The sequence below is a fragment of the Cellulosimicrobium sp. NPDC057862 genome (assembly GCF_042797035.1).
Classification (GTDB): domain Bacteria; phylum Actinomycetota; class Actinomycetes; order Actinomycetales; family Cellulomonadaceae; genus Cellulosimicrobium.
The window spans coordinates 1-102927 of record NZ_JBHVMH010000002.1 but is presented as its reverse complement, the minus strand read 5'-3'; the positions used below and the strand labels follow the sequence as shown (position 1 = coordinate 102927).

78 protein-coding genes and 1 pseudogene are annotated in these 102927 nt (G+C 73.8%); 61 read left to right on the top strand and 18 right to left on the bottom strand.

Annotated elements, in window-relative coordinates:
* Positions 1 to 318 precede the first annotated feature (318 nt).
* The 3 genes from ACFVN3_RS03185 to ACFVN3_RS03175 form a co-directional block, all read right to left on the bottom strand.
* Positions 319 to 1041, bottom strand: coding sequence for a class I SAM-dependent methyltransferase (locus ACFVN3_RS03185; protein WP_378230487.1), 723 nt, complete (start codon positions 1039 to 1041; stop codon positions 319 to 321).
* Between the two features lie 43 nt (positions 1042 to 1084).
* Positions 1085 to 2170 (bottom strand): DNA integrity scanning diadenylate cyclase DisA, encoded by a 1086-nt coding sequence (gene disA, locus ACFVN3_RS03180; RefSeq protein ID WP_378230485.1) that lies wholly within the window; start codon positions 2168 to 2170, stop codon positions 1085 to 1087.
* Between the two features lie 119 nt (positions 2171 to 2289).
* Positions 2290 to 2778 carry a MarR family winged helix-turn-helix transcriptional regulator gene (locus ACFVN3_RS03175; protein WP_378230483.1) on the bottom strand — a complete coding sequence of 163 codons (489 nt, stop codon included), beginning with the start codon at positions 2776 to 2778 and terminating at the stop codon, positions 2290 to 2292.
* 64 nt (positions 2779 to 2842) lie between these two features.
* Here ACFVN3_RS03175 and ACFVN3_RS03170 point away from each other — a divergent pair, with 64 nt between their 5' ends.
* Positions 2843 to 3685, top strand: a complete 843-nt coding sequence (locus tag ACFVN3_RS03170) for an alpha/beta hydrolase (protein ID WP_378230481.1) — start codon at positions 2843 to 2845, stop codon at positions 3683 to 3685.
* Positions 3682 to 4695 (top strand): heme A synthase, encoded by a 1014-nt coding sequence (locus tag ACFVN3_RS03165; RefSeq protein WP_378230479.1) that lies wholly within the window; start codon positions 3682 to 3684, stop codon positions 4693 to 4695. The genes ACFVN3_RS03170 and ACFVN3_RS03165 overlap by 4 nt, the downstream gene beginning before the upstream one ends.
* Here the strand turns inward: ACFVN3_RS03165 and ACFVN3_RS03160 are convergent.
* On the bottom strand, positions 4664 to 5416 hold the full coding sequence (locus ACFVN3_RS03160) for a DeoR/GlpR family DNA-binding transcription regulator (protein WP_378230476.1): 753 nt from the start codon (positions 5414 to 5416) through the stop codon (positions 4664 to 4666). The genes ACFVN3_RS03165 and ACFVN3_RS03160 overlap by 32 nt on opposite strands.
* Positions 5417 to 5467: 51 nt before the next feature.
* On the opposite strand from ACFVN3_RS03160, the gene ACFVN3_RS03155 reads away from it, so the two are divergent.
* Positions 5468 to 5857 carry a DUF4406 domain-containing protein gene (locus tag ACFVN3_RS03155; RefSeq protein WP_378230474.1) on the top strand — a complete coding sequence of 130 codons (390 nt, stop codon included), beginning with the start codon at positions 5468 to 5470 and terminating at the stop codon, positions 5855 to 5857.
* Positions 5854 to 6519: an NUDIX domain-containing protein gene (locus tag ACFVN3_RS03150; protein ID WP_378230472.1), complete on the top strand. Its 666-nt coding sequence runs from the start codon at positions 5854 to 5856 to the stop codon at positions 6517 to 6519. The genes ACFVN3_RS03155 and ACFVN3_RS03150 overlap by 4 nt, the downstream gene beginning before the upstream one ends.
* Positions 6520 to 6537: 18 nt before the next feature.
* Here ACFVN3_RS03150 and ACFVN3_RS03145 read toward each other — a convergent pair whose 3' ends face one another.
* Positions 6538 to 7998 carry a DNA repair protein RadA gene (locus tag ACFVN3_RS03145; protein ID WP_378230470.1) on the bottom strand — a complete coding sequence of 487 codons (1461 nt, stop codon included), beginning with the start codon at positions 7996 to 7998 and terminating at the stop codon, positions 6538 to 6540.
* Positions 7999 to 8074: 76 nt separating this feature from the next.
* On the opposite strand from ACFVN3_RS03145, the gene ACFVN3_RS03140 reads away from it, so the two are divergent.
* From ACFVN3_RS03140 to ACFVN3_RS03050, 19 genes and pseudogenes are all read left to right on the top strand, one after another.
* Positions 8075 to 8608, top strand: coding sequence for a potassium channel family protein (locus tag ACFVN3_RS03140; protein WP_378230468.1), 534 nt, complete (start codon positions 8075 to 8077; stop codon positions 8606 to 8608).
* A gap of 508 nt (positions 8609 to 9116) precedes the next feature.
* Positions 9117 to 12284 carry a family 43 glycosylhydrolase gene (locus tag ACFVN3_RS03135; protein WP_378230466.1) on the top strand — a complete coding sequence of 1056 codons (3168 nt, stop codon included), beginning with the start codon at positions 9117 to 9119 and terminating at the stop codon, positions 12282 to 12284.
* 168 nt (positions 12285 to 12452) lie between these two features.
* The gene (locus ACFVN3_RS03130) at positions 12453 to 13181 is read left to right on the top strand and encodes a hypothetical protein (protein WP_378230464.1); all 729 of its coding nucleotides are present in this window, start codon (positions 12453 to 12455) and stop codon (positions 13179 to 13181) included.
* Between the two features lie 170 nt (positions 13182 to 13351).
* On the top strand, positions 13352 to 14239 hold the full coding sequence (gene proC, locus ACFVN3_RS03125) for a pyrroline-5-carboxylate reductase (protein WP_378230462.1): 888 nt from the start codon (positions 13352 to 13354) through the stop codon (positions 14237 to 14239).
* 35 nt (positions 14240 to 14274) lie between these two features.
* Positions 14275 to 15327, top strand: a complete 1053-nt coding sequence (locus ACFVN3_RS03120) for a LacI family DNA-binding transcriptional regulator (protein WP_378231363.1) — start codon at positions 14275 to 14277, stop codon at positions 15325 to 15327.
* A gap of 122 nt (positions 15328 to 15449) precedes the next feature.
* Positions 15450 to 17120 (top strand): xylulokinase, encoded by a 1671-nt coding sequence (locus ACFVN3_RS03115; protein WP_378230460.1) that lies wholly within the window; start codon positions 15450 to 15452, stop codon positions 17118 to 17120.
* Positions 17117 to 17887 (top strand): L-ribulose-5-phosphate 4-epimerase, encoded by a 771-nt coding sequence (locus tag ACFVN3_RS03110; protein ID WP_378230458.1) that lies wholly within the window; start codon positions 17117 to 17119, stop codon positions 17885 to 17887. The genes ACFVN3_RS03115 and ACFVN3_RS03110 overlap by 4 nt, the downstream gene beginning before the upstream one ends.
* A gap of 157 nt (positions 17888 to 18044) precedes the next feature.
* Entirely contained in the window at positions 18045 to 19553 is a 1509-nt protein-coding gene (gene araA / locus ACFVN3_RS03105; protein WP_378230456.1) for an L-arabinose isomerase, read from the top strand.
* Positions 19554 to 19935: 382 nt separating this feature from the next.
* Positions 19936 to 20949, top strand: a complete 1014-nt coding sequence (locus ACFVN3_RS03100; protein WP_378230454.1) for an ABC transporter substrate-binding protein — start codon at positions 19936 to 19938, stop codon at positions 20947 to 20949.
* Between the two features lie 222 nt (positions 20950 to 21171).
* Complete coding sequence (locus ACFVN3_RS03095; RefSeq protein WP_378230452.1) at positions 21172 to 22713, top strand: sugar ABC transporter ATP-binding protein; 1542 nt, start codon at positions 21172 to 21174, stop codon at positions 22711 to 22713.
* Positions 22710 to 23768: an ABC transporter permease gene (locus tag ACFVN3_RS03090; protein ID WP_378230450.1), complete on the top strand. Its 1059-nt coding sequence runs from the start codon at positions 22710 to 22712 to the stop codon at positions 23766 to 23768. The genes ACFVN3_RS03095 and ACFVN3_RS03090 overlap by 4 nt, the downstream gene beginning before the upstream one ends.
* Before the next feature lie 80 nt (positions 23769 to 23848).
* A complete protein-coding gene (gene yjfF / locus ACFVN3_RS03085) occupies positions 23849 to 24826 on the top strand; it encodes a galactofuranose ABC transporter, permease protein YjfF (RefSeq protein WP_378230448.1) in 978 nt (325 codons plus the stop codon).
* A 268-nt stretch (positions 24827 to 25094) separates the two neighbouring features.
* Positions 25095 to 28966: pseudogene (locus tag ACFVN3_RS03080) on the top strand (alpha-L-arabinofuranosidase C-terminal domain-containing protein).
* A gap of 248 nt (positions 28967 to 29214) precedes the next feature.
* Positions 29215 to 33405 carry a beta-L-arabinofuranosidase domain-containing protein gene (locus ACFVN3_RS03075; RefSeq protein WP_378230445.1) on the top strand — a complete coding sequence of 1397 codons (4191 nt, stop codon included), beginning with the start codon at positions 29215 to 29217 and terminating at the stop codon, positions 33403 to 33405.
* A 345-nt stretch (positions 33406 to 33750) separates the two neighbouring features.
* Entirely contained in the window at positions 33751 to 38694 is a 4944-nt protein-coding gene (locus tag ACFVN3_RS03070; protein ID WP_378230443.1) for a family 43 glycosylhydrolase, read from the top strand.
* A gap of 127 nt (positions 38695 to 38821) precedes the next feature.
* Entirely contained in the window at positions 38822 to 41398 is a 2577-nt protein-coding gene (locus ACFVN3_RS03065) for an immunoglobulin-like domain-containing protein (protein WP_378230441.1), read from the top strand.
* Between the two features lie 212 nt (positions 41399 to 41610).
* Complete coding sequence (locus tag ACFVN3_RS03060; protein WP_378230438.1) at positions 41611 to 43860, top strand: glycoside hydrolase family 127 protein; 2250 nt, start codon at positions 41611 to 41613, stop codon at positions 43858 to 43860.
* The gene (locus ACFVN3_RS03055; RefSeq protein ID WP_378230436.1) at positions 43857 to 45863 is read left to right on the top strand and encodes an Ig-like domain-containing protein; all 2007 of its coding nucleotides are present in this window, start codon (positions 43857 to 43859) and stop codon (positions 45861 to 45863) included. Before ACFVN3_RS03060 ends, ACFVN3_RS03055 begins: the two co-directional genes overlap by 4 nt.
* A gap of 305 nt (positions 45864 to 46168) precedes the next feature.
* Entirely contained in the window at positions 46169 to 46804 is a 636-nt protein-coding gene (locus ACFVN3_RS03050; protein ID WP_378230434.1) for a hypothetical protein, read from the top strand.
* Positions 46805 to 46852: 48 nt separating this feature from the next.
* Here the strand turns inward: ACFVN3_RS03050 and ACFVN3_RS03045 are convergent, their stop codons facing one another.
* Entirely contained in the window at positions 46853 to 48166 is a 1314-nt protein-coding gene (locus tag ACFVN3_RS03045; RefSeq protein ID WP_378230432.1) for an MFS transporter, read from the bottom strand.
* A gap of 77 nt (positions 48167 to 48243) precedes the next feature.
* Between ACFVN3_RS03045 and ACFVN3_RS03040 the strand changes: the two genes are divergently transcribed.
* Entirely contained in the window at positions 48244 to 48819 is a 576-nt protein-coding gene (locus tag ACFVN3_RS03040) for an ArsR/SmtB family transcription factor (RefSeq protein ID WP_378230429.1), read from the top strand.
* A 117-nt stretch (positions 48820 to 48936) separates the two neighbouring features.
* On the opposite strand, the gene ACFVN3_RS03035 is transcribed toward ACFVN3_RS03040, so the two are convergent.
* Positions 48937 to 49641: a TrkA family potassium uptake protein gene (locus tag ACFVN3_RS03035; protein ID WP_253055131.1), complete on the bottom strand. Its 705-nt coding sequence runs from the start codon at positions 49639 to 49641 to the stop codon at positions 48937 to 48939.
* A 160-nt stretch (positions 49642 to 49801) separates the two neighbouring features.
* Positions 49802 to 51178, bottom strand: coding sequence for a TrkH family potassium uptake protein (locus ACFVN3_RS03030; protein WP_378230427.1), 1377 nt, complete (start codon positions 51176 to 51178; stop codon positions 49802 to 49804).
* Between the two features lie 166 nt (positions 51179 to 51344).
* Here ACFVN3_RS03030 and ACFVN3_RS03025 point away from each other — a divergent pair, with 166 nt between their 5' ends.
* Positions 51345 to 52574 carry an acetoin utilization protein AcuC gene (locus ACFVN3_RS03025; RefSeq protein WP_378230424.1) on the top strand — a complete coding sequence of 410 codons (1230 nt, stop codon included), beginning with the start codon at positions 51345 to 51347 and terminating at the stop codon, positions 52572 to 52574.
* A 223-nt stretch (positions 52575 to 52797) separates the two neighbouring features.
* Positions 52798 to 52896, top strand: a complete 99-nt coding sequence (locus ACFVN3_RS03020; protein ID WP_003792170.1) for a 30S ribosomal protein bS22 — start codon at positions 52798 to 52800, stop codon at positions 52894 to 52896.
* Positions 52897 to 53398: 502 nt separating this feature from the next.
* On the opposite strand, the gene ACFVN3_RS03015 is transcribed toward ACFVN3_RS03020, so the two are convergent.
* A complete protein-coding gene (locus ACFVN3_RS03015; RefSeq protein WP_378230421.1) occupies positions 53399 to 54280 on the bottom strand; it encodes an HAD family hydrolase in 882 nt (293 codons plus the stop codon).
* A 61-nt stretch (positions 54281 to 54341) separates the two neighbouring features.
* Between ACFVN3_RS03015 and ACFVN3_RS03010 the strand changes: the two genes are divergently transcribed.
* A complete protein-coding gene (locus ACFVN3_RS03010) occupies positions 54342 to 54635 on the top strand; it encodes a glutaredoxin family protein (RefSeq protein WP_378230418.1) in 294 nt (97 codons plus the stop codon).
* Positions 54636 to 54694: 59 nt separating this feature from the next.
* Complete coding sequence (locus tag ACFVN3_RS03005) at positions 54695 to 55369, top strand: redox-sensing transcriptional repressor Rex (RefSeq protein ID WP_205207584.1); 675 nt, start codon at positions 54695 to 54697, stop codon at positions 55367 to 55369.
* A 125-nt stretch (positions 55370 to 55494) separates the two neighbouring features.
* Here ACFVN3_RS03005 and ACFVN3_RS03000 read toward each other — a convergent pair whose 3' ends face one another.
* The gene (locus tag ACFVN3_RS03000; protein WP_378230417.1) at positions 55495 to 56046 is read right to left on the bottom strand and encodes a YceI family protein; all 552 of its coding nucleotides are present in this window, start codon (positions 56044 to 56046) and stop codon (positions 55495 to 55497) included.
* A gap of 171 nt (positions 56047 to 56217) precedes the next feature.
* Here ACFVN3_RS03000 and ACFVN3_RS02995 point away from each other — a divergent pair, with 171 nt between their 5' ends.
* The 6 genes from ACFVN3_RS02995 to ccsB all read left to right on the top strand — a co-directional run bounded on the left by ACFVN3_RS02995 (position 56218) and on the right by ccsB (position 62033).
* Positions 56218 to 56748 carry a MarR family winged helix-turn-helix transcriptional regulator gene (locus tag ACFVN3_RS02995; RefSeq protein WP_378230415.1) on the top strand — a complete coding sequence of 177 codons (531 nt, stop codon included), beginning with the start codon at positions 56218 to 56220 and terminating at the stop codon, positions 56746 to 56748.
* A gap of 70 nt (positions 56749 to 56818) precedes the next feature.
* Positions 56819 to 57490 carry a histidine phosphatase family protein gene (locus ACFVN3_RS02990; RefSeq protein ID WP_378230412.1) on the top strand — a complete coding sequence of 224 codons (672 nt, stop codon included), beginning with the start codon at positions 56819 to 56821 and terminating at the stop codon, positions 57488 to 57490.
* 127 nt (positions 57491 to 57617) lie between these two features.
* Complete coding sequence (locus tag ACFVN3_RS02985; protein WP_378230410.1) at positions 57618 to 58250, top strand: TlpA family protein disulfide reductase; 633 nt, start codon at positions 57618 to 57620, stop codon at positions 58248 to 58250.
* Positions 58251 to 58360: 110 nt separating this feature from the next.
* Positions 58361 to 59116 (top strand): cytochrome c biogenesis CcdA family protein, encoded by a 756-nt coding sequence (locus ACFVN3_RS02980; protein WP_378231360.1) that lies wholly within the window; start codon positions 58361 to 58363, stop codon positions 59114 to 59116.
* Between the two features lies 1 nt (position 59117).
* Positions 59118 to 61007: a cytochrome c biogenesis protein ResB gene (locus tag ACFVN3_RS02975; protein ID WP_378230407.1), complete on the top strand. Its 1890-nt coding sequence runs from the start codon at positions 59118 to 59120 to the stop codon at positions 61005 to 61007.
* 3 nt (positions 61008 to 61010) lie between these two features.
* Positions 61011 to 62033 carry a c-type cytochrome biogenesis protein CcsB gene (gene ccsB / locus ACFVN3_RS02970; protein ID WP_378230405.1) on the top strand — a complete coding sequence of 341 codons (1023 nt, stop codon included), beginning with the start codon at positions 61011 to 61013 and terminating at the stop codon, positions 62031 to 62033.
* A gap of 26 nt (positions 62034 to 62059) precedes the next feature.
* Here the strand turns inward: ccsB and ACFVN3_RS02965 are convergent, their stop codons facing one another.
* On the bottom strand, positions 62060 to 62488 hold the full coding sequence (locus ACFVN3_RS02965) for an SRPBCC family protein (protein WP_378230403.1): 429 nt from the start codon (positions 62486 to 62488) through the stop codon (positions 62060 to 62062).
* Positions 62489 to 62535: 47 nt separating this feature from the next.
* Complete coding sequence (locus tag ACFVN3_RS02960; protein ID WP_378230401.1) at positions 62536 to 63006, bottom strand: PLD nuclease N-terminal domain-containing protein; 471 nt, start codon at positions 63004 to 63006, stop codon at positions 62536 to 62538.
* A gap of 31 nt (positions 63007 to 63037) precedes the next feature.
* Here ACFVN3_RS02960 and ACFVN3_RS02955 point away from each other — a divergent pair, with 31 nt between their 5' ends.
* On the top strand, positions 63038 to 63388 hold the full coding sequence (locus ACFVN3_RS02955) for a DUF4229 domain-containing protein (RefSeq protein WP_378230399.1): 351 nt from the start codon (positions 63038 to 63040) through the stop codon (positions 63386 to 63388).
* Between the two features lie 27 nt (positions 63389 to 63415).
* Here the strand turns inward: ACFVN3_RS02955 and ACFVN3_RS02950 are convergent, their stop codons facing one another.
* Together ACFVN3_RS02950 and ACFVN3_RS02945 are read right to left on the bottom strand one after the other, a co-directional pair.
* Positions 63416 to 64285, bottom strand: coding sequence for a 1,4-dihydroxy-2-naphthoate polyprenyltransferase (locus tag ACFVN3_RS02950; protein ID WP_378230397.1), 870 nt, complete (start codon positions 64283 to 64285; stop codon positions 63416 to 63418).
* 53 nt (positions 64286 to 64338) lie between these two features.
* Positions 64339 to 65616, bottom strand: a complete 1278-nt coding sequence (locus ACFVN3_RS02945; protein ID WP_378230395.1) for an AMP-binding protein — start codon at positions 65614 to 65616, stop codon at positions 64339 to 64341.
* A 98-nt stretch (positions 65617 to 65714) separates the two neighbouring features.
* Between ACFVN3_RS02945 and ACFVN3_RS02940 the strand changes: the two genes are divergently transcribed.
* Together ACFVN3_RS02940 and ACFVN3_RS02935 are read left to right on the top strand one after the other, a co-directional pair.
* A complete protein-coding gene (locus ACFVN3_RS02940) occupies positions 65715 to 66791 on the top strand; it encodes a DUF3048 domain-containing protein (protein ID WP_378230393.1) in 1077 nt (358 codons plus the stop codon).
* A gap of 139 nt (positions 66792 to 66930) precedes the next feature.
* Complete coding sequence (locus ACFVN3_RS02935) at positions 66931 to 67188, top strand: hypothetical protein (protein ID WP_378230391.1); 258 nt, start codon at positions 66931 to 66933, stop codon at positions 67186 to 67188.
* 9 nt (positions 67189 to 67197) lie between these two features.
* Here the strand turns inward: ACFVN3_RS02935 and ACFVN3_RS02930 are convergent, their stop codons facing one another.
* Both ACFVN3_RS02930 and ACFVN3_RS02925 read right to left on the bottom strand, forming a co-directional pair.
* Positions 67198 to 68217: a 1,4-dihydroxy-2-naphthoyl-CoA synthase gene (locus ACFVN3_RS02930; RefSeq protein ID WP_378230389.1), complete on the bottom strand. Its 1020-nt coding sequence runs from the start codon at positions 68215 to 68217 to the stop codon at positions 67198 to 67200.
* Positions 68218 to 68222: 5 nt separating this feature from the next.
* Positions 68223 to 69245 carry an EamA family transporter gene (locus tag ACFVN3_RS02925; protein WP_378230387.1) on the bottom strand — a complete coding sequence of 341 codons (1023 nt, stop codon included), beginning with the start codon at positions 69243 to 69245 and terminating at the stop codon, positions 68223 to 68225.
* A 67-nt stretch (positions 69246 to 69312) separates the two neighbouring features.
* On the opposite strand from ACFVN3_RS02925, the gene ACFVN3_RS02920 reads away from it, so the two are divergent.
* The 6 genes from ACFVN3_RS02920 to ACFVN3_RS02895 all read left to right on the top strand — a co-directional run bounded on the left by ACFVN3_RS02920 (position 69313) and on the right by ACFVN3_RS02895 (position 76618).
* Positions 69313 to 70755: a PLP-dependent aminotransferase family protein gene (locus ACFVN3_RS02920; protein WP_378230385.1), complete on the top strand. Its 1443-nt coding sequence runs from the start codon at positions 69313 to 69315 to the stop codon at positions 70753 to 70755.
* Positions 70756 to 70830: 75 nt separating this feature from the next.
* The gene (locus ACFVN3_RS02915; RefSeq protein WP_047231563.1) at positions 70831 to 71154 is read left to right on the top strand and encodes a multidrug efflux SMR transporter; all 324 of its coding nucleotides are present in this window, start codon (positions 70831 to 70833) and stop codon (positions 71152 to 71154) included.
* A 5-nt stretch (positions 71155 to 71159) separates the two neighbouring features.
* Positions 71160 to 71765 carry a TetR/AcrR family transcriptional regulator gene (locus ACFVN3_RS02910; protein ID WP_378230382.1) on the top strand — a complete coding sequence of 202 codons (606 nt, stop codon included), beginning with the start codon at positions 71160 to 71162 and terminating at the stop codon, positions 71763 to 71765.
* Between the two features lie 52 nt (positions 71766 to 71817).
* Complete coding sequence (locus tag ACFVN3_RS02905; protein WP_378230380.1) at positions 71818 to 72819, top strand: o-succinylbenzoate synthase; 1002 nt, start codon at positions 71818 to 71820, stop codon at positions 72817 to 72819.
* On the top strand, positions 72816 to 74774 hold the full coding sequence (gene menD / locus ACFVN3_RS02900) for a 2-succinyl-5-enolpyruvyl-6-hydroxy-3-cyclohexene-1-carboxylic-acid synthase (RefSeq protein WP_378230378.1): 1959 nt from the start codon (positions 72816 to 72818) through the stop codon (positions 74772 to 74774). The genes ACFVN3_RS02905 and menD overlap by 4 nt, the downstream gene beginning before the upstream one ends.
* 95 nt (positions 74775 to 74869) lie before the next feature.
* On the top strand, positions 74870 to 76618 hold the full coding sequence (locus ACFVN3_RS02895; RefSeq protein ID WP_378230376.1) for a S1C family serine protease: 1749 nt from the start codon (positions 74870 to 74872) through the stop codon (positions 76616 to 76618).
* Between the two features lie 207 nt (positions 76619 to 76825).
* On the opposite strand, the gene ACFVN3_RS02890 is transcribed toward ACFVN3_RS02895, so the two are convergent.
* Positions 76826 to 77362: a GNAT family N-acetyltransferase gene (locus ACFVN3_RS02890; protein WP_378230374.1), complete on the bottom strand. Its 537-nt coding sequence runs from the start codon at positions 77360 to 77362 to the stop codon at positions 76826 to 76828.
* Positions 77363 to 77472: 110 nt separating this feature from the next.
* Entirely contained in the window at positions 77473 to 78840 is a 1368-nt protein-coding gene (locus tag ACFVN3_RS02885) for an isochorismate synthase MenF (protein WP_378230372.1), read from the bottom strand.
* 67 nt (positions 78841 to 78907) lie between these two features.
* Here ACFVN3_RS02885 and ACFVN3_RS02880 point away from each other — a divergent pair, with 67 nt between their 5' ends.
* The 18 genes from ACFVN3_RS02880 to ACFVN3_RS02795 all read left to right on the top strand — a co-directional run.
* Positions 78908 to 79603 (top strand): demethylmenaquinone methyltransferase, encoded by a 696-nt coding sequence (locus ACFVN3_RS02880; RefSeq protein ID WP_378230370.1) that lies wholly within the window; start codon positions 78908 to 78910, stop codon positions 79601 to 79603.
* 541 nt (positions 79604 to 80144) lie between these two features.
* The gene (locus tag ACFVN3_RS02875; RefSeq protein WP_378230367.1) at positions 80145 to 81446 is read left to right on the top strand and encodes a geranylgeranyl reductase family protein; all 1302 of its coding nucleotides are present in this window, start codon (positions 80145 to 80147) and stop codon (positions 81444 to 81446) included.
* Positions 81447 to 81552: 106 nt separating this feature from the next.
* A complete protein-coding gene (locus tag ACFVN3_RS02870; protein ID WP_047234407.1) occupies positions 81553 to 81915 on the top strand; it encodes an NADH-quinone oxidoreductase subunit A in 363 nt (120 codons plus the stop codon).
* A gap of 56 nt (positions 81916 to 81971) precedes the next feature.
* A complete protein-coding gene (locus ACFVN3_RS02865) occupies positions 81972 to 82523 on the top strand; it encodes an NADH-quinone oxidoreductase subunit B family protein (protein WP_047234408.1) in 552 nt (183 codons plus the stop codon).
* Positions 82524 to 82594: 71 nt separating this feature from the next.
* Positions 82595 to 83296 (top strand): NADH-quinone oxidoreductase subunit C, encoded by a 702-nt coding sequence (locus ACFVN3_RS02860; RefSeq protein ID WP_378231358.1) that lies wholly within the window; start codon positions 82595 to 82597, stop codon positions 83294 to 83296.
* A gap of 53 nt (positions 83297 to 83349) precedes the next feature.
* Positions 83350 to 84672 carry an NADH-quinone oxidoreductase subunit D gene (locus ACFVN3_RS02855; RefSeq protein WP_378231355.1) on the top strand — a complete coding sequence of 441 codons (1323 nt, stop codon included), beginning with the start codon at positions 83350 to 83352 and terminating at the stop codon, positions 84670 to 84672.
* On the top strand, positions 84669 to 85550 hold the full coding sequence (nuoE, locus tag ACFVN3_RS02850) for an NADH-quinone oxidoreductase subunit NuoE (RefSeq protein WP_378230365.1): 882 nt from the start codon (positions 84669 to 84671) through the stop codon (positions 85548 to 85550). The genes ACFVN3_RS02855 and nuoE overlap by 4 nt, the downstream gene beginning before the upstream one ends.
* A complete protein-coding gene (nuoF, locus tag ACFVN3_RS02845) occupies positions 85547 to 86914 on the top strand; it encodes an NADH-quinone oxidoreductase subunit NuoF (protein ID WP_378230363.1) in 1368 nt (455 codons plus the stop codon). Before nuoE ends, nuoF begins: the two co-directional genes overlap by 4 nt.
* Positions 86914 to 89604, top strand: coding sequence for an NADH-quinone oxidoreductase subunit G (locus tag ACFVN3_RS02840; RefSeq protein ID WP_378230361.1), 2691 nt, complete (start codon positions 86914 to 86916; stop codon positions 89602 to 89604). The genes nuoF and ACFVN3_RS02840 overlap by 1 nt, the downstream gene beginning before the upstream one ends.
* Entirely contained in the window at positions 89601 to 91001 is a 1401-nt protein-coding gene (gene nuoH, locus ACFVN3_RS02835) for an NADH-quinone oxidoreductase subunit NuoH (protein ID WP_378230359.1), read from the top strand. Before ACFVN3_RS02840 ends, nuoH begins: the two co-directional genes overlap by 4 nt.
* On the top strand, positions 90994 to 91722 hold the full coding sequence (gene nuoI, locus ACFVN3_RS02830; RefSeq protein WP_378230357.1) for an NADH-quinone oxidoreductase subunit NuoI: 729 nt from the start codon (positions 90994 to 90996) through the stop codon (positions 91720 to 91722). The genes nuoH and nuoI overlap by 8 nt, the downstream gene beginning before the upstream one ends.
* Positions 91719 to 92657: an NADH-quinone oxidoreductase subunit J gene (locus ACFVN3_RS02825; protein WP_378230355.1), complete on the top strand. Its 939-nt coding sequence runs from the start codon at positions 91719 to 91721 to the stop codon at positions 92655 to 92657. Before nuoI ends, ACFVN3_RS02825 begins: the two co-directional genes overlap by 4 nt.
* Positions 92657 to 92956 carry an NADH-quinone oxidoreductase subunit NuoK gene (gene nuoK, locus ACFVN3_RS02820; RefSeq protein WP_047234414.1) on the top strand — a complete coding sequence of 100 codons (300 nt, stop codon included), beginning with the start codon at positions 92657 to 92659 and terminating at the stop codon, positions 92954 to 92956. The genes ACFVN3_RS02825 and nuoK overlap by 1 nt, the downstream gene beginning before the upstream one ends.
* 13 nt (positions 92957 to 92969) lie before the next feature.
* The gene (gene nuoL / locus ACFVN3_RS02815) at positions 92970 to 95000 is read left to right on the top strand and encodes an NADH-quinone oxidoreductase subunit L (protein ID WP_378230353.1); all 2031 of its coding nucleotides are present in this window, start codon (positions 92970 to 92972) and stop codon (positions 94998 to 95000) included.
* A gap of 13 nt (positions 95001 to 95013) precedes the next feature.
* Positions 95014 to 96684: an NADH-quinone oxidoreductase subunit M gene (locus ACFVN3_RS02810; RefSeq protein ID WP_378230351.1), complete on the top strand. Its 1671-nt coding sequence runs from the start codon at positions 95014 to 95016 to the stop codon at positions 96682 to 96684.
* A complete protein-coding gene (nuoN, locus tag ACFVN3_RS02805) occupies positions 96681 to 98465 on the top strand; it encodes an NADH-quinone oxidoreductase subunit NuoN (RefSeq protein WP_378230349.1) in 1785 nt (594 codons plus the stop codon). The genes ACFVN3_RS02810 and nuoN overlap by 4 nt, the downstream gene beginning before the upstream one ends.
* Before the next feature lie 65 nt (positions 98466 to 98530).
* Complete coding sequence (locus ACFVN3_RS02800; protein WP_378231352.1) at positions 98531 to 99535, top strand: polyprenyl synthetase family protein; 1005 nt, start codon at positions 98531 to 98533, stop codon at positions 99533 to 99535.
* Between the two features lie 358 nt (positions 99536 to 99893).
* Positions 99894 to 102927 (top strand): Ig-like domain-containing protein (locus ACFVN3_RS02795; protein ID WP_378230347.1); only part of this gene is annotated, 3034 nt, incomplete at its 3' end.

Below are 102927 nucleotides of genomic sequence, written 5' to 3'. Positions count from 1 at the left end.
GGTGGGTGGTGGCGCCGCGTCTACCATCCGCCGCTCGTTCCTCGCGGCTCCCGCCAGGCCCGCCACGACGCGGCACCACCACCCACCCCGACCGGCTTCGTCTCGCCCTGGTCGTCGCTCACCCGGGCGACTGCCCGCGTGGTGGGGTTCGTCTCGCCTCTCACCTCCCGCGACTCGCTGTCGTGGCCCAGCACTGTTCCGCACCTTCACGACGGCGGGCGACCGACGTCGTCGGCCACAAGAACCAGCGCTGTACCTCGACCGACCAGCGTTCTACCGCGGCGAACCACGGTTCTCCCTCGGCAGGTCGGGAGTGTGTCAGCGGCGGGCGAGGGCCCAGCGGAAGGAGTTGCGGAGGAGGTAGGTGCCGTCGGGGCGGCGGAAGGGGCGGGCCGCGGCGAGGACGTCCGGGCGGAGCTCGGCGCGCAGGTCGTCCGACTCGCCGAACATGATCGCGGCGACGACCTCGTCCGCGTCGGCGAGCGGCATCGGTGCGTCCGACACCCCTTCCGCGACGACGGTGAAGCCGTGCTCGGTCAGGAGCGCGCCGAGGTGGCCCTCCTCGCGGCTCTCGTCGCTCGGCTCGTGGTCCTCACCGGCGACGGCCCGCTCGAGCACGGTGAGGTCGTTGAGGGCGTCCTCGGCCCACGTCGCGACGCCGACCAGCTCGCCGACGCGACGGCACTCGCTCAGGGTCTTGGCGACGTCGGTGAACGCGAGGGCGTTGACGAGCGTCACGAGGTCGAACGTGTCGTCGGGCCAGGGAAGGTGCTCGGCCTGCGCGACGCGCAGGTCGGCGCCCGGGCCGTGCCGGCGGGCGACGTCGATCATCCCGGCCGCCGCGTCGCACCCCGCTGCCTCGGCGCCGCGGGCGAGGGCCATGGCGACGAGCTCGCCCGTGCCGCACCCGACGTCGAGCACGCGGGCGCCCGGCCCGATGCCGGCGGCGTCGAGGATCGCCTGCTGGGCCGGGGCAGCGGCGGGCGCCCACCAGCGAGCCCAGGCGTCGGCCAGTGCCGACCACTCGTCGACGTGGTCCACGGTCCCCCTCCGTGCAGGCTCGTCGGTCGGACGGTCAGGTGGTTCAGACGTAGCGCTCGAGGATGCTCGACTCCGCGAGCCGCGACAGACCCTCCCGCACCGCGCGGGCACGCTGCTCGCCGACCCCGTCGACCGTCATGAGGTCGTCGATGCTCGCGGCGAGGAGCTTCTGCAGCCCGCCGAAGTGGGCGACGAGCCGGTCGATGATCGTCGCGGGCAGACGCGGGACCTTCGAGAGGAGGCGGTACCCGTGCGGCGCGACGGCGGCGTCGAGCGCGTCGCCGCCGCCGGGGAGGTCGAGCACGCGACCGATCTGGCCGAGGTCGAGGAGCTGGGTCGAGTCCAGGCCGCCGAGCGACTTCTGGACGTCGGCGAGCGAGCGGTCCTTGCGGCCGAGGTCCACGTAGTCGCGGATGACGAACTCGCGGTCCGAGCCGATGCCGCCGATGAGCTCGTCGAGCTGGAGCGCGAGGAGCCGGCCGTCGGTGCCGAGCTCGATGACGTACCCGGCGATCTCCTCGGAGATGCGTGCGACCATCTCGAGGCGCTGCACGACGGCGCACACGTCCCGGACCGTGACGAGGTCCTCGATCTCGAGCGCGGAGAGCGTGCCCGACACCTCGTCGAGGCGGGCGCGGTAGCGCTCGAGCGTCGCGAGCGCCTGGTTGGCTCGCGACAGGATCGTGTCGGAGTCCTCGAGGACGTGCCGCTGGCCGCCGACGTACAGGGCGACGATCCGCATGGACTGGCTCACCGAGATGACCGGGAACCCGCTCTGCTTGGCGACGCGCTCCGCGGTGCGGTGCCGCGTCCCGGACTCGGTCGTCTCGATCGTCGGGTCCGGCAGGAGCTGGACGGCCGCGCGCAGGATGCGGTTCGCGTCGCGGTCGAGCACGACCGCGCCGTCCATCTTCGACAGCTCGCGCAGCCGCGTCGCGGAGAAGCCGACGTCGAGCACGAAGCCGCCCGAGCACATCTCCTCGACGACCTTGTCCAGGCCGAGCACGATGAGCGCGCCGGTCCGGCCGCGCAGGATGCGTTCGAGACCGTCACGGAGCTCGGTTCCGGGTGCCACGGCGGCAAGGGTCTCCCGGAGCATCTCGTCGGGGTGCGCGGGGGAGTTGGCCACGGAGGAATCCTACGCTGTGAGCCCTTTTCCACCCCGGCGAACCCGCGGCGGCGGGCCACAATCCGGTCACGATCCGGTCTCGACGCGGCCGGGCGCCTCCCGCTCACGCCGTCCGGAGGTCACCGGCGGGAGCGGGGGGACCCCGGGGCGTCGTCCGGCGCGGCCGCGTAGGAGCGGTAGGCGGAGGTCACCGCACGCAGGTACGCGGCGATCACCTGCTGCTGCGCGGGCGAGAAGCCGTCGGCGGCGGAGTCCAGGGAACGGCGGAGCGGGTCGAGCTCGGCGCGGACGCGCGACCGGGCGGCGGCGGTGGGCTCGAGGCGGTACCGGCGCCGGTCGGCCTCGTCCCGGACGCGCTCGACGTGCCCGGCGCGCGCGAGCCGGTCCACGACCTCGGTGGCCGACGAGCGGGTGACGGCGAGCCGCGCGCCGAGCTCGCCGGGCCCCAGTGGCTGGTCCGCCAGCGCGACATGCTCGAGGGCGGCGGCGTCCGTGGCGCTCATCCGCAGCCGGTGCGCCAGGGCGGAGGTGGCCTCGCCGATCGCGTCCTGGAGGTCCCGGAGCAGGTGGACCGACAGCGCCGGCCCGGCGTCGGGGTGCTGGCTCATCGGACCAGCCTACAAAGCGAGATGCTACGGTAGCCGTACCATCTACGTTCTCCGGAGCCGCCCCATGCCCTCTCCGCTCGCGCCCCCGGCGCAGCACGCTCTCGACGACGGCGCCCCGCCATCGGACCGCCCCGCCGCCACGCCGCCGGCACCCCGTCGGTCCCGGGTCCGCCGCGTGCTCGTGACGGTCGCGCTCGTGCTGCTCGGCCTGCTCGTCGTCGCGGTCGGCGCCTTCCTCGTGTGGGCCGACGACACCTTCGCCGCCGAGCCGGCGGGTCTCGCCGCCGTGCAGGACGACCCGCGCGTCCGCCTGGACGACCGGGGCGACGTCGTCGTCCTCCGGCCCGCGGGGGAGGGGGACGGCAGCGGCCTCGTGTTCCTCGCGGGGGCCAAGGTCGAGCCGCAGGCGTACGCGGCGACGTTCCAGGAGGTCGCCGCGCAGGGCACGACGGTCGTCCTCGTCGAGCCGTTCCTCCACCTCGCGCTGCTGGAGCGCCGACCGTTCGAGGCGTTCACGGCGCTCGCCCCCGAGGTCGACGCCTGGGCCGTCGGCGGGCACAGCATGGGTGGCGTGCGGGCGTGCACGTACGCCGAGTCGGAGGAGGTGCGCGCCCTCGTCCTCCTCGCGTCGTACTGCTCGCTCGGGGACCTCTCCGGCCGCTCCGACCTGGCCGCCCTCACCGTGACGGGCACGCAGGACGGCCTCGTCGACGAGGAGTCGATCGCGTCCTCGCGGGCGCTCCTGCCGCCCGGCGCCGAGCGCGTGCGCATCGACGGCGCGACGCACGCCCAGTTCGGCGACTACGGCGCGCAGCCGGGCGACGGGACGCCCACGATCTCGGACGACGACGCGCGGGAGCGCATCACCGAGGCGCTCGTGCCGTTCCTGGGCTCGGTGGGTCGGTGAGCGCGGACCAGCGGGTGGCCGACCGGGCGGACGTCGTGGAGCCCGCGCTGCGGCGGTGGTGGCGACGGCTGCCCGACCGGCTCGACCGGCGGGTCGTCGTGGCGGCGTGGGTCTCCTTCGCCGTCCAGGTGCTCCTCGTGGCGACCGGCGGAGCCGTCCGGCTGACCTCGTCGGGGCTGGGCTGCCCGACGTGGCCCCTGTGCACGCCCGACTCGCTCGTGAGCACCCCGGAGATGGGCGTCCACGGACTCATCGAGTTCGGCAACCGCACCCTGGCGGGCGTCGTCGGCGTCGCCGCGGTGGTCGTGCTGCTCCTGGTCGTCCGGGTGCGGCACGAGCGCCGGGACCTCGCGCTCCTCGCGGGCACGGTCGTGCTGGGCGTCGTGGCCCAGGCGCTCGTGGGCGGGGTGACCGTGCTCACCGGGCTCAACCCGTTCGTCGTCGGGTTCCACTACGTCGCCTCGGTCGCGCTCGCGTGCGTGTGCGCGGCGTTCCTCGTCCGCCTCCGTCCCGTCCCCGACGGCGACGGGACGGGGCGCGCGCCTGCGGCGTTCCGGGCGGCGACGGCGGTCCTCGTGGCGACGGCGGTCGTGACGATCCTCCTCGGCGTCCTCACCACGGGCGCGGGGCCGCACTCGGGAGATGCGCAGGCGGGCCGCAACGGGTTCGACGCGACCCTCCTGCAGCACGTGCACGCCTGGCCGAGCTACGTGCTCGTGGCCGTCACCGGCGCGCTCACCGTCGTGGCGTGGGCGCGCCGCATGCCGGTCCGGGGCTGGCTCCTCGCGCTCCTCGCGCTCGAGGGCGTCCAGGTGCTGCTGGGCCTCTACCAGGCGCGCCACGGGCTGCCCGTCCTGGCGTTGGGCGGCCACATGGTGCTCGCCACGCTGCTCGCGGCGGCGACGACGGTTGTCGCCCTGTCCGTCGCGGGATACGGGCCAGCTCGCAGCCTGCACGTTCCTGCACGTTCTGACGTCGTCAGGCGGGGAGCACGCGGGTCCGTTCGCTGAGCGCGCGGACGACCTCCGACGCGGGGTCGGCGTCGGTGACGACGCCGGCGACGTCGGCGAATCCGACCACGCGGAACGGCGACGCGGCCCCGACCTTCTCCGACGAGCCCAGCACGTACGTCTCGGCCGCGCGCGCCGCGAGGGCACGCTTCGTCGCCGCCTCGTCCGGGTCGCCCGTGGTGAGCCCGGCGTCCGGGTGGATGCCGGTGACGCCGAGCAGGAACAGGTCGGCCGACACGTGCTGCGCGGCCTCGACCGTCGCGGCCCCGCTGGTGACCGCCGAGTGCTTGAAGAGCCTGCCGCCGAGGACGATCACGTCGGCGACCGGGTGCTCGACGAGCGCCGTCGCGACGGTCGGGCTGTGGGTCACCACCGTGCACCGCAGGTCCGGCGGCAGCGCCGCCGCGACGGCGAGGGCCGTCGTCCCGCCGTCGAGGATGACGGTGCTCCCGGGGTCGATCAGGCGGACCGCGGCGGCCGCCACCCGCTCCTTGCCCGCGACCGCGACCTGCCGGCGTCCCGCGTAGTCGGCGACGGCCGGCGAGACGGGCAGCGCCCCGCCGTACACGCGCTGGCAGAGCCCCTCGGCGGCCAGCTCGCGCAGGTCCCGGCGGATGCTGTCCTCCGAGAGCCCGAGCTCTGCCGCGGCGGTCTTCGCGACGATCTTGCCGTCACGGCGGAGGGTCGCGAGCAGGAGGTCACGTCTCTCGGCGGCCAGCATGGTTCTCCTCGTTCATTCTTGCTCGTGCACGTTCATGCCTATTCTAGGGGCATGAACCGACCCCTGCTCGTCCTCATCGCCGGCCCCTACCGCTCCGGGACCGACGGCGACCACGCCGCCATGGCGGCCAACCTGCGCCGCCTCGAGGAGGCGGCCTGGCCCGTCTTCGCCGCGGGGCACGTCCCCATGATCGGCGAGTGGGTCGCGCTCCCTGTCCTGCGCTCGGCGGGCGCCACGGTGGACGACGACCTGGCGGCCGACGTGCTCTACCCGACCGCGCAGCGCCTCCTGGAGCACTGCGACGCCGTGCTGCGCCTGCCCGGCGAGTCGGCAGGGGCCGACCAGGATGTCGCGATCGCCACGGCCCGTGGCCTCCCCGTCTACCACGACGTCTCCGAGCTGCCCCGCCGCGACGAGACCCCTGCCGCGAGCGCCCGGTGAGCGGGGTCCCCGGGGTCGACGTCCCCGACCACCGCGGCCGCACGGGTCTCGACCGGGCCGGTCGTGCGCTGCGACGCAACCCGGACGTCGTCGTCCGCGACGTCGAGCTCACGTCGCAGGGGTGGCACGTGCTGCGCCGCACGACCTTCGACCTCCGGCGCCGGGATGGGCGCTGGCAGACGCTCCAGCGCGAGACGTACGACCGTGGGGACGGGGCGACGATCCTGCTCCACGACGCGGCGCGGTCGACCGTCCTGCTCACGCGGCAGTTCCGGTTCCCGGCGTACGTCAACGACCACGAGGACGGCATGCTCCTGGAGGCGGCCGCCGGCCTTCTGGACGACGACGATCCCGAGACCGCGATCCGGCGCGAGGTCGCGGAGGAGCTGGGCGTGACCGTCGGGCCGGTCGCGCGTGTCTTCACCGCCTACATGAGCCCGGGGTCCGTCACCGAGAAGGTGCACTTCTTCGCGGCGCCCTACACGCCGCGCGACCGCACGGGCGCGGGCGGAGGGGTGGCGGCCGAGGGCGAGGACATCGAGGTCGTCGAGCTCGCGCTCGACGACGCGCTGGCGATGGTCGGCGACGGTCGCATCGTCGACGGCAAGACCATCATGCTGCTCCAGTGGTGGGCGCTCGCCGGCGGTCGGTCGGACGGCTGACCGCCCCTGGCCGCGTCCTCAGGTCCGCGCGAGCTCGACGGCCTCGCCCAGGTGGCGCGCGGGGAGGATCGTCATGCCCTCAACGGGTCGCGGGAACGACCCGCGCGGCACGACGGCGCGCGTGAAGCCGAGGCGCGCGGCCTCGGCGAGGCGGCGGTCCAGGCCCGTGACGGGGCGGATGTCGCCCGCGAGGCCGACCTCGCCGAACGCCACGGTGCCCTGCGGCAGCGCCTCGTCCTCGCGCGCGGAGAGCACGGCGAGAGCGATCGAGAGGTCGGCGGCGGGCTCGGTGACCTTGGCGCCGCCGACGGTCGACGCGTACACGTCCTGGTCGACGAGCCGCACACCCGCGTGGCGGTGCATGACGGCGAGGATCATCGCGAGCCGGCTCGAGTCCACGCCGCTCGTGGTGCGGCGCGGGTTGGTCAGCGAGCTGGGCACGACGAGCGACTGGATCTCGAGCGCGAGCGGGCGCCGCCCCTCGAGCGTCACGGTGACGCACGTGCCGGGCGACCCGGCGCCGGTGTGCGAGAGGAACAGCCCGCTCGGGTCGGCGAGACCCACGATGCCGTTCTCCGTGAGGTCGAAGCAGCCGACCTCGTCCGTCGGGCCGTAGCGGTTCTTCACGGCGCGCACGAGCCGCAGACGGGAGTGCCGGTCGCCCTCGAACTGGCACACCACGTCGACGAGGTGCTCGAGCGTGCGCGGCCCGGCGACCGAGCCGTCCTTGGTGACGTGCCCCACGAGGACGACCGGCAGGTCGCGGGCCTTCGCCGCCGCGATGAGCGACGCCGCGACCTCGCGCACCTGGCTCACACCGCCGGGCGCCCCCTCGACCTGGGCGGACGCGATGGTCTGCACGGAGTCCACGACGAGCAGGTCCGGCTCGGTCGCCTCGATGTGGCCGAGCACGGTCGCGAGGTCGGTCTCGGACGCCAGGAGGAGGCCGGGCGCGAGGGCGCCGACGCGCTCGGCGCGCAGCCGCACCTGCCCCCCCGACTCCTCGCCCGTGATGTAGAGGACGCGCCGCGGCGTCAGGGCCGGGCGGGCGCCCTCGGTCGCGCGCTCGCCGACCGGGCGCACCGTCGGCAGGTCCGACCCGCCGGCCGCGACGTTGCTCGCGACGGCGAGGAGCAGGGTCGACTTGCCGACCCCCGGTTCCCCGGCGAGCAGGACCACGGCGCCGGGCACGATGCCGCCGCCGAGCACACGGTCGAACTCCGAGACCCCGGTCGGGGTCGCGCGGGCGGCCTCGACGCTGATCTCCCCGATGGGGCGGGCAGGCGAGCGGGTGGGCGTGACCGCGGTCGTCCGCGGTCCCGAGGCCGCCGGGGCGTCCTCGGTCACGGTGCCCCACTCCTGGCACTCGCCGCAGCGCCCCACCCACTTGGCCGTGGTCCAGCCGCACTCGGAGCAGCGGTAGGCGGGGCGGGAGCGCTTGGCGGCCGCGGAGCGGGCAGCCGTGGTCGACGACGTCACGCGCCCAACCTAGTCACGACCGCCGACACCGGCGCGACGCCGCGACGGGAACGCCCTCGCGCGGGATGCTGGGCGCATGCGCAGGCTCCCGCACGACAGCCCGTGGTGGACGCTCATCCTCACGGTCGCCTCCACGACGGCGTGCCTCACGGTCTACTACGGGGTGCCGTTGCCGACCGACGAGGCCCCGGAGGTCGTCCAGCTCGTCGCGTTCGGCGTCGGGCTGGCGCTGCTGTGCGCGCTCCTCGTGGTCCAGGTGCGCCGTCAGCTGCGCGCCTGGGGGACGCCGAGCGTCCGGGTCCAGTCGGTGATGGGGCTGCTCCTCCCGATCGTCACGTTCTTCGCGCTCGCCTACTACCTCATGGCCGACCAGTTCGTCGGCATCGAGAACCGCACGGACGCGCTGTACTTCGCCGTGGTGACGCTCGGGACCGTCGGGTACGGCGACGTCCACCCGGTCGGCGAGGGGGCGAAGATCGTGGCGATGATCCAGATCGTGCTCGACCTCGTCGTGGTCGGCCTTCTCGTCTCCATCGCCACCACGCGTGCCCGCGTGCGTGCGGAGCGCCACCACGAGCACGGGCCGCAGTCCGAAAACCGGGTCGGCTGACTTTCTTCTGCTGCACCTCGGCTGAGTCGAGGCCGTGGCGTGCTCGCGCGCGCTATCCCGCGGTTCCTCGCTGCCCGAGGGCGGCGGCGTGGCCCGTGCGTCGCGGCCAAACACGCGAGCTCGCACCGAAAACCATTGCGATCAGGTTTCCGAGTGTGGCAGGGTCGGCACCGGACGACCGGCTCGACGACGAGAGGTGCACGCCCGTGACGACGCGAGCGCGACGACGGCCCGCACGCCGCACCGCCGAGGTGCGCGGCGCCGTCGGCCCGCCCGTCACGACCGCCACCCCGCGCGCGACGACGGTGCCGCGACGACGGCGGTGACGCGTCCGACCCCCGCTCGCGGGGGCGTCACCGTCGGCCGGCCGCGCACCCGGCACGTCCTGCCCGCCGGCACGGGCTCCACGACCGTGCGCCCCGGGGGCCGAGGGAACTCCCGGGGCGCACGACCTCCACGCAGGACCAACAGGCCGCGCCGCGCGGCCCGATCGTCAGGAGACCAGGCCATGACCGACCGACCGACCGCCCGACCGTCGCACGGCGGGGACCGAGCGAGACGAGCGCTCGCGAGCGTGCTCAGCGCCGGGCTGGCGCTCACCGGGATCGCCGCGACCGCGGCCCCGGCGGCCGCCGCGGACCCGTACACGTTCACGAGCACCGAGAACCCGATCCTCGGTGACGGGAGCTACTACTCGGCCGACCCCGCGCCGCTCGTCGTCCCCGCGGGCGCGCCCGGCAACGACTCCGGCGAGGACGAGCTCTACGTCTACACCGGCCACGACGAGGCCGGCCCGACGCGCAACGACTTCGTCATGAACGAGTGGGGCGCGTTCGTGACGAGCGACGTGGACGCGGGGGAGTGGACGCACCACCCGTCGCTCATGCGGCCCGAGGACGTGTTCGACTGGGCGACGCCGGGCCGCGCGTATGCGGGGCAGGTCGTCGCGGGCGTCGACGGGCGCTACTACTGGTACGTCCCCGTGAACGAGGCGAACAGTCCCGCGAGCGACGCGTTCGGCATCGGCGTCGCCGTGTCCGACTCCCCGACCGGACCGTGGACCGACCACGTCGGCGCGCCGATCATCTCCCAGCGGGTCCCGACCCCGAACACGATCCACAACATCGACCCGACGGTCCTCGTGGACGGCGAGGGCGACGACGCCCGCGTCTACGTGTGGTGGGGCAGCTTCTCGAACCTGCGCATGCTCGAGCTCGCGCAGGACATGAAGACCCCGGTCGGCCAGGTCCGGACGGTCACCGGGCTCACCGGCTTCTTCGAGGCGGCGTGGGCGTTCGAGCGGGACGGGACGTACTACCTGGCGTACGCGGGCAACAACGCTGGCCCGACGTCGGCGTGCACCCCGGCGAACTACCACGCGTGCATCGCGTACGCGACGGCGTCGACCCCCCAGGGGCCGTGGACCTACCGGGGCACGGTCCTCGCGCCGGTGTCGTCGACGACGAGCCACCCCGGCATCCTCGAGTTCGACGGCGAGTGGTGGATCGCGTACCACACGGCCGACGCCGAGGGCGGCAACCACTTCCGGCGCTCGGTCGCGATCGACCGCGTCGAGTGGGACGACACGCAGTCGCCGCCGCGCATGAAGCCGATCGTCACGACGCCCGCCGCGGTCAAGGACACGACGCCGCGCGCGAACGTCGCGCAGGAGGCGACGGTCACGGTCTCGAACGAGCCCGTGCCCACGCAGTACTGGAAGAAGGCGCTCAACGACGAGATCGTGCGGCCCAACCCGCTGCCCCCGGACATGTGGGGCACGTGGACGGGCAGCAACCCGCCCCAGCAGTGGGTCCAGTACACGTGGGACCGGCCGATGCGCCTCGCCGGCTCGCAGATCGAGTTCTGGAACGACCAGCCCCAGGGCACGGGCGTCGGTGTCGCCGCCCCCGCGTCGTGGCGCATCCAGTACTGGGACGCGTCCGACGGCGGCGCGTGGGTCGACGTGCCGAACCCCAGCGCCTACGGCACCGGCACGAGCGGCTTCCAGGACACGACGTTCGACCCGGTCACGACGACGCAGGTGCGCGCCGTCCTCGACGCCTCGACGAACGGCAGCACGTACTCGGCCGTGGCCGTCGAGGAGTGGAAGGTCCTCGCCGAGCAGCCCGCCGCCGTCGACCCGCCCGGGGTGACGGTGGAGGTCGGCGAGACCGCCCTGCCGGGCACGGTCCCGGTGACGTTCGCGGGCGGCGAGACCCTCCAGGTCCCCGCCTTCTGGGACGAGGTCACCGCCGACGACGTCGCCGCGCCCGGCACCTTCGCGGTCGAGGGGTCCGTGCTCGGCTACGCGGGCGGTCGCGTGAGCACGGAGGTCACCGTGATCCCGGCCGAGGCGGTGGAGGGCGACGAGACCGCGCCGACCGTGACGCTCACGCCGCTGGGCAGCGCCGGCAGCGACGGCTGGTTCCGCTCCGACGTCCGGGCCCGGGTCGACGGCGCCGACGACTCGGGCGGGCGCGTGGTCCTCACGACGCGTGTGGACGACGGCGCCCCGGTCAGCACGGAGCCGGCGCGGACCACGGAGGTCGCCGTGACGGGCGACGGCGAGCACCGCGTCCTCGCGACGGCCGCAGACCGTGCGGGGAACGTCTCGGACGAGGCGGCGCTCGACGTCCGGATCGACCGGGTGGCGCCCGTCAGCACGGGCGTGCTCGACGAGGCCGCGCGGACGGTGACGGTCACCGCGACCGACGCGACGTCAGGCGTCGCCCGCGTCGAGTACGCGATCGGCACGGGCGCGTGGCAGACCTACGCCGGCCCGGTGGCTGCCCCGGACGCGAGCCAGCACCGGGTGTCGTTCCGGGCGGTCGACGTCGCGGGCAACGCGGAGACGCCGAAGCTCGTGACCGTCCCCGCGGACGTCTCCGGGCCCCTCACGGGCAACGTCGCGCCGATCGCCGCGGCGAGCGCGTCGTACACCGCGGGGTGGAACAGCGTCGGCGCGCTCAACGACGACGCCGACCCGGCGAACCCGAGCCAGGCCCAGATCTGGGGCACCTGGTCGGGTACCCGGCCCGCGACCCAGTGGGTGCGGTACGACTGGTCACGACCGATCCGCCTCACGGGCGCCGAGCTGAAGTTCTGGCGGGACTCGAACCCCGGCAGCGGCGACGGCGTCGTCCGTCCGGACTCCTGGGTGCTCGAGTACTGGGACGAGGCTGCGCAGGCGTGGGTCCCGGTGGCAGACCCCTCCGGGTACGGCACGAGCACGACCGCGTTCAACACCGTGACGTTCGACCCCGTCACCACGTCGCGCCTGCGGGCGACCTTCTCGGCGAACGGGAACGGGACGACCTACTCCGCGGTGGCGGTCACCGAGTGGCGGGCGTTCGCGGACGACCCGGGCACGGGCGGTCCGGAGCCCGAGCTGCCCGTCACCGTCACGGCGCAGGCGCGCTGCCTCGCCGGGAAGGCCTACGTCGCCGTGGTCGCCACCCACGGTCACGACGCCCCGGTCGACCTGGTGCTCGAGACGCCGTACGGCACGCGGTCGTTCCCGGCGGTCGCCCCGGGGAAGAGCGCCTACCAGTCGTTCGCGGTCCGCGCGGCGACGGTCGAGGCGGGCACCGTCGTCGTGCACGCGACCAGCACCGTCGAAGGCGTCGAGGTCTCGACGGAGACCACGGCGGAGCACACGGCCCTGGGCTGCGGGTGACGACCCGGACGCCTCCCGGGCGATGACGGGCGGGTGAACCGCCGACACGTGCCCGACACCCCGCACGAGCGCGGGGGGTCGGGCACGTGCGCGTCCTACGCTTGGCCGCAGAGCCCGGGCCTGCGAGGACCGGGCCCGCGAGGACCGAGAGCAGCGGAGGTACGCGCGATGAGCCAGCCGCCCGGCGGGAGCCCGACGGGACGCGCCGCCACCCCCGCACGCCCCGCGACCGCCGGGGGGTCGTCGCCGCGTCGCCCCACCGACGCCGTGGGCGCGAGCGACCGACGCCACTCCCGGCCCGCGTCGGCGGCCGTCTACCGGCGCCGCCGGCTCGTGGTGATCGTCGGGCTGCTGCTCGTCGTCGGTCTCGTGGTCGCGCTCCTGGCCTGGGGATGGCCCGGCTTCGCCCGCGCGGACGCCGCGGCCGACCCCGAGCCGACGGTCACGGTCACGGCCGACCCGCCCACCCCGACGCTCGAGCCCGCCGCCCGGACCGGGACGACCGCGTTCGCGACGGCGCTCCCGGACACCGTGCTCGACCTGGTGCTGCGCAGCGACTCGGCGACGGACGCGTGGACCGCGGCGCGGGCACTCGAGGCGTACGAGCTCGTGTACGCGGACGGCGAGAGGGACGACGCGACGACGGTCACGGTGCTCGCCGGCCAGTGGCCCACGGTCGCCGAGGCGGAGACGGCCGCGACGGACCTCCTCGCCGCGGCGGGAGAGCCGACCGACACGGGCGACGTCGAGGTCGCCGGGGAGGTCGCGGGCACGTACGCCGTGACGCCCGCCGCAGACGGCCAGGCGACCGTCACCTGGCGCAACGGCACCGCGGTCCTGCAGGCCACCGGGCCCGCCGACGTCGTCACCGACGTGTACGAGGCCTTCCCGCTCTGACCGTCCTCGACGCCGGCACGGACCCGCCCCGACTCCAGCTCGCCCCTGGCGGGCACCGTCCCGGGGAGCCCGCGGCGCCCGCGACGGCGTCCCCACGGACGCCGCGACGGCCCCGAGCACCCGCCGGGTGCGCAAGAATGCCTTCACCGACCACCGGGAGCTGATCGTCCATGACCGACCTGCCGACCTCGCCCGCGCCCGTCCCCGAGCGCCGGCTCGCCGTCCTCGGCACGGGCGTCATGGGGGAGACCGTCCTCGCGGGCGCGCTCGCGTCGGGCTGGGACCCCGCCGACGTCGTCGCGACGGTCCGCCGGCCTGAGCGCGGCGAGGAGCTCGCGACGCGCCACGGGGTCCGGACGACCCAGGACAACGTCGAGGCCGTGCGCGGTGCCGGTGTGGTGGTCGTCGCGGTGAAGCCCAAGGACGTCGCGGCGCTGCTCGCCGAGGTCCACGACGCGGTGGGCGCGGGGACGGTCGTGGTGAGCGTCGTCGTCGGGCTGCCGACGGCGTTCTACGAGGACCGGCTGCCGGCGGGGACCGCCGTGGTGCGGGTCATGCCCAACACGCCGTCCGTCGTGGGCGCCGGGGTGAGCGCGGTGAGCGGCGGTGCCGCGGCGAGCGACGACGACGTCGCGCTCGTCGAGCGCCTGCTGTCCGCGACGGGGCTCGTCGTGCGCGTCGCGGAGAAGGACCAGGACGCGGTCGGGGCGCTCTCGGGCTCCGGCCCGGCGTACGTCTTCTACGTGATCGACGCGCTCGCCGAGGCGGGCGTCCTGCTGGGGCTCACCCGCGCGACGGCGCTCGAGCTCGCCACCGCGACCGTGCACGGCGCGGCGACGATGCTGCGCGAGACCGGGGAGCACCCGGCGATCGCGCGCGAGCGCGTGTCGTCGCCGGGCGGCACCACGGTCGCCGCGCTGCGCCGCCTCGACGCGGGCGGTGTGCGCGCCGCGTTCCTGGACGCGCTCGAGGCCGCGCGCGACCGCTCGGCCGAGCTCGCCGCGGCGCTCGCGGCCGCACCGGGGCCGCGCCCGGAGGCCGGGGGGGACGAGCGGTGAGCGACGGCCCGTCCCCCCGCACGCGCCCGCCCGCGATGTCGGACGTCGCGCGCCTCGCCGGGGTGTCGCACCAGACGGTCTCCCGCGTGCTCAACGACCACCCGAGCGTGCGACCCGAGACCCGGGACCGCGTCCTCGACGCGATCGCGACGCTCGGCTACCGGCGCAACAGCGCGGCGCGCGCGCTCGTCACGATGCGCTCGGGGACGATCGGCGTCGTCACCACGGGCTCCGCGCTCTACGGGCCGACGTCGACCCTCATCGCGGTCGAGGAGGCGGCCCGCGAGCAGGGGTACTTCGTGAGCGTCGCGACGATCCGGCGCTACGACGCGGACACGATGCACCGGGTGCTCGAGCACTTCATGGACCAGGGCGTCGAGGGCATCGTCGTCATCGCGCCCCAGACCGACGTCGCGGCGGCGGTCGACTCGTTCCGGGCGCCGGTGCCGGTCATCATGATCGCGGCGCGGGACCACCCGGGCGAGGGCGAGCCGGCAGACGTCGTGCGTCCGGGCGCCGGGGCGCTCGGGGCGCCGGGCGCGATCCTCTCGATCGCCGTCGACCAGCGGCTCGGCGCGCGGCTCGCGACCGAGCACCTGCTCGGCCTCGGGCACGCCACCGTGCTGCACCTCTCCGGCCCGCTCGACTGGTTCGACGCGCGCGAGCGCGAGACGGGCTGGCGGGCCGCGCTCGAGGAGCAGGGGGCGCCCGTGCCCGAGCCCGTGCGCGGCGACTGGTCGTCGGACCGCGGCTACGCCGTCGGGAAGGAACTCGCGGACGCGGTCCGTACGGGCGACGGTCCGACCGCGGTCTTCGCCGGGAACGACCAGCTCGCGCTCGGGCTGCTGCGCGCGTTCTGGGAGCAGGGCGTGCGCGTGCCGGCCGACGTCTCGGTCGTGGGCTTCGACGACGTCGCGGGGGCAGGGCACTTCATCCCGCCCCTGACCACCGTGCGCCAGCCCTTCGGCTCGCTCGGCCGCCGGTGCATGGGGATGATGATCGACGCCCTGTCCGGTGCGACGGTCCGGCCCGTGTCGATCCCGCCCGAGCTCATGGTGCGCGAGAGCACGACCACGCCGCGCACCTGAGCGCGCGCACGTCCGCTCACGAGAGCGGACGCCGGGGGAGTTGGCCTCGCCGGTTGTGAGCGCTAACATTCGAAGTGGAACTCAACGACCGAGGCGCGACGCCGCGACGAGGAGAAGCAGCAATGGTGCAGCAGGACGAGGTCGGCCGCCGTCGGGCGGCCGTCGTGGCAGGGGAGACCGCGCTCGGCATCGAGCTCGGGTCGACGCGGATCAAGGCGTGCCTCGTGGACGCGGAGGGCACGCCCCTCGCGAGCGGGAGCCACGCGTGGGAGAACCGGTTCGAGGACGGCACGTGGACGTACCCGCTCGACGCCGTCGAGGCGGGGTTGCGCGACTGCTACGCGCGCCTCGTCGACGACGTCGAGGAGCGGTACGGCGTGCGTCCCACGACCTACGGCGCGCTCGGCGTCTCCGCGATGATGCACGGCTACCTCGCGTTCGACGCCGACGGCGAGCTGCTCGTCCCGTTCCGCACGTGGCGCAACACATCGACCGGCCCGGCCGCCGCCGAGCTCACCGAGCTGCTCGGGTACAACGTCCCGCTGCGCTGGTCGGTCGCGCACTGGTACCAGGCGATCCTCGACGCCGAGCCCCACGCGGCGCGCGTCGCGTCGCTCACGACGCTTGCCGGGTACGTCCATCGGCGGCTCACGGGCCGCCACGTCCTCGGGGTCGGGGACGCGTCCGGCATGTTCCCGGTCGACCCGGCGACGCGCGACTACGACCACGCGCTCCTCGCGCTCGTCGACGAGCGCGTCGCGACGCGCCGGGACGGGCCCAAGCTCGCCGAGCTCCTGCCGGACGTGCTCGTCGCGGGCGCGGACGCGGGCCGGCTCACGGCCGAGGGCGCCGCGTGGCTCGACCCGTCGGGCACGCTGACCCCCGGAGTCCGGCTCTGCCCGCCCGAGGGCGACGCCGGCACGGGCATGGTCGCCACGAACGCCGTCGCGCCGCGGACCGGCAACGTCAGCGCGGGCACGAGCATCTTCGCGATGGTCGTGCTGGAGGGCCCGCTGGCCGGTGTGCACCACGAGCTCGACCTCGTGACGACGCCCGCGGGCGACCTCGTGGCGATGGTCCACTGCAACAACGGGGCGAGCGAGCTCGACGCGTGGGCGAGCCTGCTGGGCGAGCTCGCCGCGGCCGTCGGCTCCGACGCGAGCCCGGACGACGTGTTCGGCGCGCTCTTCCGTGCCGCGCTCGACGGCGACGCCGACGGCGGCGGCCTGCTCGCCTACAACTACCTCGCCGGCGAGCCGATCACGGGCCTGGACGAGGGCCGGCCGCTCGTCGTGCGCACGCCCGGCAGCCGCCTCACGCTCGCCAACTTCGCCCGCACGCAGGTGTACGGCGCCTTCGGGACCCTCGCGCTCGGCATGCGCGTCCTCGCGGGCGAGGGCGTCCGGCTCGACGGGATGCTCGCGCACGGCGGCATGTTCCGCACCGCTGGCGTCGCGCAGCGGCTGCTCGCCGCGGCGATCGACGCGCCGGTGAGCGTCGGGCGCACGGCGGGGGAGGGCGGTGCGTGGGGCATCGCGGTCCTGGCCGGCTTCGCGCGCGACCGGGCGTCGGCGGGCACCGCGTCCCGGTCGACCGACGGCGCCGCCCACGACCTCGGCGCGTACCTGCGTGAGCACGTGTTCGCGACGGCGGACGTCGAGACCGTCGCCCCCGACCCCGTCGACGTCGCCGGCTTCGCCGCGTACCTCGAGCGCTACGCGGCGGGGCTCGCCGTCGAGCGTGCCGCCGTGACAGCGCTGCCCGCCCGTACCGAAGGAGAGGACCCCGCATGAGCACGCCCACCCCTGCCGCGGACGTGGGTGCCGCACCCGGTGCCGCGACGGCGACGGTGCCCGCGCACCTGCGCGACGCCGTCGACGCCGCCAAGGAGCGCGTCGCCGCGCTGCACGCCGAGCTCCCGCGGTGGGAGCTCGTCGTCTGGACCGCCGGCAACGTGTCCGAGCGCGTCCGGGACACCACGCGCCCCGACGGCTCGGGCGACCTGCTCGTCATCAAGCCGTCGGGCGTGGCGTACGACGACATCACCCCCGCGGCGATGGTCGTGTGCGACCTCGACGCGGCGCTCGTCGAGGGCGACCGGTCGCCGTCGTCCGACACGGCGGCGCACGCCTACGTCTACCGGCACCTGCCGGACGTGGGCGGCGTGGTGCACACGCACTCGACGTACGCGACGGCGTGGGCCGCGCGCGGGGAGCCGGTCCCGTGCGTCCTGACGATGATGGCCGACGAGTTCGGCGGCGACATCCCCGTCGGCCCGTTCGCGCTCATCGGCGACGACTCGATCGGGCGCGGCATCGTCGAGACGCTGCGGGACTCCCGGAGCCCCGCGGTCCTCATGCGCAACCACGGGCCGTTCACGATCGGCAAGGACGCGCGCGCGGCGGTCAAGGCGGCCGTGATGTGCGAGGAGGTCGCGCGGACCGTGCACGTCAGCCGACAGCTCGGCGAGCCCACGCGCATCGCGCAGGACGACGTCGACTCGCTCTACGCGCGGTACCAGCACGTCTACGGGCAGCAGCCCGCGCCCGACCCGCGCTGACCACGGGTCGGTGCCGTCCCCCGCGGCCGAGCCGGCCCCACGGCGCGCGGCGCACCGGGCACGCGGGGCACGACAGCAGCACGACAGCAGCACGACCACCCGGGACAGGACCGCAGCGGTGCGGGACCGCCCCACGACACGAGAGATGTGGACAGACATGAGCAAGCCCTACGCGGACCGCGAGATCTGGTTCCTCACCGGGAGCCAGGACCTGTACGGGGAGGAGACGCTGCGGCAGGTCGCCGAGCAGTCCCAGGAGGTCGCGCGCGTCCTCGACGCGTCCCCCGACGTCCCGGCGAACGTGGTCTGGAAGCCCGTCCTCAAGGACGCCGGCTCGATCCGGCGCGCGATGCTGGACGCCAACGCGGACGACCGCGTGCTGGGCGTCGTGACGTGGATGCACACGTTCAGCCCCGCGAAGATGTGGATCGGGGGCCTCGACCAGCTCCGCAAGCCGCTGCTGCACCTGCACACGCAGGCGAACGTCGAGCTGCCGTGGGACACGATCGACTTCGACTTCATGAACCTCAACCAGGCCGCGCACGGCGACCGCGAGTACGCGTACGTCGCGACGCGCCTGGGGGTCGCGCGCACGACGGTCGTCGGGCACGTGTCGAACCCGGCCGTCACCGCGCGCGTGGGGTCGTGGGTGCGCGGCGCCGCCGGCTGGGCCGCGACGCACGAGCTGCGCCTGGCCCGCTTCGGCGACAACATGCGCAACGTCGCGGTGACCGAGGGCGACAAGACCGAGGCCGAGCTCCGGTTCGGTGTGAGCGTGAACACGTGGGGCGTGAACGACCTCGTGCGCGCGGTCGAGGAGGTCTCCGAGGCCGACGTCGACGCGCTCGTCGCGGAGTACGAGGCCCTGTACGACGTGGTCCCCGAGCTGCGCAAGGACGGCGAGCGGCACGCGTCGCTGCGCTACGCGGCCCGGCAGGAGATCGCGCTCGAGACGTTCCTCGAGTCGGTGGGCGCCAAGGCGTTCACCACGAACTTCGAGGACCTCGGCGACCTTCGCCAGCTCCCCGGCATCGCCGTCCAGCGCCTCATGGCCAAGGGCTACGGCTTCGGCGCCGAGGGCGACTGGAAGACCGCCGTCCTCGTGCGCGCCGCGAAGGTCATGGGCGAGGGCCTCCCGGGCGGTGCGTCGCTCATGGAGGACTACACCTACGACCTCACGCCCGGCAGCGAGAAGATCCTCGGCGCGCACATGCTCGAGATCTGCCCGTCGCTCACGACGTCGAAGCCCCGGGTCGAGATCCACCCGCTCGGGATCGGCGGCAAGGAGGACCCTGTCCGCATGGTGTTCGACGCCGACCCGGGCGTCGGCGTCGTCGTGTCCCTCGCGGACATGCGCGACCGGTTCCGTCTCACGGCCAACGTGGTCGACGTCGTCGCGCCCTCGGCCCCCCTGCCGCACCTGCCGGTCGCGCGGGCGGTGTGGGAGCCGCGCCCCGACTTCGCGACGTCCGCCGAGGCATGGCTCACCGCGGGCGGCGCGCACCACACGGTGCTCTCCACCGCGGCCGGCATCGACGCGTTCGAGGTCTTCGCCGACATCGCCCGCACCGAGCTGCTGGTCATCGACGAGAGCACGACGCGCCGGGGCTTCCGCGACCAGGTGCGGTGGAACCAGGTGTTCTACCGCGTCGCGCAGGGCCTCTGACACGGTCGGGGGAGCCGTCTGCGCAGGTCCGGGCGTGGCCTCGCGGCCGTGACCGAACCGTGACGGGTGACGGCTTCCCCTCCGCGCGTGTGAGCGCTAACATCGTCTCTCGGGAGGGTGTGAGCGATCACATTCGCAGGTCTGGGGCTCGGCGCTCCGGCAGGCTCCGCCCGGACGGCACGTCGCAGTGCCGGGCGGTGACCACAACGGTTACCGAACGGTTATGCGGAAAGCCGGGTCGGGGCTTGCGGGAGGGGTGCTGACACCGCTAGACATTGACACAAGCAAACATGTATCAACAAGAGTCAACAGCCCGATGGTGGGCTGGCACGACCCGACGACCCTCGGCACGGCGCCGAGGTCGCATCTCAAGGAGGAGAGCATGTTCAGCACGACCAAGGCGCGCACGCGTCTGACGGGTGTCCTCGCCGGCGTGGCGGTCCTCGCGCTCGCGGCGTGCAGCAGCGGGGGCGGCAGCACGGACGACAGCAGCAACGACGCGGGCGGCGACGGCGGCAGCGGCGACACGATCGTCGTCGGCTTCTCGCAGGTGGGCGCCGAGTCCGGCTGGCGCGCGGCGAACACCAAGTCCATCCAGGACACGCTCACGGCCGAGAACGGCTTCGACCTCAAGTTCTCCGACGCGCAGCAGAAGCAGGAGAACCAGATCCAGGCGATCCGCTCCTACATCGCGCAGGGCGTGGACGTCATCGCGTTCTCCCCGGTCGTCGAGTCCGGCTGGGACGCGGTGCTCGAGGAGGCCAAGCAGGCCGGGATCCCCGTGATCCTCACCGACCGTGCGGTCGACTCCGAGGACGAGACGCTGTACGAGTCGTTCATCGGCTCGGACTTCATCCTCGAGGGTGAGATGGCCGGCGACTGGGTCTCCGAGAACGCGACGGAGCCGATGAACGTCGTCGAGCTCCAGGGCACCACCGGTGCGGCGCCCGCGATCGACCGCAAGACCGGGTTCGAGAACGCCACGAAGGACAACCCGAACGTCACGATCATCGACTCCCAGACGGGCAACTTCACGCGCGCCGAGGGCAAGACGGTCATGGAGGGCTTCCTCCAGGCGCACGACGACATCGACCTCGTCTACGCCCACAACGACGACATGGGCCTCGGCGCCATCGAGGCCATCGAGGCCGCGGGTCTCGTCCCGGGCGAGGACATCAAGATCGTCACCGTCGACGCGGTCAAGGACGGCATGCAGGCGCTCGCCGACGGCAAGATCAACTTCATCGTCGAGTGCAACCCGCTCCTCGGCCCGGACCTGGCGGACATCATCAAGAAGGTCCTCGCCGGCGAGGAGGTCGAGAAGCGCATCGTCGTGAAGGACGAGTCCTTCACGCAGGAGCAGGCCATCGAGGCGCTCCCGACGCGCGAGTACTGACCGGAACCGAGCGGCCGTCCCGGAGCGATCCGGGACGGCCGCCCGCCCGGCGGGGCCGGTCGACGCCGACCGGTCCGCCACCACGGACGGGTCGCGCGCCGGGAGAGCACGTCTCCCCGGCGCGCGGCCGACGCACCACCGCCGGCATGCCGACGTCGCCGGCGTCCTGAGGCGCCCCGGGGCCCGGCAGCCCCGCCGCCACCGCTGCACGGAAGGTCACCCATGACTACCGCCGTCCCCGACGGTCGGCCCGTCGTCGAGATGACCGGGATCTCGATCGAGTTCCCGGGCGTCAAGGCGCTCGACGGAGTCGACCTCACGCTCCGGCCCGGAGAGGTCCACGCCCTCATGGGCGAGAACGGCGCCGGCAAGTCGACGCTCATCAAGGCGCTCACCGGCGTCTACTCGATCGACTCCGGTCGCATCGTCGTCGACGGCGCCGAGCACACGTTCTCGGGCCCGGGCGAGGCCCAGGCCGCCGGCGTCTCGCCGGTGTACCAGGAGGTCAACCTCTGCGAGAACCTCTCGGTCGCCGAGAACATCATGCTCGGTCACGAGCCGCGCCGCCTCGGCGCGATCGACTGGCGCACGACCCGCCGCCGCGCGGGCGAGATGCTCGCCCGCCTCAACCTCGACATCGACCCGGCCTCGTCGCTCGCGGCCCACTCGCTCGCCGTGCAGCAGCTCGTCGCGATCTGCCGCGCGCTCGTCGTCGAGTGCAAGGTCCTCATCCTCGACGAGCCGACCTCGAGCCTCGACGCGGACGAGGTCGCCCAGCTCTTCGCCGTCGTGCGGCGGCTGCGCGACGAGGGCGTCGCGATCCTCTTCGTCTCGCACTTCCTCGAGCAGGTCTACGAGATCTCGGACCGCATGACGGTCCTGCGCAACGGGAAGCTCGTCGGCGAGTACGTGACCGCCGAGCTCCCGCGCCTCGAGCTCGTCTCCAAGATGATCGGCACCTCGCTCGAGGTGCTCGAGGAGCTCGAGGAGGCACCCAAGCGCTCGGCCGCCGACCGCGACGGGACGACCCCGTTCGTCCAGGCCCTCGGGGTCGGTCGCAAGGGCTCCGTGCAGCCGTTCGACCTCGACGTGTACCCGGGCGAGGTCGTGGGCCTCGCCGGCCTGCTCGGCTCGGGCCGCACCGAGCTCGCGCGCCTGCTCGCCGGCGCGGACCGCGCCGACTCCGGCCAGGTGCGCGTCGGCGGCGCGCTCGCGCGCCTGCGCACGCCGCGCAGCGCGATGCAGCGCAAGATCGCGTTCTCCTCGGAGCACCGCAAGGCCGAGGGCATCGTGGGCGACCTGACGATCCGCGAGAACATCGTGCTCGGGCTCCAGGCGGAGCGCGGCTGGGCACGACGGCTGCCGAAGAAGCAGGTCGACGAGATCGTCGAGACGTACATCAAGGCGCTCGCGATCCGCCCCGGCAACCCGGACGCCCTCATCAAGAACCTCTCGGGCGGCAACCAGCAGAAGGTGCTCCTCGCGCGCTGGCTCGCGACGGCCCCCAAGCTGCTCATCCTCGACGAGCCGACGCGCGGTATCGACGTCGGTGCCAAGGCCGAGATCCAGAAGCTCGTCGCCCAGCTCGCGGGCGAGGGCATGTCGGTCGTGTTCATCTCGGCCGAGCTCGAGGAGGTGCTGCGGCTCAGCCACCGCATCGCCGTCATGCGCGACCGCGTCAAGGTCGCGGAGATCACCAACGACGACGACGTCACGGTCGAGGACGTCGTCGAGCTCATCGCGAGCGGAGGGCAGGAGTCATGAGCACCACGGCACCCGCCTGGCAGCGCGCCGTCCAGCACCGGCTCTTCTGGCCGATCGTCGCGCTGGTCGTGCTGCTGGCGGTCAACACCATCAACAGGCCGAGCTTCCTGTCGATCCGGCTCCAGGACGGGCACCTGTTCGGCTCGCTCGTCAACCTGCTGAAGAACGGTGCGCCGCTGCTGCTCGTCGCGCTCGGCATGACGCTCGTCATCGCGACGCGGGGCATCGACCTGTCGGTCGGCGCGGTCGTCGCGATCTCCGGCGCCGTGGCGCTGAGCTTCATCGCGTCGTCGCCCTCGCCCGAGAGCCTGACGACGGTCCTGGTCGCCGCGGGGATCGCGCTCGCGCTGTCCTTCGTCCTCGGCGTGTGGAACGGCTTCCTGGTCTCGGTCCTCGGGATCCAGCCCATCATCGCGACGCTCGTGCTCATGACCGCGGGGCGCGGCGTCGCGATGCTCATCACGGGCGGTCAGATCACGACGGTCAACAGCGCGCCGTTCAAGGCGATCGGCTCCGGCTTCTGGTTCGGGATCCCCGTCGCGGTCGTGCTCGCGGGCCTGGTGTTCGCCGCGGTCGCGCTGCTCACGCGCCGGACCGCGCTCGGCATGCTCATCGAGTCCGTCGGCATCAACCCGGAGGCGAGCCGCCTCGCGGGCGTCAAGTCCCGCAGCATCATCTGGACTGTGTACGCGGTGTGCGCGCTGTTCGCGGGCCTCGCGGGCCTCATGATCTCGTCGAGCACCATGGCGGCCGACGCGAACAACGCCGGCCTCTTCATCGAGCTCGACGCGATCCTCGCCGTCGTCATCGGCGGCACGTCGCTCGCGGGCGGCAAGTTCTCGCTCTCGGGCACCCTGGTCGGCGTCCTCATCATCCAGACGCTCACCCTCACGGTGACCATGCTCGGCGTCTCGCCGTCCGTCACGCCCCTGTTCAAGGCGATCGTCGTCATCGCGGTCTGCCTCGCGCAGTCCCCGAAGGTGCGCGACCTGGTCGCCGCCCGACGACGTCGCGCGGCCCCGACGGCCGCCGCGGCCGCGGAGGTGAGCGCCTGATGTCCGCCGTGCAGACCCCTGCCCCGACCTCGCCCCCCGACCCCCGGGGCGCCGCGACCGCCGCCCCCGGAGGCCCGTCCATGACCGAGCGACTCACGAGCCGCGTCCGCCTCGACCGGCGCTACCTCCCGGTCCTCGGCACGTTCGCGGTGCTCGCGCTCATGCTCGTGGTGGGTGGCAGCCGGTACGAGAACTTCCTCTCGGCCCGCGTCATCTCCAACCTCTTCATCAACAACTCGTTCCTCATCGTGCTCGCGGTCGGGATGACCTTCGTCATCCTCACGGGAGGCATCGACCTGTCGGTCGGCGCGGTCGTGGCGCTCTCCGGCATCACGACGGCGTCGCTGCTCCAGAGCGGGTGGCCCGTCGCCGTCGTGCTCCTCATCTCGGTCCTCATCGGGACCGTCCTCGGCCTCGCGGTCGGGTTGATGGTGCACGTGTTCGACATCCAACCGTTCATCGCGACGCTCGCGGCGATGTTCCTCGCGCGAGGCCTGTGCTACGTGATCTCGCTCCAGTCGATCCCGATCACGGACGAGTCGTTCGTGGCCCTCGCGGGCTGGAGCCAGGAGTTCGGCGACGGCTGGCGCATCACGACCGCGGTCATCATCTCCCTGGTCGTCGTCGCGATCGCGTTCTACGTGCTGCACTACACGCAGTTCGGCCGCACCGTGTACGCGATCGGCGGCGGCGAGCAGTCGGCGATGCTCATGGGTCTGCCCGTCGCGCGCACCAAGGTGCTCGTGTACGTGGTGAGCGGCACGTGCGCCGGCATCGGCGGCCTGCTCTTCGCGATGTTCTCGCGGTCGGGCTACTCGCTCACGGGCGTGGGGATGGAGCTCGACGCGATCGCGGCCGTCGTCATCGGCGGCACGCTGCTCACGGGCGGGACCGGCTTCGTGCTCGGGTCCGTGCTGGGCGTGCTCGTGCTCGGCCTCATCCAGACGATCATCACCTTCGAGGGCACGCTGAGCTCGTGGTGGACCAAGATCGTCATCGGCGTGCTGCTCCTGGTCTTCGTGATCCTGCAGCGCGTGCTGGTCGTCAGGCGGAGGTGAGCCGGCGGTGCCGGGTCCGCCCCGCGACGTCCACGGACGTCGAGGAGGGCGGGGACCCGGCACCGCGGCCGTCTGCCCGGGCGTCGCGCCCGGGGTTCACCGGAGCTGGACGGGGGCCGGCACCCCTGGGTCGGTCGGGCACGCGCCCGGCCGGCGGTGTGTCACGACACGACCCTTGTCGAATGTGAGCGTTCACACTAGGCTCGGCCACGATCCTGTTAACGCTCACACGCAACGGTGCGTGTCTCTCGACGAAGAGAGGAAGCCCATGGATACGTCCCTTCACCCACCACGGCCCGCAGCGGCTCGCCGCCGCCGGGCGGTCGCCCTCGCGCTCGTGACCGGTCTGGTCGGCACGGTCGCGCTCGCGACGTCCGTGCCCGCCGCGGCCGCGGAGCCCGACCTGCCCGACGGCGCCTGGGTCGACGCGTTCGACGGCGCCGCGCTCGGCGCCGACTGGACCGTCGTCAACCCCGTCCCGGAGGCGCTCGCCGTCTCGGGCGGTGCGCTGCGGCTCACGTCCCAGGCCGGCGACACGTGGCAGACCGCGAACAGCGCCAAGAACGTCGTCATGCTCGACGTGCCCGCCGGCGACTTCACGGTCGTGACGCACCTCGAGGCGCCCGTCGCCACGGTGTACCAGGGCGCGGGGCTCATCGCGTGGCAGGACATGGACAACTACGTCCGGTCCGGCCTGACGTTCGTGGGCAGCCTCTCGCCGTCCGGCCGGGCGATCGAGAACGACGTGGAGAGCGGTGGCGTCTTCTCCGCCGCGAGCTTCACCGACCGTCCGGCGTCGACCGGCGAGACGCTGCGTATGCAGCGCACGGGCGACGTCATCGCGACCTCCTACTGGGACGGCACCGCCTGGCAGCCGGCGGGCTCCGTGACCGTCGACTTCCCGACCACGCAGGTGGGCCTCTACGCGCTCGCCGCGCAGAACGGCGCGTCGCACACCGCGGCCTTCGACTACGTCGCGCTCCAGGCCGCCGAGGGCGCGGACCAGGTGCCCGACGGCGCGTTCACGCTCGCGGGTCCGGGTGACGCGCGGTACCTCGTGGCGACCGACGACGGCCTCGCCCTCGACGACGAGCGCCCGGCGACGACGGTCGCGCTCGACGCGACGGCGGCCGACGGCCCCGAGGGCACGTCCCCGGTGACGCTCGCCGTCGACGACCGGCCCGTCGTCGTCTCCGGGGCGTCCCGGCTCTCCCTCGGGGCCGCGGGCGACGAGGCCACGGCGCTGCGGCTCACCGACGCCGGCGGCGGCAAGGTCTGGCTGCGCAGCGCGGCCGACCCCGAGCAGTACGCCGGCGTGCGCGCGTCCGACGGCGCGCTCGTCCTCGGCCCGCGCGACGCGGCCACGAAGCTCACGATCACGCCCGCCACGAGCGCCGACCACGAGATCACGGTGGACCTCGCCGGCGAGCGCACCGAGATGAGCGACGAGCTGTACGGCATCTTCTACGAGGACATCAACTACGCGGCCGACGGCGGCCTGTACGCCGAGCTCGTGCGCAACCGGTCGTTCGAGTTCACCAGCCAGGACAACGCGTCGTTCAACGGCCTCACCGCGTGGAGCGCGGCGAACCGGGGCGGCGCGACGGCCACGACGCAGGTCGTGAACGACGCAGGGCGGCTCAACGCGACGAACCGCACCTACCTCAACCTCACGACGACCGCCGCCGGTGCCGGGGTGCGCAACGCCGGGTACAACACGGGACTGTTCGTCGAGGAGGGGGAGTCGTACGACTTCTCTGTCTGGGCCCGGTCGGCGACGGCGCAGACCGTCGCCGTGCGCGTCGAGGACAACGCCGGGACCACGGCGTACGCGACCGGACAGGTCGCCGTCGACGGCTCGAGCACGTGGAAGAAGTACGACGTCACGCTCACCGCGACCGGCACGACGAACGCCGGGCGCCTCGCGCTGCTCTCGGGCGCCGCGGGCACGCTCGCGCTCGACCAGGTGTCGCTCTTCCCGCAGGACACGTGGGTCGGCCCGGTCAACGGGACGTCCGTCCTCCGCAAGGACCTCGCCGAGAAGATCGACGCGCTCGACCCGCAGTTCCTCCGCTTCCCCGGCGGCTGCGTGACGAACGTCGGCACGTTCCGCACCTACGAGGAGTCGAACTTCACCGACCGCCGTCGCACGTACCAGTGGAAGGAGACGATCGGCCCGGTCGAGGAGCGCGCGACCAACTGGAACTTCTGGGGCTACAACCAGTCGTACGGCATCGGGTACCTCGAGTACTTCCTCTTCGCCGAGGACCTCGGCGCGACGCCGCTGCCCGTGGTGTCGGTCGGAGCCAACGGCTGCGGCAGCACGATCCCCGAGATGACGGACCCCGCGCAGATCCAGCGCTGGGTGGACGACACGGTCGACCTCATCGAGTTCGCCAACGGCGGCGTGGACACCGAGTGGGGCGCCGTGCGCGCCGAGCTGGGCCACCCCGAGCCGTTCGGCCTGAAGTACATCGGGCTCGGCAACGAGGAGAACACGAAGACGTTCGAGGCCAACTTCCCGGCGTTCCGCGACGCCATCGCGGCCGCGTACCCGGACATCCAGATCATCTCGAACTCCGGTCCGGACGACACGGGCCAGCGCTTCGACGAGCTCTGGGAGTTCAACCGCGAGCAGGACGTCGACCTCGTCGACGAGCACTACTACAACGACCCGCAGTGGTTCCTGGAGAACGACGAGCGCTACGACTCCTACGACCGCGAGGGACCGCACGTGTTCCTCGGCGAGTACGCGTCGCGCGGCAACACGTTCGCCAACGCGCTGTCGGAGGCCGCGTTCATGACGGGCCTGGAGCGCAACTCCGACGTCGTGCGGCTCGCGTCGTACGCGCCGCTGCTCGCGAACGAGTCGTACGTCCAGTGGTCGCCCGACGCGATCTGGTTCGACAACGACGAGTCGTGGGCTCGGTGAACTACTACGTCCAGCAGCTGTTCTCCGCGAACGCGGGCGACGAGGTCGTGCCCAGCACGCACTCCGGCCCGGCGCCGGCGGACGCGACGCTCGACGGCGGCGTGTTCCTCTCCACGTGGAACACGGCCGCGCAGTACGACAACGTGCGCGTGACCGACAACGCGAGCGGCGACGTGCTCTTCTCGGACGACTTCGAGTCCGGTGCGTCGCAGTGGGAGCCCCAGACCGGGACGTGGGCCGCGCAGGACGGCGCCTACGTGCAGTCGGCGACGAACGTCACCGACGCCCGGTCGATCGTCGCCGGCGCGTACGCGAAGGACTGGTCGAGCTACACCCTCGAGCTCGACGCGCGCAAGACGTCGGGCGCCGAGGGCTTCCTCGTCGGCTTCGCCGCGGGCGGCCCGAACGACTACTACTGGTGGAACCTGGGCGGGTGGAACAACTCGCGCCAGGCCCTCCAGCGCGCGTCGGGCGGGAGCGCCAACGAGGTGAAGGCGGTCGAGAACCACAGCATCGAGGCCGGCCAGCCGTACCACGTCAAGGTCGTCGTCGAGGGCTCGACCATCGAGCTCTACCTCGACGGCGAGCTCCAGATGTCCTACGAGCAGCCGTCGACCAAGTCGCTCTACCAGGTCGTCACGCGCGACGACGACACGGGCAACGTCGTCGTCAAGGTCGTCAACCCCACCGCGACCGCGGCGCGCACTCAGGTGCACGTCGAGGGCTCCGAGGGGATCGCGGACCAGGCGACGGTCACGGAGATGGTGGGCGCGCCGTCGGACACCAACACCAAGGCGGACCCCGAGCGGGTCGTCCCGGTGGAGCGGACGCTGACGGGCGTGGGGGAGGAGTTCTCCTACGAGTTCCCCGCCCACTCGATCACGTTCGTCCGGCTGCACGCGTCCGATGCCGCACCCGAGCTCGACCTCGCGGTCGAGGTCTCGCCGCGCTGCCTCGCGGGCAAGGCGTACGTCGCCGTGCGCGCGACGAACGGCGAGGACGTCCCGGTCTCGGTGACGCTCTCCACGCCGTTCGGGCAGAAGGCGTTCGCGGACGTGGCGCCGGGCAAGAACGCGTACCAGTCGTTCGCGACGCGCGCGACGTCGGCCCCGGCCGGCACCGCGACGGTGACGGGCACGGCGGTGCTCGACGGCGAGGAGCTCACGACCTCCTACGACGTCGCCTACGACGCGCTCGACTGCGGCTGATCCCCGCGAGGTAGAACCGCAGGTCGCGAGGTAGAAGCCCCCGGGCTCTACCTCGCGACCGCGGGCTCTACCTCGCACGCTGCTTCCCTCGTGGCCGGTCCGGCGGGCCACGAGGGCGCGGCCCGCGCTCCCTGCGCGGGCCGCCCTCGCACGGCCGCGCGACGACGTCGTCGCGGAACGAGCCGCACGACATCGCACGTCCCGACGCGCGGGCGACGACGCCCCGCGCGCGACCCTGAGGAGCAACGATGCACCCCCGACCGACCGACGGCGTCCGCCGTCGACCCGGCGGCGCGGCCCGGCTGGCCGCCGTGGCGGCGTCCGCCGCGCTCGCCCTGACCGCGTGGGCGCCGACCGCCGTCGCGGCCGACGCCCTCCCGGCGCCCGTCCTCGACCTCGCGTTCGACGGCGACGTCGCCGACGCGAGCACCCTCGCCCACCCCGTGGCCCTGCGAGGGCACGCCGGATCGGCGCCCACCGGCTACTCGTACGTCGACGGGGTCGACGGCCAGGGGCAGGCGCTGCGCCTCGCCGGGAGCACGTACCTCGACCTCGGGTCGTCGACCGCGCTGCAGCCCGAGGACCTCACGCTCTCGTTCTGGGTGGAGCCCGGCGGGAGGCTGTCCGGCGAGCACGTGATCACGTGGAACAAGCGGGCCTACAAATCCGACGGCTGGTACCTGTCGTCGGAGTCGGACACCGTGCCGCTCGCGCTGTCGGTCGGGCCGGCATCGGGCCAGCCGTACAAGGTGCGCGTCGCGAGCTCCGACCGCGCGGCGTTCTTCCCCGCGGACGAGTGGACGCACGTCGTCGTCACGTACGACCACGCGACGAAGGCCGTCGCGTTCTACCGCAACGGCGAGCAGGTGCCGTCCACGGTCGCGAACGCCGTCGGCGGCGACGCGACGGGCGTGCTCGGCTCCGACCCGGCGCTGCCCAAGACGATCGGGTTCAACGGGCCGCAGTACAACGGTGCCTATCTCCGGGCCGCGCTCGACGACTACCGCGTGTACGACGCCGTCGCCGGGCTCGGGGACGTCGTCGGCCTCTACGAGGAGAGCGGGCGCACGGTGGACCGCGACGCGATCGCCCAGGACGACGCCGACGCGCTGTCGCTGCCCGAGCGCGCGACCGTCGCGCTCGTGCTCCCGTCGACGGGCTCGCGCGGGTCGACCGTGACGTGGCGGTCGTCGCACCCCGACGTGATCGCGACGGACGGCACCGTGGTGCGGCCCGCGATCGGCGCGGACGACGCGCACGTCACGCTCACCGCGACCGTGCGCTACCTCGACGGTGAGCCCGTGACGCGCGAGATCGAGGTCGTCGTGCCCGCCCTCGTCGACGAGACGCCGCTCGAGGAGACCGCGCTGCCGTCGGTGCTCCTGTCCGACGACTTCCTCCAGAACGCCGCGGCGAAGGAGCACGAGTACCTGCTGAGCCTCGACTCCGAGACGTTCCTCTACGAGTTCTACAAGGTCGGCGGGCTCACCCCGACGACCTCCGCCGGGTACGGCGGCTGGGAGCGCAGCAACGCGGTGAACTTCCGCGGCCACGCGTTCGGCCACTACCTGTCCGCCCTCGCGATGTCGTGGTCCTCGACGCAGGACGAGGCGACCAAGGACGCGCTGTTCACCGAGATCGAGGAGGGCGTGGGCGGGCTCGCGCGCGTCCAGGACGCGTACGCCGCGGCGCACCCCGGCTCGGCCGGGTACGTCTCGGCGTTCCGCGAGTCGATCCTCGACCAGGTGCAGGGCACCGGGACGTCGGACGAGAACGTCATCGTCCCCTGGTACAACCTGCACAAGGTGCTCGCGGGGCTGCTCGACGTCGCCGAGTACGTCGACGGGCCGGTCGGCGACGAGGCGCTCGAGGTCGCGACCGCGTTCGGGCTCTACGTCCAGGGCCGCGTCTCGACGCTGCCGAGCACCGACGTCATGCTCCGCACCGAGTACGGCGGCATGAACGAGGCGCTCTACGAGCTGTTCGACCTCACGGGCGACGTCCGGATCAAGGAGGCGGCCGAGGCGTTCGACGAGGTGTCGTTCTTCCGCCAGCTCGCCGCGGGCCAGGACGTGCTGCCGGGCAAGCACGCCAACACCCAGATCCCCAAGCTGCTCGGCGCGCTCAAGCGCTACCAGGTGTTCACGCAGAACCCCGAGTACTACGAGCTGCTCACGCCCGCCGAGAAGGACGAGCTGCCGATGTACCTCGCGGCGGCGGAGAACTTCTTCGACATCGTCGTGCGCGACCACACGTACGTCACCGGCGCCAACAGCCAGGCCGAGCACTTCCACGAGCCCGGGTCGTTGCACCAGCACGCCGACGAGCAGGGCACCGCGCGCAACGCGGAGACGGCCGAGACGTGCAACGAGTACAACATGCTCAAGCTCGCGCGCGAGCTGTTCACGCTGAGCAAGGACGTGCGGTACGCGGACTACTACGAGAACGCGTTCATCAACACGATCCTCGCGTCGCAGAACCCCGAGACCGGGACGACGACCTACTTCAACCCCATGGCGTCCGGCTACCACCGCGTGTACAACCTGCCGTTCACCGAGTTCTGGTGCTGCACCGGCACGGGCATGGAGAGCTTCTCCAAGCTCGGCGACTCGATCTACTTCACCGGCCAGGGGTCGGTGTGGGTCAACATGTTCTTCTCCTCGACGGTCGAGCACGCGGCGCAGAACCTGCGGCTCACGCAGGAGGCGAACCTGCCGAACGAGGACACGGTGACCTTCCGGGTCGACGCGCTCGACGGCGGTGCGGTCGCCGAGGGCGCGACGCTGCGCCTGCGGGTGCCGTCGTGGATCGCGGGTGATCCTGGCCTCGAGGTGAACGGCGCGGCCGTCGAGCCGGTCGTGTCCCGCGGGTACGTCGTGCTGCCCGTCGCCGCGGGCGACGTCGTCCGGTACACGATGCCGATGGCGGCGTCCGTCGTCGACACCCCGGACAACCCGTACTTCGTGGCCTTCCGGTACGGACCGGTCGTCCTCTCCGCGAACCTCGGCGAGGTCCCCGAGCCGGCGTGGCAGGGCACGGGCATCCTCGTCCGCTCCGCCACGCGCGACGCCGACGCCCAGACGACCATCACGGCGGCGAACATGGGCGCCGACGAGTGGAAGGAGCGCATCGCCGAGAACCTCGTGCGGGTCGAGGACGACGCCGAGGGCCGGGTCCAGCTCGAGCTGCGGAACACCGCCGACGGCGGCGACCTCGTCTTCACGCCCCACCACACCAACTGGGACGTGACCTATGGGCTCTACCTCAACCTCGACGAGCCGGACTCCGCGGCGTCGCAGGAGCGCATCCTGCGCGCGAAGGAGGCGCTGCGCGACGCCGACCGCACCGTCGACAGCCTGACCAGCTTCGACAACAACAACTTCGAGAACGCGAAGAACCTCAAGCAGAGCGGGTCGTCGGTCGGGACGTTCTCCGGCCGCCAGTTCCGCCACGCGAACGGCACGGGCTGGTTCAGCTACGACCTCATGATCGACCCGGCGTCGGCGTCGAACCACCTGGGCGTCACGCTCTACTCGGGCGACCAGGGCCGCGTCTTCGACGTGTACGTCAACGACGAGAAGCTGAAGACGATCACGACGGTCGCGAACGCTCCGACCCAGGACGAGCAGGGGTTCTACGTCGACACGACGCAGCTCCCCGCGAAGTACCTCGAGATCGGGGAGGGCACGCGGTGGAAGGTCGACAGCGCGGGCGAGTACGTGCTCGACGCGGACGGCGAGCGCATCCCCGTGGTCACCGTGCGGTTCCAGGCGACCGGCGGCTGGGCCGGGGGAGTGTTCGGCGTCAGGGTCGACCGCGCGGCGTCGTACGACGCGACGCCGGGACTCGCGGCGCTCGCGTTCGACACGGGATCGCTCGCCCCCGCGTTCGACACGGTGGTGACGGACTACACGCTCACCGTCCCCGAGGGCACGGCGAGCGTCGTGCTCGACGCCGACCCGCACGTGCCGAGCGGCCTGGTCCGCGTCGACGGCGTGCTGATCGACGACACGCAGGGCCGCACCGTGCCCCTCCCCGCGGACGGGTCGGGGCGGACCGTGGAGGTCGTCGGCGTCGCGCAGGACCACGAGACGGCCACGACCTACCGGGTCGAGATCGTGCCGGGGGCGACGGAGGTCGTGCCGCTCGACGTCGAGGTCTCCCCGCGGTGCCTCGCCGGCAAGGTCTACGTGGCCGTGCGGGCGACGAACGCGGGCGACGTTCCCGCCGACGTCACCCTCACGACTCCGTACGGCACGAAGACGTTCGCGGGAGTGGCCCCGGGGGCGAACGCCTACCAGTCGTTCGCGACCCGCGCGACGTCGGTCGAGTCCGGGACGGTCACGGTGACGGGCGCGGCGGTCGTCGAACGGGCGCCCGAGGGCACTCCGGTCACCACGACCTCCGAGGTCGCCTACGACGCCCACACCTGTCGTTGACGGCAGACCTCCGCCCTGCCGAGGTAGAGCCCTGGTAGGCCGAGGTAGAGGCGCAGTCCGCCGAGGTAGAGGCCTGGTCATGACCACGCCTCTACCTCGCGGGACCAGGGCTCTACCTCGGCGGGACGGGTAGACCTGCCCACGCGGTGACGTCCTCGTCCGCACGAGCAGGGGTACCCATGTTCACGCTCACATGTTAACGTTCACATCGAGTCGGACCGGCAGCCGGCACGACCGTTCGGCGAGGACGCCGAGATCGACGACGAGGAGTCACCGATGACCTCACGCCACCAGCACTCGGCGCCCCGTGGCGCCGCCCCACCTCGCTCCGGCGACCGTTCGACCGTGACCTCCCGTCGCGGGCCGGCGCTCCGCGGGCGCCGCGCGATCGCCGCCCTGCTCGGGGCCGGCCTGGTCGCGCCTCTCGCGCCGCTTGCCGCCACCGCGGCCCCCGGCCAGACGACGCTGTCCGGCTCGGGCGTCGCCGGCGCCGTGAGCGGTGCCGCCCTCGCGACGGCTGCCGAACCCACCACGGACGGCCTGCAGCTCTGGCTCCCGCTCGACGAGACCGAGGGCACCGTCGCGCGCGACGCGTCGGGCCACGGCCTCGACGCCGCGCTCGTCGGCACGGGCGGCGGGTGGCGCGAGGGCCAGGGGCTGACGTTCGGTGGTGCGAACCACGTCGACCTTCCCGACGACCTCCTGGCCGGCTACGACGCCGTGACGGTGAGCGCCGACGTGTGGGTCGACGCGTCGCTGACCGGCAACTACTTCTTCTACACCCTCGGCAACCCGGCGGTCGGGAGCCCCCAGTCCGGCAACGGCTACCTGTTCTCGACCGGCAACGCGAACTACCGCGGGACCATCTCCGACCTCGCGTGGGGCCGTGAGCAGAACACGGCCAAGGCCCCGGCGGCCGCGCTCCAGCGCGGCGTCTGGAAGACCGTCACGTACACGCTCGGGGGTGGCACCGCGCGCCTCTACGAGGACGGCGCGCAGGTCGGGCAGAACACCGCCGTGACGATCACGCCCGGCGCGATCGGCGGCGGCACCACGACCGCCAACGCGCTCGGGAAGTCGGCCTACGCCGCCGACAACCTCTTCAAGGGCCGCATGAAGGACTTCCGGCTCTACGACCGCGCGCTCACCGCGCAGGAGGTCGCCGACCTCGCCTCGGACGCCGCGCAGGACGCCGTCGCGGCCGACGCCGCCGCGCTCGACCTGGGCGACACGAGCGCCGTCGTCACGGACCTCGCGCTCCCGGCGAAGGGCGTCGGCGGCTCGGCGGTGACCTGGGCCAGCTCCGACGAGGCCGTCGTCTCCGCGAGCGGCGCGGTCACGCGCCCCGCGGGCGACGAGCCCGCCACCGCGACCCTCACCGCGACGGTGACGCTGCGCGGCGCGACCGAGACCCGCACGTTCGACGTCACGGTCCTCCCGGGCGACGGCGACCAGGCGAAGGCCGACGCTGCGGCGGCGGCGCTGGAGGTGACGAACCTCGACGACGTGCGCGGCAACCTGACCCTGCCCACCACGGGCCTGCACGGCGCGAGCGTGGCCTGGGCTGCGTCGTCGGGCACGATCACGCCCACGGGCGAGGTGACGCGACCCGCGCACGGCCAGGACGCCGAGACGGTGACGCTCACCGCGACGGTGACGGTCGGCGCGGCCACCGCGACGCGCGAGCTCGAGGCCCACGTCCCCGCGCTGCCCGAGCAGGAGGAGCTCGAGGGCTACCTGTTCTCGTACTTCGTCGGCGAGGGCACGGCGACGGGCGAGCAGGTCTACTTCGGCCTGAGCCAGGGCAACGACCCGCTGAAGTACCAGAACCTCAACGACAACCAGCCCGTGCTGACGTCGGAGCTGGGCGAGGAGGGCCTGCGGGACCCGTTCATCATCCGCTCGCCCGAGGGCGACAAGTTCTACCAGATCGCGACCGACCTCAAGATCTACGGCAACGGCAACTGGGACGCGTCCCAGCGCACGGGCTCGAAGTCGATCATGGTGTGGGAGTCCACGGACCTCGTGAGCTGGACGGACCAGCGCCTGGTCAAGGTCTCGCCCGACACCGCGGGCAACACGTGGGCGCCCGAGGCGTACTACGACGAGAGCATCGGCGCGTACGTCGTGTTCTGGGCGTCGAAGCTCTACGCGGAGGACGACCCGAACCACACGGGCAACACCTACAACCGCATGATGTACGCCACGACCCGCGACTTCGTGACGTTCAGCGAGGCGCAGGTGTGGGTCGACCCGGGCTACTCGGTCATCGACTCGACCGTGACGCTGCACGACGGTGAGTACTACCGCTTCACCAAGGACGAGCGGAACAACACGTCGTCCACGCCGTGCTCCAAGTTCATCCTCGGCGAGAAGTCGGCCGAGCTGCGCTCGACGGACTACGAGTTCATCACCGACTGCATCGGCAAGGCGAACTCGCTCGGCGGCGGGATCAACCAGGGCGAGGGCCCGACGATCTTCAAGTCGAACACCGAGGAGAAGTGGTACCTCTTCATCGACGAGTTCGGCGGGCGCGGCTACGTGCCGTTCGAGTCGACCTCGCTCGACGCGGCCGAGTGGACCATGTCCACCGACTACCAGATGCCGTCGCGCCCGCGCCACGGCACGGTGCTCCCGGTGACGCAGGCCGAGTACGACCGCCTGCTCAGCACCTACCAGCCCGACGCGTTCGTCGAGTCCGTCGACGACGTCGCGGTCACGGTGCAGACGGGCTCCGCGCCCGTGCTTCCCGCGACCGTCACCGCCCACTACGCCGACGGGTCCAGCGGCCCGGCCGACGTCACGTGGGACACGGTCGACCCGGCGTCGTACGCGCAGGCGGGGTCGTTCGAGGTCGCCGGGTCCCTCGGCGGCGGCGTGAGCGTCCGCGCCCGCGCGGTCGTCACGGTGACCGACGACGTCGTCCCGGTCGAGGGACTGAGCGTCGCCCCCGAGTCGCTCCAGGTGGGCGTCGGCGGGACGCGGCAGCTCTCCGCGACGGTCACGCCCGCCAACGCGACGGCGCGCGCGATCACGTGGGCGTCGGACGACGCGGACGTCGCCACGGTCTCGGCCGACGGCGTCGTCACGGGCGTCGGCGAGGGCCACGCGATGGTCACCGCGACCACGGCCGACGGGTCGCGCACGGCATACGTCGCGGTCGAGGTGACCACCGAGATCCCGGGCCTGGTCGTGCGGTACGCGCTCGACGAGACGAGCGGCACGTCGGCGGCGAACACCGCGCCGGGGTCGTCGTTCGGCCCCGCGACGCTCACCAACGGAGCGGCGTTCTCCGGGACCGGCGAGGGCGTGACGCTCGACGGGACGAACGACTACGTCGACCTGCCCGACCACCTGCTCGCCGGGCTGACCGACGTCACGGTCGGGCTCGACGTCAAGGTCGCGACCGACCAGGCGACGCCGTACTTCATCTACGGCCTCGGCAACACGAGCGGCACGGCGGGCGACGGGTACCTGTTCACCACCGGCAACGCCTACCGCACGTCGATCGCGACGGGGAACTGGACGACCGAGCAGACCGTCACCAAGAACGCGAACCTGCAGCGCGGGGTGTGGAAGCACCTCACGTACACGCTGTCCGGCACGACGGCCGTGCTCTACGAGGACGGCGTCGAGGTGGGCCGCCAGACCGGCGTCACCATCGACCCGAAGGACATCGGCAACGGCTCGACGCTCGCCAACTACCTCGGCCGCTCGCTGTACTCGGGCGACCGCTACCTCAAGGGCTCGGTGCGCGACTTCCGGATCTACGACCGCGCGCTCACGGCCGACGAGGTGTACCAGGTCGGGGCCGACCACACGGCGGTCACCGGGGCGGAGCTCGACGCGCTCAAGGTGCCGGCGATCGTCGACGGCGCGAGCTCGACCGTCACCCTGCCCGTCGTGCCGGGGACGGACGTCTCGGCGCTCGCGCCGCTGCTCACCGTGTCGCCGCGCGCGACGGTGACGCCCGCGAACGGCTCGGTGCAGGACTTCACGCAGCCCGTGGAGTACACCGTGACCGGCCCGGACGGGTCGTCGCGCACGTGGACGGTCCAGGCGAAGGAGATGGGCAGCCCCGTGCTCCCCGGGAAGTACGCGGACCCGAACATCGCGCAGTTCGGCGACACGTTCTACCTCTACGCGACGACCGACGGCACGCCGGGCTGGGGCGGCAAGGACTTCTACGTCTGGAAGTCCACCGACCTCGTGACGTGGGAGCGCTCGGAGCAGCCGTTCCTCACGCTCGACGGCGCGAACGGGAACGTCCCGTGGGCGACCGGCAACGCGTGGGCGCCCACGATCATCGAGCGGGACGGGAAGTACTACTTCTACTTCTCGGGCCACAACCCGACGTACAACCGCAAGACGATCGGCGTCGCGGTGGCCGACAGCCCCGAGGGTCCGTTCACCGCGCAGCCGACGGCGATGATCACCAACGGCGAGGCGGTCACCTCCGGCCAGGCCATCGACCCGGCCGCGTTCCGCGACCCGGAGACCGGGAAGCACTGGCTCCTGTGGGGCAACGGCGGCCCGTCGAACGGGCCGGTCATGGCGGAGCTGAACGACGACATGACGTCGATCAGGCAGGACACGCTCCGGCGCATCCCCGGCCTGACCGACTTCCGCGAGGGCCTGTTCCTCAACTACCGGGACGGCGTCTACCACCTCACGTACTCGATCGACGACACGGGGTCGGAGAACTACCGCGTCGGCTACGCGACGTCGGACAGCATCGACGGCCCGTGGACGTACCGCGGCGTGATCCTCGAGAAGGACGCCTCGCAGGGCATCCTCGGGACCGGGCACAGCTCGATCCTCAACGTCGAGGGCACGGACGACTGGTACATCGCGTACCACCGGTTCGCCATCCCCGGCGGCAACGGGACGAACCGGGAGACGACGATCGACCGCCTCACGTTCGGCGACGACGGCCTCATCCAGGAGGTCGTCCCGACGCTCGAGAGCGTGGACCCGGTCGACGTGTCGCCGGCGCCGACGGTCGAGCTGACCGTCGAGGCCACCCCGCGGTGCCTCGCGGGCAAGGTCTACGTCGCGGTGCGGGCGACGAACGCGGGCGACGTGCCCGCCGACGTCACCCTCACGACGCCGTACGGCACGAAGACGTTCGCGGGCGTGGCCCCGGGGGCGAACGCCTACCAGTCGTTCGCGACGAGGGCGGTCTCCGTGCCCGCGGGCACGGCCACCGTCACGGGGACCGCGGTGCTCGACGGCGCCCCGGTCACCACGCCCTACGACGTCGCCGTCGCTGCCCACACCTGCGGCTGACACCACCCCGCCGAGGTAGAGCCCCGGTAGGCCGAGGTAGAGGCGTGGTCACGACCACGCCTCTACCTCGCGGGACCGGGGCTCTACCTCGGCGGCACGACCTGCATCTCGACGAGGAGAGGACGACATGATTCCGACACACCGAGCACGCTCGGCGCTCGCCGCCGGGCTCGTGGGGGCGCTCGCCGCCACGACGCTCGCCGCCACCGTCGCGGCGCCCGCCGCCGCGGACGTCGGCGGGCCCACCGACGACGGGCTCGTCGCCTGGTACCCGCTCGACGCCGCGAGCACGGCCGGCGGCACGACGGCGAACCTGGCCGAGGGCTCGACCTTCGGCCCGGCCACCGTGGTGGGCGGGACGGCGACCGCCGACGGCACGACGCTCGACGGGACCGACGACTACGTCGACCTGCCCGACCACCTGCTGGCCGGCCTCATCGACGTCACCGTGAGCCTCGACGTGCTCGTGAGCCAGGACCAGGGCACGCCGTACTTCGTCTACGGGCTCGGCAACTCGAGCGGGTCGAACGGCAACGGCTACCTGTTCACGACCGGCAACGCCTACCGGACCTCGATCGCCACGGGCAACTGGTCCACCGAGCAGACGGTGACCAAGGGCTCCAACCTGCAGCGCGGCGTCTGGAAGACCCTCACCTACACGCTCACCGGCACGACCGCGACGCTCTACGAGGACGGCGTGCCGGTCAAGCAGGCCACGAACGTCACGACCGACCCCGGCCAGATCGGCGGCGGGCAGACGACCGCGAACTACGTCGGCCGCTCCCTCTACTCGGGCGACCGCTACCTCAAGGGTCAGGTGCGCGACTTCCGCCTCTACGACCGTGCGCTGAGCGCGACGGAGGCGGGCGAGCTCGCGGCCGGGACCTCGTCGGCCGCCGCGGACGCCGACCTCACGGCGCTCGACCTCGGCGACACGAGCGCCGTCACGGAGAACCTCGTGCTGCCCACGACGGGCGCGCAGGGCTCGCTCGTCACGTGGACGTCGTCGGACGCGGGCGTCGTCAGCGCCGCGGGCAAGGTCACGCGGCCCGCCGCGGGCGAGGACGACGCGACCGTGACGCTCACCGCGCTCGTCACGCGCGGCGCCGTCGCGCGCACGGCGCAGTTCGACGTCACGGTGCTCGCCCACCTCGCACCCGCCGACGCGGTCGCGTGGGACGCGAGCCACGTCGTCGTGCCGCACCTCGACGACGTGCGCGGCAACCTCACGCTGCCCGCGGCCGGCGCGAACGGCTCCACGCTCACGTGGGAGAGCGCCGACCCGACGGCGGTCTCGGCCACGGGAGAGGTGACGCGGCCCGCCCACGGCGAGCCGGCCGCCGTCGTGCGGCTCACCGTGACGGCGACCAAGGACGGCGCGACCGCGACGCACACGTACGACGCCACGGTCCGCCCGCTGCCCGCCGAGGCCGACTACGAGGGCTACTTCTTCCCGTACTTCGAGGGCGAGAGCACCGCGGACGGCGAGTCGGTCTACTTCAGCGCGAGCAACGGGAACGACCCGCTCGACTGGGTCGAGCTCAACGACGGCGAGCCCGTGCTCACGTCGACGCTCGGGGAGAAGGGCCTGCGCGACCCGTTCATCATCCGCTCGCCCGAGGGCGACCGGTTCTTCCTCCTCGCGACCGACCTGCGCATCTACGGCGGCAACAACTTCGGCAACGCGCAGGAACGCGGGTCGCGCGCCCTGATGATCTGGGAGTCGACCGACCTCGTGCACTGGTCCGACCAGCGCATGGTCACCGTGTCGAGCGCGTACGCCGGCAACACGTGGGCGCCCGAGGCGTTCTGGGACGCCCAGCGCGGCGAGTACATCGTCTACTGGGCCTCGGCGCTCTACCCCACGACGTCGACCGACGGCCGTCGCATCGCCGACTCCTACCAGCGCATGATGTACGCGACCACGCGCGACTTCGTGACGTTCTCCGAGCCGCAGGTGTGGATCGACGAGAAGCGCGGCAACGGCCTCGGGATGATCGACTCGTCGATCGTCGAGCACGACGGCACCTACTACCGGTTCACCAAGGACGAGGCGTACATGATCCCGCGCCTCGAGAAGTCGACGGACCTGCGCTCGACCGACTGGGACCTCGTCGCCGAGAAGATCGGCTACGGCCAGCCCAACCCGTGGGGCGGCACGCTCACCGCGGGCGAGGGGCCGACCGTCTTCAAGTCGAACACCGAGGAGAAGTGGTACCTCTTCGTCGACCAGCCGAGCTACCACGGCGGGCAGGGGTACCTCCCGCTCGAGTCCACCGACCTCGACTCGGGCGTGTGGACGTCCGTCGACGCCCACCTGCCGAGCAGCCCGCGGCACGGCACGGTCCTGCCGATCACGGCCGCCGAGCACGCCGCGCTGCTCGCGGCCTACGGCGAGCAGCCCCCGGCGCCCGAGCTCGACCTCGCGGTCGAGGTCACGCCGCGCTGCCTCGCCGGCAAGGCGTACGTCGCCGTCCGCGCGACGAACGGCGAGGACGTCCCCGTCACCGTGACGCTCACGACGCCGTACGGCGAGAAGGCGTTCGCCGACGTCGCGCCGGGCAAGAACGCCTACCAGTCGTTCGCCGCCCGCGCGACGACGGTGCCGGCCGGGACCGTCACGGTGACCGGCGTCGCGACCCTCGACGGGAAGGAGGTGACGACCACGCGCGAGGCGCAGGTCGACGCGCTCGACTGCGCCTGACACCCGCGAGGTCGCACCCCGCCGGGGTAGAGGCGAGGTACCGCGAGGGAGAGGCGTGGTCACGACCACGCCTCTCCCTCGACGGACCAGAGCTCTGCCTCGGCGACGTGGCGGCCGGCGGAAACCAGCACGAGCGTCGGACGCGGGGCTTCCCTCCTTGCCGCCGACGACGCTTCCACCACTCGACGACGAGTGAGAAGGAGCGACAGCTCATGCACGTGCACGACTCCAGCTATTCGCGGCGGGCCGTCCTGCGGCTCGGGGCGCTGGCCGCCGGGGCGACCGGCGCCGTCGCGCTCGCGGGCGGCGGCAGCGCGCTCGCCGCGCCCCCCGTCCCGGCGTTGACGGTCCCGAGCGGACCGCCCGTCAGCCGGGCCTTCCTGCGGTCCCTCGACCGCTCGGTGACCCTCGACGGCTGGGCCGCCGAGCCGTTCCCGATGTCCGACGTGACGCTCGCCCCGAGCGTCGCGACGCGCTCGCAGGACCAGATCCTGCACCTCGCGCGCGAGTACCCCGTGGACCGTGTCCTCGCGGTGTTCCGACGCAACGCGGGGCTCGACACGAAGGGCGCGTCCGCGCCCGGCGGCTGGGAGGGCTTCGGCCACGCCAACGAGCAGCCGTGGGGCCCCGACGACTACCCCGGCCGCGCCAGCACCCAGACCGCGAACCTCCTGCGCGGGCACTACGGCGGGCACTTCCTGTCGATGGTGTCCCTGGCGTACGCGAGCACCGGCGAGACGGTGTTCCGCGACAAGGTGGACCAGATCGTCGAGGGGCTCGGCGAGGTCCAGACGGCGCTCGCGGCCATGGGCCGGTTCAGCCACACGGGGTTCCTCGCCGCCTACGGCGAGTGGCAGTTCAGCCAGCTCGAGAAGTACGCGCCGTACGGCGAGATCTGGGCGCCGTACTACACGTGCCACAAGATCATGGCCGGGCTGCTCGAGGCCTATCGCCTCGCGGGCAACGACCAGGCGCTCGAGCTCGCGTCGTCCATGGCGGCGTGGGTGCACAGCCGCCTGTCGGTGCTGCCGCAGGCGCAGCTCGACCGGATGTGGGGCATCTACATCGCGGGCGAGTACGGCGGCATGAACGAGGTGCTCGCCGACATCGCGTCGATCACGGGCGACGACACCTACGTCGCCACCGCGAAGCTGTTCGACCTCAACACGCTCGTCGACGCGAGCGCCGCGGGCACCGACACGCTCAACGGCAAGCACGCGAACCAGCACATCCCGCAGTTCCCCGGGTACCTCAAGGTGTACGACCTCACGGGCGAGGAGCGGTACCGCCAGGCCGTCGAGGGCTTCTGGGGCATGGTCGTACCCGGGCGCACGTACGCGCACGGCGGGCACGGGGAGGGCGAGCTGTTCGGCCCGCCGAACACGGTCGCGGGCGACATCGGCGCGCGCAACGCCGAGACGTGCGGCACGTACAACATGCTCAAGCTCTCGCGGCTGCTCTACTTCCACTCGCTCGACCCGAAGTACATGGAGTTCTACGAGCGCGGGCTGCTCAACCACGTCGTCGGCTCGAAGAAGAACACGCAGTCCACGACGAGCCCCGACGTGACCTACATGTACGGCGTCAACCCGGGCACGCGCCGCGAGTACGGCAACACCGGCACGTGCTGCGGCGGCACCGGGCTCGAGAACCACGTGAAGTACCGCGACTCGGTCTACTTCCGCTCGGTCGACGGCGAGGTGCTGTACGTCAACCTCTACCTCGCGTCCACCCTGACCTGGGAGGCGAAGGGCTTCGAGGTCGTCCAGGAGACGCAGTACCCGAAGGTCGGCGCGACCCGTCTCACGGTGAACGGCTCTGGGCAGCTCGACGTGCGCCTGCGCGTGCCCGGCTGGGTGCGCAAGGGCTTCGCGGTGACGGTCAACGGGGTGGAGCAGGAGCTCGACGCCGTGCCGGGGACGTACGTGAGCGTCTCGCGCTCGTGGTCGCCGGGCGACGTCGTCGACGTGACCATGCCGCTGAGCATCCGCGCCGTGCCGACGCTCGACAACCCCGCGATCCAGAGCATCGAGAACGGCCCGACCGTCCTGCTCGCGCGCAGCGCGTCGCGCGAGTACCTCAAGCTGTCGCTCTACGCCCACATGGGCCTCGACGGCACGCTCGAGGGCGCGTTCACGGACCTCGGGAACGGGTACTTCCGCCTCGGGGACCTCACGTTCGAGCCCGCGTGGTCGGGCGACGACACGCAGTACCACATGTACGTCGAGCGCTCCGAGCCGCGCGTGGTCTTCGCGGGGCTCGACAGCGGCGTCGCCAACGCTGCGCGGGCGAACGGGACGACGTTCCTCGACGTCGTGTGGGGCGACGGCGGCTTCGCCGACCGCGCCGCGTTCCTCCAGAAGGTCCAGCGCACGGTCGAGCAGTTCACCGCGGACGGCCTCCTGAGCCGCCGCGACGGTCAGAAGGTCCTGGTCACGGCAGGGAAGGCGAGGCTGGCATGAGCGCGCGCACCAACTCATCGCGGGGTGCGGGCTCGACCGTGCTCATCCCGCTCGGGGACCAGCCGCCGGCACCGCGGGCCCGACGGCGCGTGGTCGCCACCGCGACCGCGCTCGCCCTGGCCCTCACGGGCGCGGGCGTCGGGGCGTGGGCCGCGACCTCCGGCCCCGGCGGCGAGATCCTGGCCGCGGCCGACGAGGCGTCGTCGAACGTCGCGCTGATCGGCACGCCGGAGGCAAGCTACACCGCGTCGTGGAACAAGGTCGAGGCCGTGAACGACGGCGCCGGCGTGAGCACCGGGGGAGCGCACGACGCGACCTGGGCGACGTGGAGCGGGGACCGCCCCGCGACGCAGTGGCTCGAGTACTCCTGGCCCGCGCCGGTGACGGTGGACCGCTCCGTCGTCCGGTTCTGGTCGGACGGCACCGACGCGAACGGCGACAACGTGCGCGTCCCGGCGTCCTGGAAGCTCCAGTACTGGGACGCGGCCGCCGGCGCGTTCGTCGACGTCCCCCACCCGAGCGGCTACCCGACCGACCGCCTCGCGACCAACGAGACGACGTTCGACGCGGTCACCACGACGCGTCTGCGGGCGACGTTCGACGCGCTGCGGGAGACCACGGCGACGACGTACTCGGCCGTCGGGGTCTCCGAGTGGGAGGTCTGGGGAACGGGCGGGGTCGAGGAGCCCGAGCCGGTCGACCCGAACGGGCCGATCGACTACTCGCCCGTCCACATCCCCACGGACGTCGGCGTCCTGCCCGACCTCCCGGCCGAGATCGACGCGATCTTCACCGACGGTCGCGTCGAGACGGTCGCGGTCGACTGGGAGGACGTCACGACCGACGACGTCGCCGCCGCGGGGGCGTTCGAGGTCACCGGGACCTCGGACGAGCTCGTCGAGCCGGTGAGCGGCACGGTGCACGTGCGCGACGGCGAGCCGGGCGCGATCACGGCGGTCGACCACGTGAGCGTCGTGACGCTCGCGGGCACGGCCCCGGCGCTCCCCGCGACGGTCACCGCCGAGTACGAGGACGCGTCGAAGGACAGCCGCGTCCCCGTGACGTGGGACGCGGTCGACCCGGCGGACTACGCCGAGCCCGACGGGCTGTTCTTCGTCGACGGCGACGTCGAGGGGACGGACGTGCCCGCCGAGGCCGTCGTGTTCGTCGTCGCGCCCGACACGGGCGAGGACACGACGCCGCCCACGGTGACCGTGACCGCGCAGCCCGGCCCGGCGACGTCGGGCTGGTACGTGCAGCACCCGACCGTCACGGTCGTGGCGTCCGACAACCGCGACCCCGCACCGGCGGTCGAGGTCTCGGTCGACGGGGGTGCGTGGTCCGCGTACGACGGCCCGTTCGCGATCGACGAGGACGGCGTGCGCACCGTCGAGGCGCGCGCGACGGACGCGACCGGCAACGTCGGCTCGGGCTCGCGCGAGCTCCGCGTGGACACCGTGGCGCCCGCGACGGTCGCGACCCTGCGCGAGGTCGGCAGCAGCGTCGAGATCACGCTCGCGGCCACGGACGCGGGCTCGGGCGTGGACAAGGTCCAGTGGGAGGGGCCCGGAACGTTCTGGGGCACCTACACCGAGCCGTTCACGCGCGCGCTCACCGACGAGCCGCAGGTCATCGAGTTCGCCGCGACCGACGCGGCGGGCAACGAGGAGGTGCGCCAGCAGGTCGTGCTGCCCGCGCTCGGCGACGAGCCGGAGCTCGACCTCGCGGTCGAGGTCTCGCCGCGCTGCCTCGCGGGCAAGGCGTACGTCGCCGTGCGCGCGACGAACGGCGAGGACGTCCCGGTCTCGGTGATGCTCTCCACGCCGTTCGGGCAGAAGGCGTTCGCGGACGTGGCGCCGGGCAAGAACGCGTACCAGTCGTTCGCGACGCGCGCGACCTCGGCCCCGGCCGGCACCGCGACCGTCACGGCCACCGCCGCCGTCGGCGGGGAGGAGGTGACCACCACGGTCGACGCGCCGTTCGACGCGCTCGACTGCGGCTGACCCGTCGCCCCACCTCGCCGAGGGAGAGCACGGGTACCTCTACCTCGCCGGGGCGGGTTATCACAGACCCCCGGGCGGTGTGCCGGCACCGCCCGGGTCCGGCTCGGCCCTCGTCGCTCCTCGGAGCGGCGGGGGCCGAGCCTCGTGCTGCCCGGGTCCGGCCGGCGGCGGGCGGGTGAACAACCTGGACGCGTGTTCAGTTCAGGCGTCCAAGATGGCAAGATGATCGCGGCTGGACGCTCGTCCAGCCGGGTTCGGGGGGACCCAGCAGCGCCCACCCCGGGCCGGACGAAGAGGTTCATCGCGTGACGACCACCCGCAGGCTGCTCGCCGCCCTCGTGATCGCCGGCTCCCTCCTCGTGCCCGCCGGAGCGGCCTCGGCCGCCGCCCTCGCCGCCACGTCCCCGGACCCGGCCGACGGCGTGCGCGTGAGCGTCGAGATCACCGAGCGCGAGGTGCCCGCCGTGCCGCGGGTCGTCGTCGTGGGCGAGGGCCCGTTCGTCGTCGGCGGCGAGCTCGTGGTCCGCGGCAGCGGCCTCGCGCCGCACACGACCTACGAGGTCTGGCTCGAGAGCGAGCCGGTTCTGCTCGGCACGGTCACGACCGACGCCGACGGCGCGTTCGAGCTCGTGACGACGATCCCGGTCGGGACGGCCCCGGGCGAGCACCACGTCCGCCTCGTCGCCCCGGGGGTCGGCGCCGACGTGCTGTCCGAGCCGTTCGTCGTCCTCGCCGCGCCGGGCGAGCCCCAGGAGCCGGGCGGCACGCCGTCCACCGGCACGGGCGGGACGGGCGGCGGCGGGACGTCGGCGTCCCCGCGCCCGGGCGGGCTCGCCACGACCGGCACCGGGCTCGTCGGGGCCGCCGTCCTCGCGGGGGTGGCCGTCGCGGCTGGTGCCGCGCTGCGCCGTCGGGCGCACAGGGACCGGCCCGCCGCCTGACCACGGCCGGGGCAGAGGGTCCGCGCGACGAGGCGGTGGACGCGCGGTTCAGTCCTCGGCGACGGGGTCCGCCGCGGGCTCGGCCGCCTGGTCCCCGACGCCGGCACGCTCGTCGGCGGCACGCTCCGCCGCGTCCATCGCGCGGTCGTCCACGACGAGCATGCCCAGCAACGTCGCCGCGGACACCGCCGCCATGACGACGAACACGCTCCGCAGCCCGAACACCTCGCCGAGCAGGCCGCCGACCGCCGCTCCGAGAGGCATCGTCCCCCACGCGACGAGCCGGTAGCAGGAGTTGAGGCGGCCGAGCAGAGCGTCGGGCGTGATCCGCTGGCGGAGCGAGACGGTGACGACGTTCCACACGGCGATCCCCGCGCCGCCCACGGCGTAGACGGCGCCGATCACCCACGCGTTCGTCGTCACCGCGGGGACCCCCACCAGCGCGACCGTGCTGAGCACGGTCAGCGCGAGGGAGCGCGCCCGCCCGACGACCAGGACGACGCGCTCGGCGACGAACGAGCCGGCGAACGCGCCCACTGCGGTCGTCGTGAGCAGCACGCCGTACGCGGGCTCGGACAGCCCCAGGGGGGAGTCGGGACCGACGGCGTAGAGCACGAAGATCGCGAACGCGGCGTTGCTCGCGAAGTTGATGCCGCCGACCATGAGGGCGAGCGTGCGCAGGATCCGGTCGTGCCACAGGAAGCGCAGGCCCTCCGCGATGTCGGCCCGGAGCGTCGTGCGGGTCGTGCGCTCGGGGCGGTACGAGCCGGGCAGGCCGACGAGCAACCCGACGGCGAGCGCCCAGAGCGCGCCCGGGAGCCCGAACGCCACGGCCGCGCCCGCCGCGACGAGCAGGCCGCCGAGCGGGGGCCCGACGAACTGGTTGGCGGTGAGCTCCGCCGCGTACAGCCGCCCGTTCGCCCGGGGGAGCGCGGTGCGCGGGACGACCTGCGGCAGGATCGACTGTGCCGAGGTGTCGTAGAGCGTCTCGGTGACGCCGACCCCGAACGCGACGACGTAGAGCACGACGATGCTCCCGGCGTCCGGCACGAGCGCGACGGCCGCGAGCGCGACCACGAGCAGCGCCCGCGCCACGTTGGCGCCGATCATCGCGCGGCGACGGTCGAGCCGGTCGGCGAGCGCGCCGGCGGGCAGCGCGAAGAGGAGCCAGGGCAGGGTGAGGGCGAACGTCAGCCCGGCGACGAGCGCGGGGGAGTCGGTGTACCGGACCGCGACGAGCGGCAGCGCGACCTTGAGCACGCCGTCCGCGAGGTTGGACACCGTGGACGCCGTCCAGAGGCGCCGGAACGGCGCTCCCAGGGGCGTGCCGGCCGGGCGTCGTCGGCGGGGTGCGGAGACCATGGCGCCCAGCATGGCACAGTGATCGAGAAATCCCAATCGATCGGTCGATCTCGATCGCTCGACGTACGATGGGTGCCATGAGCGCCGAGCCCACGCCCCAGGACCCCGCGCCCGGCTCGGGCGCCACGACGCCCGGGGTGCCCGGACGGCGACCTCCCACGGCGCTCGAGGCCAAGGCGCTCGCCCACCCCCTGCGCCAGCGCATCGTCCGGCAGTGCGGCACGCGCGAGATGACCAACAAGGAGCTCGCCGACCACCTCGGCGTCGCGCCCGGCACGGCCCTCCACCACGTCCGGCTCCTCGTCCGCGCGGGTCTGCTCGAGCCCGCGGAGGTGCGGACCGGTGCGGGGGGTGCGCTCGAGCGCCCCTACCGCGCGACCGGCGCGACCTGGTGGCTCGACGACCCCCTGCGCGGCACCGCGCCCGACGTCCGGTTCGGGCCCGTCGCCGCCGCGCTCGACGACGCCCTCGCGGCCGGACCCGACGCCGTCACGACGTCCGCCGCGTTCCGGCTGCACCTCTCCGACGACGACGTCGCCGAGCTCGACCGGCGCATCCTCGCCGTCCTCGACGAGTACGTGGCGACCGACGACCAACGCCTCGACCGCCCCCTCCACCGCGGGCTGTTCCTCCTGCACCGCCCGCCGTCCTGACCTCCTGGGGATCGGCTCGGTCCGCCGCCCGCGTGATGACGAGAGGCGAGAAGTGGCCGCGGGCAGGGCCTGGAGGGGCCGCTTCTCACATCTCGGCCGGACCGTCCCAGCACCGGCTCACGGGCGGGCTGCGAAACGCTCCAGGAGGTCGGCGTGGCCGGAGACGATGAGGAGGTCGTTGGCGCTGATGCGGGTCTCGGGGGTCGCGTAGAGGAAGTCCTCCCCGGGGGACTTCACGCCGATGACGGTGACGCCGTAGCGCTCGCGGACCTTCGACTGCGCGAGCGTGAAGCCCTGGACCTCCTTGGGCGGGCGCATCTTGACGATCGTGAACCCGTCCTCGACCTCGATGTAGTCGAGCAGCTTGCCGGAGACGAGGTGCGCGACGCGCGAGCCGGCGTCGGCCTCGGGGAAGACGACGTGGTGCGCGCCGATGCGCTGGAGGATGCGCCCGTGCTCGGCGGAGATGGCCTTGGCCCAGATCTGCGGGGTGCCCATGTCGACGAGGTTGCCGGTGATGAGCACGCTCGCCTCGAGCGACGTGCCCACGCCGACGACCGCGACGGGGAAGTCGCGCGCGCCGAGCTGCTCGAGGGCGACGGGGTTGGACGCGTCGGCCTCGACGAGGGGGAGCTGTCCGCTCCACTGGGCGACGAGCTCGGGGTCGCGCTCGACGGCGAGCACGTCCTGGCCGAGGCGGTCGAGCGTGGCGGCGATCGCCGTCCCGAAGCGTCCGAGACCGATGACGAGCACGCCCGCGTCCTTGCGTGGCGCCTTCGCCTCGTCGCGGCGGGAGCGCTCGGCGCGCCCGCGCTCGACGATGCGCCGCGCGACGGGGTCTGCCGGCAGGGCGTCCTTCCCGGTCGCCGGCCCGGAGCTCGGGTCGGCGCCGCGGGAGAAGGGGTCGGTCACGGTGGGGCCTTTCGTGTGGTCGGGTGGGGGTGGCGGTGCTCGACGGCGCACGGCGCGGCGCGCGGGCCGCTCACCCGATGATGGGGCGCTCCTCGGGGTAGCGCACGATGCGACGACGGTCGCGCAGCGCGAGGGCCGCCGCGAACGTCATGGTCCCGGTGCGCCCGACGAACATGAGCGCGACGAGCACGTACTTGCCCGCGTCGGGGAGGCTGGGCGTGATGCCGGTGCTGAGGCCGACCGTCGCGAACGCGGAGATCGTCTCGAAGAGGATGACGTCGAGCGTCTCGCCCGTGATCTCCAGCAGGAGCAGGCTCGACAGCAGGACCGCGGTCGCACCGACGAAGGACACGGCGACGGCGAGCCGCAGGGTGTCGCGGGGGATGCGGCGCCCGAAGGCCTCCATGTCCCGGTCGCCGCGCGCCTCGGACACGATCGCGATGAGCATGACGGCGAGCGTCGTGACCTTGATGCCGCCGGCGGTCGACGCGGAGCCGCCGCCGACGAACATGAGGGCGTCGGTGATGAGCCAGCTCGCCTCGTGCATGCCGCCGGTGTCGACGGTGGAGAAGCCGCCCGAGCGGGGCATGACGCCCGCGAAGAGCGAGGCGAGGAGCTTCTCCCCGAACGCGAGCGGGCCGAGCGTGCGCTGGTTCGTCCACTCGACGGCCGCGAAGAGGACCGTGCCGACGACGACGAGGGCGGCGCTCGTGGTGAGCGTGAGCTTGGTGTGCAGGCTCCACTTCGTCACGCGCTTGCGGTTGCGCATGACGTTGAGGATCACGGGGAAGCCGAGGGAGCCGATGAACACGCCGAGGATGATCGGCAGGCACAGCATCCAGTCGCCCACGTAGGGCGCGAGCCCCTGCTCGGTGGGGATGAACCCCGCGTTGTTGAACGCCGAGATGCCGTAGAAGATCCCGTGCCAGGCGGCCTCCCCGAACGTCTCCTCGAGGACGATGAAGCGGGGCAGGAGGAGCAGCGCGATGAGCAGCTCGAGCGACGTCGACGTGATGATGACGACCCGCACGAGCGAGCCGACCTCGCCGAGCCGCGTCGTCTTGGTCTCGGACGCCGTGAGGAGCTTCTGCGTGAGGCCGATGCGTCGCGACACGGCCATGCCGAGGATCGACGCGAGCGTCATCACGCCCAGGCCGCCGATCTTGATGCCGAGCAAGATCACGACCTGCCCGTACGTCGACCAGTACGTCCCGGTCGGGACGACGACGAGGCCCGTCACGCACACGGCGGACGTCGCGGTGAACAACGCGTCGACGAAGGGGGCCGCCCGTCCGCTCGCCGTCGCCCAGGGCGCCATGAGCAGGGCGGTGAAGACGGCGATCACCGCGGCGAAGACCGTGACGGCGAGGCGTGCGGGCGACTGCCGGGCGAGGCGGTCGACGATCTCCCGCCCCTTGAACAGGCGCCCGGTCATGCTCGTCGGCATGGAGCCTCCCTCACCACTCGCGTCACTCTGCCACGGGCCCGGTGCCCCGTCATGTCGCCGCTCCGGCGCCGGGACATCATGCCGCTTCCGGCGCCCCCGCGCCGCACCGGGGTCCGGCGACCGGTCCGTCGGGGCGGGCGCGCGGCGTCGGGCGCTACCGTGAGCCATGCCCACGACCGACCCCACGTCGTCGCCCGCCCCCACCGGTGCGGGCGCCGCGGCGCCCGGATCCTGCGTCGTGTGGAGCCCTGAGCTCCTCGGCTACGACTTCGGTCACGGCCACCCCATGGCCCCCGCCCGGCTCGACCTGACGATGAGTCTGGTGCGCGCGCTCGGTCTGCTCGGCGGCGACGCGGCGCCTACCGTCCTGCGACCCGAGCCCGCGAGCGACGACGTGCTGGAGCTCGTGCACGACCCCGAGTACGTCGCGGCCGTGCGCGCGGCGTCCGAGCACGGGACGCCCGACCCGGCCCGGGGGCTCGGCACCGAGGACGACCCGGTCTTCCCCGGGATGCACGAGGCGGCCGCCCGGATCGTCGCGGGCTCGTACGAGACGGCGGGGGAGATCGCCGCCGGCCGCGTCGGGCACGCGGTGAACGTCGCGGGGGGCATGCACCACGCGAAGGCGGGCGCGGCGTCGGGCTTCTGCGTCTACAACGACGCGGCGGTCGCGATCCGCCGCCTGCTCGACGACGGCGTCGCGCGCGTCGCCTACGTGGACCTCGACGCGCACCACGGCGACGGCGTGGAGGAGGCGTTCTGGGACGACCCGCGCGTGCTCACGGTGTCCGTCCACCAGAGCGGCGCGACGCTCTTCCCGGGGACGGGTCACCCGACCGACGTCGGGGGCGCGGGGGCGGAGGGCACCGCGGTGAACGTCGCGCTCCCGCGCCGCACGGACGGCGCCCGCTGGCTCCGCGCGGTCGACGCCGTCGTGCCGCCCGTGCTCCGCGCGTTCCGGCCCGAGGTCCTGGTGACCCAGCACGGGTGCGACGCGCACGGCGAGGACCCGTTGTCGGACCTCGACGTGTCCGTCGACGCGCAGCGCACCGCCCTGGGGTGGGTGCACGACCTCGCGCACGAGCTCACGGGCGGACGGTGGCTCGCGCTCGGCGGCGGCGGGTACGCGATCGCGCGCGTCGTGCCGCTCGTGTGGTCGGCCGTCGTGGGGGAGGTCGTGCACCGCCCCGTGGCCCCTGGGGAGCCGCTGCCCGAGGAGTGGCGCGCCCGCGTCGCCGAGGTCGCCGGGTTCGACGCGCCGCTCGCGTTCGGCCCGCCGGTCGACGTGCGGCGATGGAGCGGCGGCTACGACCCGGACGACGACGTCGACCGCGCCGTCGCGGCCACGCGCCGCGCCGTCTTCCCGCTCCTCGGTCTCGACCCGCACTTCGACTGAGGTCGTCGCCCTGACCGCCCTCGCGGGAGCGCGCGCGGGCCTCCGCGACCGTCGGCGTACCGGGGCACGAGCGCGAGCGGGTAGTCTAGGGGGCGGATTTCTCTCGTGTTGGTCGGCTCGCGGCGCCCTCGTGGTCGCCGGGGCGCCCCGATCAACCGTGGACCACACGCGGCCGGTCGACCGGTCGCCGACCGACACGCCGCTCGAGCATTGCGAGGACCGTATGGGCTCCGTCATCAAGAAGCGCCGCAAGCGCATGGCCAAGAAGAAGCACCGCAAGCTGCTTCGCAAGACGCGTCACCAGCGTCGCAACAAGAAGTGACGTCGCGCGCGTCCTGACGCGCCGACCCGCCGTCGAGCCCGGCCCCTCCCGAGGGGACCGGGCTCGACGCGTCTCCGACGGTCGCACGAGGTAGAGCCCTGGTCGGCTGAGATAGAGCCCTGGTCGGCCGAGGTAGAGCCCCGGTCGGCCGAGGTAGAGCCCCGGTTGGCCGAGGTAGAGCCGTGGTTGGACGAGGTAGAGCCCCGGTCGTGCCCGACGGCGGTGGTTCGCCTCCCTGGGTCGGTCGCCCCTCCCCGGGCCCTGGCGGTACGGGTGAGGGAGCACCGCGAGCAGTGGCCCGAGGTGCGCGACGACCCGGGTGAGACCCCGCCCACCCCACCCAGCCCCACGCCGTCGGGCACTAGAACCAGGCCTCTACCTCGCCGGACCAGGCCTCTACCTCGCCGGACCGGGGCTCTACCTCGGCGGAGCAGGGGTCTACCTCGCGTGACCCGGGTTCTCCGTTGCGGGGACGAGGGTGCTGGCTCGGGGAGCGGGGTGGTCAGAGGCGGGCGATGCGGCGGTCGACGGCGCGGCGGACCGAGCGCAGGACGAGGGCGGCGGCCCAGGCGGCGCCCGCCCAGCTCGCGGTGCGGACGCTGCTGCGGGCGACGCGGCGCCGCCTGCCGCGGAACTCGCGGATGGGCCAGCCGACGTCCTGCGCGTAGCGGCGCAGCCGCGCGTCGGGGTTGATCGGGCACGGGTGCCCGACCGTCTCCATCATGGTGACGTCGTTCAGCGAGTCGCCGTACGCGGAGGACGCCGCGAGGTCGATGTCCTCGCGCTCGGCGAGGGCACGCACCCCGGCGGCCTTGGCGCGACCGTGCATCATGTCGCCCACGAGGCGGCCGGTGTAGAAGCCGTCCTCGTGCTCCGCGACGGTGCCGAGCGCGCCGGTCGTGCCGAGGCGGCGGGCGATGAGCTCGCCGATCTCGACCGGGGTCGCGGAGACGAGCCACACCTGGTGGCCGGCGGCGAGGTGCTCGTCGAGGAGGCGGCGGGTGCCGGGGTAGATGCGCAGCGACAGGACGGTGTCGTACACCTCCTCGCCGATCGCGGTGACCTCGGCGACGGAGCGCCCGGCGATGAGCGCGAGGGCGCGCGACCGGATGCGGTCGATCTGCTGCTTGTTCTCGCCGAACAGCAGGTAGCGCGCCTGGTGGACGGCGAAGCGCACGATGTCGAGCGTCGAGAAGAACTGCCGCTGGTACAGGGCGCGGGCGAGGTGGAACGACGACGCGCCACGGATGATCGTGTTGTCGACGTCGAAGAACGCGGCGGTGCGGTGCGCGGGAGCGGGCGGGGTGCGCGCGGCGGCGGGTGCGTCCTCGGGGTCCGTCGACCCGGGGGTCGGGACGGGGCCCGGACCGGAAGACGTCGCCATGACCCCACTCTAGGCGGTCTCCGGACCCTCCCGGGGGCGGGTCCCTCGTACCCTGGGAGTCGTGACCACCTCCGACGCCCCGGTCCCTCCCGTCCTCCTCTACGGCCGCGCGGGGTGCCACCTGTGCGACGACGCGCGCACGGTCGTCGAGGCGGTGTGCGCCGAGGCGGGGGTCGCGTGGGCCGAGGTGGACGTCGACGCGCCGGACGCGGACCCGGCCCTGCGCGAGCAGTACGGCGAGTACGTCCCGGTCGTGACGGTCGGCGGCGTCCAGCAGGGTTTCTGGCGGGTCGACGCCCGCCGGCTCGCGCGTGCGGTGGGTCGGATTTCGGCGGCGCGCGCGGACCTGGGATGATTCCTCCCGGTGGAGCGTGACCGTCGACGAGGACGGTCCCAGGGACGACGGGGTGACGGGTGGCTGAGCAGGTAGTCGGTGAGGTGACGGCGCCGGGTATCCCGAGCGCGACGGTGGCGCGGCTCCCGTCCTACCTGCGGGCGCTGCGGGACCTCGTGGCGAGAGGGGTGGCGACGACGTCGTCGGTCGAGCTCGCGGAGCTCTCCGGCGTGGGCCCGGCGCAGCTCCGCAAGGACCTGTCGTTCCTGGGCTCGTTCGGCACGCGCGGCGTCGGGTACGACGTCGACTCGCTCGCCCAGTACATCACCGAGGCGCTGGGGCTCGTGGACGAGCACCGCATCGCGATCGTCGGGATCGGCAACCTGGGGCACGCGCTCGCGAACTACTCGGGGTACGAGCAGCGCGGCTTCCACGTCGCGGCGCTCCTCGACGCGTCGCCGGACGTCGTCGGGACGCGGGCGGCGGGCCTCGTCGTCGAGCACGTCGACGCGCTCGAGGAGGTCGTGGAGCGCGAGAAGGTGTCGATCGTGGTCCTCGCGACGCCCGCGGCGCACGCGCAGTCCGTGGCGGACCGCGTCGTCGCGGCCGGTGTGCGGGAGATCCTCAACTTCGCGCCGCGCGCGCTCCAGGTGCCCGCGGACGTCGACGTGCGCGGCGTGGACGTCGGCAGCGAGCTCCAGATCCTCGCGTTCCACTCCCAGGCCCGCGCGCTCGCCGAGGCGCAGGACCGCTGAACGACGAAGGGCCGCGTGCTGGTGCACGCGGCCCCTCGGGCGGCACCCCTGCCGGTGGTGCAGTGTCCCGGGGAAGGCGTTCCCGGGGAAGAGGGTTCCCGGGGAAGGGTCCCGGGAGTCGGTCGTCAGCCCTGCTTGATGGCCGAGACGTCGAGCGCGATCTTGATCTTGTCGCCGACGAGCACGCCGCCGGTCTCGAGCGCCGCGTTCCAGGTCAGGCCGAACTCCTTGCGGGAGATCTCCGTCGTCGCCTCGAAGCCGGCGCGCGCGTTGCCGAACGGGTCGGTCGCGGTGCCCGCGAACTCGGTCTCGAGCTCGACCGGCTTGGTCACGCCGTTGATGGTCAGGTCGCCCGCCACGACGAAGTCGTCGCCGTCGCCGGAGATGCTGGTCGACGCGAAGCTCCACGTCGGCTTGTTCTCGGCGTCCCAGAAGTCCGCGCTGCGCAGGTGGTTGTCGCGGTTCGCGTCGCCCGTGCTCACGGACGCCGCGTCGAGCTCGGCGGTCACGGAGGTCGACTCGAGGTCGTCGCCCACGGAGATCGTGCCGGCCGTGATGGCGAGCGTGCCGCGCACCTTGGAGATGCCGGCGTGGCGGACCGTGAAGGCCGCCTGCGAGTGGGACGAGTCGAGGGCGTAGGTACCGGCGTTGAGCCCGGCGGGCAGCGGCGTGGCCATGGGTGCTCCTGAGGGGTCGTGGGTCCCGGAGGACCGAACTTGGTTGAAGGTTCAACTTCGTACGAGCGTATCAACAGCAGGGGGTGATCCGTCTATTCCCGGTGGGGTGGAAGAATGTTCCGCGAGGTTCCGCCCCCGAACCGCCACCTGTCCGCGAGCGCCCGAGGACCTATGACCAGCAACGACGTCGACGCCCAGCCGACGACGACCACCGGCAGCACCACCGCGACCGCGGGCGAGGAGCCTCGCTGGCTCGACGCCGAGCAGCAGCGGTTGTGGCGCGCCTACCTCGACGGGACCGTGCGCTTCATCGAGTCGCTGGGGCGCGACCACGAGGAGCGGTCGGACGTCTCGCTCAACGAGTACGAGCTGCTCGTGCGGCTCTCGGAGAGCCCCGACCACACGCTGCGCATGTCCGCGCTCGCCGACGGGCTCGCCCGGTCCCGCAGCCGCGTCACCCACACCGTGGCGCGCATGGAGGCGCGCGGCCTGGTGCGGCGCTCGGCGAGCACGGGCGACCGTCGCGGGGTCAACTGCGCGATGACGCCCGAGGGCTACCGCGTGCTCGTGGCGTCCGCGCCGGCGCACGTCGCCGCCGTGCGCCGGTTCATGGTCGACGTGCTCACGCCGGAGCAGTTCCGCGCGCTCGGCGAGGCGATGGCCGCGGTCGCCGAGGCGTGCAAGGCGGACCGCGACTCCTGACCCGGGTCGCCCCGGGAGTCGTCGGCCCGCAGGTGCCGGTCAGAGCCCGGAGTGCGGGACACTGGTGCGTATGGTCTCCACCATCGTCCACCTCTTGCGCCACGGCGAGGTCCACAACCCCGACGGCGTCCTCTACGGCCGCATCCCCGGCTACCACCTCTCGGAGCGGGGCCACGAGATGGCCCGTCGCGTCGCCGCGCACCTCGCGGGCGAGCCCGGTCCCGACGGCGCGTCGCGCCCGCGCGCGGACCTCACCGTCGTCGTCGCGTCGCCGCTCCAGCGCGCCCAGGAGACGGCCACGCCGGCCGCCGAGGCGTTCGGCATCGAGCTCGGTACCGACGACCGGCTCATCGAGGCCGCGAACCACTTCGAGGGGATGACCTTCGGCGTCGGGGACGGGTCGCTGCGCCACCCGCAGCACTGGCGCTTCCTGTGGAACCCGTTCCGGCCGTCCTGGGGCGAGCCGTACACCGAGCAGGTCGCGCGCATGCGGGCCGCGGTCGCCGACGCCCGGGACAAGGCTGCGGGCCACGAGGCCCTCCTCGTGAGCCACCAGCTCCCCGTGTGGCTCACGCGACTCAGCTTCGAGAACCGCCGCCTGTGGCACGACCCGCGCAAGCGGCAGTGCTCGCTCGCGTCGCTCACGTCGCTGCACTTCGAGGACGACCGCCTCGTCGGCCTGCACTACTCCGAGCCGGTCGCCGACCTCCTCCCGGGCGCCGCGACCGTCGCGGGGGCGTGACGTCGGTCATGTCCGTCCTCGGCACCGCGGCCCCGGCGCCCGAACCGTCCCGTTCGGGAGTGGCGGAGGTCACGTCTCTCAGGTGGCGTCCAGGAACCCCGGGCAGGGTGCCTCCCGTGATGACGCTGTGACCGCCAGCTCGCGCGCGCGTGCCGTGCGCGCCCTCCCGCCCGTCCGTCGCGTGCTGACCGCGGGCGTCGCGGTCGCCGCGACGCTCGGCCTCGCGGCGTGCGCCCAGGACTCCGGCGCGACGACGGACGTCGTCGGGCAGGGCTACGTCTCCGGCGACGGCTCGGTCCGCACCTGGGACGCCGGCGAGCGGGGCGACGTCGTCGCGCTCACCGGCACCGACTACGAGGGCGAGCAGGTCGACACCAGCGCCTGGCTGGGCGACGTCGTCGTCCTCAACACCTGGTACGCCGCGTGCGCGCCGTGCCGCGCCGAGGCGCCCGACCTCGTGGCGCTCGCGAACGACCGCGCCGACGACGGCGTCCAGGTGCTCGGCATCAACACGACCGACGAGGCGGGCGCCGCGCAGGCGTTCCAGCGCCGGTTCGAGGTGCCCTACCCGTCGATCGACGACCGCAGCGGCGAGGTCGTCGCGGCGCTCTCCGGCACCGTGCCGCTCCAGGCCGTGCCCTCGACGGTCGTGCTCGACCGCGAGGGCCGCGTCGCGGCGCGCGTCATCGGGCTCGCCGAGGGCTCGACCCTGGACGCGCTCGTCGACGACGTGCTCGACGAGGACGAGGCGGCCGGCTGACCGTGGTCACCCTCGCGTCCCTCGCCGCCACCGTCCCCGCCGCCGCGCTCCCCGCGGCGGCCGCGACGAGCGTCGGCGACACGTTCGCCGCGACGGTCTGGAGCGGGTCGATGCTGCTGGCGGTCCCGGTGGCGATCCTGGCGGGGCTCGTCTCCTTCGCGTCGCCGTGCGTGCTGCCGCTCGTGCCCGGCTACGTCGGCTACGTCTCGGGCATGGCCGCGGCGAACGCCGGGAGCGGGCGCGGCACGTCCGGGGGGACGACGACGGCCACCCGGGTCGCGGCGCCGAGCCGCGGCCGGGTCCTCGCGGGAGTCGGGCTCTTCGTCGCCGGGTTCACCCTGGTCTTCGTCGCCCTCATGGTCGCGGCCGGCGCGATCGGCGTGCACCTGGTCCGCTGGGAGGACGTCATCACGCGCGTCCTGGGCGTGGTCGTCATCCTCATGGGGCTCGCCTTCATGGGCGCGGTCCCGTTCCTCCAGCGCGAGCGGCGCCTGCACCTGAGCCCTCAGGCCGGGCTGTGGGGAGCGCCGCTGCTCGGCATCGTGTTCGGGCTCGGCTGGACGCCGTGCCTCGGTCCGACGCTCGTCGCCGTGCAGTCGCTGTCGCTGAACGAGGCCTCTGCGGGCCGTGGCGCGATCCTCGGGGTCGCCTACTGCCTCGGTCTCGGTGTGCCGTTCCTGCTCATCGCGCTCGGCCTGCAGAGCTCGCAGCGCATGCTCGGCTTCCTGCGCCGGCACCGTCTCGCGATCATGCGGATCGGCGGCGGGCTGCTCGTGCTCATCGGCCTCGCGCTGGTCACGGGTCTGTGGACGACGTGGACGTCGACCATGCAGGGCTGGATCGACGGCTACGTGACGGTGGTGTGAGATGACCGAGCGCACCGGCCAGGCCGAGAGGTCAGAAGAGCGTCCGACGACGCCGACGGGCTACCGCCCCGAGGGCATCGACGACGCGTTCTCCGCGGGCGACGGCCCGGGGGACCGGACGCCGTCGGGTGGTGGGGGCGGCGCAGGAGGCGACGGCGGCCCGGCCCTCCCGAGGCTCGGATGGCGAGGAACGCTGCGCTGGACGTGGCGCCAGCTCACGAGCATGCGCGTCGCGCTCATGCTGCTCATGCTGCTCGCGGTCGCGGCGGTGCCCGGGTCGGTCCTGCCGCAGCGCCCGCAGGACCCGGCGGCCGTGCTGCGCTACCTCCAGGAGAACCCGACGACGGGGGAGTGGCTCGACCGGCTCGGCTTCTTCGACGTCTACGCCTCGGTGTGGTTCTCGGCCATCTACATCCTGCTGTTCGTCTCGCTCGTCGGGTGCATCCTGCCGCGCACGAAGGCGCACTGGCAGGCGCTGCGCACGCGGCCCCCGCGCACGCCGCGGCGCTTCGACCGCTTCCCCGCGCAGGGTCGCGCCGTCACCGACGCGTCGCCGGACGACGTCGTCGCGGCCGCGAGCACCCATCTGCGCGGGAGGTTGCGCTGGCTGCCGACGTTCCGCGTCGACACGGGCGCCGAGGAGGCCGCCCCGGCGCGGGGCCGCGCCGCCGCGCGACCCGCGGCGCGCACGGTGTCGGCCGAGCGGGGCTACGTGCGCGAGACCGGCAACCTGCTGTTCCACCTCTCGCTCGTCGGCCTCCTGGTCGCCGTCGCGACGGGCCAGCTCCTCCACTACCGCGGCCAGGCGATCGTCACGGAGGGCCGCGGGTTCGCGAACGCCGTCGTCGACTACGACACGTTCGAGAACGGCGCGTGGTTCCGGCCGTCGTCGCTCGTGCCGTTCTCGATGACGCTCGACGCGTTCGAGTCGGAGTTCGCCCAGGACTCGGTCGCGTTCGCGCAGTCGCGCGACTTCACCGCGACGGTCACGGTGCGCGACCCCGACGGCACGACCCACGAGGAGACCATCAAGGTCAACCACCCGCTCACCGCGGGCGGCGCCAAGATCTACCTCCAGGGCAACGGGTTCGCGCCCGAGGTCACGGTGCACGACGCCGACGGCGAGGTCGCGTTCTCCGGCCGCGTGCCGTTCCTGCCCGAGGACACGATGTACACCTCGCGGGGCGTCATCAAGGTGCCCGACGTGTCCTCCGGCCTCGACCAGATCGGCCTCGTCGGGTACTTCCTCCCGACGGCCCAGCTCAGCGAGGACGGCGAGACCGCGGCGTCGGTGTACCCGCAGCCGATCAACCCGCTGCTCGTGCTCGAGGTCTACCGCGGCGACCTCGGCCTCGACGAGGGCCTGCCGCAGAACGTCTACCGCCTCGACACCGACGACCTCACGCCGTCGGTCGACGAGGACGGCGAGCGCGTCAAGCTGCTCGTCGCCCCGGGCGAGACGGTCGACCTGCCCGACGGTCTCGGCACGATCACGTTCGACTCGCTGCCGCGCTACGTCGCGCTCGACCTGCGCCACGACCCGTCGCTCACGTGGGTGCTCGTGTTCGCGCTCGGCGCGCTCACGGGGCTCGCCGTCTCGCTGTTCACCCCGCGCCGCCGCGTGTGGGTACGCGCCTGGCGCGAGGAGGTGCCCGGTACGGGCGACGACGCCCCGCGCGAGCGCACCGTCGTCGCCGTCGCGGGCCTCGCCCGCGGGGACGACGCCGGCCTCCAGGGCGAGGTGGACTCGCTTCTCGCCGCGCTCCCGGGCGTGGCACCATCGGGTGAGGGTGACCTCACCTCGTCGCCGGGACGCGCACCGGCCGACCGCACCCGTTCCACCGCGCGTCCCGCACAGGACCCGACCGCGCGACCGCGCACGAAAGGCTGACCGATGACCGTAGCCGAGCTGAGCCAGGACCTCGTCTGGGCCGCTGCGACTGCCCTGACCGTCGCGCTCGTCGCGTTCGCGATCGACCTCGCGCGCCTCGCGGGCCGCGCCGACGACGAGCGGGCCGAGGCGCGGGCGGACGCGAAGGCGCCCGGCGCCGAGGTGCTCGCGGGCGCGGGCGCGGCGTCCGCCTCGCCGTACGGCCCGGACGCGCCGGACGCCGTCGACGCCGCACCCGTCGCCGCGCCCGAGCCGTCGCGCAAGGCCGCCAACATCGGGATCTCGCTCACGTGGCTCGGGACGGCGCTGCTGCTCGTCGCGATCGTCACCCGCGGGATCGCCGCGGGCCGCACGCCGTGGGCCAACATGTACGAGTTCACGCTCGTCGGCGCGTTCGTCGCCCTCGCGGTGTTCCTCGGCGTCTCCCTCAAGCGCGACGTGCGCTTCCTCGGCTCGTTCGTGACCGGCCTCGCGGTGCTCTTCCTCGTGCTCGCGCAGAACGCGTTCTTCGTGGCCGCGACCGGCGTGCAGCCCGCGCTGCAGTCCTACTGGCTCGTCATCCACGTGGGCGTCGCGATCATCGCGACGGGCATCTTCACCGTCGCGTTCGTCACGTCGGTGCTCCAGCTCCTGCGCGACTCGCGCGACACCGGGAACGCGTTCCTCGGCGCGCGCGGCTGGCGCTGGCTCGACTCGACGCCGAGGCCGCTCCAGCTCGAGGCCCTGAGCTTCCGCCTCAACGCGGTCGCGTTCGTGCTGTGGACGTTCACCATCATCGGTGGCGCGATCTGGGCCGAGCACGCCTGGGGCCGCTACTGGGGCTGGGACCCCAAGGAGGTCTGGAGCTTCGTCGTCTGGATCGTGTACGCGGCGTACCTGCACGCCCGCACGACCCGCGGCTGGTCCGGGCGCCGGGCGGCGTACTTCGTGATCGTCGGCTACGCGTGCGTGCTGTTCAACTTCACGGGTGTGAACCTGCTGTTCAACGGCAAGCACTCGTACTCGGGCCTCAACCCGGGCGACTGACCGGGCGTCCGTCGCGGCGCGAGCGGCTACGGCGTCGTGGCCTCGGCGGCCCGCTTGACCGACGCGGCCTCCGTCTCGACGTACCGCGCGGTGAGGGAGCGCGTCATGAGCCAGCCGAGCCACGCCATCGGACCCGACACGGTCAGCGTGAGCGCGAGCGTGCTCCCGTCGCCGTGCGGCGTGACGACGTGCGCGGCCGTCACCGTGACGCCCGACGACCGTGACTCCCACGTGTACGACGAGCCGTCGACCAGGTCGGTGACCGTCCACACGTCCTCGGGGAGCTTGGGCTGGCGCAACCGCGTCCGGGATCCGACGGCCAGTGGCCCGTCGTCGAGGCGCTCCGCGGCCTCGACGGTCGGGATCCGTCCGGGCCAGCGCTCGACGTCGGTGACGATCTCCCAGACGCGCTCGGGCGGGGCGGCGACGACGACGGTGCGCTCCAGACCGGGCATGCGTCGAGTCTAGGTTCGCGCGTGCTCCGGCGCGGCCCGGCCGACGGTCAGCGGGCGGTGTCGTCGCCGTCGTCGGAGCCGTTGCTCGCCCCGGGACGGCGCGCGTCGCCCTCGTCCTCGGTCCGGCCGTCCTCCGTGGTGTCCCCGGCCGCCGGGGGAGCGTCGTCCGTCGCGGGCGAAGGTGCCTCGTCCCGCGCCTGGCGACGCTGCTGCTGCTCGAGCCGCCAGAGGAACTCGGGGTCGTCGTCGGGCGCGACGGGGGCGTTGCGGCGTCGGCGCGTGCCGCCGTTCGACGTGCCGCCCGACGGGCGGCCGCCCGCGTACCGCGAGCCCGAGCGCGACGCGGCACGCTTGACGAGGATCCAGGCGATGGGGCCGAGGAACGGCAGCAGGATGATGAGGACGATCCACAGCCCCTTGGGGATGCCGCCGCGTTCCTCCTCGTCGCTCGAGGCGAGGTCGACGAGCGCGTAGACCGCGAGGCCGACGGCGATGAGGGGGAGCAGCACGCGAAGCATGGCTCCAGCCTACGGGCCGTACCCTGGAGTCGTGCCTGTCGTCGTCTACTCCGTCCTGCGTCTGCTGCTCTTCGCCGCCGCGCTGGGCGTGCTCTGGTTCGCCGGCCTCCGGGGCTGGCTGCTCGTCCTCGTCGCCGCGGTCGTCGCGCTCATGCTGTCGTACCTGACCCTGCGCCGGCCCCGCGAGGCGGCGTCGCGCTACCTCGCCGCGCGGGCCGAGCACCGCGCGCGCACCGGCGAGCGGTTCTCGCGCGAGATCGAGGACGACGCGGCGGCCGAGGACGCGGCCCTCGACGCGGCCCTCGACCGCGAGGAGGGCGCGGCGGCGCCGAGCACGGACCCGGCGCCGACCGAGCAGCCCGGGACGTCGTCGGCCCGCTGAGCCCGCCGGGGCACGGCCTGCCGACGCTCAGAGCGCGAGCCCGACCCCCAGCAGCACGCCGTACGCGAGCTCGAACAGCCCGGTCCCGGCGAGCACCGGCACGAGGAGCGGCCCGCGCGCGCCCGCGATCACCGGGAGCGTGAGGAGCACGGCCGGCAGCAGGAGGACCAGGGTGCCGAGCGCCCAGGGCGACGCGAACGCGCACACGACCGCCAGCAGCAGCGGGATCCAGATCATCGCGACGTAGGCCCTGCGGGCGCGGAAGTCGCCGAGCCGGACCGCGAGCGTGCGCTTGCCCGCGACGACGTCGGTCGGGATGTCGCGGATGTTGTTCACCATGAGGATGGCGCACGCGAGGAGGCCCACCGCGACCGCGCCGACGGCCGACGGCCACGTGACCACGCCCGCCTGCGTGTACGTGGTGCCGAGCGTGGCGACCAGACCGAAGAACACGAAGACCCCGACCTCGCCCAGGCCCCGGTAGCCGTAGGGGTTGCGGCCCCCCGTGTAGTACCAGCCCGCGAGGATCGCGAGCGCGCCCACGGCGATCAGCCACCAGTGGCCGGTCACCGCGCACAGCACGAGCCCGAGCACGGCGGCGACGCCGAACGCGCCGAACGCCGCGGCGCGCACCTGCCCGGGTCGCGCGGCGCCGGTCGCGGTGAGCCGCATGGGGCCGACGCGGTCGAGGTCGGTGCCGCGCACGCCGTCGGAGTAGTCGTTCGCGTAGTTCACGCCCACCTGGAGCGCGAGCGCGACGCCGAGGGCGAGCAGCGCGGGCCAGAACGCGAAGCCGTCCACCTGGGCCGCGGCGCCGGACCCGACGATGACGGGCGTCGCGGCGGCGGGAAGGGTCCGCGGGCGCGCGCCCGCGACCCACTCGGTGGTGCTGGCCATGGTGCTCCGTCTCGGTCGTGCGGGTCGTGCAGGGTGGTGGGACCGCGGGCGGCTCACCCAGGGCGGGCCTGGAGGTGCCCGACGGCGAGCCGCGCCACCGCGGCGCGGTCCACCTTGCCGGGCCCGCGGCGCGGGAGGTCCGCGACGACGAGCACGCGACGCGGTGCGGCCGCCCGCTCCAGCCTATCCGCGACGTGGTCCCGGACCGTGGCGACGAGCCCGGCCGGGGCGTCCGCGACCGTGATCGAGCCCTCGGTGCCGGTGCCGGGGGCCGAGCCGGGAGCGGCGGGCGAGGGCCAGGCCGTCGTGACGACCGCGACGACCTCCTGCCCCCACTCCGGGTGCGGCACGCCGACGACGCACGCCTCGCCCACGCCCTCGACCTCGGCGACCAGGGCCTCGACCGCGGCCGGGGCGACGTTGACGCCGCCCGTGACGACGACGTCGTCCGCCCGGCCGAGGACGGTGAGCGAGGGGCCGTCCGGCGCCCCGTCGAGCCGACCGAGGTCGCTCGTGCGGAACCAGCGCGTGCCGTCGTCGTCCGTGCGGAACGCGTGCGCGGTCGCGGCCGGGTCGCCGAGGTAGCCGTCGGCGAGGAACGGTCCGGAGAGCTCGACGACGTCCGTGGCGCCGTCCGACCCGTCCGCAGGTGCGGGGTGTGCGAGGCGCACGCGCGCGCCCGCGAGCGGGACGCCGTCGTACACGCACCCGCCGCTCGTCTCCGTCATGCCGTAGGTGGTCACGAGGCGCGCGCCCAGCGCCCGCGCGCGGCGCAGCAGCGCGGGAGGCGCGGCGGCGCCGCCGAGCAGGACGGCGTCGAGGGCGCAGAGCGCGTCCAGACCGACGGCGCCGCCCTCAGCCCCCGCGTCCGCCGCGGCGAGGAGCCGGTGGAGCTGCGTGGGGACGAGCGAGACGTACCGGCGCTCCGCACGCGGCGCCCGGGCGACGAGCGCGGCGAAGCCGGCCGGGGTGAACGGCTCGTCCTCCGGCGCGACCGTGAGGCCTCGCCCGGCCGCGTGCGCGCGGGCGACCACCTGCACGCCCGCGACGTGCGTCGCGGGCAGCGTGAGGAGCCAGTGCCCGGGCCCGCCCAGGCGATCGTGCGTCGCGGCGCCCGACGCGCGCAGCGCGGCCGCGGACAGCACGACCTCGCGCGGCTCGCCCGTCGAGCCCGACGTGCGCAGGACCAGCGCGGCGCCCGGCGGCACGTCGGCGTGCCCGGGCCGGGAGAGCAGCGGGACGGGCGCCACCGGGGGGCCGGCGCCGTCGAGCGCGGCGCCGACCGCCGAGACCAGGGCGTCGAGATCGGCGGGGACGACGGCGCGGTTCACCGGATCAGCGTAGGCCGGGCCGTAGGGTGACCGGGAAGCGCACGTCCGTCGCAGGGGCAGCGCCAGGACCTGGTCCTGGACCGACGGGAAGGTCGAGGATGACGAGGACGGCACGAGGACCCGGTGCGGTCCGGGCGGGCCTGGTGGCGGCACTGGCCGCGGCGACGGTCCTGCTCGCGGGGTGCGGCGGCGAGCCGGCCGCTCCCACGACGGAGACGGTCGACGCGGACGTGTCCGCGGACAAGGGCGCGCCGCCGACTCCGGACGTGCCGCTCGTCTGGCCGCTCACGGGCGTCGAGGCCGAGGAGGTCGCGGACCGCCCGGCGCTCGCGGTGAAGATCGAGAACGCGCCCCAGGCGCGCCCGCAGACGGGCCTGGAGCAGGCCGACGTCGTGTGGGAGGAGGTCGTCGAGGGCGGCATCACCCGCTTCGTGGCGGTCTACCACTCGCAGGTCCCCGAGAGCGTGGGGCCGGTCCGATCGGTCCGGCCCATGGACCCGGCGATAGTCGGTCCGCTGCACGGGATCCTCGCGTACACCGGCGGGCAGCAGCCGTTCATCGACGCGGTGGGTGCGGCGGGCACCCAGTCGGTCGTCATGGACGAGGGCGACGACGGGTTCGCCACGACGCGCGCGCGCCGCGCACCGCACAACGTCTACGGCAGCCCGGAGGAGTTCTGGGCCCAGGCCGACGGTGACCGCACCGCGCCCCCGCCCGCCCAGCTCGTCTTCGCCCGGGAGCCCGGGACCGGCACGGCCACCGTGGCGGGCAGCGCCGCGACGCGGCTCGACGTGCGGCTCACGTTCGCGAGCCGTGCCGTGTGGGAGTGGAACGCGGACGAGGGCCGCTACGTGCGCAGCGAGGGCGACACGCCCGCCGTGTCCTCGGACGAGGTGCGGCTCTCGGCGACGAACGTCGTGCTGCTGTCCGCGCCGATGGAGGACACGGCGTTCAAGGACCCGGCGGGGGTGCCCGTCCCGGAGACGAAGCTCGTGGGGACCGGCGAGGGCGTCGTCGCGAGCGGCGGCAAGCAGGTGCCGGTGACGTGGTCCAAGGAGACGGTCGAGTCCCCGGTGGTGCTGACCGGGGCGGACGGGAAACCCGTCGAGCTCGAGCCCGGGGCCTCGTGGATCGAGCTCGTGCCGATCGGGTCGGGGAGCTGGGAGATCGGTTGAGCGCCCCTCTCGCCCGGCGGCGGCCTCCGGGGTCCTCCCCACGGCGTACGACCGCTCCGCCCCGAGGGGGACCGGCGGACGCCCAGGTCGAGCCGCGGGGCCGACGCGCCGACGGGGCCCCGGGCGGCACCGTGGAGTCATGGCAACCGTCGTCCCGCACCCCGTCCACCCGTCCCAGCCCGGCACCCCCGGCGAGGGCGCCGCGCAGCGCTCGACCGAGGGCCGGCTCTCGCCGTCCTACGCGCCGCGCACGCCGCGCGACGACGAGCCCGGCGCCGCCCGCTCGGCCGCGCCCGTCGCGATCTCGGTCGGGCTCCTGTTCGGCCTCGCCGTCGCCGCGGCGTTCGTCGGCCGCGGCCTCATCGAGATGCTGACGAGCCTCGTCGCCGGCTCCTGACCTGCCGGGTCAGAACGCGTAGCCGAACCGGCCCCAGTCCGGGTCGCGCCGCTCCAGGAACGCGTCGCGCCCCTCCACGGCCTCGTCGGTCAGGTAGGCGAGCCGGGTCGCCTCGCCCGCGAAGACCTGCTGGCCCATGAGCCCGTCGTCCGCGAGGTTGAACGCGAACTTGAGCATCCGGATCGCCTGCGGCGACTTGGACGCGATCGTGCGCGCGTACTCGATCGCGAGCGCCTCGAGGTCCGCGTGGTCCGCGACCTCGTTCACCGCCCCCCACTCGTACGCGTCCTGCGCCGAGTACTCCCGCGCGAGGAAGAAGATCTCCCGCGCCCGCTTCTGCCCCACCTGCCGCGCCAGGTACGCCGAGCCGTAGCCGCCGTCGAACGAGCCGACGTTCGCGTCGGTCTGCTTGAACCGCGCGTGCTCGCGGCTCGCGATCGACAGGTCCGCGACGACGTGCAGGGAGTGCCCGCCGCCCGCCGCCCACCCGTTGACGACCGCGACCACGACCTTCGGCATCGTCCGGATGAGCCGCTGCACCTCGAGGATGTGCAGGCGCCCCGCGCGGGCCGGGTCCACCGCGTCGCGCGTGTGGACGTCGCCGCCGCCGTCGGGCGCCGTCGTGTACTGGTAGCCCGAGCGCCCCCGGATCCGCTGGTCGCCGCCGGAGCAGAACGCCCACCCGCCGTCCTTGGGGGAGGGGCCGTTGCCCGTGAGGAGCACCGTCCCCACGTCGGACGTCATGCGCGCGTGGTCGAGCACGCGGTACAGCTCGTCCACGGTGTGCGGGCGGAACGCGTTGCGCACCTCCGGCCGGTCGAACGCGACACGGACGACGGGCAGGTCGCGCACGACGGCACCGGCCGCGTCGCGCTCCACGCCGCGGTGGTACGTGACGTCGGTCAGCTCCTCGAACCCGGCGACGTCGCGCCACGCGCCCGGGTCGAACGTCTCGGACACCTGGCGGGGGAGCGCGGGGGCGCGCGGGTCGTCGGCGGGGACGGCGGGGGTGGGTTCGGTGCTGCTCACGGTCGTCACGGTAGCCGCTGCGGGGCGAGGTCCGCGCCCGGCACGGGAGCCTCTACGGCGGCGCGGGGTGCGGGCGCCGGGGCGCTGGCGTCCCGCGCAGGGGCCGCGAGGCCGAGGACGAGGCCGGCGCCGACGACGAGCGACCCGACCAGGGAGCGGGCGTCGAGCGCCTCGAACCCGAGGGCGACCGAGGTCGCGAGCGCAGAGACGGGCAGGAGGCCCGCGAACAGCCCGGCCCGCGCGGGGCCGATCGCGGCCAGCCCGGAGTACCAGAGCAGGAACGCCACCGCCGTGACGACGACGGCGAGGTAGGCGAGCGCGGCGAGCTCGGCGGCGTCGGGGGCGACGAGGAACGGCTGCCCCGTGACCTGCTGCCGGACGAGGCCGAGCACGGCGAGCTGGGGGACGGCCAGGAGGCACGCGTACGCGGAGACGCGCAGCGCGCCGAGCGTCGGCAGGAGCGGCACGGCGAGCAGCGAGAAGCACACCTCGCACGCGAGCGCCCCGAGCGCGAGCGCGACGCCGACCGGGTCCCCGGAGCCGCCGCCCTCGACGACCACGACGCCGGCCGTCACCACGACCGCCGCCGCGAGGGTCCGGACCGCGACGCGGCGCGCCCGGAGCGCGGCGGCCGTGGCGAGCACGACGGGCGAGGCGCCGACGACCGCCCCCACGAGGGACGGGTCCGCGCGCCCCGCGCTCTCGACGACGAGGACGCTGAACCCCACGAGACCGGTCGCCGCGAGCAAGGTCAGGCGCAGCAGCGCGCGCGGTGACGGCAGGACCCACGGCACGCGCCGCGCGGCGAGGACGGCGAGCAGGACGAGCGCCGCGACGGCGTAGCGCGCGGCCTGCCCGCCGAGGACCGGGAAGTCGGCGAGGGCGGCGGACGCGACGAACGACGAGCCGACGATCACCATGCCGACGGCGCACCGGAGGTCGCCGGACCGCGCCGGGCCGGGGCGGTCGGGCGCCTGGTCGCCGTCGTCGGACGGGACGCCGCGGGAAGGGCGAGGAGCGAGGGCCATGCGTCGACCGTAGGGTCGAGCCTGGACCACGGTGCAGGTCCAGATCGTGCCTGGTTCACTGGGCCAGATGACGACCCGGATCGAGCCCGACGCGCTGCTGCTCGCCCTCGGGCCGCGACCGGGCCGCGACGTCGGCCGGTGGCTCCGCACCGGTCTGCGCGCGGCCGTGGTGGACGGCCGGCTCGAGGCGGGCGCCACGCTCCCCTCGAGCCGTGACGCGGCGGCGGCGCTCGGCGTCTCGCGCGGCACCGTGACCACCGCCGTCGACGTCCTCGTCGGCGAAGGGCTGCTCGTGTCCCGGCCCCGCTCGAGTGTCGTCGTGGCGGCGCTGCCCGCGCCGCCGTCGGGTGGTGCGGGGACGGCGGCGACCCGCCCGACCGGTGCGGTACCCGGCGTCGTGCCGGGGGCACGGCCCGTGAGCGTCGGCACGCCCGACCCCGCGCTCTTCCCCCGCGCCGCGTGGGCGCGCGCCGTGCGCGACGGCGTGCGAGGCCTGGCCGACGTCGACCTGGGCTACCCGGACCCCCAAGGGCTGCCTGCGCTGCGCGAGGCGCTCGCGGTCCACCTGCGGCGCGCGCGGGGGGCCCACGTCACGGCGGACGACGTGGTCGTGGTGAGCGGGGTCGCCCAGGCGCTCTCCCTCCTCGCCCGGCTGCTCGCCGCAGGACGGGTCGCGGGCCCCGCGCCCGCGGGGCGGGTGGCGGTGGCTGTCGAGGACCCGTCGTCGCGCGGGGCGCTCGAGCTGCTGCACGACGCCGGCCTGCGGACGGTCGGCGTGCCCGTGGACGCCGACGGCCTGCGCGCGGACCTGCTGCCCGACGACGCGCGTGCCGCCCTCGTGACGCCCGCCCACCAGTTCCCGCTCGGCGTCGTCCTCGGGCCCGCGCGACGGCGCGCGCTGCTCGCGTGGGCGGCGGCGGGGGACCGCCTCGTCCTCGAGGACGACTACGACGCCGAGCTGCGGTACGACCGGCAGCCGGTGGCCTCCGTGCAGGCACTGGACCCCGAGCGCGTCGTGCTGCTCGGCTCGGTGTCCAAGCTGCTCTCGCCCGCGCTGCGGCTCGGCTGGGTCGTGGCGCCGCCGTCCGTCGTCGGGCCGCTGGTGGAGGCGAAGCGGCACGCGGACCTCGGGACCTCGGTGCCCGAGCAGGCGGCGCTCGCGGCGCTGCTCGGCTCGGGCGCCTACCAGCGGCACCTTCGCCGGGCCCGGCTCGTCTACCAGCGGCGGCGGCGCCTGCTGCTCGACGCGCTCGCGCGCGCCCTACCGGGCGTCGAGGTGGGCGGGGTCGCCGCCGGGCTGCATCTCGTCGTGCCGCTCCCCGGCCCGGCCGCCGAGCGCGCCGCGGTCGACGGCCTGCACGCGGTCGGGGTCCCGGCCGAGCCCCTCAGCGGGACGGGGGTGGACCGCCGCGAGGCGGGGGTGGTGGTGGGCACCGCGCGCGTGCGCGAGGGGGACGTCGGGCGCGTGGCGGACGTGCTGCGGGCGGCGGCCTTGACCCGCCCGAATTAACTGGTACGTTAGTACCAGTTCTGCGCACGACGGCGGGCCCTGCCACCCGGTGCGTCGACCCGAGGGAGTCTCCCCATGGCATGGATCGTCCTCATCCTCTCCGGCATGCTCGAGGCCGGCTGGGCCCTGAGCCTCAAGGCGTCGCACGGCTTCACCAAGCTCTGGCCGAGCGTCGCGTTCGTCGTCATGCTCGTCCTGAGCATGGTCGGCCTGAGCATCGCCCTGAAGTCCCTGCCCGTCGGCGTGGCCTACGGTGTCTGGGTGGGGATCGGTGCCTCGCTCACCGCCGTCCTCGCCGTCGTCCTGTTCGACGAGCCCGTCACGATCCTCAAGGTGATCTCCCTCGTGCTGATCGTCGCGGGGGTCGTCGGGCTCAACCTCTCCGGGGGAGGGCACTGACACCCATGCCGACCGAGACCGTCGACCCACGGCCCGCGCCGCGCCGCCAGGCGCGCGGGGTCGCCCGTCGCGACGCGATCGTCCGCGCCGCCGCGGACCTCATCCTCCAGGAGGGCCCGGCGTCGGTGACGCACCGCGCCGTCGCGTCCCGGGCCGACGTCCCGCTCGCCGCCACGACGTACTACTTCACCGACCTCGACGACCTCATCGGCGCGGCCGGCGAGGTCGTCGTGGCCGGGTGGGCGGCCCACGCGCGCGGCGCGGCCGAGCGGGCCGCGCGGGGCGGTGACCGCGCGCGCGAGGACGCGCACGTGCTCGTGGACGCGGTCCTGCCGCCCGGGGGCGAGAGCGAGGTGCGCGGCTTCTACGAGCACCTCGTGGGCGCGGGTCGTTACCCCGCGCTCGCCCGCGCCTACGGCGAGGGCCGGCAGGGCCTCGACGACGCCGTCGGGCAGCTCCTCGCGGTGCGCGGTCTCGCGAGCGTGCCGCCCGGGCTGCTCATCGCCGTCGTGGACGGCGCCGCGGTGAGCGCGCTGAGCGAGGGCCGCGACGTGCGCGCGCTCGCCGTGCTGCTCGTCGGCGAGCTCGTGGGCCGCCCGCGCGCGAGCTGACCGCCCACCGCCCGCGACGTGGGACCGCCCGCGGTGGCCTAGCCTGGAAGGCGTGCCCGACCCCCTCGAGACCGTCGTCTACCGCACCCCTCTGACCACGCGGTTCCGCGGGATCGACGCGCGCGACGGCGTGCTGCTGCGCGGGGACGCGGGCTGGGGCGAGTTCTCCCCGTTCTGGGACTACGACGACGCCGAGTCGGCGGCGTGGTTGCGCGCGGCGCACGAGGCCGCGGACCAGGGATGGCCGGGTGCTGTGCGCGACCGCGTGCCCGTCAACGTCACCGTGCCCGCGGTCGGGCCCGACCACGCGCGCGAGCTCGTCGCCGCGTCCGGGGGGTGCCGCACCGCGAAGGTCAAGGTCGCGCAGCGCGGACCCGACGGCGCGCTCGAGGCCCTCGACGCCGAGGTCGCGCGCCTCGAGGCCGTGCGCGACGCGCTCGGCCCGGGCGGGCGCGTGCGGGTCGACGCGAACGGCGCGTGGGGCGTGGACGAGGCGCTGCGCCGGCTCCCCGCGCTCGACCGCGCGGCGGGCGGGCTCGAGTACGTCGAGCAGCCGTGCGTGGACGTCGCCGGGCTGGCGGCCGTCCGGCGCGGGCAGCGGGGCGACACGGCGGTGCCCGTCGCCGCCGACGAGTCGATCCGCCGGGCCGCGGACCCCCTCGCCGTGGTGCGTGCCGACGCCGCGGACGTCGTCGTGCTCAAGGTGCAGCCGCTCGGCGGCGTGCGCGCGTGCCTCGACCTCGCCGAGCAGGTCGGCCTGCCCGTCGTCGTGTCGTCCGCGCTCGAGTCGTCCGTGGGCATCGCCGCGGGAGTCGCGCTCGCTGCCGCACTCCCGGAGCTGCCCTACGCGTGCGGGCTCGCGACCGTGAACCTCTTCGTCGCCGACGTGGCCGACCCGCCGCTCGTGCCCGTCGACGGCGCGCTGCCCGTCGCCCGCCCCGAGCCCTCCGCCGCGGCGCTCGCGGCCACCGCGCCCGACGACGCGACGGACCGCCGCTGGCGCGAGCGGCTCGACCGCGTCGCCGGCCTGGCGCTCGCGGGAGGTGCGCGATGAGCGCGCCCGCGGGTACGCCCGGCGCCGCCGCACCGCACGACGGCGTGACGGCCCTCGACCCGCTGCTCGACGGCCTGGACGCGCAGCCGCCCGCGGTGCGCAGCGCGTTCGCGCTCGTGCACCGGCTGCTGCACGAGGGTGTCGCGGACGTCGTCCTCGCGCCGGGGTCGCGCAGCGCTCCGCTCGCCTACGCGCTCGCGGCGGCGTCCGACCTCGGGCACCTCACGCTGCACGTGCGGGTCGACGAGCGCGCGGCCGGCTTCCTCGCCCTCGGCCTCTCGCGCGGCGCGGGCCCGGTCGTGCGCGGCGGCGTCGCGCTGCCCCGGCCGGTGGCGGTCGTCACGACGTCCGGGACGGCCGTCGCGAACCTCCACCCTGCGGTGCTCGAGGCGCACCACACGGGCGTCCCGCTCGTGCTCCTGACCGCCGACCGGCCGCACGAGCTGCGCGGGGCGGGCGCGAACCAGACGACGCACCAGGCCGGGATCTTCGGCGCGGCGGTGCGGTTCGCCGCGGACGTCCCCGCGCCCGACGGCCGACCGGGTGAGGTGCGCGACCTCCTCGCCGTCGCGACGCGCGCGCTCGCCGAGGCGGTCGGCGCGCGCTCGGGGCACCCCGGCCCGGTCCACCTCGACCTCGCGTACCGCGAACCCCTGGTCCCCGTCGCCGCGACCGGTCCCGGCACGCCCGTCGCGGCGGTCCCCGACCCGCTCGGCGTCCGCTCGGCCGTCGTGCTGCCCGCCGCGGCGCCGCCCGTGCCGTCGGACGCGGAGCGGGGCGACGGCGCCGTGGCCCTCGGCGCGCCGGTCGCGCCCGTCGCCGTGCCGGTCCCCGGTGGGCGGACCGTCGTCGTCGCGGGCGACGGCGCGGGCCGCGTCGCGCGCGACCTCGCCGAGGCGCGCGGCTGGCCGCTCCTCGCGGAACCGTCGTCGGGGGCGGCCGGGGGCCCGAACCTGGTCGTCGCGCACGCGCTCGTGCTCGGGGTCGACGAGCTCGTGGACGGCGCCGAGCACGTCGTCGTGCTCGGCCGTCCGACGCTCTCGCGGCCGGTGCAGCGGCTGCTCGGGCGGCCGGACGTCGAGGTGAGCGTCGTCGCGCCGGGCGCCGGCCCCTGGCCCGACGCCGCGCGCAACGCGTCGACGGTCCTGACGGCGGTACCGGCTCGGTGGCTCGACCCGCGCCCGGGTACCCCGGAGCCGTCCGAGCTCGCGCCCGGGCCGACGCCGGGCCGCACGACCGACCCGAGGTGGCTCGCGCGCTGGCGCGCGGCGTCGGCAGCCGCCGCCGAGGTCGTCGCCGTGGCGACCGACGGGTCGCTGGCCGACGGCCCGAGCGTGGCGCGCGCCGTCGTCGACGCGTGCGGGCCGGACGACCTGCTGGTGGTGGGGTCGTCCAACCCCGTGCGCGACCTGGCCCTCGTGCTCGGCCTCGACGCCGACGCGCCGCGGGTCCTGGCGAACCGCGGTCTCGCCGGGATCGACGGCACCGTGTCCACCGCGCTCGGCGCCGCGGTGGCCACCGCCCGCCCGCACCGGCGCACGCGCGCGCTGCTCGGCGACCTCACGTTCCTCCACGACGCGGGCGGCCTCCTGCGGGGTCCGCACGAGCCGCACGTCGACCTGCAGCTCGTCGTGGTGAACGACGACGGCGGCTCGATCTTCGCGGGGCTCGAGCCCGGCGGGCTCGGTGCGACGTCCGCGGCGGCGGGCCGCACGTTCGAGCGGGTCTTCGCGACCCCCCACGGGGCGAACCTGGCCCAGCTCTGCGCCGGGTACGGCGTGGACCACCAGCTCGTGCAGGACGTCCCCTCGCTGCGGCACGCGCTGGCCGCCCCGAGCCACGGCGTCCAGGTGCTGGAGGTGCGCGTGTCCCGGGCGGAGCGGCGAGAGGCCGGTCTGCGCGTGGGGGAACGGGTGCGCGACGCGGTCCGCGAGGCGGTCGTGGTGGGTCGCTGACGAGGGGCCAGAACTCGCAGCGAACTCCCAGGCTCGTTCAAGCCTCGTTCAAGCGCGGCGGTGTGAAGTAGTGGGCAGAACCGAGGAGGCCCACCATGACGAACACCCCGGGCACGGAGCCCACCCCCACCACGCCGGCCCCCGACGCGCCCGCGTCGACGCCGGCCGCCACTCCCGCCGCCACGACCCCCGCGGCCGCCGAGCGTGCTGCGTCGGTCGCTGCCGAGTCGACTGGCGGGACGCCCACGGAGCCGCTGGCCCCCGTCTCCGCGACCCAGCCGCTCCCGCCGACCACGACGCACCCGACGCAGCCGCTCGGCGCGCCGCAGCACGTGCAGCATCTCTCCACGCCGCAGCCCGCCCCCACGACGCACAGCGCGGCGACGCCGATGCCGAACCCGTACGCACGCCCCGCGCAGCCCGGGCCGCACGCACCGTCCGGCAGCTTCGGGCCGCCGCCCGCGCCGCCGGTCCCGACCGCGCAGGGCGAGGCAGGCGCTCCGAAGCGGCGGCGCACGTGGGTGCCCGTCGTGAGCGCCGCCGCCGCGGCCGCGGTCCTGGCGAGCGTCGGAACCGCCGGTCTCACCGGTGCGTTCGGCGCCGACCAGGACTCGGCGTCGCTCGCGGACGTCGGCCAGCACCAGGAGAACTCGGCCGCGCCGGTGTCCGACTCGTCGTCGCAGAACCCCGACTGGGAGGCCGTGACGAAGGCCGTCGCCCCGTCGGTCGTCGCGATCCAGGTGCAGACCTCGCAGGGCGGTGCCGAGGGGTCGGGCGTCATCATCGACGACCAGGGCCACGTCGTGACCAACAACCACGTCGTCTCCGGCGCGGAGAACGACACCGTCCAGGTGACGCTCAGCGACGGGCGCCTCTTCGAGGCGAAGATCGTCGGGCTCGACCCGGCGACCGACCTCGCCGTCGTGCAGCTCGTCGACGCCCCCGACGACCTCCAGCCCGCGACGCTCGGTGACTCCGACGACGTGAGCGTCGGCGAGTCGGTCCTCGCGGTCGGCAACCCGCTGGGCCTCGCGAACACCGCGACGACCGGCATCGTCTCAGCCGTGGACCGCCCGGTCTCCGCGTCGGGCGAGGACGGCGGCACGTCCGTCGTGACGAACGCCATCCAGATCGACGCTGCGATCAACCCCGGCAATTCCGGCGGCCCGCTCTTCGACGCGCAGGGTCGCGTCATCGGCATCACGTCGTCGATCGCGACGCTGTCGGGTGGCGGCACCCAGTCCGGCTCCATCGGGCTCGGGTTCGCCATCCCGGTGAACCTCGCGAAGTCGATCAGCGAGCAGCTCATCGAGAACGGCACCGCCGAGCACGCGTTCCTCGGCTTGACGCTCGCGGACGCCACTGCGACCGCCGACGGCGTCACGCGCCGCGGCGCCGAGGTCCAGGAGGTGACCGACGGGTCGCCCGCGGCCGACGCCGGCATCCGGTCCGGCGACGTGATCGTCGAGATCGACGGCCACGCCGTCGGCGGCGCGGAGTCGCTCACGGCCTTCGTCCGCGAGCGCGCGGCGGGCGCGAAGTCCACGCTGACCGTGGTGCGCGACGGCAAGACGCTCGAGCTCGACGTCACCCTCGCGACGCGCCCCGCGGACGACGAGACCACCGGCCAGGGCTCGCAGGACGGCCAGGGCCAGCTCCCGGGTCAGGACGGCAGCCAGGACGGCCAGGGCCAGCTCCCGGGTCAGGACGGCAGCCAGGACGGCCAGGGCCAGCTCCCCGGCCAGGGTGGCGAGCAGGGCGGCGACCAGGGTCAGCAGACCGACCCGACCGACCCGGGCAACGTGCCGAACCCGTTCGACTGGTTCTTCGGCGGCCAGGGCTGACCCTGACGGGCGCCCCGCGAGGGGCGCCCCTCGCGGGGCGGGTCGTCGTGCCGGCACGCGCGACCCGCACCCCGCGCCACGTCCCGTCGTGACCTCTGACCGCGACGGGCGGGTGGCCGGACCGCGGACGTCCCCCCGCGGTCGGGCCGCCGCACCGAGCGGCCGGCACGGATCCCCGTGCCGGCCGCTCGTCGTCGGCGGTGCCGCTCAGTCGGTGGCGGCGGCGCTCGGCGCCCACGTCGCGTCGGTGTCCGACGCGGCCGGCGAGGCCGGTGCCTCCACGCGCTTGGTGAAGAAGCCGGCCGTCTCGGCGTAGCCGCCGGAGACGTAGAACTCCTTGGAGAGACCGGTGGCGAGGCCGACGCGGCGCGCGCCGACCTCGGCCGCCCACTCCTCGGCGCTGTCGAGGAGGAGGCGGCCGATGCCCTGGCGGCGGTGCGACGGGAGGACGGCGACCTCCTCGACCCGGCAGACGACGCCGCTGGACGCGAAGGTCAGGTGCCGGTTCGCGAGCAGGTACCCCACGACGCCGTGGTCGGGCAGCTCCGCCACCGCGAAGTACGTGTCGAGCGCGGCGAGCAGGGGCCCGAAGGACCGCTCGAACGCCTCACGCTCGGGGTCGTGGCGGGGCAGCTCGAGGACGAGCGGCCACACGGCGTCACGGTCGGCGACGACGGCCCGACGGACGAGCACGCCGGACGGGGCGGTGGAGCGGGGACGGGAAAACTGGGAGGAGTCGGACACCTCCCGAACCTAGCAGCGACGAGGGCGCCGGGCCCGGCCGTCCGGGTGGCGGTCGAAAGTCGGCGGGGGTGACGTTCCGCACGCCCCCGCTGGGCCGCACCCCGCTGCCGTCAGGCCCCGCCGAGCGCGTAGCGCATCGGCTCGAGCTTCGCCTCCGACTCGGCGACCTCCGCCGCCGGGTCGGACGCGGCGACGATCCCGCACCCGGCGAACAGCCGCACCGACCGGGGGTCCGCGGCCGAGAGCTCGGCCGAGCGCAGCGCGATGCCCCACTCGCCGTCGCCGTCCGCGCCGAGCCACCCGACCGGCCCCGCGTAGCGACCGCGGTCCATGCCCTCGATCTCCCGGATCAGCTCGCGCGCGACGCTCGTCGGGGTGCCGCACACGGCCGCCGACGGGTGCAGGGCCGCGGCGAGCGCGAGGCTCGTGGGCCCCGCCGCCGCCCCGCCCGAGGAGCCCGGGACGACAGCGCCGCGCGCGAGGACCGCCGTCACGTCCGACGCGAGGTGCATGACGTTCGGCAGGTGCAGCACGAACGGCGCGTCGGGCACGTTCATCGACGAGCAGAACGGGGCGAGCGCCTGAGCGACGGACCGCACGGCGTACTCGTGCTCCTCGAGGTCCTTCGACGACCGGGCGAGCTGGGCCGCCCGCAGGAGCGCCTCGTCGTCGGACAGCCCGCCGCGGCGGATCGTCCCCGCGAGCACGCGCGACGTGACGAGCCCCTTCTCGCTGCGGACGAGGAGCTCGGGGGTCGCGCCGACGAGGCCGTCGACGGAGAAGGTCCAGCACGCCTCGTAGGCGGACGCCAGGCGCGCGAGCAGCCAGCGCGGGTCCACGGGCTCGGCGGTGTGCGCGACGACGTCCCGCGCCAGGACGACCTTCTCGAGCGCGCCCGAGCGGATGCGCTCGACCCCCTCCGCCACGACGGCCGCCCAGTCGTCGGCCCGCAGCGCGCCGTCGTGCCACGCCACCTCGCCGGGCGACGTGACGGGCGCGCGGGGCGTGCGCCGCAGCGCGTCGGTCGGGGAGGACGAGAGCGAGCCCGCGGTGTCGACGGTCGTGAGCCACGCCTGCCCGTCGCGCCGGCCGACGACGACGCGCGGCACGACGAGCACGCCGCCCGCGCGGACCGGGTCGTGGGCGTCGTCGCCGGGGGCGGAGTCGTCGAACGCGAACGAGCCGAACGCGACCGGACCTGTCCCGGGCAGCCCGACCTCGTCCCGCACGACGGCGCGCGCGAGCGTCTCGTGCCACGCGGCCTCGGCGTCGGCGAACCGGCCGGGGCCCCAGGTCTCGAGGCGCAGTGCCTCGCCCCAGCCCACGATCCCGTCGCCGCGCCGCACCCAGGCGAGGGGCCGCGCGTCGGGCAGGAGGTCGACGAGGGCGTCCAGACCGCCGGGCAGGTCGGGGATCCGCGTGGTCCTCACGACCAGAGGGTGGGGCTGTGCGGCCGTGGCCGACGGTTCTGCAGTCATCGCCTCCCAGCGTAAGCCGCGCACGCGGGTGCGCCCGGCGGTGCGGGGACGTGGAAGCATGGGCGGCATGCCCCGCGCCAACCTGGACAAGAAGCCCTCCGAGGTCGCGTCGATGTTCGACGGGATCGCCTCGCGCTACGACCTGACGAACGACATCATGTCGTTCGGCCAGGACCGTGCCTGGCGCCGGGCGACGGTGCGCGCGGTCGGCGCGCTGCCGGGGGAGAAGGTCCTCGACCTCGCGGCCGGGACCGGGACGTCGTCCGAGCCGTTCGCCGACGACGGGGTGCGCGTCGTGCCGTGCGACTTCTCGTTCGGCATGCTCCAGGTCGGCAAGGAGCGCCGGCCCGACCTTCCGTTCGTCGCCGGTGACGCGACGCGCCTGCCGTTCGCGGACGGCACGTTCGACGCCGTGACGATCTCGTTCGGGCTCCGCAACGTCGTCGACACCGAGGGCGCGCTGCGCGAGATGCTGCGCGTCGTGCGCCCGGGCGGGCGGGTCGTGATCTGCGAGTTCTCGACCCCGACGTGGGCGCCGTTCCGCGTCCTCTACCAGGAGTACCTCGTCCAGGCGCTGCCGCGCATCGCCGCAGCCGTGACGCGCGAGGGCGGCTCGTACGAGTACCTCGCGGAGTCCATCGCTGCCTGGCCCGACCAGGTCGGGCTCGGCCGGCTCCTGCTCCGTGCGGGCTGGGAGAAGGTCGCCTACCGCAACCTCTCCGGCGGGATCGTCGCGCTCCACCGGGGCACGCGACCCGCCTGACACGTCGCCGTCGTCGGAGACGGCGGTCGGACGACGACCGCCGAGACCACGGCGACGCAGCACGTCATCACCGGGTCGCTGCTCTGCGGGCTCCTCCGGTCGATCCTCGACCTGCGGCTCGGCGGCACGACCGTGCCGGTCGGCGTCTGGTCCGTGCACGCGTCGAGGTGAGCGACGCGACGCCCGCCTCGGGCGCGCGCGGCGTCGCCCGGAGTCGCTGACCTGCGGCGACGTGGGCCGCCACCCACCGCTCGCAGACGGGACGAGGTGCGGACGCGCGCGGAGGCTAGGTCATCGCCGCGCCGGCCCCCTTGCCCGCCGGTCCCGAGCCACAGGGCCGGGAGTCGTCGGCCCCGAGGACCTTCGTCACACAATCTCCCAGGGAAGGGTCGCCTTGCTACACATCCCGCGCTGGGAGTGACTAGAGTGGCGATGTCCATTGTGACCGACTTCACAAGGACCGTGGGTGCGCCGTGTCCCGAGCCGGGTGACGGTGGAGCACCACGAGGTGTCCCGACGACCGGACGGTGAGGTGAGCACGGTGGGCGCGAGGCTCGACGACGCCGATGTCATCGTCGTGGGCGCGGGTCCGGCCGGCTCTGCCGCGGCCCACTACTGCGCCGCGGCCGGGCTGAGCGTCCTCCTGCTGGAGAAGTCGTCGTTCCCGCGCGACAAGATCTGCGGCGACGGCCTGACGCCGCGCGCGGTCGCCGAGCTCGTGCGCATGGGCGTGCCGACGCGCGCCGAGGACGGCTGGATCCGGAACCAGGGCCTGCGCGTCGTCGCGAGCGGCCGCTCGTGGGAGCTCGCGTGGCCCGACCTCGCGTCGTACCCGAGCTACGGCATGGCACGCGCGCGCCACTCGTTCGACAGGACCCTCGCCGAGCACGCGCAGCGCACGGGGGCCAAGCTCCTGGAGCGCACCGCGGTCACCGGCCCCGTGCTCGACGAGCGCACCGGCCGCGTCGTCGGCGTCACCGCCCGGCCCGTGGACGACAAGGGCCGGCGCGCGGGCGACGAGGTCACCTACCGCGCGCCCGTCGTCATCGCGGCCGACGGCGTCTCGTCGCGCTTCGCGCTCGCGCTGGGCCTCGCGCGCCGCGAGGACCGCCCGATCGGCGTCGCCGTCCGCACCTACTTCCGCACCCCGCGCCACGACGACCCGTGGATGGAGTCCCACCTCGAGCTGTGGGACGGCAAGCCCCGCGAGTCCAACCTGCTGCCCGGGTACGGCTGGATCTTCTCGCTCGGCGACGGGACGGCGAACGTCGGGCTCGGCTCGGTGAGCTCGACGCCGGCGCGCCAGTCGGCGGCGAACGTCGACTACAAGGACCTGTTCGCCACCTGGATGCGCAACGCGCCAGCCGAGTGGGAGTTCACCGAGGAGAACCGGCTCGCCCCCGTGCGCGGCGCGGCGCTCCCCATGGGCTTCAACCGGTCGCCGCTGTACACGCGCGGCGTGCTGCTCGTGGGCGACTCGGGCGGCATGGTCAGCCCGTTCAACGGCGAGGGCATCGCCTACGCGATGCAGGCCGGGCGGGCGGCGGCCGACGTCGTCGCCCAGTCGCGCGTGCGGCTCACCGACGGCGGCCGCGAGCGCGCGCTCCAGACGTACCCGCGGATCATGCGCCGCGAGCTGGGCGGCTACTACACGCTCGGCCGGTACTTCGTGAAGCTCATCGAGCACCCCGAGATCATGCGGATCTGCACGCGCTACGGGCTCCCGCGCCCGGTCGTGATGCGGTTCGTCCTCAAGCTCCTGTCCGACTGCTACGAGCCCCGCGGCGGCGACTGGGTCGACCGCGTCATCGCGGGGCTGACGAGGGTGGTGCCCTCGTCATGAGCCCACGAGGTGGGCCCGCAACGACGCGGGCGCTCGCACCACCCACAGGTCTTCCCGGGCACCGCCCGGGCGTTCCCGTCCCGAGCCCCCACTCGAGGAGTACGCGATGACCAACCCGTACGTTCCGCTTCTCGTCCTCATGGGCGTGGCCGCCGTGCTGGCTCTCGGCGGTGTGGCCGCGAGCGCGGTCATCGGCCCCAAGCGCTACAACCGCGCCAAGCTCGACGCCTACGAGTGCGGCATCGAGCCCACGCCCCACGCGATCGGCGGCGGGCGCTTCCCGATCAAGTACTACCTCGTCGCCATGACGTTCATCGTCTTCGACATCGAGGTCGTCTTCCTCTACCCGTGGGCGGTCGACTTCGCGACGCTCGCGACCTTCGGCCTCGTCGCCATGCTCGCGTTCCTCGCGCTCATCACCGTCCCGTTCGTCTACGAGTGGCGCCGGGGTGGTCTCGAGTGGGACTGAGCGTGCGACCGACCGTCCGCGCCAGCGGGCACCGGCGAGAGAACTAGGAGAACACCATGGGGATCGAGGAAGCTCCCTCGGGCTTCTTGCTGACCACGATCGAGGACCTCGCGGGGTACCTGCGCAAGGCGTCGCTCTGGCCCGTGACGTTCGGGCTGGCATGCTGCGCGATCGAGATGATGGCCGCCGGCGCCTCGCGGTTCGACCTGTCGCGCTTCGGCATGGAGGTCTTCCGGGCCTCGCCGCGCCAGGCGGACCTCATGATCGTGGCCGGGCGCGTGAGCCAGAAGATGGCGCCGGTCGTGCGGCAGGTCTACGACCAGATGAGCGAGCCCAAGTGGGTGCTGTCGATGGGCGTGTGCGCGTCGAGCGGCGGCATGTTCAACAACTACGCGATCGTGCAGGGCGTCGACCACATCGTGCCCGTGGACATCTACCTCCCGGGCTGCCCGCCGCGGCCGGAGATGCTCATCAACGCGATCCTCGCGCTGCACGACCAGATCCAGCACGAGCCGCTCGGCGTGAACCGCAAGGAGGCGGCGCGCGCCGCCGAGGCGGCCGCGCTCGAGGCGACGCCCACGTTCCAGATGAAGGGGCTGCTGCGGTGACGGACGAGAAGACGGGCGGTGGCACGCCCGTGCCGCAGCCCGAGGAGGTCTCCGGACCCCGTTCGGGCGACCTGGTGACCGGGGCGGGCGCGCCGCGCACGCTCGAGGTCGTCGAGGTGCGCGAGGGCATGTTCGGCGTCCATGGCTCGGGCGACACGTCGGGGTACGGCGGGCTCGTCCAGCCCGTCGCGATGCCCGGCGCCAGCCCGCGGCCGTACGGCGGCTGGTTCGACGAGGTCGTCGACGTCCTGGCGGAGGTTCTGGCCGAGCAGGGCACGCGGTTCGAGGCGGCGGTGGAGCGCGTCGTCGTGGACCCGCCCGGCGCGCACGCCGAGCTGACGATCCACGTGCACCGCGACCACCTCGTCGAGGTGTGCCGCGCGCTGCGCGACGACCAGGACCTGCGGTTCGAGCTGAGCCTCGGCGTGAGCGGCGTGCACTTCCCGCACGACGTCGGCCGCGAGCTGCACGCCGTGTACCACCTCACGTCGATCACGCACGGGCGCCGCCTGCGCCTCGAGGTGTCGGTGCCCGACGCCGACCCGCACGTCCCGACCACGACGTCCGTCTACCCGACGAACGACTGGCACGAGCGCGAGACGTGGGACTTCTTCGGCATCGTCTTCGACGGCCACCCGTCGCTCGCGCGCATCGAGATGCCCGACGACTGGCCGGGCCACCCGCAGCGCAAGGACTACCCGCTCGGCGGGATCCCCGTCGAGTACAAGGGCGCGACCGTGCCCCCGCCCGACACGAGGAGGTCGTACTCGTGAGCACGCACACCACCGGCGCCCCCGGCGCCGCCCCGCACGCCACGAAGCCGCCCGTGGGTGACTTCGACCAGGGCGTCCCGAGCTTCGAGGCGTCGGGCGGCGACTGGGCCGACATCGCGGAGAGCGCCGTCGCCGCGGCCGCGCTCGGCGAGGAGCGCATCGTCGTCAACATGGGCCCGCAGCACCCGTCCACGCACGGCGTGCTCCGCCTCATGCTCGAGATCGACGGCGAGACGGTCACCGAGGCGCGCTGCGGCATCGGCTACCTGCACACCGGCATCGAGAAGAACATGGAGTACCGGACGTGGACGCAGGGCGTCACGTTCTGCACCCGCATGGACTACCTCGCGCCGCTGTTCCAGGAGACGGCGTACTGCCTCGCGGTCGAGAAGCTGCTCGGCATCACGGACGACGTGCCCGAGCGGGCGAGCGTCATCCGGGTGCTCATGATGGAGCTCAACCGGATCGCGTCCCACCTCGTGTGCCTGGGCACCGGCGGCAACGAGATGGGCGCGACCACCGTCATGACCATCGCGTTCACCGCGCGCGAGGAGATCCTGCGGATCTTCGAGGCCGTGACCGGCTTGCGCATGAACAACGCGTACGTCCGTCCCGGTGGCGTCGCGCAGGACGTCCCGCCGGACCTCGTGGACCAGGTCCGCAAGGCCGACCCGCTCATCCGGCGGTACCTCGGCCAGCTCGGCGACCTCATGCTCGCCAACCCGATCTTCAAGGGCCGCCTCGTCGGCGTCGGGCACCTCAACCTCGCGGGCTGCATGGCGCTCGGGATCACCGGGCCGGTGCTGCGCTCGACGGGCCACCCGTACGACGTGCGCAAGACGGACCCGTACTGCGGCTACGAGACCTACGACTTCGACGTCCCGACCGCGACCGGCGCCGACTGCTACGACCGCGTCGTGCTGCGGCTCGAGGAGTGCTACCAGTCGCTGCACATCGTCGAGCAGTGCCTCGAGCGCCTCGAGAAGACTGCCGGGCAGCCCGTCATGGTGGGCGACCGCAAGATCGCGTGGCCGGCGCAGCTCGCGATCGGCAGCGACGGCCAGGGCAACTCGCTCGAGCACATCAAGGAGATCATGGGCACCTCCATGGAGGCCCTGATCCACCACTTCAAGCTCGTCACCGAGGGCTTCCGCGTCCCGGTCGGGCAGGCGTGGCAGACCGTGGAGCACCCGCGCGGCGAGCTCGGGGTGCACGTCGTCTCCGACGGCGGTACGCGCCCCTACCGGGCGCACTTCCGCGACCCGTCGTTCAACAACCTCCAGGCCGTGGCGGCGATGTGCGAGGGCGGCCAGGTGGCCGACGTCGTGGTCGCCGTCGCCTCCCTGGACCCCGTGCTGGGAGGGGTGGACCGATGACCATCGACGCCGGACCTGCGACGAACGGCTCGCCCGCCGGCGGGTCGCGCCCCGGGTACGACGCGGAGACGACGGCGCGACTCGCCGCCGACGCCGCGCAGATCGTCGCCCGCTACCCCGAGTCCCGCTCGGCGCTGCTGCCGATGCTCCACCTCGTCCAGTCGGAGGACGGCTACGTCTCGCGCGACGGCATCCTGTTCTGCGCGGAGCAGCTCGGCCTCACCGCGGCCGAGGTCTCGGCCGTCGCGACGTTCTACACCCAGTACAAGCGCCACCCCAACGGCACCTACACCGTGGGCGTCTGCACCAACACGCTGTGCGCGATCATGGGCGGCGACGCGATCTTCGACGAGCTCTCCGACCACCTCGGCGTGGGTCACGACGAGACGACGGAGGACGGCGCGATCACGCTCGAGCGCGTCGAGTGCAACGCGGCCTGTGACTACGCGCCGGTCATGATGGTCAACTGGGAGTTCTTCGACAACCAGACGCCCGGATCGGCGACCGACGTCGTCGACCGCCTCCGCGCGGGCGAGGCCGTCGCCCCGACGCGCGGCGCGGCGAGCGTGTGCTCCTTCAAGCAGATGAGCCGCGTCCTCGCGGGCTTCCCCGACGGTCGCGCCGACGAGGGCGTCGGCGCGGGCGAGCCCACCCTCGCCGGCCTGCGCCTCGCCCGCGAGCAGGGCTGGACCGCCCCCACGGAGTCGGCGGGCGGGCCGGACGCCGAGGCGGGCGCGGGCGCACCGGAGAAGCCCGTCACCGGCGGCGAGCAGTCGAGCGCCGAGCGGAAGCCCACGACCGACGCCGACGTCGACCCCGGCGGCAAGGCCGAGTCTCCTGGCACCAAGCCCGACCCGTCGAAGGGAGCGGACGCATGAGCGAGCAGCAGGGCACCGTGGCCCGACCGACCCCGGACCCGCTGACCCCCGTCCTGTCGGACACGTGGGACGCGGACCGGTCCTGGTCGCTGGCGTCGTACGTGGACCGCGGCGGCTACGAGGGCCTGCGCGCGGCGCTCGCCCAGGACCCGGCGGACGTCGTCGCGACGGTCAAGGCGTCGGGACTGCGCGGCCGTGGCGGCGCAGGCTTCCCGACGGGCATGAAGTGGGGCTTCCTGCCCGCGCCCGACGGCGGGCCGCGGTACCTCGTCGTCAACGCCGACGAGTCCGAGCCAGGCACGTGCAAGGACATCCCGCTCATGCTCGCGAGCCCGCAGGCGCTCGTCGAGGGCGTCGCGATCACGTCGTACGCGATCGGCTGCGACCACGCGTTCATCTACGTGCGCGGCGAGGTGCTGCACGTGTACCGCCGCCTGCTGCGCGCGGTCGAGGAGGCCTACGAGGCCGGCTACCTCGGCAAGGACGTCCAGGGTTCGGGCTTCGACCTCGACGTCACCGTCCACGCCGGTGCGGGCGCGTACATCTGCGGCGAGGAGACGGCGCTGCTCGACTCGCTCGAGGGGCGCCGCGGGCAGCCGCGGCTCAAGCCGCCGTTCCCCGCGGTCGCGGGCCTGTACGCGCGCCCGACGGTCGTCAACAACGTGGAGTCCATCGCGAGCGTGCCGTCGATCGTCGCGCGCGGCGCGGACTGGTTCACGTCGATGGGGACGGAGCGCTCGGCCGGGTTCGGCCTGTTCTCGCTGTCCGGTCACGTGACGCGGCCTGGGCAGTACGAGGCACCGCTCGGCACGACGCTGCGCGAGCTCCTCGACCTCGCGGGCGGGATGCGCGGCGGCAAGGCGCTGAAGTTCTGGACGCCGGGCGGCTCGTCGACGCCGCTGTTCACGGACGCCCACCTCGACACGCCCCTCGACTACGAGTCGGTCGCGGCGGCGGGCTCGATGCTCGGCACGCGCGCGCTCCAGCTCTTCGACGAGACGACGTGCGTCGTGCGGGCCGTGAGCCGGTGGACGGACTTCTACGCGCACGAGTCGTGCGGCAAGTGCACGCCGTGCCGCGAGGGCACGTACTGGATGAAGCAGGTCCTGGCGCGCATCGAGGCGGGCCAGGGCACGGAGTCCGACCTCGACCTGCTCCTCGACACGTGCGACAACATCCTGGGCCGCGCGTTCTGCGCGCTCGGCGACGGCGCGACCTCGCCGGTGACGAGCAGCATCGAGCTGTTCCGCGACGAGTACGAGGCGCACATCACCGGGCACGGGTGCCCGTTCGACCCGGCGGCCTCGGCGCTCTTCGACTACACGCCCCGCCCGGCCCGCGTCCTGACGGCAGGAGTGCACTGATGACGACCACGACCCCCGCCCCGGGCACCGGCTCAGCGGCCGCACCCGCGGGCGGCGCGGCCAAGCCCCCGGTCCCCGCGGACCACGTGACGTTCACGATCGACGACGTCGAGATGTCCGTGCCGAAGGGCACGCTCGTGATCCGCGCGGCCGAGCAGATCGGGATCCAGATCCCGCGGTTCTGCGACCACCCGCTGCTGGAGCCTGCGGGTGCGTGCCGCCAGTGCCTCGTCGAGGTGGCGACGCCCGACCGCGAGGGCAACGTGCGGCCTATGCCGAAGCCCCAGGCGTCGTGCACGCTCGAGGCGACGCCCGGCATGGTGGTCAAGACGCAGCGCACCAGCCCGGTCGCCGACAAGGCGCAGCACGGGATCATGGAGCTCCTGCTCATCAACCACCCGCTCGACTGCCCGGTGTGCGACAAGGGCGGCGAGTGCCCGCTGCAGAACCAGGCGATGAGCAACGGCCGCGCGACGAGCCGGTTCGTGGACGTCAAGCGCACGTTCCCCAAGCCGATCGCGGTCTCGACGACGATCCTGCTCGACCGCGAGCGCTGCGTCCTGTGCCAGCGCTGCACGCGCTTCTCGCAGGAGATCGCGGGCGACGCGTTCATCGACCTGCAGAAGCGCGGCGCCGCGCAGCAGATCGGCCGCTTCGACGAGGCGGTGCTGGACTTCGCGCCGCCGTCGGGCCAGGCGCCGGGCGACCGCCCGGTCGGGCTCGCGCTCGAGGACGAGTCGGGGCTGCCGTTCGCGTCGTACTTCTCGGGCAACACGGTGCAGATCTGCCCGGTGGGCGCGCTCACGGGCGCGGCGTACCGGTTCCGCTCGCGCCCGTTCGACCTGGTCTCGACCCCTGGGGTCTCCGAGCACGACTCGTCGGGCTCGGCGATCCGCGTCGACCACCGTCGCGGCGTGGTGCTCCGCCGCCTCGCGGGCGAGGACCCGCTGGTCAACGAGGAGTGGATCACCGACCGCGACCGCTTCGCGTTCTCGTGGCAGTCCGCGCCGGACCGCCTGACGCACCCGCTCGTGCGCGACCGCGAGGTCGCCCCGGACGGGACGGTGACCCGTGGCGAGCTCCGCCCCGCCTCGTGGGCCGAGGCGCTCGAGGTCGCGGCGGACGCCCTGACGCGGGCGCGCGACGCGGGGGGCGTCGCCGTCCTGCCGGGCGGGCGCCTCACGGTCGAGGACGCGTACGCGTACGCGAAGCTCGCGCGCACGTGGCTGCGCACCAACGACGTCGACCACCGCGCGCGCGCCCACAGCGCCGAGGAGGCGGGCTTCCTCGCGCACGCCGTCGCGGGCCGGGCCGTCGGCCACGCCGGCGGGGTGACGTTCACCGACCTCGAGAAGGCGCCTGCCGTCCTGCTCGTCGGCCTCGAGGCCGAGGAGGAGGCGGGCGTGACGTTCCTGCGCCTGCGCAAGGGGGCGCTGCGGCACGGCGTCCGGGTGTTCTCCGTCGCGCCGTTCGCGTCGCGCGGCGTGCAGCGCATGCACGGCACGCTCCTCCCGGCCGCGCCGGGCACCGAGGCGGAGTGGCTCGACGGCATCGCCGCGGGCGACCAGGTCCGTACGCTCGACGAGGCCGAGGGCACCGACCTCCTCGCCGAGGTCAGCGACGCGCTCCGGGCGCCGGGCGCCGTGATCCTCGTCGGCGAGCGGCTCGCGGCGACGCGGGGCGGGTACAGCGCGCTGCTGCGCGCGGTCGCCGCGACGGGCGCACGCCTCGCGTGGGTCCCCCGCCGCGCCGGCGAGCGCGGCGGCGTCGAGGCAGGCACCCTGCCGAACCTCCTGCCGGGTGGCCGCCCCGTCTCCGACGCCGCGGCTCGCGTCGACGTCGCGACGGTCTGGGGCGTGGCCGCCACGGACGACCAGCCGACCGGGCTCCCCGCGACGGCGGGCCGCGACGTGGGGGAGATGCTCGACGCCCTGTCGGTCGGCCAGCTCGCGGGCGCGCTCGTGGGCGGGCTCGAGCTCGACGACCTGCCCGACCCGGCGCACGCGCGCCGCGCGCTCGAGGCGGCGGACGTCGTCGTCTCGCTCGAGGTGCGGCGCTCGGCGGTGACCGAGCTGGCCGACGTCGTGCTCCCCGTCGCCCCGCCCGTGGAGCGCGAGGGCACGTACGTGAGCTGGGAAGGCCGTGCGCGTCCGTTCCCGGCGGCGCTCGCCTCGACGGCGATGACGGACCACCGCGTGCTCGACGCGCTCGCCGACGCGGCGGGCGTCAGCCTCGGCCTCGGCACCGTGGACGCGGTGCGTGCCGAGCTCGACCAGCTCGTGGGCGACGGCGCGTGGGACGGCGGGCGTGCCGCCGCGCCGGACGCCGAGACCACGGAACCGCCTGCCGTCGCGCCGGGGACCGCGGTCCTCGCGAGCTGGCGGCTCCTGCTCGACGACGCGCGCGGCCAGGACGGCGAGCGCTACCTCGCCGGGACGGCGAAGCGCCCCGTGGCGCGGCTGTCCGCGACGACGGCCGCCGCGGCCGACGTGTTCGACGGCGACGTCGTGCGGGTCTCCACGGACCGGGGGGCGATCACGCTCCCGGTCGTCGTGACCGAGATGGTCGACCACGTCGTGTGGGTGCCGCTGCGCTCGCCGGGCTCGTCGGTGCACGCGACGCTCGGCGCGGTGCCGGGCGACGTGGTCCGCCTCGAGACCGTGAGCACCGACGGAGGGGAGGGCGCATGAGGCTCGTCCACGCACTCGCGGCCGAGACGCCCGGCGTGCCCGGGATCACGGCGAACTTCTCGCAGGACAACGGCTGGACGTACCTCGTCAAGGCCGTCCTCATCCTCGTGTTCCTCCTGACGAGCGTGCTGTTCGCGATCTGGTTCGAGCGCAAGGTCGTGGCGCGCATGCAGGTGCGGCCCGGCCCCAACTGGCACGGCCCGTTCGGCCTGCTCCAGTCGCTCGCGGACGCGATGAAGCTCCTGCTCAAGGAGGACATCACGGTCAAGGCGGCGGACAAGTTCGTCTACCTGCTCGCGCCGATGATCTCCGTGTTCTGCGCGCTGCTCGTGTTCGCGGTCATCCCGTTCGGCCCCGAGGTGCAGATCCCTTTCACGGACTACGTGACGCCCGCCCAGCTCACCGACTTCCCCGTCGCGACGCTCTACATCCTCGCGTGCGCGTCGCTCGGCGTGTACGGGATCGTGCTCGGCGGCTGGTCGTCGGGGTCGACGTACCCGCTGCTCGGCTCGGTCCGCTCGACCGCGCAGGTCATCAGCTACGAGCTCGCGATGGGCCTCTCGCTCGTCTCCGTCTTCCTCATGGCGGGGTCGATGTCGACCTCGCGCATCGTCGACTCGCAGACGCAGCTCTGGTGGTTCATCCCGCTCCTGCCCGCGTTCGTCATCTACGTCATCTCGATGGTCGGCGAGACGAACCGCCTCCCGTTCGACCTCCCGGAGGCCGAGGGCGAGCTCGTGTCCGGGTACATGACCGAGTACTCGTCGATGAAGTTCGCGTGGTTCTTCCTCGCGGAGTACATCAACATGCTCAACGTCTCCGCGGTCGCGACGACGCTGTTCCTCGGTGGGTGGCGCGCCCCGTGGCCGCTGTCGACGATCAACGACGGGATGTTCAACGAGGGCTGGTGGCCCATCCTCTGGTTCCTCGTCAAGGTCTGGGCCGTCATGTTCTTCTTCGTGTGGGTCCGCGGCACGCTGCTGCGCCTGCGCTACGACCAGTTCATGCGGTTCGGCTGGAAGGTCCTCATCCCGTTCGCGCTCGCGTGGCTCGTGCTCCTCGCCGTCGCGCAGGCCGTGCGCCAGTTCCTCGACGTCGACCTCCGCGTCTTCGTCGGCATCGCCGTCGCGCTCGCCCTCGTGGTGGTGGTCGTCGTGTGGTTCTGGCCCGAGAAGAAGGCGCCACCCGGCGCGACGCCCCGCGCCGCGGGTACCGCGCCCGAGCCGTTCGACGCGTTCGCGGGCGGGTTCCCCGTCCCGCCGCTGCCCGGGCAGTCGCTCCCGCCCTCGCCGCGCCGTCGCGCCCTCGTGCCCGACGACGCGGGCTCGCCCGGGTCGTCCGGGCCGACGAGCACGGGCGTCCGCAAGCCCCACGACAAGGAGGTCGACCGTGGCTGACGACCAGAAGCCGACCCGGCCGGGCGAGTACGAGGTCCGGCGCCCCCAGGCGAAGGGGCTGCGCGAGGCGCTCGCGCCCGTCGCGGGGTTCGGCGTCACGTTCTCCTCGATGTTCCGCCCGACGGTCACCGAGCAGTACCCGCGCCAGAAGGTGCCGACGAAGCCGCGCTACCACGGGCGGCACCAGCTCAACCGGTACCCCGACGGGCTCGAGAAGTGCATCGGGTGCGAGCTGTGCGCGTGGGCGTGCCCCGCGGACGCGATCTACGTCGAGGGCGCGGACAACGCGGATCTCCCCGACGGCGGCCACATGTCGCCGGGCGAGCGGTACGGGCGCGTCTACCAGATCAACTACCTGCGCTGCATCTTCTGCGGCCTGTGCATCGAGGCCTGCCCGACGCGCGCCCTGACGATGACCAACGAGTACGAGCTCGCCGGCCCGACGCGCGAGGGCATGATCTGGGAGAAGCAGGACCTGCTCGCGCCGCTCCAGGAGCGGATGCTCGCCGCGCCGCACCCGATGGTGCCCGGGACCTCGGACACCGAGTACTACCGCGGAGAGGTGACGGGCCCGGTGGCCGAGCAGGTGGACTGGGTGCGCGAGCACCGCCCCGACGACGAGACCCTCCCGCCCGAGCCGACGGGGCCGCCCCCGGAGGTCCGGCGGGTCACGCCGGCGTCGGGTCGTCCGGGGCGCACGGCCCGGAAGGCCGCCCGGTGACCGCGAGCGGCGGCGAGGCGGTCCTCTTCTGGGTCCTCGCCCCCCTCATGGTCCTCGCGGCGCTCTCGCTGCTCTTCGCGCGCAAGGCGGTGCACGCCGCCATCGCGGTCATGTTCGTCATGGTCGACCTCGCGATCCTCTACATCGCGCAGGAGGCGTCGTTCCTCGGCGTCGTCCAGGTGGTCGTCTACACGGGCGCCGTGATGATGCTCTTCCTCTTCGTGCTCATGCTCGTCGGGGTCGACGCGTCGGACTCGCTCGTGGAGACGATCCGCGGTCAGCGCTGGGTCGGCGTGCTCCTCGGGCTCGGGCTCGGCGTCGTGCTGGTGGGCGTGGTCGCGCAGGCGACGTTCCCGCCGTCGGTGGGCCTCGAGCTCGCCAACGCCGCGACCAACCCGGTCGCGCTCGCGCGCGTGCTCTTCGCGGACTACGTGTTCGCGATGGAGGTCGTGGGCATCCTGCTCATCACCGCCGCGGTCTCGGCGCTCGTGCTCACGCACCGGCGCAGGCTCACCCCGAAGGTGGGTCAGCGCGAGCAGGCCGACGCGAAGGTCGCGGCGCTGCCCGCGGGCGGCCGGCTCACGCCGCTCGCCGCACCCGGCGTGTACGCGCAGAACAACGCCATGGACACCCCGGCGCTCGACCCGCAGGGCCGGCCCATCGAGGAATCGGTCTCGCGCATCCTGCGCATCCGCGGCCAGGAGCGGTCCGCGGGGACGATCCTCGAGGCCGAGCGCGAGGTGCTCGTCGAGCACGAGCCGCTGCGGGCGCTGCCCGCGCTGCGGGCCCAGGACGCGAACGAGCGCACGGTGCAGACCGCGACCGCCGACCAGCCCGAGGGCGAGGCGCCCGCGGGAGAGGTCGCCGGACCCGACGACCCGGGCAGGTCCCAGGTCCCCGGTGACGCTCGCGGGACCGAGCGAGGAGAGGACTGATGGAGCTCACCAACTACCTCGTGCTCGCGGCGATCCTGTTCTCGATCGGCGCCGCGACCGTGCTGCTGCGACGCAACGCGATCATCGTGTTCATGGGCATCGAGCTCATGCTCAACGCGACCAACCTCGCGTTCGTGACCTTCGCCCGGATGCACGGCGACGTGACCGGGCAGGTGCTCGCGTTCTTCGTCATGGTCGTCGCGGCGGCGGAGGTCGTCGTCGGCCTCGCGATCATCGTGTCCATCTTCCGCACCCGTCGGTCCGCCTCGGTCGACGACGTCAACCTGCTCAAGAGCTGAGGGGCCGGCACCGATGACGACGCTCCTTCCCGCCCTGCCCACGGCGAGCGGACTGCTGGCCGCGACCGACGTCGTGCCCGCGTCCGAGACCGTGCCGGGCGCGTTCCTCGCGGCACCGTTCCTGGTGCTGCTCCCGCTCCTCGGGGCGGCCGTCCTCCTCCTCGCCGGACGCCGCAGCGACCGCTGGGGCGCGTGGTTCGGCGTCCTCATGTCTGCCGCGGCGTTCGTCGTGGGTTTGGTCCTCTTCCTCGCGATGCTCGGCCTGCCCGTCGACGAGCGGGTCGTGGACTACCGGCTCTTCGACTGGATCGTGTCCGGCGGTCTCGACCTCGCCGTCGGGCTGCGGATCGACCCGCTGTCCCTGACGTTCGTGCTCCTCGTGACGTTCGTCGGCACGCTCATCCACGTCTACGCGGTCGCCTACATGGCGCACGACCGCGACCGGCGCCGGTTCTTCGCCTACCTGAACCTGTTCATCGCGGCGATGCTCGTGCTCGTCCTCGCCGACTCGTTCCTCCTGCTGTTCGTCGGCTGGGAGGGCGTGGGCCTGGCGTCGTACCTGCTCATCGGGTTCTGGAACCACAACCGCGCGTACGCGGTCGCGGCCAAGAAGGCGTTCGTCATGAACCGCGTGGGCGACATCGGCCTGATCGTCGCGCTCATGCTCATGTTCGCGACGTTCGGCGCGGTCGACTTCACGACGGTGTTCGCGCAGGCGCCCGAGGCGTCGACCGCGCTGCTCACCGCCACGAGCATCGCGCTCCTGCTCGCCGCGTGCGGCAAGTCGGCGCAGTTCCCGCTCCAGGCCTGGCTCGGGGACGCGATGGCCGGCCCGACGCCGGTCTCCGCCCTCATCCACGCGGCCACCATGGTCACGGCGGGGGTCTACCTCGTCGTGCGGTCGGCCCCGATCTTCGAGGGCGCGCCCACCGCGCAGCTCGTCGTCGTGATCGTCGGCGCGGTGACGCTCCTGTTCGGGGCGATCGTCGGCTGCGCCAAGGACGACATCAAGAAGGCGCTCGCGGCGTCGACCATGTCCCAGATCGGGTACATGATCCTGGCCGCCGGGCTCGGGCCGATCGGGTACGCGTTCGCGATCTTCCACCTGGTGACGCACGGCTTCTTCAAGGCCGGGATGTTCCTCGGCGCGGGGTCGGTCATGCACGGCATGGACGACCAGGTCGACATGCGCCGGTTCGGCGGGCTCGCGCGGTACATGAAGGTCACCTGGATCACGTTCATGATGGGCTGGCTCGCGATCCTCGGCATCCCGCCGTTCTCCGGCTTCTGGAGCAAGGACAAGATCATCGAGGCCGCGTTCGTCCCCGTCGACGGCGAGCCGTGGCGGGCGTGGGTGTTCGGCGGCGTCGCGCTGCTCGGCGCCGGGATCACGGCGTTCTACATGTCGCGCCTGTTCTTCATGACGTTCTCCGGGCGCCGCCGCTGGAACGACGGCAGCGGCTCCGCCGACGGGCTCGGCCCGCAGGACGGCCCGGTCCAGCACCCGCACGAGTCCCCGCGCCTCATGACGTGGCCGATGATCGTCCTCGCGGTCGGGTCGGTCGCGCTGGGCGGCATCCTCGCCGCGGGCTCGCGGTTCGTGACGTGGCTCGAGCCGGTCACCGGGCACGCGGAGCACCACGAGCCGGTCCTCCCGGTGTGGTCGCTCATCACCTTGACGCTCCTGCTCGTCCTCGCCGGCGCGGCGCTCGCGTGGCGCCAGTACGCGATGTCGAGCGTCCCGGTCCGTGCGCCGCGAGGCACCGTGCTCACGCGTGCCGCCCGGCGCGACCTGTACCAGGACGACGTCAACGAGGCCGTGTTCATGCGGCCCGGCCAGTACCTCACGCGCTCGCTCGTCTACGCCGACAAGGAGATGGTCGACGGCGGCTGGATGGGCCTCGCCGGCCTGATCGGCCGGATCGGGGAGTGGCTGCGCGGGTGGCAGAACGGCTACGTGCGCTCGTACGGCGCGACGATGCTCGGCGGCCTCGTGGTGATCGTCGCCGTCGTCCTCGCCCTGACCACCGGCTCCGCGAGCTGAGAGGGAGACACACATGACTACCTCCGTCCCCTGGCTGTCCCTGCTCGTCGCCTGGCCCCTGGTGGGGGCCGCAGCGGTGTGGCTCACGGCAGCGGCCCGCACGCGCGGCGTCGGCGCGGGAGCGCTGCGCACCGTGCGCGGTATCGCCCTCGGCGCCGCGCTCGTCGAGCTGGGTCTGCTCGTCGGCGCCTTCACCGCGTTCGACACGTCCGCCGCCGGCACGCACCAGCTCGCCGAGACGTACCCCTGGATCCCGCAGATCGGCGCGAGCTATGCGGTGGGCGCCGACGGCGTCGCGCTCGCGCTCGTCGCGCTGTCCGTCCTGCTGGTCCCGCTCGTCGTGCTCGCCGCGTGGAAGGAGCAGGACGGCGACGTGCGCCGCCTGCGGCACTACCTCGCGCTCGTGCTGCTGCTCGAGGCGTTCATGGTCGCGGTGTTCGTCGCGCGCGACGTGTTCCTCTTCTACGTGCTGTTCGAGGCGATGCTCATCCCGGTCTACTTCATGATCGGCGGGTTCGGCGTCGGGGCGCGGCGGCGGTACGCCGCGGTGAAGTTCCTGATGTTCTCGCTCGCGGGTGGCCTCATCATGCTCGCGGCCGTCATCGCGCTCTACGTGCAGGTGCCGATCGACCCGGCCACGGGCGCGCGCCCCGAGGACGCGTTCCTCACGTCGAACCTCGTGGGGTACTTCGCCGAGAACCCGATGCCGGTCACGACCGAGCGGCTGCTCTTCCTCGGGTTCTTCCTCGCGTTCGCGATCAAGGCGCCGCTCTTCCCCGTCCACACCTGGCTGCCCGACGCGGCGCAGCACGCGCCCGCGGGCACCTCCACGCTCCTCGTGGGCGTGCTGGACAAGGTCGGCACGTTCGGGATGCTCACGCTGTGCCTCCCGCTCTTCCCGCACGCGAGCGCGTGGGCGGCCCCGGTCGTGATCGTCCTGGCCGTCGTCTCGATCCTCTACGGCGCGCTCATGGCGATCGGGCAGAGCGACCTCATGCGCCTCATCGCCTACACGTCGGTGTCCCACTTCGGGTTCATCGTGCTCGGCATCTTCGCGTTCACGTCGCTCAGCGTGTCCGGGTCGTCGCTGTACATGGTCAACCACGGCATCTCGACCGGTGCGCTGTTCCTCCTGGCGGGCTTCCTCATCGCCCGGCACCCGGAGCGCTCGCAGCGCATCGCGGACTACGGCGGCCTCCAGAAGGTCGTCCCCGTGCTCGCGGGGACGTTCCTCGTGGCCGGCCTCTCCGCGCTGTCGCTGCCCGGCCTGTCGACGTTCGTCAGCGAGATCATGGTGCTCGTCGGCACGTTCGCGCGCAGCCCCTGGGCCGCGCTCGTCGCGGTGCTCGGCGTCGTGCTCGCCGCGCTCTACGTGCTGCTGACCTACCAGCGGATCTTCACGGGCGGCACCCGCGAGGGGCTCGACCAGCTCCCGGACCTCGGCGCGCGCGAGAAGTGGGTCGTCGCACCGCTGATCACGGTCCTGCTCGTCCTCGGCTTCTACCCGGCCCCCGCGCTCGACCTCGTGCGCGAGCCCGCGGAGGTCACCCTGTCCGACCTCGCGGTCGCCGGCGTCGAGGACCCGCCGCGCTCCGACCCGTTCGCCGAGGGGACCGAGCTGGTCGCCTTCGAGAGCCAGGGGTCGTCCCTCACCCGTAGCACCGACGAAGGGAGCGAGTCGTGAACGACTCCTTCGTGGCCCCCACGGTCGACTGGCTCTACCTCGCCCCGATCCTCGTCGTGCTGGGTGCCGGCGTCGTCGGTGTGCTGATCGAGGCGTTCGTCCCGGCGCGCGTACGGCGCACGACGCAGGTCGTCCTGGCGCTGCTCGCGACCGCGGCGGCGTTCGCGCTCGTCGTCGTGCTGTGGCGCGACCCCACCGTGCAGGGCGCCGACGGTGCGCCGTACGGGGTGCGGGTGCTCGGCGGGTCGATGGTGATCGACCCGTTCGGGCTCGCGATCCAGGGGATCGTCGTCCTGCTCGCGTTCCTGGCGATCCTCGTCATCGCCGACAAGACCTCGACCGGGCAGGACGCGTTCGCACCGTCCGCGGCGGCCGTCCCCGGGTCGCCGTACGAGGACCTCACGCGGCGCAAGGGCCTCGAGCAGACCGAGGTCTACCCGCTCGTGCTCTTCGCCGTCGGCGGCATGATGATCTTCCCCGCCACGGGCAACCTCCTCGTGATGTTCGTCGCGCTCGAGGTGCTCTCGCTCCCGCTGTACGTGCTCTCGGCGATGGCGCGTCGGCGTCGCCTCCTGTCGCAGGAGGCGTCGTTCAAGTACTTCCTCCTCGGGGCGTTCGCGTCCGCGCTGTTCGTGTTCGGCGTCGCGCTCGTCTACGGGTTCGCCGGCTCGGTCGACCTCGTCGAGGTGTACCAGTCGCTCGCGACGCCCGAGGGCCCGCTCGCGACCATGCCCGGCCTCGTCGTCGTCGGCGTCCTGCTCATCCTCGCGGGCCTGCTGTTCAAGATCGGTGCGGCGCCGTTCCACGCCTGGACGCCCGACGTCTACCAGGGGGCCCCGACGCCCGTCACCGGGTTCATGGCCGCGTGCACCAAGGCGGCGGCGTTCGGCGCTCTGCTGCGCGTCCTGTACGTCGTGAGCCTCGGGCTCGCGCAGTCGTCCCTCGCCACGCGCGAGGACCTGTTCGTGGCGCTGTGGATCGTCACGCTGCTCACGATGGTGGTCGGGACCGTCGTCGGTGCCGTGCAGACCGACGTCAAGCGCCTGCTCGCCTACTCCTCGATCGCGCACGCGGGCTTCATCCTCGTGGGCGTCGTCGGGTTCTCGCAGCTCTCGCTGCGTGCCACCGTCTTCTACCTGCTCGTCTACGGACTCGCGACGGTCGGCGCGTTCGCCGTCGTCACGCTGGTGCGCGAGACCGCCCCGGTGCGCGAGCGCGTGCCCGCGGCGGTGGGTGCAGGGGCGGCAGGGACCGACGCGACGGGCGACGCCGGCGACAACGTGACGGACGGGGCGACGGAGCAGCCGGTCGCCGTCCTCGGCGAGGCGACGCACCTCGCCCAGTGGGCGGGGCTCGGACGCCGGAGCCCGTGGCTCGCCGGCGTGTTCTCCCTCTTCCTCCTCTCCATGGCGGGCATCCCGCTCACGGCGGGCTTCGTGGCGAAGTTCACCGCGTTCGGCGCGGCCGTCGCCGGGCCTGACGGCCAGGGCGGGGGCTCGACGTGGGTGCTCGCCGTGGTCGGCGTCCTCGCGTCGGCCGTCGCGGTGTTCTTCTACGTCCGCATCATCGTGCTGATGTTCTTCACCGCGCCCTCCGGGGGGCCCGCGGACGGGGCGGACGACGACCGCGCCGCGGTCGAGGGGCCGGGCGTGACCGTCGTCCGGTCGACGGGCCCCACGACGATCGCGATCGCCGTGTGCGCGCTCGGCGTGCTCGTTCTCGGTGTGTTCCCGTCCCCGGTTCTCGATCTGGCGGCCGAGGCGGTTAAGTTCGTCCCGTGACCTCTGTGCCTTCCGTGCCGCCCGCGCCCGCCGGGCCCCGCGGCCCGCGTGAGCGGACCGCGCCCGTGACGACCACCGCGATCCCGATCTCGGACCCCGAGCTCGCGGCCGCCCTCACCGAGCGGCTCGCCGGCGTCGAGGCTCGGCTGCGCGACGCCGTCGCGCACGCCGACCCGCTCGCCGACACCGCGTCCCGCCATCTCGTCAACGCGGGGGGCAAGCGGCTGCGGCCGCTGCTCACCCTGCTCGCCGCGGAGCTCGGGGACGGGACGCGCCCGGAGGTCGTGGAGTCCGCGGTCGTCGTCGAGCTCACGCACCTCGCGTCGCTGTACCACGACGACGTCATGGACTCCGCCCCGGTGCGCCGCGGGGCTCCGTCCGCGCACGCCGTGTGGGGGAACTCCGTCGCCATCATGGTCGGCGACCTGCTCTTCGCGCGTGCCGCGTCGACCGTCGCGGCGCTCGGGCCGGAGGCCGTCCTGATCCAGGCGAAGACGTTCGAGCGGCTGTGCCTGGGACAGCTCCACGAGACGATCGGTCCGGGGGAGGGCGACGACCCCGTCGAGCACTATCTCGAGGTGCTCGCCGACAAGACGGCCTCGCTCCTGTCGACGTCCGCGCGGCTCGGCGCCATGTTCGCGGGGTGCCCGACCGCCGTCGTCGACACGGTCGCCGCGTACGGGGAGAAGCTCGGGGTCGCGTTCCAGCTCGCCGACGACGTGCTCGACCTCGCATCCTCGGGCGACGAGTCCGGCAAGACACCGGGCACGGACCTGCGCGAGAAGGTGCCGACCATGCCGGTCCTGCTGCTCCGTGCCCGCATCGCGAACGGGACCGCGAGCGAGGCAGACGCCGGGCTCGTCGAGCTCCTCGACTCCGACCTGACGGACGACGCCGCGCTCGCCGCGGCCGTGGCCGCGCTGCGCCGCCACGAGGTGCTCGGGGAGACGCGGACGCTGGCGGTGCGCTGGGCCCGCTCCGCCGTGGAGGAGCTCGACGCGCTCCCCGCGGGCCCGGTCACCGACGCGCTGCGCTCCTTCGCGGAGGCGCTCGCCGACCGCGCCGCCTGACGGTCTCGCGCAGGGGTGATCTTTCGTCCGGTGGCCGGCCGCCCGGTACGTCGGCACCGCCGGGCCGCATCGTTGCCTCCGTCACCGGGTTGACCTGCCGCGACGTCGCGCCGCCCCGCCGCGGTGGCCGCTGCGAGGCGACGTCGCGCGCGGGAGGGTGGGGAGTGCTCCCCATGGAACGGGTGTCGGATTTCACCCTGTCGCCCGCTATCCTCGAGTGCGCGATCGGTGGGGCCGCCTGGAAAGTGCGAGATCGAGGGGGCTGGAGAAGGGGACCGATCGTCTCCCGATCCAACTCCTCGGAGGACCTGTGGGTTTCCTGGCGCGTCTGCACGAGCACCGCCGCACCGTCGCGTCGGTGACGACCGTGTCGGTGTTCTCGACGGCGTTGGTGGGGCTGGCGTTCCTGTACGAGGGCGAGGCCACGGCGGACGTGGACCTGAACGACTCGGGCGTGTGGGTGACGAAGACGTCGGCCGGGCTGCTGGGTCGGTTCAACTCTGCCTCGCAGGCGATGGACGGGACGTTGAACGCGGGCAGCGCGTCGTTCGACGTGCAGCAGGACGCAGGGCGGGTGCTCCTCGAGGACTCCGGCACCGGGACGGCGTCGCCGGTGAGCGTCGCGCACCTCAAGCTGGACGGGCAGCTCCGCCTGCCGCCCGACGCCCGGGTGGCCTCCGGAGGAGCGACGACGGCGATCCTCGACGGCGAGGAGGGTCGGCTGTGGGTGCTCCCGTTCGACGGCGTCGCGTCGTTCGACGCGGAGGAGCTCGAGCCCACGGTCGAGGTGGACGGCGGGGGTGACGTCGTCGTCGCGCAGGACGGGACGGTCTTCGCAGCGATCCCCTCGACGGGGACGCTGTGGACGGTGGCGACCACGTCCAGGGGCACCGTGGAGGGCGAGGCCTCGTCGTCCGCCCTGCCGGTGGGCAAGGGCGCGGAGGTCGAGGTGACCGCGGTGGGTGACGAGCCGGTGGTGCTCGACCGGTCCGCGTCGCACCTGGTCCTGCCGGGCGGGAAGACGGTCGCCCTGGAGGACGGCGCGGAGGCGCGCCTGCAGCAGCCGTCGGCCGGTTCGCAGAACGTCATCGTGGCGACGACCACGGGTCTGGTGACGCAGCCGCTGAAGGGCGGCGACGCCCTGCGCCGGTCGGCCGAGGGACGTCCGGGTGCGCCGGTGCAGCTCGGCGCGTGCACGTACGGGGCGTGGGCCTCGACGGGTCAGGTGATCCGTGACTGCGAGGGCACCGACCGCGACCTGGACACCCGCCTGGAGGGGATCGATCCGCAGGCGCGTCTGGAGTACCGGGTGAACCGGCACGTGATCGTGCTCAATGACCTCGCGGCGGGGACGTTGTGGATGGCGGCGGACGAGTACCAGAAGGTCGATGACTGGGACGTCCAGATGCCGGAGGAGGCCGAGGGCGAGGAGTCCGACGCCGAGCTGACGAACCCGGAGCAGGTGGACCAGTTCATCGCGGACCGGACCCAGCCGAACAAGCCCCCGCAGCCCAAGGACGACTCGTTCGGGGTGCGCCCCGGGCGCACGACGATCCTGCCGGTGCTGGGCAACGACGTCGACCCCGACGGGGACGTCATGACGGCGTCCGTCGCGGGTGACGGCCCGGACGGGATCACGGTGCAACAGATCATGGGCGGCGCGGCCGTGCAGGCCGTGGTGCCGGACGGTGCGACCGGTACGGAGTCGTTCCGGTACTCCGTCTCGGACGGGCGCGGGGGCGTCGCCGAGGCCGGGGTGACGCTGAAGGTGTCGCCGTGGGGGGAGAACGCGGCGCAGGAGCAGACGGGTGACCCGGTGCTGCGGGTCGGGCAGGGCGGTCGGGCCACGATCAAGGTGCTGCCGTACTTCAAGGACCCGGACGGGGACGACCTGTACCTCGCCTCCGCGGCCGCGACCGTGGCCGGGGACGACGTGCGCTCGCGCCCGGACGGGACCGTGGAGTTCCGCGACGGCGGCGGGTCCACCGGCCGCAAGATCGTCACGGTGACCGTCGCGGACGGGCAGGGCGGGGTGTTCGAGGGCAAGCTCCTGGTCGACGTGGTTCCCGGGCCGCAGCCGCCGGTCGCGGTGAACGACCACGTGGTGGTCCCGGCGGGTCAGCCGGTGACGGTCGAGCCCCTGCGCAACGACTCCGACCCCAACGACGACGAGCTGCGCCTCGTGTCGGTCTCGGAGTCCGCGCCGGCCCAGATCACCACGAATCCCGATGCCGGCACGTTCACCTTCCTGTCGATGGAGCCGCGGTCGTACGACCTGACGTACCAGGTGACGGACGGGCCTAACGTGACGACGGGCCTGGTGCGCGTGGACGTGCTGCCGCCGTCGGAGGCCGCGGGTGCCCCGATCGTGGTGACCGACACCGCCCTGCTGCCCGCGGGCGGGTCGACGCTGGTCGACGTGCTGGCCAACGACACCGACCCCGCCGGCGGCGTCCTCGTCGTGCAGTCCGTACGCGTGCCCGCCGACGCGGGCGTCTCCGTCGCCGTGCTCGCGCACCAGATGCTGCGCATCACCGAGCTGCGCCGGCTCGACGGTCCGGTCACCGTCACGTACACCGTGTCGAACGGCACGGAGTCGGCCACCGGCGAGGTGCGGGTGGTGCCCGTGCCGGCGCCGACGCGGTTGCAGCCGCCGCAGGCGGCGGCGGACGAGGTCACGGTGCACGCCGGGGACGTGGTGACGATCCCGGTGCTGAAGAACGACACCCACCCCGACGGGCTGGAGCTGTTCTTGCAGCCCGAGCTCGAGCAGGACGTGGACCCGGCGCTGGGTGAGGCGTTCGTCTCGGAGGACACGCTGCGGTTCAAGGCCGGTCCCGAGGCCGGGACCGCGTACGCGATCTACCGGGTGCGCGACGTCAACGGGCAGGAGGACTCCGCCCAGGTCACGATCCGCATCCGCGACGGCGAGGACAACGCACCCCCGCAACCGCGCGAGATCGACGCCCGTGTCCTGTCGGGCTCGAGCGTGCGCGTGGACGTCCCGCTGGACGGGATCGACCCCGACGGCGACTCCGTCCAGGTCTCCGGCGTGGCGTCTCCTCCCTCGAAGGGCACGGCACAGGTCGAGGCGGGCTCCCTCGTCTACACCGCGTCCAAGAACGCGAGCGGGCTCGACGTCTTCACGTACACCGTGCTCGACGCCCGCGGCGCGACGGCGACCGGCACCGTGCGCGTGGGGATCGCACGTCCGGGCGAAACCAACCAGCCGCCGGTGGCGGTGGACGACGAGATCACGGTGCGCCCGGGGCGCACGGTCTCGGTCGCGGCCCTGGTCAACGACACCGACCCCGACGGCGACCAGGTCGGCCTGGTCCCCGGCGGGATCGAGGACACCCACGGCCTGGACGCCGAGGTCGTGGTCGACCGCA

Coding starts and splice junctions, on each gene's coding strand:
- ACFVN3_RS03175 (WP_378230483.1), bottom strand. CDS start 2,778: ATGAGCCAGCACCCCGACGCCGGGCCGGCGCTGTCGGTCCACCTGCTC.
- ACFVN3_RS03170 (WP_378230481.1), top strand. CDS start 2,843: ATGCCCTCTCCGCTCGCGCCCCCGGCGCAGCACGCTCTCGACGACGGC.
- ACFVN3_RS03160 (WP_378230476.1), bottom strand. CDS start 5,416: ATGCTGGCCGCCGAGAGACGTGACCTCCTGCTCGCGACCCTCCGCCGT.
- ACFVN3_RS03155 (WP_378230474.1), top strand. CDS start 5,468: ATGAACCGACCCCTGCTCGTCCTCATCGCCGGCCCCTACCGCTCCGGG.
- ACFVN3_RS03140 (WP_378230468.1), top strand. CDS start 8,075: ATGCGCAGGCTCCCGCACGACAGCCCGTGGTGGACGCTCATCCTCACG.
- ACFVN3_RS03135 (WP_378230466.1), top strand. CDS start 9,117: ATGACCGACCGACCGACCGCCCGACCGTCGCACGGCGGGGACCGAGCG.
- ACFVN3_RS03130 (WP_378230464.1), top strand. CDS start 12,453: ATGAGCCAGCCGCCCGGCGGGAGCCCGACGGGACGCGCCGCCACCCCC.
- proC (WP_378230462.1), top strand. CDS start 13,352: ATGACCGACCTGCCGACCTCGCCCGCGCCCGTCCCCGAGCGCCGGCTC.
- ACFVN3_RS03120 (WP_378231363.1), top strand. CDS start 14,275: ATGTCGGACGTCGCGCGCCTCGCCGGGGTGTCGCACCAGACGGTCTCC.
- ACFVN3_RS03115 (WP_378230460.1), top strand. CDS start 15,450: ATGGTGCAGCAGGACGAGGTCGGCCGCCGTCGGGCGGCCGTCGTGGCA.
- ACFVN3_RS03110 (WP_378230458.1), top strand. CDS start 17,117: ATGAGCACGCCCACCCCTGCCGCGGACGTGGGTGCCGCACCCGGTGCC.
- araA (WP_378230456.1), top strand. CDS start 18,045: ATGAGCAAGCCCTACGCGGACCGCGAGATCTGGTTCCTCACCGGGAGC.
- ACFVN3_RS03100 (WP_378230454.1), top strand. CDS start 19,936: ATGTTCAGCACGACCAAGGCGCGCACGCGTCTGACGGGTGTCCTCGCC.
- ACFVN3_RS03095 (WP_378230452.1), top strand. CDS start 21,172: ATGACTACCGCCGTCCCCGACGGTCGGCCCGTCGTCGAGATGACCGGG.
- ACFVN3_RS03090 (WP_378230450.1), top strand. CDS start 22,710: ATGAGCACCACGGCACCCGCCTGGCAGCGCGCCGTCCAGCACCGGCTC.
- yjfF (WP_378230448.1), top strand. CDS start 23,849: ATGACCGAGCGACTCACGAGCCGCGTCCGCCTCGACCGGCGCTACCTC.
- ACFVN3_RS03075 (WP_378230445.1), top strand. CDS start 29,215: ATGCACCCCCGACCGACCGACGGCGTCCGCCGTCGACCCGGCGGCGCG.
- ACFVN3_RS03065 (WP_378230441.1), top strand. CDS start 38,822: ATGATTCCGACACACCGAGCACGCTCGGCGCTCGCCGCCGGGCTCGTG.
- ACFVN3_RS03060 (WP_378230438.1), top strand. CDS start 41,611: ATGCACGTGCACGACTCCAGCTATTCGCGGCGGGCCGTCCTGCGGCTC.
- ACFVN3_RS03055 (WP_378230436.1), top strand. CDS start 43,857: ATGAGCGCGCGCACCAACTCATCGCGGGGTGCGGGCTCGACCGTGCTC.
- ACFVN3_RS03045 (WP_378230432.1), bottom strand. CDS start 48,166: ATGGTCTCCGCACCCCGCCGACGACGCCCGGCCGGCACGCCCCTGGGA.
- ACFVN3_RS03040 (WP_378230429.1), top strand. CDS start 48,244: ATGAGCGCCGAGCCCACGCCCCAGGACCCCGCGCCCGGCTCGGGCGCC.
- ACFVN3_RS03030 (WP_378230427.1), bottom strand. CDS start 51,178: ATGCCGACGAGCATGACCGGGCGCCTGTTCAAGGGGCGGGAGATCGTC.
- ACFVN3_RS03025 (WP_378230424.1), top strand. CDS start 51,345: ATGCCCACGACCGACCCCACGTCGTCGCCCGCCCCCACCGGTGCGGGC.
- ACFVN3_RS03020 (WP_003792170.1), top strand. CDS start 52,798: ATGGGCTCCGTCATCAAGAAGCGCCGCAAGCGCATGGCCAAGAAGAAG.
- ACFVN3_RS03015 (WP_378230421.1), bottom strand. CDS start 54,280: ATGGCGACGTCTTCCGGTCCGGGCCCCGTCCCGACCCCCGGGTCGACG.
- ACFVN3_RS03000 (WP_378230417.1), bottom strand. CDS start 56,046: ATGGCCACGCCGCTGCCCGCCGGGCTCAACGCCGGTACCTACGCCCTC.
- ACFVN3_RS02995 (WP_378230415.1), top strand. CDS start 56,218: ATGACCAGCAACGACGTCGACGCCCAGCCGACGACGACCACCGGCAGC.
- ACFVN3_RS02990 (WP_378230412.1), top strand. CDS start 56,819: ATGGTCTCCACCATCGTCCACCTCTTGCGCCACGGCGAGGTCCACAAC.
- ACFVN3_RS02980 (WP_378231360.1), top strand. CDS start 58,361: ATGCTGCTGGCGGTCCCGGTGGCGATCCTGGCGGGGCTCGTCTCCTTC.
- ACFVN3_RS02975 (WP_378230407.1), top strand. CDS start 59,118: ATGACCGAGCGCACCGGCCAGGCCGAGAGGTCAGAAGAGCGTCCGACG.
- ccsB (WP_378230405.1), top strand. CDS start 61,011: ATGACCGTAGCCGAGCTGAGCCAGGACCTCGTCTGGGCCGCTGCGACT.
- ACFVN3_RS02965 (WP_378230403.1), bottom strand. CDS start 62,488: ATGCCCGGTCTGGAGCGCACCGTCGTCGTCGCCGCCCCGCCCGAGCGC.
- ACFVN3_RS02960 (WP_378230401.1), bottom strand. CDS start 63,006: ATGCTTCGCGTGCTGCTCCCCCTCATCGCCGTCGGCCTCGCGGTCTAC.
- ACFVN3_RS02950 (WP_378230397.1), bottom strand. CDS start 64,285: ATGGCCAGCACCACCGAGTGGGTCGCGGGCGCGCGCCCGCGGACCCTT.
- ACFVN3_RS02940 (WP_378230393.1), top strand. CDS start 65,715: ATGACGAGGACGGCACGAGGACCCGGTGCGGTCCGGGCGGGCCTGGTG.
- ACFVN3_RS02935 (WP_378230391.1), top strand. CDS start 66,931: ATGGCAACCGTCGTCCCGCACCCCGTCCACCCGTCCCAGCCCGGCACC.
- ACFVN3_RS02925 (WP_378230387.1), bottom strand. CDS start 69,245: ATGGCCCTCGCTCCTCGCCCTTCCCGCGGCGTCCCGTCCGACGACGGC.
- ACFVN3_RS02920 (WP_378230385.1), top strand. CDS start 69,313: ATGACGACCCGGATCGAGCCCGACGCGCTGCTGCTCGCCCTCGGGCCG.
- ACFVN3_RS02915 (WP_047231563.1), top strand. CDS start 70,831: ATGGCATGGATCGTCCTCATCCTCTCCGGCATGCTCGAGGCCGGCTGG.
- ACFVN3_RS02910 (WP_378230382.1), top strand. CDS start 71,160: ATGCCGACCGAGACCGTCGACCCACGGCCCGCGCCGCGCCGCCAGGCG.
- menD (WP_378230378.1), top strand. CDS start 72,816: ATGAGCGCGCCCGCGGGTACGCCCGGCGCCGCCGCACCGCACGACGGC.
- ACFVN3_RS02895 (WP_378230376.1), top strand. CDS start 74,870: ATGACGAACACCCCGGGCACGGAGCCCACCCCCACCACGCCGGCCCCC.
- ACFVN3_RS02885 (WP_378230372.1), bottom strand. CDS start 78,840: ATGACTGCAGAACCGTCGGCCACGGCCGCACAGCCCCACCCTCTGGTC.
- ACFVN3_RS02880 (WP_378230370.1), top strand. CDS start 78,908: ATGCCCCGCGCCAACCTGGACAAGAAGCCCTCCGAGGTCGCGTCGATG.
- ACFVN3_RS02870 (WP_047234407.1), top strand. CDS start 81,553: ATGACCAACCCGTACGTTCCGCTTCTCGTCCTCATGGGCGTGGCCGCC.
- ACFVN3_RS02865 (WP_047234408.1), top strand. CDS start 81,972: ATGGGGATCGAGGAAGCTCCCTCGGGCTTCTTGCTGACCACGATCGAG.
- nuoE (WP_378230365.1), top strand. CDS start 84,669: ATGACCATCGACGCCGGACCTGCGACGAACGGCTCGCCCGCCGGCGGG.
- nuoF (WP_378230363.1), top strand. CDS start 85,547: ATGAGCGAGCAGCAGGGCACCGTGGCCCGACCGACCCCGGACCCGCTG.
- ACFVN3_RS02840 (WP_378230361.1), top strand. CDS start 86,914: ATGACGACCACGACCCCCGCCCCGGGCACCGGCTCAGCGGCCGCACCC.
- nuoH (WP_378230359.1), top strand. CDS start 89,601: ATGAGGCTCGTCCACGCACTCGCGGCCGAGACGCCCGGCGTGCCCGGG.
- nuoK (WP_047234414.1), top strand. CDS start 92,657: ATGGAGCTCACCAACTACCTCGTGCTCGCGGCGATCCTGTTCTCGATC.
- nuoL (WP_378230353.1), top strand. CDS start 92,970: ATGACGACGCTCCTTCCCGCCCTGCCCACGGCGAGCGGACTGCTGGCC.
- ACFVN3_RS02810 (WP_378230351.1), top strand. CDS start 95,014: ATGACTACCTCCGTCCCCTGGCTGTCCCTGCTCGTCGCCTGGCCCCTG.